This window comes from Paenibacillus silvae (assembly GCF_014639235.1).
In the GTDB taxonomy this organism is placed as follows: Bacteria; Bacillota; Bacilli; order Paenibacillales; family Paenibacillaceae; genus Paenibacillus; species Paenibacillus silvae.
In genome coordinates this window covers 1-115,343 of the sequence record NZ_BMFU01000010.1, presented here as the reverse complement: position 1 = coordinate 115,343, position 115,343 = coordinate 1, and the positions used below count along the sequence as shown (strand labels likewise).

The 115,343-nt window shown below is 48.0% G+C and carries 100 protein-coding genes, 1 rRNA gene, 1 pseudogene and 1 riboswitch (1 of these 103 running past the window's edge); of the genes and pseudogenes, 85 read left to right on the top strand and 17 right to left on the bottom strand.

The features are described 5' to 3' along the window. From IEW26_RS24305 to IEW26_RS24180, 26 genes are all read left to right on the top strand, one after another. Positions 1 to 270: the 3' portion of an ABC transporter substrate-binding protein gene (locus IEW26_RS24305; RefSeq protein WP_188594240.1), read on the top strand. It extends 1,416 nt beyond the left edge of the window; 270 of the gene's 1,686 nt are visible here — the last part of the coding sequence; the start codon falls outside the window, past its left edge; it ends in the stop codon at positions 268 to 270. A 398-nt stretch (positions 271 to 668) separates the two neighbouring features. Continuing rightward, positions 669 to 2,369: an ABC transporter substrate-binding protein gene (locus tag IEW26_RS24300; RefSeq protein WP_111268358.1), complete on the top strand. Its 1,701-nt coding sequence runs from the start codon at positions 669 to 671 to the stop codon at positions 2,367 to 2,369. 65 nt (positions 2,370 to 2,434) lie between these two features. Then, the gene (locus IEW26_RS24295) at positions 2,435 to 4,147 is read left to right on the top strand and encodes an ABC transporter substrate-binding protein (protein WP_188594239.1); all 1,713 of its coding nucleotides are present in this window, start codon (positions 2,435 to 2,437) and stop codon (positions 4,145 to 4,147) included. A 414-nt stretch (positions 4,148 to 4,561) separates the two neighbouring features. Next, entirely contained in the window at positions 4,562 to 5,908 is a 1,347-nt protein-coding gene (locus IEW26_RS24290) for a GH1 family beta-glucosidase (protein WP_188594238.1), read from the top strand. A 374-nt stretch (positions 5,909 to 6,282) separates the two neighbouring features. Then, on the top strand, positions 6,283 to 6,546 hold the full coding sequence (locus IEW26_RS24285; protein ID WP_111268361.1) for a hypothetical protein: 264 nt from the start codon (positions 6,283 to 6,285) through the stop codon (positions 6,544 to 6,546). 321 nt (positions 6,547 to 6,867) lie between these two features. Then, positions 6,868 to 7,842 carry a ubiquinol oxidase subunit II gene (cyoA, locus tag IEW26_RS24280; protein ID WP_184183414.1) on the top strand — a complete coding sequence of 325 codons (975 nt, stop codon included), beginning with the start codon at positions 6,868 to 6,870 and terminating at the stop codon, positions 7,840 to 7,842. Between the two features lie 21 nt (positions 7,843 to 7,863). Beyond that, positions 7,864 to 9,834, top strand: a complete 1,971-nt coding sequence (locus IEW26_RS24275) for a cbb3-type cytochrome c oxidase subunit I (RefSeq protein ID WP_111268363.1) — start codon at positions 7,864 to 7,866, stop codon at positions 9,832 to 9,834. Then, positions 9,835 to 10,455 (top strand): cytochrome o ubiquinol oxidase subunit III, encoded by a 621-nt coding sequence (cyoC, locus tag IEW26_RS24270; protein ID WP_111268364.1) that lies wholly within the window; start codon positions 9,835 to 9,837, stop codon positions 10,453 to 10,455. It begins immediately after the preceding gene. A 1-nt stretch (position 10,456) separates the two neighbouring features. Beyond that, positions 10,457 to 10,786, top strand: coding sequence for a cytochrome o ubiquinol oxidase subunit IV (cyoD, locus tag IEW26_RS24265; RefSeq protein ID WP_111268365.1), 330 nt, complete (start codon positions 10,457 to 10,459; stop codon positions 10,784 to 10,786). Positions 10,787 to 11,206: 420 nt separating this feature from the next. After that, the gene (locus IEW26_RS24260) at positions 11,207 to 12,187 is read left to right on the top strand and encodes a zinc-dependent alcohol dehydrogenase family protein (protein ID WP_188594237.1); all 981 of its coding nucleotides are present in this window, start codon (positions 11,207 to 11,209) and stop codon (positions 12,185 to 12,187) included. Between the two features lie 138 nt (positions 12,188 to 12,325). Further along, positions 12,326 to 13,342: a LacI family DNA-binding transcriptional regulator gene (locus tag IEW26_RS24255; RefSeq protein ID WP_188594236.1), complete on the top strand. Its 1,017-nt coding sequence runs from the start codon at positions 12,326 to 12,328 to the stop codon at positions 13,340 to 13,342. A 163-nt stretch (positions 13,343 to 13,505) separates the two neighbouring features. Beyond that, complete coding sequence (locus IEW26_RS24250; RefSeq protein WP_188594235.1) at positions 13,506 to 15,836, top strand: glycoside hydrolase family 65 protein; 2,331 nt, start codon at positions 13,506 to 13,508, stop codon at positions 15,834 to 15,836. A 28-nt stretch (positions 15,837 to 15,864) separates the two neighbouring features. Next, the gene (locus IEW26_RS24245; RefSeq protein WP_188594234.1) at positions 15,865 to 17,151 is read left to right on the top strand and encodes an ABC transporter substrate-binding protein; all 1,287 of its coding nucleotides are present in this window, start codon (positions 15,865 to 15,867) and stop codon (positions 17,149 to 17,151) included. 59 nt (positions 17,152 to 17,210) lie between these two features. After that, the gene (locus IEW26_RS24240) at positions 17,211 to 18,107 is read left to right on the top strand and encodes a carbohydrate ABC transporter permease (protein ID WP_145406001.1); all 897 of its coding nucleotides are present in this window, start codon (positions 17,211 to 17,213) and stop codon (positions 18,105 to 18,107) included. Positions 18,108 to 18,118: 11 nt separating this feature from the next. Then, a complete protein-coding gene (locus tag IEW26_RS24235) occupies positions 18,119 to 18,964 on the top strand; it encodes a carbohydrate ABC transporter permease (RefSeq protein WP_308423566.1) in 846 nt (281 codons plus the stop codon). A gap of 56 nt (positions 18,965 to 19,020) precedes the next feature. Then, positions 19,021 to 21,222 carry an alpha-L-rhamnosidase-related protein gene (locus IEW26_RS24230; protein WP_188594233.1) on the top strand — a complete coding sequence of 734 codons (2,202 nt, stop codon included), beginning with the start codon at positions 19,021 to 19,023 and terminating at the stop codon, positions 21,220 to 21,222. Positions 21,223 to 21,240: 18 nt separating this feature from the next. After that, entirely contained in the window at positions 21,241 to 21,930 is a 690-nt protein-coding gene (pgmB, locus tag IEW26_RS24225) for a beta-phosphoglucomutase (RefSeq protein WP_188594232.1), read from the top strand. A 21-nt stretch (positions 21,931 to 21,951) separates the two neighbouring features. Further along, the gene (locus IEW26_RS24220) at positions 21,952 to 23,601 is read left to right on the top strand and encodes a glycoside hydrolase family 13 protein (RefSeq protein WP_188594231.1); all 1,650 of its coding nucleotides are present in this window, start codon (positions 21,952 to 21,954) and stop codon (positions 23,599 to 23,601) included. 328 nt (positions 23,602 to 23,929) lie between these two features. Further along, positions 23,930 to 24,769: a 5-dehydro-4-deoxy-D-glucuronate isomerase gene (gene kduI / locus IEW26_RS24215; RefSeq protein WP_111268368.1), complete on the top strand. Its 840-nt coding sequence runs from the start codon at positions 23,930 to 23,932 to the stop codon at positions 24,767 to 24,769. 61 nt (positions 24,770 to 24,830) lie between these two features. Beyond that, positions 24,831 to 25,589 carry a DeoR/GlpR family DNA-binding transcription regulator gene (locus tag IEW26_RS24210; protein WP_184183433.1) on the top strand — a complete coding sequence of 253 codons (759 nt, stop codon included), beginning with the start codon at positions 24,831 to 24,833 and terminating at the stop codon, positions 25,587 to 25,589. A gap of 79 nt (positions 25,590 to 25,668) precedes the next feature. Continuing rightward, the gene (gene kduD / locus IEW26_RS24205) at positions 25,669 to 26,421 is read left to right on the top strand and encodes a 2-dehydro-3-deoxy-D-gluconate 5-dehydrogenase KduD (protein ID WP_111268370.1); all 753 of its coding nucleotides are present in this window, start codon (positions 25,669 to 25,671) and stop codon (positions 26,419 to 26,421) included. A gap of 47 nt (positions 26,422 to 26,468) precedes the next feature. Then, complete coding sequence (locus tag IEW26_RS24200) at positions 26,469 to 27,314, top strand: sugar phosphate isomerase/epimerase family protein (RefSeq protein WP_188594230.1); 846 nt, start codon at positions 26,469 to 26,471, stop codon at positions 27,312 to 27,314. Positions 27,315 to 27,862: 548 nt separating this feature from the next. Continuing rightward, positions 27,863 to 29,170, top strand: coding sequence for a homocysteine synthase (locus IEW26_RS24195; protein ID WP_188594229.1), 1,308 nt, complete (start codon positions 27,863 to 27,865; stop codon positions 29,168 to 29,170). 675 nt (positions 29,171 to 29,845) lie between these two features. After that, on the top strand, positions 29,846 to 30,061 hold the full coding sequence (locus IEW26_RS24190; protein ID WP_188594228.1) for a hypothetical protein: 216 nt from the start codon (positions 29,846 to 29,848) through the stop codon (positions 30,059 to 30,061). A 29-nt stretch (positions 30,062 to 30,090) separates the two neighbouring features. Further along, positions 30,091 to 32,094 carry a heavy metal translocating P-type ATPase gene (locus tag IEW26_RS24185; protein WP_188594227.1) on the top strand — a complete coding sequence of 668 codons (2,004 nt, stop codon included), beginning with the start codon at positions 30,091 to 30,093 and terminating at the stop codon, positions 32,092 to 32,094. 204 nt (positions 32,095 to 32,298) lie between these two features. Further along, on the top strand, positions 32,299 to 33,108 hold the full coding sequence (locus IEW26_RS24180) for an alpha/beta fold hydrolase (RefSeq protein WP_188594226.1): 810 nt from the start codon (positions 32,299 to 32,301) through the stop codon (positions 33,106 to 33,108). Positions 33,109 to 33,291: 183 nt separating this feature from the next. Here the strand turns inward: IEW26_RS24180 and IEW26_RS24175 are convergent, their stop codons facing one another. Further along, positions 33,292 to 34,023 carry a ZIP family metal transporter gene (locus IEW26_RS24175; protein ID WP_111268374.1) on the bottom strand — a complete coding sequence of 244 codons (732 nt, stop codon included), beginning with the start codon at positions 34,021 to 34,023 and terminating at the stop codon, positions 33,292 to 33,294. Between the two features lie 257 nt (positions 34,024 to 34,280). On the opposite strand from IEW26_RS24175, the gene trxB reads away from it, so the two are divergent. Next, positions 34,281 to 35,222, top strand: a complete 942-nt coding sequence (gene trxB / locus IEW26_RS24170; RefSeq protein WP_111268375.1) for a thioredoxin-disulfide reductase — start codon at positions 34,281 to 34,283, stop codon at positions 35,220 to 35,222. A gap of 127 nt (positions 35,223 to 35,349) precedes the next feature. Next, positions 35,350 to 35,580, top strand: coding sequence for a glutaredoxin family protein (locus IEW26_RS24165; RefSeq protein ID WP_111268376.1), 231 nt, complete (start codon positions 35,350 to 35,352; stop codon positions 35,578 to 35,580). 267 nt (positions 35,581 to 35,847) lie between these two features. Here the strand turns inward: IEW26_RS24165 and IEW26_RS24160 are convergent, their stop codons facing one another. After that, positions 35,848 to 36,045 (bottom strand): hypothetical protein, encoded by a 198-nt coding sequence (locus IEW26_RS24160; RefSeq protein WP_111268377.1) that lies wholly within the window; start codon positions 36,043 to 36,045, stop codon positions 35,848 to 35,850. A 154-nt stretch (positions 36,046 to 36,199) separates the two neighbouring features. Then, a complete protein-coding gene (locus tag IEW26_RS24155; protein ID WP_188594225.1) occupies positions 36,200 to 37,363 on the bottom strand; it encodes an ROK family transcriptional regulator in 1,164 nt (387 codons plus the stop codon). A gap of 316 nt (positions 37,364 to 37,679) precedes the next feature. Here IEW26_RS24155 and xylA point away from each other — a divergent pair, with 316 nt between their 5' ends. The 10 genes and pseudogenes from xylA (at position 37,680) to IEW26_RS24110 (ending at position 50,333) form a co-directional block, all read left to right on the top strand. Next, positions 37,680 to 38,996, top strand: coding sequence for a xylose isomerase (gene xylA / locus IEW26_RS24150; RefSeq protein WP_111268379.1), 1,317 nt, complete (start codon positions 37,680 to 37,682; stop codon positions 38,994 to 38,996). A gap of 29 nt (positions 38,997 to 39,025) precedes the next feature. Continuing rightward, a complete protein-coding gene (locus IEW26_RS24145; RefSeq protein WP_229730010.1) occupies positions 39,026 to 39,334 on the top strand; it encodes a hypothetical protein in 309 nt (102 codons plus the stop codon). Positions 39,335 to 39,964: 630 nt separating this feature from the next. Beyond that, on the top strand, positions 39,965 to 41,458 hold the full coding sequence (gene xylB, locus IEW26_RS24140; protein WP_188594223.1) for a xylulokinase: 1,494 nt from the start codon (positions 39,965 to 39,967) through the stop codon (positions 41,456 to 41,458). Between the two features lie 224 nt (positions 41,459 to 41,682). After that, positions 41,683 to 42,405 carry a glycosyltransferase gene (locus IEW26_RS24135; RefSeq protein ID WP_229730009.1) on the top strand — a complete coding sequence of 241 codons (723 nt, stop codon included), beginning with the start codon at positions 41,683 to 41,685 and terminating at the stop codon, positions 42,403 to 42,405. A gap of 20 nt (positions 42,406 to 42,425) precedes the next feature. Further along, positions 42,426 to 42,935: pseudogene (locus IEW26_RS30815) on the top strand (glycosyltransferase family 2 protein); the annotation flags it as partial. A gap of 423 nt (positions 42,936 to 43,358) precedes the next feature. Then, positions 43,359 to 44,414: a glycosyltransferase gene (locus IEW26_RS30810; protein WP_373288558.1), complete on the top strand. Its 1,056-nt coding sequence runs from the start codon at positions 43,359 to 43,361 to the stop codon at positions 44,412 to 44,414. Positions 44,415 to 44,658: 244 nt separating this feature from the next. Further along, complete coding sequence (locus IEW26_RS24125) at positions 44,659 to 45,285, top strand: bifunctional 4-hydroxy-2-oxoglutarate aldolase/2-dehydro-3-deoxy-phosphogluconate aldolase (protein WP_188594222.1); 627 nt, start codon at positions 44,659 to 44,661, stop codon at positions 45,283 to 45,285. A 103-nt stretch (positions 45,286 to 45,388) separates the two neighbouring features. Further along, positions 45,389 to 46,342 carry an alpha/beta hydrolase gene (locus IEW26_RS24120; RefSeq protein ID WP_229730007.1) on the top strand — a complete coding sequence of 318 codons (954 nt, stop codon included), beginning with the start codon at positions 45,389 to 45,391 and terminating at the stop codon, positions 46,340 to 46,342. Between the two features lie 213 nt (positions 46,343 to 46,555). Next, a complete protein-coding gene (locus IEW26_RS24115; protein WP_229730006.1) occupies positions 46,556 to 48,955 on the top strand; it encodes a YcdB/YcdC domain-containing protein in 2,400 nt (799 codons plus the stop codon). Between the two features lie 250 nt (positions 48,956 to 49,205). After that, entirely contained in the window at positions 49,206 to 50,333 is a 1,128-nt protein-coding gene (locus tag IEW26_RS24110; protein WP_188594220.1) for a transglutaminase domain-containing protein, read from the top strand. Between the two features lie 167 nt (positions 50,334 to 50,500). Here the strand turns inward: IEW26_RS24110 and IEW26_RS24105 are convergent, their stop codons facing one another. Next, a complete protein-coding gene (locus IEW26_RS24105) occupies positions 50,501 to 51,571 on the bottom strand; it encodes a branched-chain amino acid aminotransferase (RefSeq protein ID WP_188594219.1) in 1,071 nt (356 codons plus the stop codon). Between the two features lie 127 nt (positions 51,572 to 51,698). Here IEW26_RS24105 and IEW26_RS24100 point away from each other — a divergent pair, with 127 nt between their 5' ends. Both IEW26_RS24100 and IEW26_RS24095 read left to right on the top strand, forming a co-directional pair. Further along, on the top strand, positions 51,699 to 52,589 hold the full coding sequence (locus IEW26_RS24100; RefSeq protein ID WP_188594263.1) for a LysR family transcriptional regulator: 891 nt from the start codon (positions 51,699 to 51,701) through the stop codon (positions 52,587 to 52,589). A gap of 176 nt (positions 52,590 to 52,765) precedes the next feature. After that, positions 52,766 to 57,340 (top strand): collagen binding domain-containing protein, encoded by a 4,575-nt coding sequence (locus IEW26_RS24095; RefSeq protein ID WP_188594218.1) that lies wholly within the window; start codon positions 52,766 to 52,768, stop codon positions 57,338 to 57,340. Between the two features lie 163 nt (positions 57,341 to 57,503). Here the strand turns inward: IEW26_RS24095 and IEW26_RS24090 are convergent, their stop codons facing one another. The 3 genes from IEW26_RS24090 to IEW26_RS24075 form a co-directional block, all read right to left on the bottom strand. Continuing rightward, on the bottom strand, positions 57,504 to 58,133 hold the full coding sequence (locus IEW26_RS24090) for a class D sortase (RefSeq protein WP_188594217.1): 630 nt from the start codon (positions 58,131 to 58,133) through the stop codon (positions 57,504 to 57,506). Positions 58,134 to 58,279: 146 nt separating this feature from the next. After that, positions 58,280 to 59,782: an amino acid permease gene (locus IEW26_RS24085; protein WP_145406020.1), complete on the bottom strand. Its 1,503-nt coding sequence runs from the start codon at positions 59,780 to 59,782 to the stop codon at positions 58,280 to 58,282. A 114-nt stretch (positions 59,783 to 59,896) separates the two neighbouring features. Next, a riboswitch (Lysine riboswitch) is annotated at positions 59,897 to 60,114 on the bottom strand. Between the two features lie 150 nt (positions 60,115 to 60,264). Then, positions 60,265 to 61,407, bottom strand: a complete 1,143-nt coding sequence (locus tag IEW26_RS24075) for a virulence factor (protein ID WP_145406022.1) — start codon at positions 61,405 to 61,407, stop codon at positions 60,265 to 60,267. Between the two features lie 251 nt (positions 61,408 to 61,658). On the opposite strand from IEW26_RS24075, the gene IEW26_RS24070 reads away from it, so the two are divergent. Then, entirely contained in the window at positions 61,659 to 62,075 is a 417-nt protein-coding gene (locus IEW26_RS24070) for a hypothetical protein (protein WP_188594215.1), read from the top strand. 67 nt (positions 62,076 to 62,142) lie between these two features. Here the strand turns inward: IEW26_RS24070 and IEW26_RS24065 are convergent, their stop codons facing one another. After that, on the bottom strand, positions 62,143 to 62,841 hold the full coding sequence (locus tag IEW26_RS24065; protein ID WP_111268389.1) for a response regulator transcription factor: 699 nt from the start codon (positions 62,839 to 62,841) through the stop codon (positions 62,143 to 62,145). Positions 62,842 to 63,146: 305 nt separating this feature from the next. Between IEW26_RS24065 and IEW26_RS24060 the strand changes: the two genes are divergently transcribed. The 6 genes from IEW26_RS24060 to IEW26_RS24035 all read left to right on the top strand — a co-directional run bounded on the left by IEW26_RS24060 (position 63,147) and on the right by IEW26_RS24035 (position 72,131). Continuing rightward, entirely contained in the window at positions 63,147 to 65,993 is a 2,847-nt protein-coding gene (locus tag IEW26_RS24060) for a PAS domain-containing sensor histidine kinase (protein ID WP_188594214.1), read from the top strand. A 418-nt stretch (positions 65,994 to 66,411) separates the two neighbouring features. Beyond that, positions 66,412 to 67,758, top strand: a complete 1,347-nt coding sequence (locus tag IEW26_RS24055) for a cytochrome ubiquinol oxidase subunit I (protein WP_188594213.1) — start codon at positions 66,412 to 66,414, stop codon at positions 67,756 to 67,758. After that, positions 67,755 to 68,789, top strand: a complete 1,035-nt coding sequence (locus tag IEW26_RS24050) for a cytochrome d ubiquinol oxidase subunit II (RefSeq protein ID WP_188594212.1) — start codon at positions 67,755 to 67,757, stop codon at positions 68,787 to 68,789. The genes IEW26_RS24055 and IEW26_RS24050 overlap by 4 nt, the downstream gene beginning before the upstream one ends. A gap of 7 nt (positions 68,790 to 68,796) precedes the next feature. Further along, on the top strand, positions 68,797 to 68,997 hold the full coding sequence (locus IEW26_RS24045) for a hypothetical protein (protein WP_111268393.1): 201 nt from the start codon (positions 68,797 to 68,799) through the stop codon (positions 68,995 to 68,997). An 80-nt stretch (positions 68,998 to 69,077) separates the two neighbouring features. Then, a complete protein-coding gene (locus IEW26_RS24040; protein WP_188594211.1) occupies positions 69,078 to 70,124 on the top strand; it encodes an MBL fold metallo-hydrolase in 1,047 nt (348 codons plus the stop codon). Between the two features lie 381 nt (positions 70,125 to 70,505). Continuing rightward, complete coding sequence (locus IEW26_RS24035; RefSeq protein WP_111268395.1) at positions 70,506 to 72,131, top strand: ABC-F family ATP-binding cassette domain-containing protein; 1,626 nt, start codon at positions 70,506 to 70,508, stop codon at positions 72,129 to 72,131. Between the two features lie 123 nt (positions 72,132 to 72,254). Here IEW26_RS24035 and IEW26_RS24030 read toward each other — a convergent pair whose 3' ends face one another. Next, a complete protein-coding gene (locus IEW26_RS24030) occupies positions 72,255 to 72,443 on the bottom strand; it encodes a hypothetical protein (protein WP_111268396.1) in 189 nt (62 codons plus the stop codon). A 301-nt stretch (positions 72,444 to 72,744) separates the two neighbouring features. Between IEW26_RS24030 and IEW26_RS24025 the strand changes: the two genes are divergently transcribed. Continuing rightward, entirely contained in the window at positions 72,745 to 73,632 is an 888-nt protein-coding gene (locus IEW26_RS24025; protein ID WP_145406030.1) for a cation diffusion facilitator family transporter, read from the top strand. Positions 73,633 to 73,736: 104 nt separating this feature from the next. On the opposite strand, the gene IEW26_RS24020 is transcribed toward IEW26_RS24025, so the two are convergent. Next, complete coding sequence (locus IEW26_RS24020) at positions 73,737 to 74,249, bottom strand: hypothetical protein (RefSeq protein ID WP_188594210.1); 513 nt, start codon at positions 74,247 to 74,249, stop codon at positions 73,737 to 73,739. A 377-nt stretch (positions 74,250 to 74,626) separates the two neighbouring features. Next, complete coding sequence (locus IEW26_RS24015) at positions 74,627 to 74,791, bottom strand: DUF1328 domain-containing protein (protein ID WP_090924476.1); 165 nt, start codon at positions 74,789 to 74,791, stop codon at positions 74,627 to 74,629. Positions 74,792 to 75,011: 220 nt separating this feature from the next. Here IEW26_RS24015 and IEW26_RS24010 point away from each other — a divergent pair, with 220 nt between their 5' ends. The 11 genes from IEW26_RS24010 (at position 75,012) to IEW26_RS23960 (ending at position 87,266) form a co-directional block, all read left to right on the top strand. Beyond that, the gene (locus tag IEW26_RS24010; protein WP_188594209.1) at positions 75,012 to 75,515 is read left to right on the top strand and encodes a DUF948 domain-containing protein; all 504 of its coding nucleotides are present in this window, start codon (positions 75,012 to 75,014) and stop codon (positions 75,513 to 75,515) included. Between the two features lie 68 nt (positions 75,516 to 75,583). Next, on the top strand, positions 75,584 to 76,120 hold the full coding sequence (locus tag IEW26_RS24005; RefSeq protein WP_229730005.1) for a hypothetical protein: 537 nt from the start codon (positions 75,584 to 75,586) through the stop codon (positions 76,118 to 76,120). A 94-nt stretch (positions 76,121 to 76,214) separates the two neighbouring features. Further along, positions 76,215 to 76,559, top strand: coding sequence for a YflT domain-containing protein (locus IEW26_RS24000; protein WP_188594207.1), 345 nt, complete (start codon positions 76,215 to 76,217; stop codon positions 76,557 to 76,559). Between the two features lie 349 nt (positions 76,560 to 76,908). Further along, on the top strand, positions 76,909 to 78,078 hold the full coding sequence (locus IEW26_RS23995) for a PP2C family protein-serine/threonine phosphatase (protein WP_145406033.1): 1,170 nt from the start codon (positions 76,909 to 76,911) through the stop codon (positions 78,076 to 78,078). Beyond that, on the top strand, positions 78,075 to 81,800 hold the full coding sequence (locus tag IEW26_RS23990; protein ID WP_188594206.1) for a response regulator: 3,726 nt from the start codon (positions 78,075 to 78,077) through the stop codon (positions 81,798 to 81,800). The genes IEW26_RS23995 and IEW26_RS23990 overlap by 4 nt, the downstream gene beginning before the upstream one ends. A gap of 69 nt (positions 81,801 to 81,869) precedes the next feature. Beyond that, positions 81,870 to 82,742 carry a CheR family methyltransferase gene (locus tag IEW26_RS23985; RefSeq protein ID WP_188594205.1) on the top strand — a complete coding sequence of 291 codons (873 nt, stop codon included), beginning with the start codon at positions 81,870 to 81,872 and terminating at the stop codon, positions 82,740 to 82,742. Between the two features lie 16 nt (positions 82,743 to 82,758). Beyond that, a complete protein-coding gene (locus IEW26_RS23980; RefSeq protein ID WP_188594204.1) occupies positions 82,759 to 84,435 on the top strand; it encodes a hybrid sensor histidine kinase/response regulator in 1,677 nt (558 codons plus the stop codon). Positions 84,436 to 84,522: 87 nt separating this feature from the next. Further along, positions 84,523 to 84,861 (top strand): STAS domain-containing protein, encoded by a 339-nt coding sequence (locus IEW26_RS23975; RefSeq protein ID WP_110898366.1) that lies wholly within the window; start codon positions 84,523 to 84,525, stop codon positions 84,859 to 84,861. Positions 84,862 to 84,879: 18 nt separating this feature from the next. Further along, a complete protein-coding gene (gene rsbW, locus IEW26_RS23970) occupies positions 84,880 to 85,332 on the top strand; it encodes an anti-sigma B factor RsbW (protein WP_145406036.1) in 453 nt (150 codons plus the stop codon). Further along, complete coding sequence (locus IEW26_RS23965; protein ID WP_111268407.1) at positions 85,329 to 86,102, top strand: sigma-70 family RNA polymerase sigma factor; 774 nt, start codon at positions 85,329 to 85,331, stop codon at positions 86,100 to 86,102. Before rsbW ends, IEW26_RS23965 begins: the two co-directional genes overlap by 4 nt. A gap of 144 nt (positions 86,103 to 86,246) precedes the next feature. Then, complete coding sequence (locus IEW26_RS23960) at positions 86,247 to 87,266, top strand: magnesium transporter CorA family protein (protein WP_229730004.1); 1,020 nt, start codon at positions 86,247 to 86,249, stop codon at positions 87,264 to 87,266. A 23-nt stretch (positions 87,267 to 87,289) separates the two neighbouring features. Here the strand turns inward: IEW26_RS23960 and IEW26_RS23955 are convergent, their stop codons facing one another. The 3 genes from IEW26_RS23955 to IEW26_RS23945 all read right to left on the bottom strand — a co-directional run bounded on the left by IEW26_RS23955 (position 87,290) and on the right by IEW26_RS23945 (position 88,979). Continuing rightward, entirely contained in the window at positions 87,290 to 87,655 is a 366-nt protein-coding gene (locus IEW26_RS23955; RefSeq protein WP_145406038.1) for a DUF5665 domain-containing protein, read from the bottom strand. 94 nt (positions 87,656 to 87,749) lie between these two features. Further along, positions 87,750 to 88,157 (bottom strand): YtxH domain-containing protein, encoded by a 408-nt coding sequence (locus IEW26_RS23950; RefSeq protein WP_145406039.1) that lies wholly within the window; start codon positions 88,155 to 88,157, stop codon positions 87,750 to 87,752. Between the two features lie 114 nt (positions 88,158 to 88,271). Further along, positions 88,272 to 88,979: a phosphatase PAP2 family protein gene (locus tag IEW26_RS23945; RefSeq protein ID WP_188594203.1), complete on the bottom strand. Its 708-nt coding sequence runs from the start codon at positions 88,977 to 88,979 to the stop codon at positions 88,272 to 88,274. Between the two features lie 226 nt (positions 88,980 to 89,205). Here IEW26_RS23945 and IEW26_RS23940 point away from each other — a divergent pair, with 226 nt between their 5' ends. After that, a complete protein-coding gene (locus IEW26_RS23940; protein WP_188594202.1) occupies positions 89,206 to 90,210 on the top strand; it encodes an asparaginase in 1,005 nt (334 codons plus the stop codon). Between the two features lie 150 nt (positions 90,211 to 90,360). Further along, positions 90,361 to 91,098, top strand: a complete 738-nt coding sequence (locus tag IEW26_RS23935) for a pirin family protein (protein ID WP_188594201.1) — start codon at positions 90,361 to 90,363, stop codon at positions 91,096 to 91,098. A gap of 176 nt (positions 91,099 to 91,274) precedes the next feature. Here the strand turns inward: IEW26_RS23935 and IEW26_RS23930 are convergent, their stop codons facing one another. After that, on the bottom strand, positions 91,275 to 91,496 hold the full coding sequence (locus tag IEW26_RS23930; protein WP_123065974.1) for a DUF1128 domain-containing protein: 222 nt from the start codon (positions 91,494 to 91,496) through the stop codon (positions 91,275 to 91,277). Between the two features lie 231 nt (positions 91,497 to 91,727). Here IEW26_RS23930 and yyaC point away from each other — a divergent pair, with 231 nt between their 5' ends. The 6 genes from yyaC to IEW26_RS30670 all read left to right on the top strand — a co-directional run bounded on the left by yyaC (position 91,728) and on the right by IEW26_RS30670 (position 98,523). Next, complete coding sequence (yyaC, locus tag IEW26_RS23925; protein WP_229730003.1) at positions 91,728 to 92,285, top strand: spore protease YyaC; 558 nt, start codon at positions 91,728 to 91,730, stop codon at positions 92,283 to 92,285. Between the two features lie 60 nt (positions 92,286 to 92,345). Beyond that, positions 92,346 to 93,137 (top strand): alpha/beta hydrolase, encoded by a 792-nt coding sequence (locus IEW26_RS23920; protein WP_188594200.1) that lies wholly within the window; start codon positions 92,346 to 92,348, stop codon positions 93,135 to 93,137. A 244-nt stretch (positions 93,138 to 93,381) separates the two neighbouring features. Beyond that, positions 93,382 to 94,101, top strand: a complete 720-nt coding sequence (locus IEW26_RS23915; RefSeq protein ID WP_188594199.1) for a DUF6483 family protein — start codon at positions 93,382 to 93,384, stop codon at positions 94,099 to 94,101. A 66-nt stretch (positions 94,102 to 94,167) separates the two neighbouring features. Further along, complete coding sequence (locus tag IEW26_RS23910) at positions 94,168 to 95,409, top strand: class I SAM-dependent methyltransferase (RefSeq protein WP_229730002.1); 1,242 nt, start codon at positions 94,168 to 94,170, stop codon at positions 95,407 to 95,409. 92 nt (positions 95,410 to 95,501) lie between these two features. Then, a complete protein-coding gene (locus IEW26_RS23905) occupies positions 95,502 to 95,642 on the top strand; it encodes a hypothetical protein (RefSeq protein ID WP_188594197.1) in 141 nt (46 codons plus the stop codon). Between the two features lie 226 nt (positions 95,643 to 95,868). Beyond that, positions 95,869 to 98,523 carry an O-antigen ligase family protein gene (locus tag IEW26_RS30670; RefSeq protein WP_308423565.1) on the top strand — a complete coding sequence of 885 codons (2,655 nt, stop codon included), beginning with the start codon at positions 95,869 to 95,871 and terminating at the stop codon, positions 98,521 to 98,523. 253 nt (positions 98,524 to 98,776) lie between these two features. Here the strand turns inward: IEW26_RS30670 and IEW26_RS23895 are convergent, their stop codons facing one another. After that, complete coding sequence (locus IEW26_RS23895) at positions 98,777 to 99,124, bottom strand: dehydrogenase (RefSeq protein ID WP_188594195.1); 348 nt, start codon at positions 99,122 to 99,124, stop codon at positions 98,777 to 98,779. 160 nt (positions 99,125 to 99,284) lie between these two features. Here IEW26_RS23895 and uptA point away from each other — a divergent pair, with 160 nt between their 5' ends. The 16 genes from uptA (at position 99,285) to IEW26_RS23810 (ending at position 113,080) form a co-directional block, all read left to right on the top strand. After that, complete coding sequence (gene uptA, locus IEW26_RS23890) at positions 99,285 to 99,902, top strand: undecaprenyl phosphate transporter UptA (protein ID WP_188594194.1); 618 nt, start codon at positions 99,285 to 99,287, stop codon at positions 99,900 to 99,902. Next, a complete protein-coding gene (locus IEW26_RS23885) occupies positions 99,902 to 100,471 on the top strand; it encodes a thioredoxin family protein (protein WP_188594193.1) in 570 nt (189 codons plus the stop codon). Before uptA ends, IEW26_RS23885 begins: the two co-directional genes overlap by 1 nt. Before the next feature lie 5 nt (positions 100,472 to 100,476). Then, positions 100,477 to 101,109 carry an MBL fold metallo-hydrolase gene (locus tag IEW26_RS23880; protein ID WP_111268421.1) on the top strand — a complete coding sequence of 211 codons (633 nt, stop codon included), beginning with the start codon at positions 100,477 to 100,479 and terminating at the stop codon, positions 101,107 to 101,109. Positions 101,110 to 101,865: 756 nt separating this feature from the next. Continuing rightward, entirely contained in the window at positions 101,866 to 102,393 is a 528-nt protein-coding gene (gene sigY / locus IEW26_RS23870; RefSeq protein ID WP_188594191.1) for an RNA polymerase sigma factor SigY, read from the top strand. Position 102,394: 1 nt separating this feature from the next. After that, positions 102,395 to 102,730 carry a YxlC family protein gene (locus IEW26_RS23865; protein ID WP_188594190.1) on the top strand — a complete coding sequence of 112 codons (336 nt, stop codon included), beginning with the start codon at positions 102,395 to 102,397 and terminating at the stop codon, positions 102,728 to 102,730. Then, positions 102,723 to 102,959: a sigmaY antisigma factor component gene (locus IEW26_RS23860; protein WP_188594189.1), complete on the top strand. Its 237-nt coding sequence runs from the start codon at positions 102,723 to 102,725 to the stop codon at positions 102,957 to 102,959. The genes IEW26_RS23865 and IEW26_RS23860 overlap by 8 nt, the downstream gene beginning before the upstream one ends. Before the next feature lie 338 nt (positions 102,960 to 103,297). After that, a complete protein-coding gene (locus tag IEW26_RS23855) occupies positions 103,298 to 103,681 on the top strand; it encodes an ATPase (protein ID WP_111268426.1) in 384 nt (127 codons plus the stop codon). A gap of 174 nt (positions 103,682 to 103,855) precedes the next feature. Beyond that, complete coding sequence (gene gatC / locus IEW26_RS23850) at positions 103,856 to 104,143, top strand: Asp-tRNA(Asn)/Glu-tRNA(Gln) amidotransferase subunit GatC (RefSeq protein ID WP_111268427.1); 288 nt, start codon at positions 103,856 to 103,858, stop codon at positions 104,141 to 104,143. Between the two features lie 28 nt (positions 104,144 to 104,171). Then, entirely contained in the window at positions 104,172 to 105,629 is a 1,458-nt protein-coding gene (gatA, locus tag IEW26_RS23845; protein WP_111268428.1) for an Asp-tRNA(Asn)/Glu-tRNA(Gln) amidotransferase subunit GatA, read from the top strand. A 26-nt stretch (positions 105,630 to 105,655) separates the two neighbouring features. Next, positions 105,656 to 107,095, top strand: a complete 1,440-nt coding sequence (gatB, locus tag IEW26_RS23840; RefSeq protein WP_111268429.1) for an Asp-tRNA(Asn)/Glu-tRNA(Gln) amidotransferase subunit GatB — start codon at positions 105,656 to 105,658, stop codon at positions 107,093 to 107,095. A 137-nt stretch (positions 107,096 to 107,232) separates the two neighbouring features. Continuing rightward, the gene (locus IEW26_RS23835) at positions 107,233 to 107,700 is read left to right on the top strand and encodes a GNAT family N-acetyltransferase (RefSeq protein ID WP_188594188.1); all 468 of its coding nucleotides are present in this window, start codon (positions 107,233 to 107,235) and stop codon (positions 107,698 to 107,700) included. A 32-nt stretch (positions 107,701 to 107,732) separates the two neighbouring features. After that, positions 107,733 to 108,443 carry an MgtC/SapB family protein gene (locus tag IEW26_RS23830; protein WP_111268431.1) on the top strand — a complete coding sequence of 237 codons (711 nt, stop codon included), beginning with the start codon at positions 107,733 to 107,735 and terminating at the stop codon, positions 108,441 to 108,443. A gap of 206 nt (positions 108,444 to 108,649) precedes the next feature. Further along, complete coding sequence (locus IEW26_RS23825; protein WP_229730001.1) at positions 108,650 to 109,189, top strand: hypothetical protein; 540 nt, start codon at positions 108,650 to 108,652, stop codon at positions 109,187 to 109,189. A gap of 25 nt (positions 109,190 to 109,214) precedes the next feature. Next, positions 109,215 to 110,636 carry a DUF4097 family beta strand repeat-containing protein gene (locus IEW26_RS23820; RefSeq protein ID WP_188594186.1) on the top strand — a complete coding sequence of 474 codons (1,422 nt, stop codon included), beginning with the start codon at positions 109,215 to 109,217 and terminating at the stop codon, positions 110,634 to 110,636. A gap of 131 nt (positions 110,637 to 110,767) precedes the next feature. After that, positions 110,768 to 111,193 (top strand): peroxide-responsive transcriptional repressor PerR, encoded by a 426-nt coding sequence (perR, locus tag IEW26_RS23815; protein ID WP_110898428.1) that lies wholly within the window; start codon positions 110,768 to 110,770, stop codon positions 111,191 to 111,193. A 156-nt stretch (positions 111,194 to 111,349) separates the two neighbouring features. Continuing rightward, positions 111,350 to 113,080 carry a glycosyl hydrolase family 18 protein gene (locus IEW26_RS23810; protein WP_188594185.1) on the top strand — a complete coding sequence of 577 codons (1,731 nt, stop codon included), beginning with the start codon at positions 111,350 to 111,352 and terminating at the stop codon, positions 113,078 to 113,080. 109 nt (positions 113,081 to 113,189) lie between these two features. On the opposite strand, the gene IEW26_RS23805 is transcribed toward IEW26_RS23810, so the two are convergent. Continuing rightward, entirely contained in the window at positions 113,190 to 113,567 is a 378-nt protein-coding gene (locus IEW26_RS23805) for a DUF2614 family zinc ribbon-containing protein (RefSeq protein WP_188594184.1), read from the bottom strand. Positions 113,568 to 113,698: 131 nt separating this feature from the next. On the opposite strand from IEW26_RS23805, the gene IEW26_RS23800 reads away from it, so the two are divergent. Together IEW26_RS23800 and IEW26_RS23795 are read left to right on the top strand one after the other, a co-directional pair. Further along, positions 113,699 to 114,577: a nucleotidyltransferase-like protein gene (locus IEW26_RS23800; RefSeq protein WP_229730000.1), complete on the top strand. Its 879-nt coding sequence runs from the start codon at positions 113,699 to 113,701 to the stop codon at positions 114,575 to 114,577. A 440-nt stretch (positions 114,578 to 115,017) separates the two neighbouring features. Continuing rightward, positions 115,018 to 115,343 (top strand): 16S ribosomal RNA (locus tag IEW26_RS23795); the annotation flags it as partial.

Below are 115,343 nucleotides of genomic sequence, written 5' to 3'. Positions count from 1 at the left end.
AGCGAAGAGCAATTCCCGGTTAAACCGTGGGGAGCAGCATACAACATGCCCGCACCAAGCGACTCCGAGTATATGGTCATATTCCAGAAAACACAGGACATTATTCGCAAACGGATTCCCGAAGCGGTGCTCAGCTCACCCGAGCAATTTGATGTGATTTTTAATGGCATGATTACAGAGCTGAACCAGGCAGGAGCAGAAAAAATGGAAAAACAATATACAGCGCTCATACGAAATCGCGTTCATTTATGGAAGGATAAACTGAGATAGAGAGCTATACGTTTGTCCATTTTGAAAATAAAATAAAACCCGGAACATTGGGTTTATTTTATACAGAAAACGTTTTAGTGAAACCGTTTTAGAAATTTTATGTTAGCTATTGACAAGGGTATTTTATGATATTATGATACAACTGTGAAAGCACTTACAAAACTTGTACAATGATATACTTATTTACCCAAAACAAAGATAATGAACACATTTGGACATTTACAAAGATCGTTAATCATTAAGGTCAAAATGTAACCCCTTCTTCAATTGAAACAAGTAAGCGCTTTTAATTTTATTGAATCTGAGAATATCACAGGATCCACCCGAATGACGGTATAAGCAGGCACAGCCTGATGTACAAATACACAGCTTCATTTTATCCAAAAGGGGGATTATACATGAAGGGCAGATCACCAAAAACATTTGCAATGCTTCTGTTAGCCAGCGCGCTGGCTATTACAGCAGGATGCGGCAGTAGCGGAGAGAAAACAGCTTCAGAAAAACCGGCGGACGCGGGGGACACAACGACACCGATCACACTTACATTCTTTGGCGCAGACGCTAGTCCGAACTGGAACAACATGAAAGACGCTGTCGGGCAAGAGATTACCAAAGCAACAGGAGTAACAATTGAAGCTGAGTTTGACGTAAATAATGGTGGCGAACAGAAGATTCCGCTTATGGCTGCCAGTGGTGACTACCCTGATATTATCTATCCTAAAGGAAACCTTTCGAAGCTGGTGGATGCAGGTGCAATGCTCGATCTGACCGATCTGATTGAGGAGCATGCGCCCAATCTGAAGAAAATCTACGGTGACCAGATGAACCGACTGAAATACAGTAACGAAGATCAGGCGATCTATACGATTCCAACGAACGTGGGAGTAGACAACGTCGTATTTGACGCTACAGGCGGATTCGAAATCCAGCAGAAAGTGCTGAAAGAGCTCGGTTATCCTGAAGTGAAAACACTCGAAGATTATGAGAACGTGCTGCGAGCCTATTATGAGAAACATCCGACCATTGACGGTCAGCCCACCATTCCGCTCACGCTGAATGCAGACGATTGGAAGATTATGATTACGGTTACAAATCCGGCTTTCCAGGCAACGGGCGCACCGGACGATGGTGAATATTATATTGATCCCGAGACGTATGAAGCGAAGCTGCATTACAAACGTCCGGAGGAGAAGGAATACTTCCGCTGGCTGAACAAAATGTACAACGAGGGCCTGCTGGATAAAGATACCTTTGTGCAAAAGGATGACCAATACAAGTCCAAAATTGCCAGCGGCCGCGTGCTGGGTCTGATTGACCAGGAATGGAACTATGGCGAAGCCGAGAATGCTTTGAAATCAGCAGGTAAAGATGACAGCACTTATGCGCACTTCTCCGTATCCTTGAACAAAGACATTGTGGATCATACGTTCCAGCCAACCGGCTTTGACGGTTACGGTATTGGTATTACAACGTCTGCAAAAGACCCGGTACGTATTATTAAATTCATGGATTGGCTTGCTTCTGACGAAGGTCAAGTGCTCAGAAACTGGGGTGTCGAGAACCAGCACTACAAGGTTGAAAATGGGAAACGCATCGTACCTGAGGATGTTCAGGATCGTAAAATCAATGATAACTCGGCGTTTACCAAAGAGTCCGGTATCGGAATGTATGGCATTTTCAGTGCCAGATATGGTGATGGCGTGAAGGATTCGACAGACAATTATTACACAACCAACTTCCCTGAGCAGATTCAGGCTGGATATACAGCAGCTGAGAAGGAAACGTTGAAGGCCTATGGCATTACAACCTGGAAGGACTTCTTCCCTTCTGAAAAAGACCTGAAGCTGAAGGATTGGGGAGCAGCATATAACATGCCTGTGCCTTCTGATACGGAGTACAATGTCACCTTCCAAAAAACACAGGACATCATCCGTAAACGAATTCCTGAAGCAATTCTGGCGAAGCCGGATCAATTCGACAAGCTGTATGATGGACTGCTGGCTGAACTGGATAAAGCCGGGGCAGTGGAAATGGAAAAACAATATACCGTCTGGATCAAGGATCGTGTATCCCTGTGGACAGGGAAAGACGTGAAATAAGAGGTATCGTCAGGCTTCGGCCTGTTGTACAGATAAATACCTTCATACTTAGGGGGAAATAGACAATGAGAGGCAAAATGAAAAGCAGAATAACAGGTAAGACACCCAAAACGTTTGCAATGTTAATGCTTGCCAGTGCAATGCTGGTGACCGCTGGATGCGGCAACTCCGGCAGTAAGGAGACAAACACTGAATCCAGTGGAACAGATCCGATTACGATCTCGTTCTTCGGTGCGGACCCAAGTTCGACCTGGAACAATATGCAGGATGCTGTCGGCAAAGAAATTACGAAGCAAACCGGCGTTACCATTGAGGCTGAATACGATGTGAATAACGGCGGTGAACAGAAAATTGCGTTAATGGCAGCCAGCGGTGACTACCCTGATATGATTTTCCCCAAAGGAAATCTGTCAAAGCTGGTGGATGCGGGCGCCATGCTCGATCTGACGGATCTGATTGAGGAGCATGCGCCCAATCTGAAAAAAATTTATGGTGATCAGATAAACCGTCTGAAATACAGCATGGAAGATCAGGCCATCTATATGATTCCGACCATTACGGGTATAGACAATGTTGTATTTGACGCTACAGGCGGATTCGAAATCCAGCAGAAAGTGCTGAAAGAGCTCGGTTACCCTGAAGTGAAAACGCTGGAGGACTATGAAAATGTTCTTCGTGCCTATTATGAAAAGCATCCAACCATCGACGGTCAACCAACGATTCCGCTTACACTGAATGCGGATGACTGGAAGATTATGATTACAGTAACCAACCCTGCCTTCCAAGCTACGGGTGCACCGGACGACGGAGAATACTACATTGATCCCGAGACGTATGAAGCGAAGCTGCATTACAAACGTCCAGAAGAGAAGGAATACTTCCGCTGGCTGAACAAAATGTACAACGAGGGCCTGCTGGACAAAGATACCTTTGTGCAAAAGGATGATCAGTACAAGTCCAAAATTGCCAGCGGCCGCGTGCTGGGTTTGATAGACCAGGAATGGAACTATGGCGAAGCGGAGAATGCTTTGAAATCAGCGGGTAAAGATGACAGTACTTATGCGCACTTCTCTGTATCCTTAAACAAAGACATTGTGGACCATACGTTCCAACCAATCGGTTTTGACGGTTACGGTATCGGTATTACAACGTCTGCAAAAGATCCGGTACGCATCATCAAATTCCTGGATTGGCTTGCATCGGATGAAGGCCAAGTGCTGCGGAACTGGGGCATTGAAGGCGAGCACTACAAGGTTGAAGATGGCAAACGTGTCATCCCGCAGGATATTCAGGATCGCAAAGTGAATGATAATGCCAATTTCACCAAAGAAACGGGCATTGGAATGTACAATGCTTTCAGTGCTAGATACGGTGATGGGGTAAAAGATTCTACGGGCAATTATTACACAACGAATTTCCCTGAGCAGATTCAGGCTGGATATACCGCAGCCGAGAAGGAAACATTGAAAGCGTACGGCATCACAACCTGGAAGGATTTCTTCCCGTCTGAAGATGATCTGAAGCTGAAAGAGTGGGGCGCCGCTTATAATATGCCTGTACCTTCAGGCACCGATTACAGTGTGAAGTTCCAGAAAACACAGGATATCGTGCGCAAACGTATTCCGGAAGCGGTGCTGACTACAGCAGCGAACTTCGATGCCACGTATGATGCTTTCCTGGCTGAACTGGATAAAGCAGGTGCAGTGGAAATGGAGAAACAATACACGGAATGGATTAAGGACCGTGTAGCTCTCTGGACAGGAAAAGATGTAAAATAACGATCTGTAATATGTAATAGCTTAACTGGTTTAGTAGAGATCGAGAGCTCATTAAATTTACCAAAAAAAGACCCGTTCAGGGTCTTTTTTTTTGAACAATGGTGAGGCAGGGCATTGACGCTTTTTTTTGAATCGAATATAATCCTCTTATTGAAAGCACTCTCAGGCTGGGGAAAGCCTTAAACTGCTTTGCAACCAAGATATTGCTAACATCAAATAGGTTTATTTAACCTATTTCGAAAACGTTTTAGGAAACTAGTTTCGTTAAATCATACGAAATAAAGAAGGCCACTAGTATCCAAGACCAGCACTCGTAAAGAGGCTGAATGAGGCTTCGAAGCGACCAAAAAAATGATAACGTGACCGCAATTTAGAGGAGCTTGCGAGTCACATCAGAGACGGAGGATTTTATTTATGACTATTTTCCAATTCCCCAAAGATTTTCGCTGGGGCACAGCTACGGCATCCTATCAGATTGAAGGTGCTGCGCAAGAGGGAGGACGTGGTGTTTCGATCTGGGATACCTTTGCACGTACACCTGGCAAGGTATTTAACGGTGATAACGGAGATGTAGCTTGCGACAGCTACCACCGTTACGAGGAAGATATTGAGCTGATGAAAAAGCTCGGCATCAATACATACCGCTTCTCCATTGCATGGCCGCGTATTATTCCGGACGGGGATGGAGAGATCAACCGTGAGGGGCTTGATTTCTATGTTCGCTTTGTTGATGCCTTGCTGGAGGCGGGAATTGAACCTTTCCTCACGCTCTATCACTGGGACTTGCCGCAGACGCTTGAGGATGATGGAGGTTGGGGAAACCGTAGAACCGTAGATGCCTTTGTCAAATACGCTGAAGTAATATTCAAAGAATTTTCGGGCAAAATCAATTTCTGGCTTACCTTTAATGAACCTTGGTGTATTGCCTTCTTGTCCAACATGCTGGGTATTCACGCACCTGGTAACAAAGACTTGCAAACAGCAATCAATGTGGCTCACGGCCTGCTCGTAGCACACGGTAAAGCGGTTCAGTCCTTCCGCCGCCTGGGCATTACCGGGCAGATCGGTATAGCTCCAAATGTATGCTGGGCTGAACCTTATAGCAAGTCTCCTGAGGATCAGGCTGCCTGTGACCGCTCCATTGCATTGAACACGGACTGGTTCCTTGATCCGATCTACAAGGGCTCCTATCCACAATTTTTGGTTGATTGGTTTGCAGAAGCAGGAGCAACAGTTCCGATTCAGGACGGGGACATGGAGATTATCTCAGAGCCGATCGACCTGCTAGGTATTAATTATTACACGATGGGCATTAACCGTTTTAATCCAGAGGCGGGTGTGCTTCAGTCGGAAGAATTGAACATGGGACTGATCAAAACAGATATTGGCTGGCCGGTGGAGTCACGCGGACTTTATGAATTCATGCATTATTTGCAAAAGTACGGCAACGTGGACGTGTATATTACCGAAAATGGCGCATGTATCAATGATGATCTGGAAAACGGTAAAATCAATGATGATCGCCGAATTTCCTATTATGAGCAGCACTTGGCACAGATCCATCGTATCATCAATGATGGCATTAACCTGAAAGGATACATGGCCTGGTCCTTGATGGATAACTTCGAATGGGCTGAAGGATACCGGATGCGCTTTGGTCTCGTGCATGTCGATTACCGTTCGCTTGTTCGCACACCGAAGGAAAGTTTTTATTGGTATCAGAATGTGATTAAAAACAATTGGCTTGAAATCCGGAACTAATTGGTTATTCGTACAAGAATAAGTTTCTTCTATTATAAATAGGTATATATAGACTCCTTGACGGCTTTATCGGAATCATCCGATGTGCCGTCTTTTTGTTGTGGTTCCGTCGTAAAAGGAAGGGGAGTTGTTACAGGTAACAAGAAAGTTATTTTCCGTTCAAAAGGAGCAAGCAATAATTTCTGTTATGAAATGAGGGTTTTTGGGTTATAAGAAGTAAAGGTGGAGTGTTTTTATTTTTGTCAACAATATTTCGATAAATAAAGTGTCTAAAATAAGAAATAAATTTGAACATTTGTTGACTAAAATTCATACTAATGTGGTATATTGGTATTAGGAAAGCACTTACAAAAAGGGAAAAGGAAGTGTTTACTATGGCATCTAAAACAGCAATGGTCAGCCAATTAGAGCGTAAAGATAAAAATATGCGGCGCGCAGTTTTGACAATGACAGTTCTGGCATGGGTCGCACTGATTACCGGAGTTGTACTGTGCCTGATTAATTTGAATGATTTTAATGATCGTAATCTGGGGTTGATGGTGGGAATCGGATTCCTCGTCGGCAGTGTTTTCATCTACGTGATTGCTAAAGCCATTGGTCTGGTTCATACTCGTCATGAAGATGAAGGAGCGGATTAATTATAATCTTGCGAAATATCGTCCATAATAAGACTGGAGTATTCCCTGAAATCCAGTCAATAAAGCCCTTTGCGGATTCGTTGACCATCGTTCAACGGGACTGCAAAGGGTTTTATTTTGTGACTTGAGGTGTAAAGATTACGATGTGCAAATATCAACCGATCCAGCGATTTGTGAGAAAAAATTCACACATTTAGGGTGTAAAATCGACAAATTTGTTAACAAGAATAAAAAAGTCACTCGTTTCTGATATCTTTAGTAGGAAGAGAGTAGTATACTGATTTTTTAGTATTAGCGAATATTTGAGGAGAGGGGATCAAAATGAACAAGAAACCTAGGTCGCTGATTCGGATTATCATTCCGGTTGTCCTGACGTTGGTTACAATTGCATTGATTGTCTGGCCAATGATGGCAGGCGGGCAGTATGTTGTTCTGGATCCGAAGGGGCCTATCGGCGCTTCGCAAAAAGACTTGATTATCATCTCAACCATTCTTTGTGCGATCGTCATTGTTCCTGTGTTGATTTTGTCTGCTGTAATCGTTTGGCGTTACCGCGACAAGCCGGACAATAAAACTGCTTATGAGCCAAACTGGGCTCATAGCACAAAAGCGGAAGTGGTGTGGTGGACGATTCCAATCGTTATCATCGGACTTCTGGCCATCGTTACTGTACGTTATACGTACGATCTGGAACCTTCAAAACCGTTGGTTCACGAAGAGAAAGCACCAATTACGATTCAGGTATCTTCACTGGATTGGAAATGGCTGTTCCTCTATCCTGAGCAAGGCATTGCAACAGTTAATACGCTGAATATTCCGGCAGATCGGCCTGTGAAATTTGAGCTCACTGCAGATTCACCGATGAACTCGTTCTGGATTCCGCAATTGGGTGGACAGATTTACACGATGTCAGGAATGGCGATGACGTTGTATTTGCAAGCCGACCACGAAGGTAAATACTGGGGTTCTGGCGCTAACTTCACTGGTGAACACTTCGGACAGATGCGTTTTGATGTAAATGCAACTTCGGATGAAGAGTTTGACACATGGGTGAAGGAAGTAAAACAGCAATCCCAACCAATGACACAAGAAACGTATGATGCTCTGGCTAAGCCGGGAACAAGCAACGTTGCTTATTTCTCTGAGTTCCCAGAGGGCTTATTCCAGAAAATCGTGACTAAATATGTTGTTGACGGTAAAAGTGCTCACAGCAAGCATGAAGGTTCAAGCTCGAACGAATCTGCTGCTGGAGACAAATCCTTGTCTGTACCGAAAGTAAATACAAGTACGAACTAAAGATTGGAAAGGAGGCCCCCAATGTTAGAGAGATTAAAAGAGTTTGCATCGGAGTTTTTCGTTACCGGCGACCCGCTGATCTATGGAGCTGACGTGGCTATCGGGATTACGATGATTGCGATCGTAACGGTGCTGACTTATTTCAAAAAATGGGGCTGGCTCTGGCGTAACTGGTTAACTACTGTCGATCACAAGAAGATCGGTATTATGTATATCATTGCTTCCATTATCATGTTGTTCCGTGGTGGTGTGGATGCATTGATGATGCGTCTGCAGCTGGCTATGCCTAATATGGATTTCTTACATCCAGAACACTATAATCAGGTCTTCACAACGCACGGTACGATCATGATCCTGTTCATGGCGATGCCGTTTATGTTCGGTTTGTTTAACGTCATTGTGCCGTTACAGATCGGAGCAAGGGACGTTGCATTCCCGTTCCTGAACGCACTGAGCTTCTGGTTGTTCTTCCTGGGCGCAATGCTGTTCAACCTGTCCTTCGTTATCGGTGGTTCACCAGACGCAGGATGGCTGAGTTATCCTCCTCTATCGGAGCTGTCACATAGTCCGGGGGTAGGACAGAACTTCTATATATGGGGTATCCAGATATCGGGTATCGGTTCCCTGGCGACCGGTATCAACTTTATGGTTACCATCATTAAAATGCGTGCGCCAGGCATGAAATGGATGAAACTGCCGATGTTCACATGGTCGGTATTCTCCACTTGTATCATTATCCTGTTTGCATTCCCGATCTTGACTGTGACACTGGCATTGCTATTCCTTGACAGGTTTGCCGGGGCGCATTTCTTCACCCTTGATCTGGGCGGCAACCCGATGATGTACATCAACTTGATCTGGATGTGGGGTCACCCTGAGGTATACATTGTTGTCTTGCCGGCATTCGGTGTATTCTCCGAGATCGTAAGTACGTTCTCACGCAAAAAATTGTTTGGTTACAAATCAATGGTATTCGCGATGTTGATTATCAGTTTCCTGTCCTTCTTCACATGGGCGCATCACTTCTTCACGATGGGCTCTGGAGCAGACGTCAACGCATTCTTCGCGGTTACAACGATGTTGATTGCTATTCCGACAGGGGTTAAAATATTTAACTGGCTGTTTACGATGTATCGAGGAAGGATACGCATGGCAACTCCGATGATGTGGACGATTGCCTTTATCCCGTGCTTTATCGTCGGGGGGATGACAGGTGTCCTGTTGTCCGTTGCGCCTGCTGACTTCCAGTTCCACAACAGTTACTTCCTGATTGCCCACTTCCACCAAGTATTGATCGGTGGCGTTGTCTTCGGATACTTCGCAGGTCTGTACTACTGGTGGCCTAAAATGTTCGGTTTCCAACTGGAAGAGAAACTGGGCAAATGGGCATTCTGGACTTGGAATATCGGTTTCTATGTCTGCTTCATGCCGCAGTACGCTGTCGGTCTGATGGGTATGACACGTCGTCTGAGCACCTATGGCTGGGATACCGGCTGGTGGGAACTGAACTTTGTTTCCACAATCGGCGCATTCCTGATGGGTGTCGGCTTCTTGTTCCAGGTTGCACAAATTGCAGACGGTATTCGCAAATACAAAACACTCAAAGCTTCTGGCGATCCATGGGATGGTCGTACACTTGAGTGGTCGATTCCTTCACCAGCTCCAGAATACAACTTCGCCGTTACACCGCGCGGAGATGATGTGGATGAGTGGTGGGAAGAGAAAGAACGTCGCGCGAAAGGCATCTATCCGCCTGAGCCTGTATATGAGCCAATTCATATGCCTAAGAATTCTTCGATTCCGTTCATCATGTCTGTCTTCTGGTTCGTAGCCGGTTTCGGCTTCGTCTTTGGATGGCTGTGGATGGCAATTCTCGGACTCGCTGGCGTGGGTATCTGCATGATTGCTCGTTCCTTCTCTTACGATACGGATTATTACATTCCGGTCGATGAAATCAAGCGTACCGAAGCGTCGTTAAGGGGGTCGGTATAGATGGCTCAAGCAGCCGCTAAGCACGGTGAGAATCATGCACACGGTCATGACCATGGCCACCATGATCCACAAGAAATGAAAATTCTCGGATTCTGGTTTTTCCTGATTTCCGACGTGATCCTGTTCTCCGTATTGTTCGCAACCTTTATTGTGTTGCGTGACAATACGGCGGGCGGACCCATCTTATCTGAATTGATCAAAATGCCTGGTGTTATTGCTGAAACATTTATCTTGCTCACAAGCTCATTTACGAGTGGTCTTGCGGTTCTGGCAATGAATCAGGGCAAAGTAAAACAATTGATTAACTGGCTGATTGTTACAGCGGTTCTCGGTGCGAGCTTTATCGCACTGGAGGTATATGAGTTTGTTGAGATGGTTCACGAAGGATTCAGCTACACAACTAGTGCAGCGTCCGGCGCGTTCTTTACCCTGGTGGGTACTCACGGACTTCACGTATCGCTCGGTCTGATCTGGATGATCGGATTGATGTTCCAACTGAAAAAACGGGGTATTACCGATGTAACTCGTGGTAAAATCAACGTAATCAGCTTGTATTGGCACTTCTTGGACGTCGTATGGATTTTCCTCCTGTCGATCGTCTATCTCCTGGGGGTGATGTAAGATGGCAGGACACAACTCACATGATACGCACGGTCACGAGCAGCATGGATCATTGAAGTCATATGTTATCGGCTTCATCCTGTCTATCGTTCTGACCATCATTCCTTTGGTTGTAGTACTGAACGACATGATGGGCAAGACTGGAACACTGATTGTTATTCTTGGTACAGCAGCTTTGCAGTTTGTGGTTCAGCTCTTCTTCTTCATGCACATTCGTGAGACAGAGCAACCACGCTGGAACGTTATGGCCCTGATCTTCGGCCTGCTGATCATGATGACCATCGTCATTGGTTCCATCTGGATCATGCTTAACAACGCAGTTGCACATTAATATGCTTTAATCGAGAATCTTCCCGTCTGAAGTTAGGCGGGGAGGTTCTTTTTTTGTTTCTAGATAAGTTAAACTAAAGAATTTACACAGCCACTCCGATGACAGCATAACTTTCCAATCGCTGTTATCCCCAGATTTTTTTGATTCCCCTTTCTAAAGGGAAACTCCGGTGATAAGTGTATGCTTCCGATGTGGCTTTCTTGCAGAAAGCTTTCAGGCGAACGCTTCGCTTTTTCAGGTTTTTTCTGTCCTCTCCGTTAATGTGTATATGAATAGTTTGACTTATATAGCTGTACTATAGAGTGGTTAAATAGAAGCTTGGAAGTTAGAAGTGATTGTGTGTTAGGATATTTACAAAGAGTGGGAAAATACTTCATTTAAAGTGATGTATAGTAAATGAAGTGATAGGGGCGATTACTAGTGAAAGCAAAAGTTATACGTTATCATCGCTTTGGCGCGCCATGCAGTGTGCTGCAGGTTGAAGAAAAACAAGTAATAGAACCTGCCCCAGGAGAGTTGCTGGTAAGGATGTCTGCTCGGCCTATCAATCCATCTGATCTTATTCCTGTTCGAGGAGCATATCCACACCGTACTATGCTGCCTGCTGTTCCAGGGTTTGAGGGGGTGGGGATCGTTGAGGCTGTGGGTCCGGGAGTATCCAATCAAATGCTGGGACGACGTGTATTACCGTTAAGGGGTGAGAATACCTGGCAGGAAATCGTCAAAACGTCGGAGCGATTTGCTGTTGTTGTGCCTGAAGATATTGATGATTACTCAGCTAGTCAAATTTATATTAACCCGGTTACGGCCTGGTTGATCTGTACAGACGTGCTTAACCTTACACATGGTCATACTCTGATTGTGAATGCAGGGGGATCTGCGTTAGGGCGAATCTTCGCGCAGCTATCACAAATTTGTGGATTCAGGTTGATAGCGATTACAAGAAATGATTGTCATACTGTTGATTTATTACATCTCGGGGCTGTGTCTGTTGTGAATACAACTAAGGAGCTTTTACCGGAAAGAATCGCAGCACTAACAGGAGGACGTGGTGCTGATGCCGCTGTGGATTGTATTGGCGGGACAGATGGGGAACAGCTGGTGAATTGTCTGAAGCCGAGCGGTACGGTCATCAGTGTTGGCCTGCTTTCAGGAGTCACACCAATATGGCATGAAGTGACACAGGGAACACAAGTTAATGTGCAGCTTTTCTGGTTAAAGCACTGGGTTGAACGCTGTTCGCAAGAACGCTGGAAACAGGTATTTCATGAGTTAATGGAGCTGGTCAGAAGTGGCAGACTTATCATGGCAAGCATTGGTTCGGCATTTGAATTAGTGAATGTACAACAGGCTATTGCAGCGGCTGAATCGGGCCAAAAGGGGAAGGTGCTCCTATTATAGCAATACTTACGTTAATACTAGTTTGAATTCAACATTTAACATAACCTCTACCTTTTTATCGAAAAAAGTCTTGATTTTTTGTTCTGAATGCGTATACTCATGAATATAAGTAATCCGAAACGTTTTGGAGGAAAGCAATTGGCTACAATTAAGGATATTTCACAAATGACGGGTTTTTCAATTACAACCGTGTCCAGAGCGTTGAACGGTTATTCAGACGTCAGCGAAAGCACGCGGAAGTTGATTAAGGAAGCGGCAGAATCATTAAGCTATAGTCCTAATGGTCTGGCAAGAGGCCTGGTCATGAAGGAAACCAAAACGCTGGGATTGCTCGTATCAGGCATGACGTATAAGAACATCGATAACAACTTTGTATTTGAAGTGTTATGCGGCATCAATGATAGTGCTGCCAATTCTGCTTATGACCTGATTTTGTTCAGCACGAATACTGCGAAGCAAAAAATGAAAACGTACACACAGCTATGCAGGGAACGAAAAGTGGACGGCGTTATTCTCCAGGGTGTGAAGACGGATGATCCGTATTTGCAGGAGGTGTTGGATAGTGACATTCCGTGTGTGCTTATTGACGTTCCTATCGACAGCAAGTATGTAGGTTTCGTGTCTACGAATCACAAGCAGAGCGCACAGACAGCAGTGGATCATCTGATTGATTTGGGCCATCACAACATTGCTATGGTGAACGGTTACCCGGAGGCTTTTGTATCAAAGGAGCGTTATGAAGGTTATGCCGAGGCGATGAGAAATGCCGGAATAAGCTTGAGATCGGAATACGTTGTCAACGGTAATTTTACCGAAGAGGAAGCACAGCAGCAAGCGACCGAACTATTGAAGGCGTATCCTGAAATCACTGCAATATTTTGTGCAAGCGATATGATGGCACTTGGGGTGATGAAAGCGGCCGGTGAACTCGGCATCGCTGTTCCACATCAATTGTCAGTCGTAGGATTCGACGATATTCCAACTGCCACCTATTTTCAACCGCCACTTACGACCATCCGGCAAAATATGTATCAGCTGGGACACGAAGCTGCAAACCTGCTGATGGGTATGTTGAAATCCGAAGACAGTCCCAAGTACAAGATTTTGGAAAATGAATTAGTTATACGTTCATCAACAGCCGAGCCGGGCCGTTAACATTCTCAGCAGGAGCTACTGAACTGCGGTCTGGATTGCTTGTGTGAGAAGCAGGGAAAACCGAAATGTTTTTATGTAATCCGAAACGTTTCGGTATTATTTTATAGTAAAATCCAAAACGTTTCGGATATAAAAAGATGGATAGACATAGGGGGAATGCAATTTGCTGAAATACGATTCAATGCATGGTGAAAGCAGTAACTGGCTGATCACTGAAACCAGGTTTGATCCCGCACATCAAGGAAAAGGTGAGGCCGTGCTGTCACTTGGAAACGGATACATGGGGCTGCGCTCCGCAACAGATGAAAATTACGTTGGACAGGTGCGAAACTGGTTTGTATCCGGTACCTTTAACAAGTTTGATGAGCATGAGGTAACCGAGTTGCCTAACGCTGCCGATGTAACCGAACTGAATATCACGCTGAATGGGGAGACCTTTAGTCTGGAAAAGGGAAGAACAATCGGCTACAGCCGCCAGTTAAATCTTCGTAACGGGGAACTCACCCGGGATATCGTATGGCAGAGTCCCAAGGGAGAACGCTTTGAGCTTCGGTTTCGCCGTTTCGTGTCTCTGAACAATCTTCATCTGCTTGGCTCATCCGTAACGATCAAGCCGCTTGATGTTCACGCGCGTGTGCACATTGCATCCGGCATTAATGGACAATGGACCAATTCCGGTGCACAGCATTTTACCGAGGGTGAAAAGCGGATTTTTGACAAAACGTATATTCAGATGGTGTCCACAACAACGCAATCAGGCATTGATTTTGTAACAAATACCGTGCATCACTGGCACTTAAACGGTCAGAAGATCGAGCCGGAGCTGCGCCAAACGATGGGACGCCGCAAGGTAGGCATTGAAGGAACAGTAACTCTGGAAGCCGGACAATCGGTAACCCTGGAAAAAATCTCGAATGTACATACCAGTCGTGATCGGGTGTACAGAAGAGGTGAGTATTCACTGGAGCAGATGCGGGAGGCCGCACTGGCAGAGCTGAAGCAGGAGTCGCAAAAAGGGTATGATCAGTTATTTCGTGAAAGCGCTGATGCTTGGGCCGATACCTGGTCCACCTATAACATTGAAGTGGAGAGCACAAGCGGGTATGACCAGCTTGCCATTCGTTTTGCCATCTATCATCTCGTCATTATGACACCTGCTCATGATAATCGTATGGGAATCGGGGCGAAAGGATTAAGTGGTGAAGGATACAAGGGTCATTCGTTCTGGGATACGGAAATCTTCATCCTGCCATTTTTCATCTACAGCAATCCCAAGATCGCAAGATCCTTGCTGGAATATCGATATCAGGGATTGGAAGGGGCACGAAGCAAGGCCAGGGAGAACGGGTTTAAAGGTGCTATGTATCCGTGGGAAGCAGCCTGGATTGAAGATGGCGAAGTTACACCGGTGTGGGGAGACGTTGACATCATCACCGGAGAACAGACGAAAATCTGGTCGGGGTTCATTGAACAGCATATAACATCTGATATCGCTTATGCGGTATGGCATTATGCGCAATCCACAGGCGATGATGCATTCATGGAGCAGTATGGCTACGAGATCATTTTTGATACAGCCACATTCTGGGCCAGCCGTCTGGAGTGGGATGAGTCCAAGGGGCGTTATCACATCAACGAGGTTGTCGGGCCGGATGAATACAAGGAACATGTAGACAACAATGCCTTCACCAATCATATGGCTCACTTCAATATGGAGCTTGCCATCCAGTATTATGAGAAGCTTCAGCAGGAGAAGCCTGAGCTGCTCAAGGCGTTGTCCGCGAAACTTGATCTGACATCTGCTCGTGAAGCGTGGAACAGGCTGGAGCAGCTTTATCTGCCGGGTCCTAATGAACAAGGCATTATTCCGCAGGACGATACCTACTTGCAGAAAAAAGTCATCGATCTTAACCCTTATAAAAATCAGACCAAAGTCGCAAGCATCTTCAATGACTACAATCTGGATCAGGTTGGTGAAATGCAAATTTCAAAGCAGGCTGACATCATGATGCTGTTCTTCCTGCTTGAGAATAAATTCGAACCCGATATCAAACGTGCAAACTATAACTACTATGAGGAAAAAACACTGCATGATTCCTCGTTATCTCTTTCGACACACAGTATTCTTGCCAGTGACTTCGGGGATCGTTCACTAGCCTATGATCTGTTCCGCCGTGCTTCCGAGATTGATCTCGGACCCAATATGCACTCTTCGGATGCAGGTATTCATTCGGCTTCACTAGGCGGCATATGGAAATGTGTTGTGATGGGTTTTGCCGGTGTACGTATGCTGGATGGCCAGCTCCATCTTGATCCCAAGCTTCCTGAAGCATGGAGTCGCCTCAAGTTCCCGCTATACTGGCATAACCAGCTTTTGCATATCACCATCACGTCAGAGGGCATTCTAATCGAAAGTGATACGGAGGAAGAAATTTCCCTTCTTCTGTCCGGTCAGCAAGTTACTTTCAGCAAACGGTTTCAAACCTTGGTTTAACATAATTCCATGTGGGAGGTCATTTAAAATGAAAAAAGGGTCCTCAAGTTTGGTCATGATGCTGATTCTGGTATTAGTGTTATCTGCATGTTCTTCAAGTGGAGGCAATAGTGCGGAAGGGGGCAAGGGCGAGAAGATAAAACTCACCTTCTCCGTATGGGGGGATGTCAACTCGGGTGCGGATGAAGTAAAGCTTGCGGAGGAATTCAATGCTGCACACCCTGATATCGAAGTAAAGTTCGAACCTATACCAAGTGAAGGCTATGGAACAAAGCTCACCACATCCTTGGCCGCAGGTCAGGCACCGGATGTGTTCCTCGTTGGTGAAGGTGACTATTACAAATACGTGGACAAAGGTGTAATTGAGCCGCTTGATGACTACTTGAGCAAAGACACTTCGTTTAATCTGGATATTTTCCAAAAGGATCTCATTGAAAATATGAAAATCGACGGCAAACAATACTATCTGCCTAAAGATTTCAATCCGCTTGCTCTGTGGTACAACAAACGGATGTTTGATGAAGCGGGAATCCCTTATCCAACAGATGAGTGGACATGGGATGATATGATTGCAACTGCACAAAAGCTGACTAAAAAAGATGGCAATAAATACACTCAATTCGGATTTAATGCAGGCAAATGGGAGTACCCAATCTATACGTACCTCTGGGATTACGGTACTGATATCGCAAGCGAGGATGGAACAACGGCGGAAGGTTACATGAACAGTGAAAAAACGATAGCGGCAATGGATCAGTATGTCTCCTGGTCTAAAGGGGATAATCGTGTATCCCCGACGCCGCTGGACTCCGAGACGCTTGGCGGAGATTCCTCGATGTTCATGACAGACAAGCTTGCCATGATGATTACAGGCCGCTGGATCAAAGGTGATCTTGATAAATCCGATGTTCAATATGGTTCTGCACTTATTCCCAAAAATACCGACGGCACACGCTCAAGCATAATTGCAAGTGCGGGTTGGGCAGTTAACGCAGCTGGTAAAAATAAAGAAGCAGCTTATGAGTTAGTGAAATGGTTGTCTGGTACAGATGCCCAGAAACTTCGCTCTGCGAACGGTAAAGTGCTGCCAGCCACTGTGAAGGAACTGGATGAAGTCAAAGCCAAAGAAGTAGCTGACAAACCGGTCATCGAGATGATGGATTATGCTAAAAAACCGATCACGATGCGTTCTGCCAATGGACCTGTGTTTGTTGAGGAATTCACCAAGGCGCTGGAGAAAATGCTGCTCGGCAAACAGGATGTCAAGGGTGCTCTGGATGAAGCTGCGAAGAACGTTGACAGCAAAATCAAGTAAAAACCATGCGGGTGAGTCGGCGGCCATGCCGATTCACCTTCTTCATCAAGGAGGCTGCTATGCGCAATTCTAAATCCGAGCGTGCCGGGTATTGGTTTATCATGCCCTGGTTTGTAGGTTTGCTGCTCTTTACTATTGGTCCAATGTTATTCTCCCTGCTGCTGGCTTTCAGTAAATGGGATATTATTACAGGCGTAAAATCCATCGAATGGGTTGGGCTGGACAATTTCAAAACGATGTTTCATGATGAGCTGTTCTATCAATCGCTGAAGGTTACCTTTATTTTTGCGCTGGTCTCTGTACCGCTATATCAGGCAGCATCTCTGCTGATTGCGCTTATGCTGAATATGCGGAATAAGGGAATGAAATTTTTCCGTTTAATTTATTTCATGCCATCGGTTATTCCCGCTGTTGCGGCATCGATGATGTGGATTATGATTTTCAACCCGGAATATGGCATTCTGAATCGCGCACTTGCCTTTTTCGGTGTACAGGGTCCAGCCTGGCTTCAAGATCCAAGCTATGCGCTTGGCGCACTGATTGTTATGGGCCTGTGGGGCATTGGCAACACCATCATCATTTATTTGTCTGGCTTGCAAGGCGTTCCCGAGGAGCTGTACGAGGCGGCAAATCTGGATGGTGCAGGACCGTTTCAACGTTTTTTCAACATCACACTTCCTATGATCTCCCCTACGGTGTTTTTCAATGTCATTATGGGGATCATCGGCGGATTCCAGTATTTCACCCAAGCATTCGTCATGACCAACGGGGGACCGCTGAACTCGACCCTGTTCTATAACCTGTACCTCTACAATAAAGCCTTTACCGATTTCGAAATGGGCTATGCTTCCGCACTGTCCTGGGTATTGTTCATCATCATTCTGGCGTTTACGCTGCTGGTCATCCGCAGTTCTTCCATGTGGGTCTACTACCAAGGCGATAACGAAAAGGATTGAGAGGAGGACCAATGATGAATCAAGCAACGACACGGAAACTTGCCTATTCCAAATTATTCTCGCTTCTTATGCTTATTGCTGGTGCAGCCGTCGTGCTGATCCCGCTGTTATGGACATTTGCAACGTCGTTAAAGACACCTGCCGAGGTGTTCAAGGACGATTTTTTCCCGGCAGTATGGATGTGGTCCAACTATAAGAATGCTATTTTGGCAATCCCGTTTTTTACATTTTTGAAAAATACGCTGATTATTCTGATCCCGGTATTAGTCGGCACCGTTTTCTCGGCCGCCCTGTGTGCGTATGGCTTCGCCCGGTTTAATTTCCGTGGCAAGCGCACATTGTTTCTGGTGCTGCTGGCAACGATGATGCTGCCTTCACAGGTCACGATGATACCGATGTTCATCATGTTCAAGGAAATCGGCTGGGTTGATACATTTTTGCCGCTCATTATCCCTGCATTTTTTGGAGGCGGTGCGTTTAATATCTTCCTGATTCGCCAGTTCATGCGCGGTATTCCGCGTGATCTCGATGAGTCGGCTTTTGTGGACGGGGCCAACAAAATGCAGATTTTCACCAAAATTATGCTGCCGCTGTCCATGCCGCCGTTGATTGCCGTATCCATCTTCACCTTCATGGGCGTATGGAATGACTTCCAGGGACCGCTCATTTATCTGAATTCCAGTGATAAGTACACGCTGGCTCTAGGGCTGTCAATGTTTAAGGGACTGTACAACGTGGAATGGAACATGCTGATGGCGGCAACGATGCTGATTATGCTTCCGCCACTTATCGTATTCTTTGTTGCACAAAAATACTTTATTGAAGGTATCTCCATCTCTTCTGCAATCAAGGGCTGACCAGTCTGTATGACGGAAGAAATGAGTGTTTAGCCAAACGGCAGAGGAGGACAACGATGGCGTCATTAACAAGCAGACATCCATTTAATTTGTATTACAACGCAGGAGAATATGTGAAAATTTGCGGTACCCAGGATGGCTACTTTCCTGACTTTGGGCATCATATGGCAAATGAAATGGGCGGAGTGTGGCTCCACCCGATCAAGCTGCTGGACGGATTCTGGCTGAAGGTCACCGACCTGGATAGCGATATTGCTGTGTGGGCGAGGGCAGACGGCTACACAAGCGAGTCATGGGGTGGAAGCCGGTTCGATTATGATCACGGGTTGAGCCACATTCCGGTATCCATTGAACGCAGTCAGTTTGCCCCCGATGATGAAAAGGGCATGGTCGCTGAGTATGAGATCAGCGCATATGGCAAAGGAACAACCCGGCTCAAGCTGGAGCTGCTGTCGCGTACCGATCTGCGTCCAGTCTGGTATTCCGATGAGATCGGAATTATTGCGGGAACTGGCGAAACAGCGGAAGAAATCTCATCACGCAAAGTCATCGTAAAGGATAATGCACATGACTGGTATGTCATGATTGGAAGCGACCTGACAGGAACGGACATAAGAGTGGGGCCTGAGATTTACGGACCTGAGCTGACGGCAGGCAAGGGCACGGGCGTTTCTTTTGTTACCGAATGCTCGCTGCAGGAGAAAGAGGTATTCCGCTTCAGGTTATTTGTGGCTGGCTCGGAGTCATCGCGTGAAACCTGTGAGCAGACATACGCTGTCATCGAACGTGATTACATCAGCATGAAAGAGCAGAAGCAGCAGTTCTATCACAAGCTGGATGAGCGCGCCGTGCTGACCATTGAAGGTGAGGATGAGCTGAACGAGCAGTTCGCCTGGGTGAAGCGTAATACGCAGTGGCTGGTACAGCAAGTGGATGGTATTGGCCGTGGATTGACGGCAGGTGGACCCACATATCCGTGGTGGTTCGGCTGCGACAGTACGTATGCTCTTCAAGGTGTACTTGCTACAGGAGATCATCAATTAGTGAAGGATACGTTGAATTTATTGCTGGAGAAATCCCGGGAAGCAAATGGCAATGGCCGTTTTGTACATGAAGTTACAACGATGGGGGCTGTATCCAATCCGGGCAACACGCAGGAGACAGCGCATTATATTGCCTTTGTGTGGGAGATGTTTCTGTGGACAGGGGATGAGACACTTCTGCGCGAGCATTATGATTACTGTGTTCAGGGCATCAAGTGGCTGCTGGAGGAGATGGATCAGGACGGAGACTTGTTCCCTTCCGGTTACGGCATTATCGAGATTGCCGGACTCAATATGGAACTGATCGACAGTGCAGTATACACTGCCAAGGCTCTTCAGGCGCTGGAGCAGATGAGTCTCTATTTGGGTGAGACGGAGCGGCATGAGACGTATCAGCAGCTGGCTGAACAAGCGGTACGCGCCGTGAATGCGGTGTATTGGTCTGAGCAAAACAGCCTCTATACAGATGCGGTTGCTCCGGTTTCCGATATTTTGCCCAAGGTGGATTACATGGTTTCTCTCGCTGAAAAGCAAGGCATCACGGGTTACCGGGAGTATGTGGACGGATTACTGGCAGACGCAGGTGAAAGTCAGCAGGACCGCGGCTGGCTGCTGAATAAAAATTGGGTCATCGTTACTCCGATGGAAGCGGGAATCGCTGATCAGGAAAAGGCAGAGCGTGCGCTGGAGACCATGAGAAGCCGCGACTTCATCGGCGATTATGGCACGTATCTTGCTGCCATCTATCAACAGGGCACGATGACCATTTCAACCGGAGCACACGCTGTTGCAGAAGCAGCATACGGCCATCCGGATCATGCGCTTGATTTACTGCGACGGATGGGTAAAAGCTTCTCCCGTGTGCTTCCTGGCTCCTTCTCGGAAATGTCGCCGGACTACGGCTGCGTGGTGCAGGCATGGACCATCTATACGCTGGCTGTGCCGGTAGTACGATACTTCTTCGGTATTCAGCCGGAAGCCCAGCATCGTCGTGTAACCCTGGCACCGGATATGCCTCAGGCATGGAAACACAAGAGCTGCAGTCTGGAGCATGTCGCGGTGGGCGATGCGCAGTTTGATATTTATTTTGAAACACGTGAGAGCAAGCGGTATGTTAGCATTTCCAACACATCAGGCTGGACGGTCGTTCTGGACTGGAAGGGAAAGAGACGGGAAAGTAGCGAGATACGAATCGAATGGCAACTGGAGCAATGACATGGGAGGAACGGATAGATGAAAGGAAACAGAGCACTTCAAGCCGTTATTTTTGATCTGGATGGTGTCATTACCGACACAGCGGAGTACCATTATATAGCGTGGAAGAAGCTGGGGGAGTCACTGGATATTCCGTTTGACCGGGAATTCAACGAGCAGTTAAAAGGCATTAGCCGTGAGAAGTCACTGGCCCGCATTTTACGTCTGGGCGGCAAGGAGCACGTGTATTCGGCTGAGGAAAAGGAAGAGTTTGCCCATCGCAAAAACGAGCACTATGTCTCGCTGCTGAATTCACTGACCCCGGAGCATACCTATCCTGGGATTCGGGAATTGCTGCTTGAGCTGCAAGCCTCTGGAATTCCGGCGGTGATCGCCTCAGCCAGCAAAAATGCCCCTCAAATTTTGAGGGCACTGGAACTGGAAACGATGTTCAGCTATGTGGTGCATCCCGATTCCGTGCCGCGAGGCAAACCTGCTCCTGACCTGTTCTTGCGAGGAGCAGAGGAAGTTGGCGCAGACATTGAAGCGTGCATCGGCATTGAGGATGCGCAGGCAGGGATCGAGGCTATCAAATCCGCAGGCATGATTGCCATAGGGATCGGTGAAGAGGCTGGGCTTAAAGCTTCCGGAGCCGATGTGGTGCTGAAGGATACGAAACAGCTGTCCCTGTCATTTCTGGAGCGCACATTGCAGGAGCACAGCCATTAAGTGAAGAAGGGGGATGGCAGTATGGAGCGGGCATGGTGGAAAGAAGCCGTAGTATACCAGGTGTACTGGCGCAGCTTTCTCGATGCAAATGGGGACGGCATTGGGGATCTGCAGGGCTTGATGCTGAGACTTGAATATATTCAAAGTCTGGGCATTGATGTCATCTGGTTAAATCCAATTTATGAATCACCGGATAAAGACAACGGATACGATATCGCAGATTATTACCGTATCATGGCAAAGGCGGGAACAATGGAGCAGTTCAGACAGCTGCTGGACAAGGTCCATGAACTTGGCATGAAGCTCATTATGGACCTTGTAGTGAACCATACTTCCGAGCAGCATGTATGGTTTGAAGAGTCACGTTCATCCGTCGATCATCCGAAACGGGACTGGTATATATGGAGGCCAGGCAAAGAGGATGGGCCGCCAAATAACTGGCGCTCTTACTTCGAGCCATCGACATGGACCTATGACGAGCAGACAGAAATGTATTACTTCCACTCCTTTGCCAAGGAGCAGCCTGACCTGAATTGGAGAAATTCCGATCTCCGTCAAGAGATCTACAGAATGATGCGCTTCTGGCTGGATCAGGGCATTGACGGGTTCCGTATGGATGTTATTAATCTGCTGGCCAAGCAGGAAGGATTCCCGGATGCGGAGCATCCAGAGCGCATTGACTATTTGGGCAATAATCCGGGCATTCATGAATATTTGCAGGAAATGCATCGTGAGATTCTCCAGCATTATGACATTATGACTGTAGGAGAAATCCCTTTTGTTACACCGAAGGAAGGTCTTCTGTATGTAGGAAGCAGCCGTAAAGAGCTGCATACCTTGTTCCATTTTCAGGTGGCGGATGATATGCCTGTATGGGATTTGGCGCGTTACAAAGAAATTCAGCAGAGCTGGTATGAAGCGTTCAGCGAGGAAGGCTGGAATTCCCAGTTTCTGAACAATCATGATCATACCCGTCAGGTGACGAGGTACGGTAATGATGCACAATATCGTGTGGAGTCCGCCAAATTGCTGGCGACGATGATTCACACTCTTCCAGGAACACCATATGTATTTCAGGGAGAAGAGATCGGCATGACCGGTGTTCGTTACTCCTCTATTGAAGAATATCAGGACATTGCCATGAAGAACAAATATAAAGAAGAAATCGGGAAAGGTCGCGCGCCAGATGAGGTTCTCCGCAGTCTCCAGCCGCTGAGCCGGGATAATTCCCGTACCCCGATGCAGTGGGACGGAAGCAAGCATGCCGGGTTTACCAAAGGTCAGCCATGGATTCAGGTGAATCCTAATTATGAAGTGATTAACGTTGAACGTGATCTGGCTGCGAAGGACTCCATATTTGCATATTATCAGCAGCTGATTGCTCTGCGTAAAACGCATGCAGTTATGGTCTATGGAGATTACTGTGACCAATCGGCAGGGGAAAAGCATGTATATGCTTACAGCCGCAGCCTGGATGGAGTCATCTGGCTTGTTATACTCAACCATTCCGATCAGGAGCAGTTCTATCGTGTGCCGCCATCATTAAGTGACCGGTATGCCAATGCTCGTCTGATTATCGGCAATCTGGAGCGCTCAACCTCTGACTCAGACGTGGTTACAAACGTTGATCTTCGTTTGCGTCCGTATGAGGGGCTCATTTACTCTTTATAATGTATTGCAAGCATAACCAGCACCTGACGGGAGGCACCCGCCAGGTGTTTTTGTTATTAAAATCAGTTGGTGAAATACCTCCGGCAAAGGAAGTTTCCTTGCAGGAAGCGAAAGCCAAGGTTCCTTTTCCAATCAGGCAGCCTGTAGTACCTTTAACAAATACGGTCCATTGATTTTATTTTTTCATAAAATAAGGTACACAAATGGTACAAAATGAACTAAAATGAACTTATATAAACTTTAATGAACATCAATGGAACATCATCAAGGTCAGAAGAGGTCAGGCGCACATGAAATCATTTTACAAGACGAAAGGAATGGATTACAGATGGAAAACCGTTATGCAGCACACCCGAATGAGGTCAAAAAATATGATACAGCTCGTTTGCGTGAGGAATTCCTCATGGAGCAATTGTTTGCGAAGGATGAACTGGTAACTGTATACTCCCATGTGGATCGTTATATCGTAGGAACGGCTGTAACTCAAAGCAAGGACATCGCCCTTGAAGTAAACCTGAAAGATATCGGAACGGACTTTTTTCTGGAGCGCCGTGAAATCGGTATCATTAACGTAGGTGGACAAGGTACAGTGACAGCGGATGGAGAAGTGTATGAGATCGGGGCGAAAGAATGCCTTTATATCGGTAAAGGGGTTAAGGAAGTTGTGTTCAAGAGCAACGGTACAGAGCAAGCGGCTCAGTTCTATTTTGTCTCCACACCAGCTCACCATACCTATCCGACGGTAAAAGCAACTCAGGAGCAAGCACAGCCGAATCACCTCGGCAGCATTGAAAGCTCCAACGAACGTACCATTTATCGTTACATTCACCAGGGTGAAGGCGGAATCAAGAGCTGTCAGCTGGTGATGGGTATCACAGAGCTCAACAAAGGCAACATGTGGAACACGATGCCAGCGCATACGCACAACCGTCGTTCCGAAGTATATTTGTACTGGAACCTGCCTGAAGATGGCGTAGTATTCCACATGATGGGTGAACCGGATGAAACGCGTCACCTCGTTGTGCGGGATCGTCAGGCGATCATCTCCCCGAGCTGGTCCATTCACAGCGGTGTGGGTACAAGCAACTATACATTCTGCTGGGCGATGGCTGGAGAAAACCAAACGTTCGAGGATATGGACGGCGTAGCGATGAAGGACCTGAAATAAGAAATTAAAGATGTCCGAGTTAATTTGACAGGGTAACTCGGAGGTATAGGAAGTTGATTAGATGAATCCATTGAAACGACATGAGAAAATAATGGAGGCTCTGCTGGAGCGCCAGGAGGTCACGGTCAGCGATCTGAGCGAGCTGCTGCAGGTGACAGGCAAGACGGTACGTGAGGATCTCGATAAGCTGGAAAGCATGGGGCTGCTTGTGCGTGTGCACGGCGGGGCGATGCTTGCTCAGAACGACCAATATGGGATTTTGAACAGTCGGGGAGCACTGGAGAAACATCAGTCCGAGAAAACGGAAATTGCCGAGCGTGCTCTTGCGTACATCAAGCCTGGTGATATTGTAGCGCTCGATGGCGGAAGCACCACGCTGGAGATGGCGAAGCGGCTCGATAACCAGCCGCTGACCGTCATCACGAGTGACCTGTACATCATTGCGGAGCTAACCAAAAAGGAGCAGATCAGGCTGGTCGTGCCTGGCGGCGCGCGTGTGCGCAATATGCTGGTAGGTGACGATACAGCGGCGTTTATTTCCGGTCTGAACATTCACAAAGCTTTTATCTCAACGACTGCGCTTCACCCCGAATTCGGGCTGTCCATCTATACAGGGGATCTGGTTCCGTTGAAAAAAGCAATGATTGCCGCCGCACAGCAAGTATTTGGTGTGGTGGATCATTACAAGTTCGGGCAATTTGCTCTTCGTACCTTCGCGCAGTGTGCTGAACTGGACTATATTATCAGTGACGGGCATCTGGATGAAGAGACAGCGGCGCTCTACAGGCAGAGCGGTGTCCATGTGGATTACCAAAGTTAACTTCATGAATTTTTAACGGTATTAAAAATAAATAATGATGTTGTTGTTTGCATATCAAAGACATGCGGAGGAATCGTTCATGAACCCATTTGATTTAAGCGGACAAGTTGCAATGGTTACAGGTACTTCAGGAGGACTCGGTCAAGGAATGGCTGTCGGCCTTGCGGAAGCGGGCGCTGATGTGGTGCTGGTTTCCTATTCCAAGCCTGCAGAAACGGCAAGTGCAATTGAAGCGCTGGGACGCAAAGCGTATATCATTGAAGCTGATCTGAGCAAGGAAGAGGAACTGTCAGCTGTGTTCGAAAAAGCACTGTCATTCCAGGGCAGAATTGATATTCTCGTCAACAATGCCGGTATCATTCGCCGTACTCCGGCAGCAGATCACGCACATCAGGACTGGCATGATGTCATCGCCTTGAATCTGAATAGTGTATTTTTCCTGAGTCAGCTGGCGGGCAGACATATGATCGAGCGCGGAAGCGGTAAAATCATTAACATCGCATCGATGCTTTCTTATCAAGGAGGCATTAATGTACCAGGATATACAGCGAGTAAACATGGTGTTGCCGGATTAACGAAGGCACTCGCCAATGAATGGGCGGGCAAGGGCATTCAGATTAACGCGATTGCACCAGGTTATATGGAAACGGATAATACAACGCAAATTCGTGCCGATGAGAACCGTTACCGGGATATTACGGCGCGTATTCCAGCGGGCCGTTGGGGTACACCAGAGGACTTGAAAGGCCCGGTTGTATTCCTGGCTTCGTCCGCATCGGATTATTTGAACGGTCACGTACTGAATGTGGATGGCGGATGGATGGCACGCTAGGCCATGATCCGATTCCAAAATGCATTAAGCAGAAGGAGGACAGTGAGATGAAACTAGGTGTTCTTGCACACACATTTGGCAAGCGACCTACGGCTGAACTGGCGCAGACGATTGCCGATAATGGATTCAATGCTGTGCAGCTGGCTCTGGCAAAGGCCTTGTCCGATGTGGATTCTGCGAACGGCAAATTGAGTCCGGGTCTGGCTAATGAGGTTGGGGAGCAATTCGCAAGCCGTGGGGTGAAAATCGCCGTGCTGGGCTGTTATATTAACCCGATTGATCCCGATCCTGTGAGCCGCCGGGAAGACATTAATCGTTTTAAGGAGCATCTGCGTTATGCCAGGGATTTTGGCTGCAGCATGGTGGCAACTGAAACAGGGGAGCGCACAACGTATCGTGATACCCATCCGGATACCTATGATGAGAAGTCCTGGAGTGTGCTGAAAGATACGCTGGAGGAGATTACAGAGGAAGCCGAAAAATGGGGCGTACACGCCGCTATTGAACCGGTTGCGACCCATACGCTGCATACGCATGAGCACATGACTCGTTTGTTTGAAGAGATTCCTTCATCCAATCTGGGCATGCTGTTTGATCCGTGCAATCTGATCAAGCACCATCATACAGCGGATCAAGGCGCGTTTTTGCGTGAAGTGATGGAGAAGCTCTATGAGCGGATCATTGTGATTCATGCGAAGGATGTAGCCTTCAACGCACAAGGGGAGAAATACAATCCTGTTCCTGGTGCGGGCATTCTGGATTATCCTTTGTTCTTCGAACTGCTGAAGACCTACAAGCCGTATATTAATATCTCGCTGGAGGGTGTAACAGCAGAAGAGGCTGTGCCTGCTGCGAAGCATCTGAGAGAGGTTTGGAATTCGGTGAACGTGTAACGGGTGAGATTTAATTAGGTGAGCAAGCCTTTAACATTCATATAAATTGCTGGCCGGGAATCATAGCTGAGCTGCGGCTGCGGCAGGAGAGTCATTATCCTACACTGGAAGCTGGCCTTCATTGGATGCTGGCTTGCAGCGTATGTCGTCTAATGATTTCAGATAGCAGTCTCATAAGCCTTTGCGCGAGCGAAGGCTTTTTTTGATATTAACGTTTTAAAGTGTTGATGGTATATTAGTGTTAATTGTATGGTTATGGAGAGGTTAATGGTTATGGATATCAAAAAAGTTATGTGAATCGAATTTGGCATGTCCATGGCTAACATTTTAATGTTAATCATTAGTGGTAAGATGATCTAATTTAGCAACCTGGGTCGATGTTTTATAATTTATTTTATTTCACATCGGAAAAATCGGAAATAACTCTTTTCAAAACCGACATCTTATGAGAGAATATGTAAAACATAACCGCCATGAGAAGACATCAGGAAGCCATGATTGAGAATCAAATGTATCATAATGCAGATATCAAGGGAGGATTCAGATTTATGTCAAACGAACGTGAGCTTTCATTTGAAACGTTAGCTATTCATGCAGGCCAAGAGATTGATCCAACAACTCATGCCAGAGCTGTACCTTTGTACCAGACAACATCGTATGGATTCCGGGATACGGAGCACGCTGCTAATCTGTTTGGTTTGAAAGAGTTTGGCAACATCTACACACGTCTGATGAATCCAACGACCGATGTGTTTGAGCAGCGGATTGCGGCATTGGAGGGCGGAGCCGGAGCACTCGCAACAGCTTCGGGGCAGGCCGCGATTACGTTTTCTTTGTTAAACATTGCTGGTGCAGGTGATGAGATTGTATCCGCGGCAAGTTTGTATGGTGGTACTTATAATTTGTTCTCTACTACACTGCCTAAGCTTGGGATCGATGTGAAATTCGTGGATTCCAGTAATCCAGAGAACTTCCGGGCGGCAATTACGGACAAAACAAAAGCGTTGTACGCTGAAACGATTGGTAACCCGCAAGGTAACGTACTTGATATTGAAGCTGTGGCAGCGATTGCTCATGAGCATGGCATTCCTCTGATTTTGGATAACACGTTCCCAAGCCCGTATCTTCTGCGTCCAATCGAGCATGGAGCAGACATTGTGGTTCACTCTGCAACGAAGTTCATCGGTGGGCACGGTACATCGATCGGCGGCGTTATCGTAGACAGCGGTAAATTCGACTGGAAGGCCAGCGGAAAATTCCCTGGATTGACTGAGCCGGACCCAAGCTATCATGGGGTCGTTTATACCGAAGCGGTTGGACCGATTGCTTATATTATTAAAGCGCGGGTGCAATTGCTGCGTGACCTGGGTGCATCGATCTCTCCATTCAACTCATGGCTGCTGCTGCAAGGCTTGGAGACACTGCATCTGCGCGTAGAGCGTCATAGCACCAATGCACTGGCTGTAGCAGAATACCTGGAGAAACATGAAGATGTTCTGTGGGTAAGCTACGCAGGTCTGCTAAGTCATCCATCCTACGAGCTTGCGCAGAAGTACCTGCCAAGAGGACAAGGTGCAATTTTGACCTTTGGTATCAAAGGCGGCGTTGAATCGGGCCGTAAATTGATCGAAAACGTAAAATTGTTCTCTCACCTCGCAAACGTTGGTGATTCCAAGTCGCTGATCATTCATCCGGCAAGCACTACACATGCTCAATTGACGGATGAAGAGCAGAACGCAGCTGGCGTAAATCCAGAGTTGATTCGTTTGTCCATCGGGACAGAGAATATTCAGGACATCATTTACGATCTGGAGCAAGCGATTAAAGCGAGCCAGGGTGCAAGTGTAGGTGCGTAAATAGCTGGAAAGAGATGTAATATATATGAAGAGCTATGAAGAGCTATGAAAAGCTATGAATAACTGTAAGAAATGTAAGAGTTGTGAAGAGCCGTGAAGAATAACGTGTTATAATCAATTTTAGACAAGGGCCAAAGCCAGCGTTAGCGTGCTTTGGTCTTTTCTTTGTGAGTAGGGATATAGTTTAATTCATATTAATTTATTTCATTTCATTTGAAGGCTAACGAATCCTAGTGATCTTATTTTCCGCTTTTTGCTGGGTTTGAAAATCTAACGAATCCTAGCGACCCTATTTGTCAAATTCTCGGCCTGAGAAAGAGGGAAATGGGCTAAATGCGATGAATAGTGTCTCCACGAATCGTTAGAAATCTAAACGGGGTGTTTTCGGGGAAATAAGGCTTCTGGGATTCGTTAGCCCGCACGCTGGTGTTGGGAACGAACAGGGGTAGTATGTTTCATGATATGCCTGGAATTTTATATGGAATACCCATTTACAAATTCACAACACAGGCATATAATTAAACAAAAGTTGTATTGAGTAAACATAATTGCATAAGCACAAAAATGATTATCATTCTCACTGAATCTTCGATTCGCTGAGAATGTAAAATCATCTCTAAACCATGCTGCTGCGGGATTCCCGCAGCAGCATGTGCCATTTTTAGGGCAATAACAATGGCTCTCATTCTCAATACAACTTGGATCAAGGCAGCCATATGGGAATCAGATGAGAAGCGAAAATGGGCAGCAGTTGAAACGTTGGATTCAGCGAAGTTCAAGCAAAAATGCAAAAGAACAATAGCAGCAAGAGTAACAGCAAGAGTAACAGTAGCAGCAGCAGCAGCAAAAAAAGAAAGAGAAAAAAGCGAAAAAGCAGCGTCACTACGCTAAAACTCATACGCGAAAGGAACGTGATTCATATGCAAGCGATACACCAATCTTTACAAGGAAAACAGCAAGCGAAACAGCAATCGGCCAATACGCCCGGTCCTAACCGGGGCAAGAAGCCAGACTTCCGTGTCATGCTGAAGAACAAGGAGATGCAGGCGGCGTTAGGCAGTGGTCTGATGATGCTGATTGCCTGGGGGATTGCTCCTTACTTTACGACATTATCTGTCATACTCTACATCGCGGCTTATGCCATCGGTGGCTGGACCAAGGCCAAGGAAGGCATTGAAACGCTGGTTAAAGATCGTGATCTGGACGTTAATCTGCTGATGATTGCCGCTTCGCTCGGAGCCGCAGCCATCGGGTACTGGAATGAAGGAGCGATGCTGATCTTTATCTTTGCCCTCAGCGGTGCACTGGAAAGCTACGCAACCGAGCGCAGTCACAAAGACATCTCATCCTTGCTGGCACTCAAACCGGAGACGGCCCTGCGCATTGAGGATGGACAGATGAATGTGGTTGCTATTGAGGATCTGAAAGCGGGAGATTTGCTGCTGGTGAAGCCGGGCGAGCTGATTCCTGCGGATGGTGTTGTTTATCGGGGGAGCTCTTCAATCAATCAAGCTTCGATTACCGGGGAATCCATGCCCGTAGATAAGAGCACAGGCGACGAAGTGTATGCAGGTACGGTGAACGGCGAGGGGGCATTATATGTCGAGGTCACGAAGTCGGCTGAAGGATCACTGTTCGGCAAAATAATCAAGCTGGTGGAGGAAGCGCAGGCCGAGGTGCCGGATTCGCAGCGATTTATGGAACGGTTTGAAGGCATCTATGCACGGATTGTGGTAGGAGTCACCCTGCTTGTTATTGCGGGAACACCGCTGTTTTTGGGGTGGACATGGAGTGAAGCTTTTTATAAAGCGATGGTCTTTCTGGTTGTGGCTTCCCCTTGTGCGCTTGTGTCATCTATCATGCCTGTGATGCTGTCAGCGATGTCCAGCAGCGCACGCCGCGGCATTTTGTTCAAGGGAGGGGCACATATGGAGAATATCGCCCGGACCAAGGTCGTTGCTTTTGACAAAACAGGTACACTCACGATGGGAACACCACAAGTTACGGATATACTGACAGCTTCCCATGTGAGCAGAGAGCAATTGTTGTCCGCTGTGGCGTCTGTTGAAAATCTCTCTATGCACCCTCTTGCCCTGGCCATTGTTGAACAGGCGAACAAGGAGAACTTGCATCTTCAGGAGGCAGAGCATGTGCAGTCGATTACGGGGCACGGCATTGAAGGAACGGTAAATGGTGCCGTATGGAAGATTGGACGGCTGGACGGAACTGCATGGACAGAAAGAATGTCCGACGTTGTAACGGGGTCAATCTCTGATACGACAAGTTTGGAAGGCGCGGCGGATTGGGAGAAAGTATGTGCCCGACTGGAGCAGGAAGGGAAAACCATCTCTGTTGTAACAGTCAACGGTGAGTTCGCTGGTTTGATTGCGATGAGGGATATGATTCGTCCTCAAGCTGCAGCTGCTGTGAAGAAGCTGGAGAGTATGGGGGTGCAAGTAGCGATGTTGACCGGTGACCGTGCCCGTTCAGCGTCGGTGATCGCACGTGAAACCGGGGTTAGTATGGTCTATGCAGACCTGCTGCCTGAAGATAAAGTGAAGCAGGTGCAAGCGCTCCGCGAGCAATATGGCCATGTGCTGATGGTTGGTGACGGGGTTAACGATGCACCCGCACTTGCAGCAGCAACGGTAGGAATGGGCATGGGCTTGTCAGGGAGCGGGACGGCTATTGAGGTGGCCGATGCGGTGCTGATGAACGATAACATCGAAGAGATTGCCTGGGTCATCGGGCAGGCGCGGCGGGCAGAACGCACGGTAAAACAAAATATGTGGTTTGCGATTACCGTCATTCTGGCGCTGATTGCGGGTAATTTCCTGCAGGATGTAGCACTGCCACTTGGGGTGGTTGGGCATGAAGGCAGTACAATTCTGGTTATTCTGAATGGACTGAGACTGCTGCGATAAGGTGAGCTGCTGGTGCATAACGAGCATATTTGTAAAAAGTGTTGAAGCGATAGGGCATCGACGTGTGTGAGCATTTTTGTTAACGGATATAGTCCGGCAAGCTCCCGTTTGAACCTGTGGTCAGAGGGTAATAGTCGAAGAGACGTTATAACGTATACGTATCTTAATGAAGAATTACAACTAATGATAAGGGAGCTGTGAAAAATGGGCCGTTACGTACAAGTTGAACCAAATGTAAAAGTATATGTTGAAGATATTGGTGAAGGGACCCCGGTACTCTTTTTGCACGGCTGGCCTGTTAATTATAAAATGTTTGAATATCAGCTGAATGTGCTGCCAAAGCACGGCATTCGCACCATTGCGATGGATTTCAGAGGTTACGGCTTATCGGATAAGCCATCCACCGGATATGATTATGACCGCATGGCTGATGATGTGCGTGCTGTCATTGATGATCTGGGGCTGACGGATGCCGTGCTTGCCGGCTTCTCCATGGGTGGTGCGATTGCAGCGCATTATATGGCGCGTCATCAGGGACACGGGATATCCAAGCTTGCCCTGCTGTCAGCAGCGGCGCCTGTATTTACACAGCGTGAAGGTTATCCGTACGGCTTGACGCCGGAAGAGCTGAACGAGCAGATTATTGAGCCAATCTTTGAAGATCGTGCGAAGCTGCTGGATACGTTTGGCGGAATGTTTTTTGCCAAAGAGCACAGCAAGCCCTTCATGAATTGGTTCCATGCACTCGGCATGGAGGCTTCGTCTTATGGTACGATCAGCAGTGCCATGGCGCTGCGGGATGAGGATTTACGCGGAGAACTGGAGACCATCCAGGTGCCTACGGCTATTTTTCACGGTAAAAAAGATGAAATCTGTCCGTTTGAATTCGCTGAACAGATGCACCAAGCAATTCCGTCAGCCGAACTGGTGGTATTTGAGGAAAGTGGGCACGGTGCATTTTACGATGAGTTGGAAAAATACAATGCCGAACTGATTCGATTTATTCAATCTTGATCTATAAGATCTTGTTGTTTCAGATAAAAATAAATTGATTGGCTTACAGATGATTTCAGCAATTTCAGTAATTTCATGGAATCTTCATTTGTGACTAAAAAAAGAACCCGACCTCAGCTTTGCAGCTGTTGCTTGGGTTCTTTGGCTTATCATTGAATTTTCGCTTTAAGCTGATGTTCTAATCTAGAAAAGCTCGGTCAGGCCGATCATCGTAATCAGACCCAGCAGGAAGGAGATAGTGGCAACACGTGCGTTGCCATCGCCATGGCTTTCGGGAATGAGCTCTTTGTAAACGATAAACATCATCGCACCGGCTGCAAACGCAAGACCATACGGCACAAGACCAGCCACAAGACTGCTGAGGGTAAATCCGATCATGGCGGTTACGATCTCTACAGCTCCGGTCAGTGTTGCAATGCCAAGTGCTTTGAAGCGGCCAATGTTCTGATTGACCAGGAACAGAGCGACCAGGAATCCTTCGGGTGCATTTTGCAGACCTATGGAAAAGGCGATCAGGTTGCCCAGATTCTCATCCGTACTTGCGTAGCTTACACCGACAGACAACCCCTCCGGCAAGTTGTGCATGGTGATCGCGGCGATAATCATGAAGGCCTTGCCTTCGATTTTGAAAGGCATCTTCTCGGGGTTCTCCAGGTCTACATGCGGAATCCGCATCTCCAGTACAAGCAGAACCAGACTGCCCAGCATGATGCCAAAAGCGAGTACAAACAGATTGGATTGCCCGAGCGCTTCGGGAATGAGATTGTACACCGAGGCTGAGGTCATAATGCCCGCTGCGTAAGCGAGCAGAATGTCACGCAGACGATGTGATATTTTACGCATAAATAAAATCGGTACGGCTCCAAGTCCGGTAGACATGGCCGAAATAATACTGCCTAGCAGAGCATCGTTCATGCTTCCATTTTCCCTCCTGATGAAGACTTCTTCATAATCGCTGCCGAGCATTGACACCGTACATAAAAGAGATCATAATGAACAACAGATTAGAATGATTATAAATTAGAATTCCGTTTCTGCATAGGTGAATCATCATTTTCTCAGGCAGTTCTGATGGACATGACGTGGGCTATTCGTTTTAGTGTATGCAACTGTCCGCGCTTTTGATGCCGGGGAGCCTGACCTTTTTGCAGAACCTAGAGGAGGAACTATACATGTATAAATCAATTATTATTGGAACAGGCCCTGCAGGGCTGACAGCAGCAATCTATCTGGCACGCGCCAACCTGAACCCGCTCGTAATTGAAGGACCGCAACCTGGCGGACAGCTGACAACAACGACGGAAGTGGAGAACTTCCCGGGTTTCCCTGATGGCATCATGGGCCCTGAGTTGATGGACAATATGCGTAAACAAGCGGAGCGTTTTGGCGCAGAATTCCGTACGGGCTGGGTAAACAACATCGACATGAGCGAGCGCCCGTTCAAAATTCAAGTCGAAGGTATGGGAGAACTCGTATCCGAAACCTTGATCCTGTCTACAGGCGCATCTGCTAAATACCTGGGTATCCCGGGAGAAGAAACAAACGTAGGTCGCGGTGTCAGCACATGTGCAACATGTGACGGATTCTTCTTCCGCAATAAAGAGATTATCGTTATCGGCGGCGGCGATTCCGCCCTGGAGGAAGCAAATTTCCTGTCCCGTTTCGGTTCCAAAGTAACGCTGGTACACCGTCGTGAAGAGCTTCGCGGCTCCAAAATCATGCAGGATCGTGCACGTAGCAACGAAAAAGTGGAAATGGCGCTTAACCGTACACCACTTGAAGTTATTGCCGGCGAGAACGGTGTGACAGGTCTGAAAGTGCTTAACAACGCGACAGGTGAAGAAGAAATTCTTTCGGCAAGCGGCGTATTCGTAGCGATCGGCCACACACCAAACACAGGCTTCCTTGGCGGTCAGATTACAACCGACGATCATGGTTATATTTTGACAACACCAGGCACTTCTGAAACGAATATTCCAGGTGTATTCGCATGTGGTGACGTTCAGGATACACGCTACAAACAAGCGATTACCGCAGCAGGAAGCGGATGTATGGCTGCGATGGATGCAGAGAAATTCATTGAAAGCCTGGAGCACAGCGCGGTTGCACTGTAATTCGGAGCCATCTGACAATACGGATATGGGATTAAACGTTAAAGGTCCGGTGTTTGAGTAATGCCCATTAGGCCTATAAATAATTAACCGTATAAATTAAATAATCATAATATGAGGTGAATTGAACATGGAAAACGTAATTGTTTACACATCCACAAACTGCCCGAACTGCAAATCTGTAAAGTCTTTCCTGGCTGATAAAGGCATTGCTTACGAAGAGCGCAACATCGAAACCAGCGACGAGTTCGCACAACAAGTATGGGACATGGGCGTACGCGCGGTTCCTTTGACTGTAATCGGTGAACACCGCATTCTGGGTATGAACAAAACGCAATTTGCGAAAGTGCTGGACGCTTAAATCAGGCTTGATAATCTAGAACAACATGTGATGAAAAAAGTTTTGATTCATATGCAATTCCGGTTTTCGCGAGCCGTTAGAATATAGAAAAAACCGTACCTCAAATGGGTACGGTTTTTTGAGCATGTGCTGTGAGAATAATGCACGATTATAGAGTTGCTTGCGGATATGAAAAATCCCCTTTCGCAACTACAACAGAGCACATGGTTCATGAACTCTTTTGTGGATGTAAAAGGGGATTTGACGTAAAAACAGAACTTGTTTACGCTAGAAAAAAATACTCATAAACGTCTGAAATACGACATACACCAGCAAGCCTGACAGCATGTACATGATCCCAGCCTTCTTTTTGCTCTGAAAAAAACGAAGTATGCCGAGGCTGAACAGGGGCGCAAGCACAATCAGGAACAGGAGTACGGTGACAAACACTGGCGCCGAGATATCTGATGTATCCACGTAGGTCACGAGTTTTCACTCCGTTTCATTATCGGATAACACAGCAGCGAGAGCGCTGCCATGATAAAAATCACATAGTCTCATTATACATCTGGATTTCTTTAACAAAAAGGGAGGAAATGGGGCGAAATCTTGTCAATTTCAACTGATTATTAACTAATTATTAAACTGATACCCGTACATTCCCTAAAAATTGGGATATAGCAGCATAAGCTGCTCCGATTCGGGTTGAGCGGCTGCCCAGAGCGGCCCATTCGACTTGCAGGCTGCGGCGGTGATAAGGCAGGGTACGTTCCTCCACCACCTGTTTAAGTGCCGATTCAATCCAGGGTTTAGCCTCCGAAAGCGGTCCTCCAATGATGATGCGTTCCGGATTAAAGCTGTTGACGATATTGGTAATGCCGATGCCGAGCTTGCGTCCAACCGTTTCGTACAAGTCCAGTACAGCCTCGTGACCCTCCTGAGCCAGTTCAATCAATTCCTTGGTAGTACGCGCAGGCAGATGCTGCTGATCCGGGTGCTCATATACTTTTTCCGAGGCATATAACTCCCAGCATCCCCGATTACCGCAAGAGCAGGGCAGACCCTCTGCTTCAATCGACATGTGTCCAGTCTCACCCGCATATCCCCAGGCTCCCTTATACAATTCACCATCTACAATGATGCCTGAACCAATCCCGATGCCTGCACTGATATAGATCAGATGGCGTACGCCAATACCTGCACCAAAGTTCAGCTCGCCCCGCGCACCCGCGTTGGCTTCATTATCAATCGTAACAGGAAGTTTGAAAAAGTCCTCCATCATCGCTCGCAAGGGAACCATCTCCCACTTCAGGTTGGGCGCAAACAGCACGGTGCCCTGTTCATCGACCATTCCGGGAACACCGATGCCAATGCCGATCACACCATGAGGGGATGGAGGAGCCTGCCCGATCAGGTAATTCGCTGCCAGCTTTAATTGTTCGAATACAGACGCTGCATCATGCTGCACCAGATCGGTGGCATATTCGGCAACGATGTGGCCCTCAAGGTCGGTAAGCACGCCTTTCAAACGGGTGACCGTCAGCTCCAGTCCGACTGCATAACCCGCAGTTCCGCGAAAAAGCAGCATCAACGGCTTGCGCCCCCCGCTGGACTCTCCGGGACCAATCTCCTGTACGAGTTCGTCACTGATCAGATCCGCAACCAGATTGGATACCGTTGCTTTGTTAAGCCCTGTCACTTCGGACAATTTGGCCCGGGAAAGGGGGGCGTGACGCCGGATCGTATCGAGTACGATCGACTTGTTTATTTTTTTGACCAGCATCTGGTCGCCAGTAATTTTCATATCGCTCAGGCACTCCTATTCTTTCTCTTTTTATAAAATTGAACTGAAGAGATTTAAACGGACACCCCGCTTCTACAGGTATTTTCTGTCCTCTCCGTTCATGTGTGGATGAAGTAGTTTAACTTATATAAGTAATGGCTCTCATGCTGATCCGCTAACAAGCTATTCGACTATTATAGCGTAAACGAACGGGGAAAAAACAATTTTATTTTAACTTTGTTTAACCAATAGACAAAGTGAAACCGATGTGTTAGGATAACGGTGTAAACGATTTCTTTATAAACTCTTTTAAAACTTTTGAGGAGGCATTTATCACATGGCCTATTTTGAATCCGTTAATAAGATTGCATTCGAAGGTAAAGATTCCAAGAATCCATTTGCTTTTAAACATTATAATCCGCAAGAAGTTGTTGCTGGCAAAACGATGGAAGAGCACTTCCGTTTCGGTATGGCTTACTGGCATACATTAACAGCAGGTGGTAGTGATCCGTTCGGTGCTGAAACTGCAGTGCGTGCATGGGATAGCTACTCCGGTCTGGATAAAGCTAAAGTTCGCGTAGAAGCGGCTTTTGAATTTATGGAAAAAATGAATCTGCCTTACTACTGTTTCCACGATGTAGACATCGCTCCGGAAGGTGCAACGCTGCGCGAATTCTACAGCAACATTGATACCATCGTTGATCTGTTGGAAGAGCATATGAAAGCAAGCGGCAAAAAGCTACTGTGGAACACAGCTAACATGTTCTCCAACCCGCGTTTTATGTTCGGTGCAGCATCGACTTGCAACGCTGATGTATACGCTCACGCAGCCGCTCAGATCAAGAAAGGTCTGGAAGTAGGTAAACGTCTCGGTGCAGAAAACTACGTATTCTGGGGCGGTCGTGAAGGTTACGACACATTGCTGAACACGGACATGCAGCTGGAGCAAGACAACATTGCTCGTATGTTCCATATGGCTGTTGACTATGCAAAAGAAATCGGCTTTGACGCTCAGTTCCTGATCGAGCCTAAACCAAAAGAGCCAACGAAGCACCAATATGACTTCGATGCAGCAACTTCCATTGCGTTCTTGCAAAAATATGATCTGCACAACCACTTCAAGCTGAACCTTGAAGCAAACCATGCAACATTGGCAGGTCATACGTTTGACCATGAAATCCGTGTAGCTCGCATCAATGGCATGCTCGGTTCCCTGGATGCCAATCAGGGCGATCTGCTGATCGGCTGGGATACAGACGAGTTCCCTGTTGATATGTATGATGCTACGCTGACGATGTATGAAGTGTTGAAAAACGGTGGTCTGGGCAAAGGTGGCGTAAACTTTGATGCGAAAGTTCGCCGTGGTTCATTCGAGCCTGAAGACCTGTTCCTGGCTCATATCGCAGGTATGGATACGTACGCGAAAGGTCTGAAAGTAGCTTCCAAGCTGATCGAAGACCGCGTATTCGATGAATTCATCGAGCAGCGTTACAGCAGCTTCAACGAAGGCATCGGTGCAGATGTCGTTGCAGGCAAAGCAACACTTGCTTCCTTGGCTGAGTACGCTCTGAACAACGAAAGCCCACGCAAAAATCAATCCGGACGTCAGGAATTGCTGAGAGCAAAACTGAACCAATACATTCTGGCTGACTAATAACAGTCATAGAGGAAGAACTTTATGCCTTGGTGTGCAGCTTGCCTCTGATTGAAATCATAGGCGAGATCTGGAATCTGGCAGGGTGTACAGCTTCCTACTCGGTGCAACTTCAAACTTGTGCCTGGACGTTGAATAAGCGTGACATTCAAACCGTCCCCGCTTTCCTCCGGGAAGGCGGGGACGGTTTGTTGTCATTGGAGCATCACCATTTCCCGCAAACGAGTACGGATGTACCGTTTGAAGGAAATGTTGGAGAAGCGGCAGGCAGAACGAAGTGGGCAGAAAGAACCCGGAGAAGCGAAGCGTTCGCATTTACAACCGGATTTCCCCCTTGAAAAGGGAAAGAAGAAATCCGGGGGTAAGGGGGATCGAAGGGTTTTCTGACCGCGGAGTGACCCAATATGCCGCCCCAAGGATTTTACAAACCAATGACAAGATGGTTTGATGTCATAGAATCCCCCCATTTCCCCAAGCGAGTACGGTTGTACCGTTTGAAGGAAATGTTGGAGAAGCGGCATGCAGAAAGAAGTGGGCAGAAAGAACCCGAAGAAGCGAAGCGTTCGCATTTACAACCGGATTTCCCCCTTGAAAGGGGAATGAAGAAATCCGGGGGTAAGGGCGATCAAAGGGTTTTCTGACCACGGAGTGACCCAATATGCCGCCCCAAGGATTTTACAAACCAATGACAAGGTAGTTTGATGTCATAGAATCCCCCCATTTCCCCAAGCGAGTACGGTTGTACCGTTTGAAGGAAATGTTGGAGAAGCGGCATGCAGAAAGAAGTGGGCAGAAAGAACCCGAAGAAGCGAAGCGTTCGCATTTACAACCGGATTTCCCCCTTGAAAGGGGAATGAAGAAATCCGGGGGTAAGGGCGATCAAAGGGTTTTCTGACCACGGAGTGACCATTTATGCCGCAACCCAAAAGGTTTCCATTCAATCCTGTATAAACGAAAGGAGTCTACTTATGAGTTACGTCATCGGCGTCGATCTCGGCACGAGTGCGGTCAAAACCGTGCTGGTCAACCGCGAAGGAAAAGTGGCATTTGAAGCATCGGAGGCATATCCGCTTTACCAGCCCAAGGCTGGATATAGTGAGCAAAATCCGGAGGATTGGGTGGAGCAGACGATTGTGTCGCTTCGAAAGCTGCTGGAGGTTTCCGGCGTGCAGCCATCCGAGATTGAAGGCCTGAGCTTCTCCGGGCAAATGCACGGGCTGGTGCTGGTGGACGCGGAAGGCAAGCCGCTGCGCAATGCAATTCTGTGGAATGACACCAGAACGACCGCGCAGTGCCGCCGGATCGAGAAAGCACTGGACAGCAAGCTGCTCAGCATTGCCCGAAATCGTGCACTGGAAGGTTTTACACTGCCTAAAATCCTGTGGGTACAGGAAAACGAACCCGAATTGCTTGAACAAGCTGCTTTATTCCTGCTGCCAAAAGACTACGTTCGTTATCGCTTGACCGGTGATTACGCTATGGATTATTCCGATGCAGCAGGTACTCTGCTGTTAGACGTGACAGGCAAGCAGTGGAGCAAGGACATCGCGGCCGCATTTAATCTGCCGATGTCGCTATGCCCGCGCTTGGTGGAATCCTTCGAGCAAGTTGGCACGCTGCTGCCTGACATTGCGGAGCAAACAGGCTTGGCGCAAGCGACAAAAGTATTTGCCGGTGGCGCAGATAATGCCTGCGGAGCAATTGGCGCAGGTATTCTGAGTGAAGGACAAACGATGTGCAGCATCGGTACGTCCGGGGTAGTTCTCTCGTATGAAGAACGGAAAGACCTGGATTTCGAAGGAAAAGTGCACTTTTTTAATCACGGGGAGAAAGATGCCTTCTATATTATGGGCGTGACGCTGGCGGCAGGATACAGTCTATCCTGGTTCAAGGACACCTTTGCAGCGGATAAATCCTTCGATGTGCTGCTGCAAGGCATTGATGAGATTCCGGCAGGAAGCAGCGGTCTGCTGTTTACGCCATATATTGTTGGGGAACGGACACCTCACCCGGACGCAAATATTCGTGGCAGCTTTATCGGCATGGATGCCGGACATCGTCTGGAGCATTTCGGGCGTGCGGTGATGGAAGGCATTACCTTCTCGCTGCGCGAGTCGATTGATATTTTGCGTGGCGCCGGCAAGACGGTGAACGAGGTCATTTCCATCGGCGGCGGTGCCAAAAACGAGGCTTGGCTGCAGATGCAGGCCGACATTTTCAATGCAACGATTGTGAAGCTGGAGAGCGAGCAGGGCCCGGCAATGGGGGCTGCGATGCTGGCTGCTTATGGCAGTGGCTGGTTCCCGTCTTTGCAGCAGTGTGCGGAAGCCTTTATTCGTCCTGCGAAATCATATGTACCTAATCCAGAGACAGTGGCTGTATATGACGGTTTGTTCGCTCTCTACCAAGAGGTGTACGGGCAGACACGCGGCTTGAATGATCGACTGGCGGCATATCGTTAATCAGGAACGATACGGGTATCTTCTTTTTATATCATACGCAGTTGATCCGGGATAAAAGCAATAATTCAAGAAGCATTCGCTTAGGGCGGGTGCTTCTTTTTGTCGTTGGCATTTTCGTTGGCATCTTGAAGCATGATGACCTGCATATCTGCATTCCGGCTTCGCATAGATTAGGTATAGACCGTTTGGATTGTCACAGCGAAGTTAAGCGCGGGGGTGAGATTTTGGATGAACAGGAGCATTCTGCGAGAAACAGGCCGCACATCACCTTGTCAATGATTGTTCGCAATGAAGAGAAGCGTTATTTGAGACAGGCACTCGAGACGCATCGGCCATGGATTGATCGGGCTGTCATTATTGACGATGGAAGCACGGACGGTACGGCTGCCATGTGCAGGGAGCTGTTAGAAGGAATTCCGCTGGTGCTGGTGGAGAATCCGACATCTCGTTTTTCCGATGAAGTGAGGTTAAGAAAGCAGCAGTGGGAAGAGACGATTGCGGTCAACCCGGAATGGATTCTTAATCTGGATGCGGACGAGATTTTAACAACGGATTTCGGCGAGCTGCGGGATGTGTTATTAAGCGGCCCGGAGGAAGCGATATATTTCCGTTTGTTCGATATGTGGAGTGAGACAGCGTACCGGGAGGATGCGTTCTGGCAGGCCCATGCGTATTATCGGCCCTTCCTTATTAAATATCGGCCCGGCATGGTTTACGAGTGGAAGGAAACACCGCAGCATTGTGGCCGTTTTCCGCTAAGCATCCAGCATCTGCCTTACGCATGCCATGTACCGCGGGTGAAGCATTACGGTTGGGCCAGGGAGGAGGATCGTGTCCGCAAATACGTCAGATACCAGACACTCGATCCGGAAGCTCGTTACGGCTGGAAAGAGCAATATGAGTCCATATTGGATGCTGAGCCGAGGCTTATTCCGTGGACGGATTAAGGTTGAAGGGAGAGAGCTAATTGAAGAAGGAACCGCAGGGAAAACCATCGTTTCAGCCAGAGGATGCGAGTATCACCCGAGATAACCGAGAGCGTATTTTGATTGCAAGTCCTGTCCGTCAGACGGCGGCTGTACTGCACGAATTTTTGAATTCATTACAGAGGCTTGAACGGGAAACGGTGCAGACGAACTATTTATTTGTGGATGATAATGAGGAAGAGGCCGCCTCCCAGATGCTGCTTGATTTTGTGCATCGACAAGAGAGTAACTGCGAGGTAATCCCTGCCCGTGAGTTATTTGATGATGAGCACGCGGACGATCAGGGTATTTACGCCAAGGACGAAGGAGGACATTACTGGAAAACAGAGCAAATCTGGCGTGTCGCACGGCTGAAAAATAACATTTTGCAGTACGCCCGAGCGCATGAATATGATGCCGTGTTCCTGATTGATTCCGATCTGGTGCTGCATCCGCGAACGTTGGAACAGCTGGCTTCCAGCGGGAAAGAAATTATATCCAACATATTCTGGACTCGCTGGCAGCCCGAAGCCAAGGAAATGCCGCAGGTATGGCTGCAGGATGAGTACGCGCTCTATCGGCGGGGTGGGCCAGCCTTCCCGGGTGCAGCGTCAGAGGACGAGGGAGAGCAGACAAGTGCTTTTCTGAACCAGCTGCGTATCCCGGGGTGTTATGAGGTAGGCGGGTTAGGTGCCTGTACGCTGATTCGACGGTCTGTAATTGAAGCGGGGGTGAATTTTGACCGTATTCCAAATGTGTCTTTTTGGGGGGAGGATCGTCATTTCTGCATTCGCGCCCAGGCTTATGGATTCAATCTGTTTGTGGATACCCATCTGCCAGCATATCACATCTATCGTTTATCAGAGTTGCCGGGGGTGGCGGCCTATAACCGCAGAGTCAGACGGGGTGAAGAGACGATTACCATTTCCTTGTGTATGATTGTGAAAAATGAAGAGAATTCCCTCCCCCGATGCCTGGACTCGGTGAATGGTATTGCCGATGAAATTGTCATTGTGGACACAGGGTCCACCGACCGTACACGTCAGATCGCATCCCGCTACACGGACTGTATTTATGATTTTGAATGGGTAGATGATTTTGCGGCGGCCCGTAATTTTGCCTTTGATCAAGCATCTTGCGAATACATACTCTGGCTGGATGCGGATGATGTATTCGAAGCAGAGGATCGGGCAAAGCTGATTGGCCTGAAGCATTCCCTTGATCCCGCGGTGGATAGTGTGACGATGGATTACAATCTTTCGTTTACCGCCGACGGCAAAGTAGCTTACAGTCTGCGGCGGAATCGGCTGGTGCGGCGTGATCGGCAGTTTCGCTGGATCGGGGCAGTGCATGAATATCTGGCTGTAGCGGGGCATCTGCTGCATAGTGATATCGCGGTTACACATAAGAAAGACAAGGAATATACCGATCGCAATCTGCGTATTTATCGCAAACGAGAGCAGGCCGGGGAAGAGTTTTCACCGCGGGATTTATATTATTTTGGCAACGAGCTGAAGGATCACGCTCAGTATGAGGATGCCATAACCTATTACGGCAAATTTCTCGCTACCGGATTAGGCTGGCTCGAGGATCAAATTGCGGCTTGCCAGAAAATAGCAGATTGTGAAGCGGCATTGAAACGCCCGGAGCAGGAAGCAAGAGCGCTGTTTCGCTCCTTCCTATATGATCTGCCTAGGGCGGAGGTTTGCTGCCGTCTGGGGGGTTATTTTGCCGACAGAGAAGAATACCGCAAAGCGGTATTCTGGTATGAACAGGCTGTTCAGGCAAGCCGCCCGGCTGATCCGATGGTCGTGCTGAACGAAGCGGCCTGGACCTGGATGCCGCATCTGCAATTATGTGTATGTTATGACCGGATGGGCAATCGCGCGAAGGCCAAGGAGCACAACGATATTGCGCTCGCTTATCATCCTACGCATCCAAGCATGCTGTATAATGATCAATATTTTAAGGATTTGCAGAAAAATATATAAATGATCTGTTGCCATTTTTAAGCCTCTTCATTGAAAGGGGTTTTTGTTTGTTCGAAAAAAGAAAATGAGCTGCTCATACCTATTCTCAATTTGCTTTGATCTTTGCTCCTGCAGGATGTGATGGATTAATGTATTTCAACCAGGAGAGAATATGCATTACAATAGTCATTAACGGAGAAGCGGTGAACACGATGACGGGTCCTCGGCTGCCGGAATTAAACGAAGCAAGGGGAAGTGAGTGGAGATGAAGCTGACCGAAATCCTATTGGAATCCAGACTTGTGGCCATCGTTCGCGGCATAAGCCGGGAAGAGGCGGTGACAGCCGGCCAGGGTATGACGAACGGAGGCATTCGCCTCATGGAAGTGACGCTGAACACGCCGAATGCACATCAGATTATTGCGGATTGGCGCGAACGTCATGAAGGACAAGCTTATATCGGTGCAGGTACAGTGCTGAACGTAAGCATGGCGAAAGAAGCCGTCGCAGCTGGCGCACAATTTCTGGTGTCTCCCAATGTCGATCTGTCAGTCATTGAATATGCTGTAGAACACGGCATAGACATTTGGCCAGGGGCGATGACACCAACAGAGATTGTTGCTGCGTATGAGGCAGGAGCACGGGCAGTTAAGCTGTTTCCGATGGCCAGTCTGGGCATTCCATATTTGCGTGAGATCAAGGCACCTCTGGATCATATTCCTCTATTGGCCACGGGTGGAGCGACCTTGGAGAATATTGCGGCGTATTACGCAGCGGGTGCAGCCGCGGTAGGCTTGGGCAGTGCGCTTTTACCTAAAGAAGCCCTGGTGTCAGGAGATATAATGCAGATTGCCGATCGAGCTCAAGCATTTGTAGAAGCAGCAAATAGATGATCGATTCAGAGTCAGAGTAGAGGAAAGTAAGGCAGTGAAGCAATACAGAAACTTTGGGTATATAAATTAAAGCTTATCAGAAGCCGGGAAGGAGAGACGCCTTGTGAAAGCGAAAACGATGATTGGCAGCATGCTGGCTGTGGCTGCTGTAACCGCGGGAGGACTATGGCAGGCGGCGGTCAAAAGCCAGACCCCCAAAAAAATTCCGATTACGATGAAGCCGCCAATGCCCTTCGAGGATATTACGTTTGAGAGTGGCGGAGGACAGGTGCAGGGCTGGTTCATTCCGGCAAAATCCGATGTTCCCGAGCCATGGCCGCTTGTCATTATTGCACATGGATGGGGCTCTAACCGTTCCCGTGTGCTGCGATACGCACGTCCGATCTGGGAAGCCGGATATGCGCTGCTCATGTATGATGTACGCAGTCATGGTGCCAGTGACCCGGTTCGTGCAGCATCAGCCTATCTGTTTCGGGACGATCTGCTGGCTGCACTGACTTACGTATCTGGCAGACCCGAGATTAACCCTGAAGCTGTCGGTGTGTTAGGACATTCGCTGGGCGGACTGGGAACAATTCTGGCACTGACAGAAGGCATTCCGGTAGCGGCTGTGATTACCGATTCAATGCCATCACAGTTTCAGGTGATCGTTAGTTCGGAGCTGAGACGGCGGCGTCTGCCCTTGTTCCCGCTGGCACAAGTCATTCCACGAATCTGGTTTTGGCGTCTGGGCGAGTCTCTGAAAACCTATCAGCAGAATGATCCGGTGATGCAGCTTAACGAACGACGAAAAGGCATGCAGCTGCCGCTGCTCATGGTACATTCCAAAGGAGATAATTTCATCCCGCCCAGTGAACTTGAATATTTTATGTCCAAAGCCGATCCGCCGGTAGAGCATCTTTGGGTCAACAGTGAGGGACACAGCTGTTCTGAGGAAGACCCGGCTTTCTGGGATACGGTTATTCCGTTCCTCAAGTCGCATGTTCGTTCCGTGCCGCATCAAACTGTGCAGAATCACATAGAAGCGATGCAGGACAGCAAAACAGATGTATCCTGATGCATCAGCGCATAAGCAATAATGAGAAAACGCCAACTTGATTGGCGTTTTTTTTGTTGTGGCAATAAACTATAACAAAAATTCACAATTGTAAATTATCCGGAAAACAGCGATTAAAAAGGAAGCTTATGGTATCATAGAGTTGAATGGCAAAATTCATGCAAAAGTATTTATCATGCATTCCGCATGGAATCGAAGGGAGAGGTAACCATTTTGAGTTGGGATTGGAACATGAATGGAAGGTTTAAAACGTTCACTGCCAAAGCCGCAGCCACTGCGATGGCGACACTGCTGTTTACGACACAGGCGCCGGGTTTGACAGGCAGCGCATCCGCTGCTCAGGCTGGAGCTGGCTCAGTGAATGAAGCCGTAACGGGGGAAAATGATCAACAGGATGCAACAAGCAATGACGTGCCGGAGGGTGCAAAGATTTCATCCAGGCAAGCCGCTGACAATATATTAAAGCTGTTTCCAATGTTAAAAAAAGCGACGATCTCGTCCGCAAAATTTGATTCGCCAAATTCGTATCCGCCGCCAGATTACAAGGCTTGGGATATCGGATTCCAGATTACACAAGGCAACCACTCCATGGGCTTCAGTGCGAGTGTACACGCAGGTACAGGGGAAGTGCTGAGTGTGCATCTGCCATCTGAATGGTTAGAGAATCAGCTGGAGGCTTCCGATGTTCGACTGACGAAGGAGGAAGCGGAGAGAACAGCTTTGGAGCTTTTGTACAAGGCTATTCCCGGACTTGGGGCAGATGAGTATGTAAATCTGAGTGCACTTTATTCACCGACGGAACAGGAAGCACTGTTTGGACACAAGCAATATCAGTTTGGCTATCAGCTCAAACATGATGGCATCTTATCGGAGGCAGAGAAGGTCTACATAAGTGTGGATGAGAGGGGACAGGCTACAGCTTATTCCCGCACAACCACCTCGGCAAAGTATCCTTCCTCCCAGCCTAAGGCATCGGAGCAGAAGGCAAGAGAGATTTTTGAGAAGGAGTTCGAAGTGGAGCTGGCATACATCTCCAAGAACCGTTTTTCTTCCAAGCCAGGTCAGCCCTATGTTCTCGGTTATTTGCCAAAGGGCAGCAGCATGGGACCGATCAATGCCAATACATTAGAGCGAATTGATTCATTGACGGGTAAAGCTGAGAAGAAGAGCAATGAAGCGCAAAATAAAAAAGTGACGGGCACGGCATCGGCTTTTACAGCAGCAAGCGGTTCACGTTTGAATGTGCAGCAGGCGGCAGAACGGGTTGCAGCCCACTTTGAAATACCGAAGGATTACAAGCTCGATCACAGCCAGTTAAGTAAAGGATATTATGGCAGCACGAGCAATCAGGTATGGAGTCTGAGCTGGAGCAATCGCAATGCGAACATCTCGTATATGTTCATGCGTGATATTTCGGCTCAGGTTGATGCAGTGACTGGTCAGATTTACAGCTATACCTTAATGCAGCGGGTCGGACCAGAGATGGGTCAGGAGAAGCCGGATCAGGAGAAGCAGCATAAGGAGCTTACTGCACAGCAGGCGGAGAAGCTGGCAATGAATACGATAATCTCCGTTGTCCCGAATGCCAAGGAGCAGTTCCAGCTGAACAGAGTTATTGAAACGGACAATGCCCGTACGTTCCTGTTCCAGCGTTATTTGAACGGCATTCAGGTTCAGGATGACACGGTACAAGTGCAGGTCATGAACGACGGAGCAATTACTGAGTTATATACTCACATCGCCGCAACGTCTGAACAACTCCCGGCGAGTACCAAACCGGGGATTAGCCAGGAGCAGGCCAAGCAGCTTTATTTGCAAAAGTACAAATTAACGCTGAATTACGCCCAATATGGCGGGTACAGCCTGGGCCGTAGCGAACCTGTACCTTTTGGTATTAACCTGGCTTATGTGCCTGCCAGCGATATGAAATCGATCTATAATCTGAACGAGATGCTGGATGCCAATACAGGGGATTGGTTCTTCATGTATGGCGGAGCAGGTTCAACACCTCAAACAGAGCCGACAGACATTGCGGGGCATGTTGCTGAATCAGCTTTGCAAAGCATGGTCAAGCACAGAGTCCTGCTGCCAGACGAGCAGGGACGTGTATTCCCGGATCGGGTGATCACCCGCGGGGATTGGTTCAATTATTTGGCGCGGGCAATTAATCCGGACATGGATATGTATTATAACAGCGACAGCAATGACAAGCTTTTTGCTGACGTAACGATAGACAGCCCATATTACAAGTCGGTAAAAATGCTGATGGATCAGCGCTGGCTTGGCGGAGCAGATGCCGAGAAAAAACTGAAGCCCGAGGAAGAGATGAATCGTGAAGAACTGGCGGAACTGCTTGTCCGCATTCTGCGTTACGAGAAGCTGGCTGGTTTCTATGCACTGCCATCCGATCTGCCTAACATTGCAGATGCCGGTGCGATCAGCAACAAGGGAGCGGTAGCGTTAAGTCTCAAGCTTGGATTGCTGCCTTCCATTGAGGGCAGATTCATGCCTGCACGTAAAGTAACGGTAGCTGAAGCGGCTCAAGTTCTTGAACGGCTTGCCAAGCTTCAGGGCAAAACAGACCACTTCATGAGTGGCAGTCGTCTCTATTAATATCAGACAGACGTTCTATGCACTGCAATCCTTCTGCCATCTTGCAGTCAATGCTCATATTTTTCGATAATAGGTCATAGGATGAAAGAAACGGGAAAATGACGGGTGCAAACCAAAGATCGAGGGACCTTCCGTAGGAGGGTCCTGTTTCTTTTGAAATTGTAAAATAAGAAATATAGAACAGGGAAAGCAAGAGGTTTTATGATACAATAAGTCATGATCATCTAGTGAAGAGGGGTGGGTTCCTTTCATGGGCAAAAAGGGTAAACGAGTGATTACCTTATTACTGGCAGGTTGTCTCATTGCGGCCTGGCTGCCGCATACAGTTGATTTGGATCAATTATATGCTGCCTCAGGTAATTCGGAACTGTCCACAGCGACGGATTTGCGTCAGACGTTGTTAAATGCGATGTCACAGCGCACAGAAGAACTGGTGTTTACCTACAAGGGCAATGTAAAGGGCCTGAAGAAACAGCTGCAAACCTCCATCGACGAAGCGATGAAGAGCGACCCCTATATTCAATATACGGTGAAAAGCTATGCGTTTAACTATAAAGGCTCGAATACTTCAGCCGAGGTCCATGTGACGCTCTCTTATCGGGAGACGAAAGCACAGACCGATTATGTGAATCGTAAAGTCGCTAATGTACTCAAAGAAATAATCAAACCCGGCATGACCAGCCATGAGAAAGTGAAGGTTATTCATGACTGGATTGTGCTGAATCTCTCTTATGATACGTCTTTGAAAAAATATACAGCATATGACGGACTTGCCACAGGCAGTACCGTATGTCAGGGATATTCCCTGCTTGCTTATCGCATGCTGGAGCGTGTAGGGATCGAGAATCGCATTGTCGAAGGAACAGCAGGCGGGCAGCTCCACGCCTGGAACCTGGTAAAGCTGGATGGCAAATGGTATCACATGGATACAACCTGGGATGATCCAACCCCTGACCGCAAAGGCGTGGTGAGCCACAATTATTATTTGTTAAGTGACAAGGAAATGGCGCGTGATCACGTCTGGACAGGCAAAAACAAGTATCCTGCGGCATCTGCGCCATACCGTGATGCACTGCTTCAACTGGTGAAGGCTGGAGGAAGCAAGCAGGAGGTATATGAGAAGCTCTATCATGCACTGGAGTATTCTTTATATGACGAGCAGGATGCTGTTAAGGAACGAAAGGTGCTGCAAAGCAAAGTGCAGGCTGTACTGGAAGAGGGCGGTACGTCGCTGACGTTCAGGTATAAAGGCACCGAGAGCAGTCTGATTAAAGATTTGCAGGATTTGTACCAATTGGGCATGAAATCGATATCTTATTTTGTCTCTAAAATGGACGGCACTACAGACCTGCGTGTCAAAATTACCTGGACCTTATAGTAGAGAGTATAGAGCCAGGTTTTTATAAAAATCTAAAAATCAGAAAACCCTACTATAACCAACAGCAAGAAATAATTGAATACAATTGTAGATACATTTTATTGATGGAATGTAAAAAAGGGTAGAGATCCAGATTACATCTGTAGACTCTATCCTTTTTGTATTAGCTACTTAAGAACGACTCGCCAACCGAATGGATCCTCGATCCGTCCGGTTTGGATACCTGTTATCGTCTCATACAAGTGTGCAGCCAGCTCACCGATCGATCCGTCACCGATCGTCAGCGTCTCGCCCTTCCAAACTAACGATCCGACCGGGGAAATGACCGCCGCCGTACCAGTGCCGAACATCTCCTTAAGATTGCCGTCTTTCTGCACCTGAACAAGTTCGTCGATCGAGAACAGGCGCTCTTCCACCTTCAATCCCCAATACCGTAGCAAATGAATGACGGAATCCCGCGTAATACCTGGCAGCAGACCACCTGTCAACGCAGGCGTTACGATCTTGTCGCCGAGGTGGAAGAACACATTCATGCTACCAACTTCCTCCACATATTTGCGATGTACCCCATCGAGCCAGAGCACCTGCGCGCATCCCTGCAACGTCGCGCCCTCCTGCGCTTTTAGACCTGCCGCATAGTTACCGGCGGTTTTCACATGACCAACCCCGCCCGCCACTGCACGAACAAACTCAGATTCTACATAGATAGAAATAGGCTTGACTCCCTCATCATAATAAGCTCCGACTGGCGACATGATGATCATGAACTTATACTGTTTCGATGGCGAGACTCCCAACATATCCTCTGTTGCGATCACAAAAGGCCTTATATAGAGTGACGTCCCGGGCTCGTGCGGAATCCAGGTTTGATCGATCAAGACTAACTGATGCAACGCTTCAAGCACCAGTTCCTCATCAATTACCGGAATACTCATTCGGTCATTTGAGCGGTTCAATCGCTTTATGTTCATTTCGGGACGGAACAGCACGAGATTACCTGCTTCGGTCCTGTACGCCTTAAGCCCTTCGAAGATCGCCTGCCCATAGTGGAATACTTTGGCCGCTGGATCCAGTGTAATCGGCTGGTACGGCTGAATTCTCGCATCATGCCATCCTTTCCCGTCATCATAGTCGAGAATGAACATATGATCCGTAAAATATTTTCCAAACCCTATGTCGCTAGCCTTCGGTCTTGGTTTAGGAGCGCTCGTGTGTTCGATATGAATTGGTTGCATCATTGTTACGTCACCCTTAATTGATGTATTTGTTAATTGTATAGTAATCATTAGCAAGATATATTGGAAATATCTATTTTGTAGAAAGAATATACCTTTAAGGTATATGACAAGGAGGCCTACGCGTCGAATGGATATTCGCCAGCTTCGATATTTTCTTGCAGTCGCTGAGGAAGGACAAGTTACCAGCGCAGCCAAGCGTTTGAATATGGAGCAGCCGCCTCTCAGCAGGCAGATGAAGCTTCTTGAGAGTGAGCTCGGCGTTACTTTGTTTGACCGCAGCGGCAAACGCCTGGCACTCACGCATGCAGGGCAGCTTCTGCGTCAACGAGCCGAGCAGCTTCTATGCCAGTTCCAGGAGACGATCGAGGAGGTGCAGGAACTGGACGAGGGCATTCATGGTACACTCTCGATCGGCTCTGTCGTTTCTTGCGTTTCTCTACTGCCACAGCGCATCGAGCGGTTCCACGAACTGTATCCACGCGTTACCTTCAAAATCAACGAAGGTGACCACTTCCTTCTCGGTGATCAACTCGAGAAACGGAACCTAGAGCTCATTGTTGCGCGTCTTCCTTTTGAGGCTGCTTCCGATCCTGATCGTTACACTGTAATACACCTGCCTCCCGATCCGATCGTCGCCCTAATACCCAGTAGTTGGCCTCAGGCTTCAGAAGATCGAAGGCTGGAGATGGGAGCGATGGCTCAGTATCCTTTTCTCAGCTTGAAAAGTGATTTGACCACCGGCATGCACGACCGTGTGCTGAAGTCGTTTCGTGAGTCTGGCCATGAACCACATATTTTGTGCGAGTGTTCCAGCGTTGCGATCATTCTCGCGTTGGTGACTGCAGGTATCGGTGCGACGATCTTGCCGAAGTCGGTACTCGCTTCGTTTCCACTGACGAGTATTGTCTTGTATGAGCTATCGAATACAGAGCTCTATTCGGAAGTGGGTTTGATATGGATCAAGGATCGTTACCTCTCCAAGAGCGCGAGGAACTTTATCAAGACTTTCGAGATATGAGGAAGGGAGGCAGGAAGAACGTACTGAGCTGTGTGTATTCCATTAAACTGCCAGGCGTAATCATATTAATTGTAAACATTTTGCCGATTGTTCGCTGTCTATGATTTGTATAGGTCGCCCTGTTATTCTATTCCTCGGCGTTTGCTAACCATATGAGCGAGGAGGATACGTGTAACATGAGGAGACGAGTGAGCATTATGTTGATTGCACTGTTGCTGGTGACGCAATTGCTGCAAGGGATGGTGTTAACATCAACGGTGTATGCTCAGGATGACACAAATCATATGTCAGTCGGTACAATGGATGATCCATCTTCACCATCTGCACAGGAAGAGAGTACGCTCCCTGAAGATCAGGGTGCTGCTACGGATGAAGAGACATCGCCGGGGATCGGGGATACGGAACATATTGCAACTCCGGAGGAAGCTGAACCTGCAGATGTAGCCCCACTGGCTGCCACTGCTGCGGCTTCAGAAATTCAGGAGAATCTGATCACTAGTGTGCAGATGTACAACCAGAAACCGGAGGAAGGCAGCAACGGTCAGATTGAAGTCAGGGGAGATAAGATTGAAGATATTCGTCCACGGATATCGGATGAGGTTGCTGTTGTTTTTACATGGGGATTCGGGGATGATGCCCACGCTTATGGAGATGGATCGACCTTTACATTCCGTCTGCCTGACAAATTTATTATAGGTTCACAGCTGAAGGGCGGCCTGGACGGGGGTGTCGGCGAATATGTTGTGAACCCGGACGGTACGATTGTTTTTACCTTTAATGAAATGCTTGAACACGCGCAATTAGAAGGGAATTTCTATGTCTGGCTGCGTTTTGACGAGAGTAAAATGGAAGACGGACTTAAACAGAAGATTGACTTTAGCGGTGCAGGCCAAGGCACTATTGATGTGAATTTTGCAAATACCGCAAAGGATGAGCTTCAGAAATCAGGAAAAGCAAATAAAAATAATTTCAACTCGGATCAGATTGCTTGGACAGTAGATTTCAACCAGGGCGAGAAGAGCATGACCAATGTCGTGTTGGAAGATACCCTGCCGCCGGGGCTTTCGCTTGAGGGGGATATCGAGATCCGCGAGCTGCAGGTTCAGTTGAACGGTTCTGTGAAGGAAGGTCCGGTCGTCGACAGAGCAGCACAGTTTCCTGTCAACTTGGGAGACATCGACAAAGCCTATCGCATCACCTATACAACGAGCGTTCAGGCACCCACGAGTGCTCCTTACACTGGGGTAGTTTATGCCAATGAAGTGACTCTTACAGCGGATCAGAATGAGTATAATAAATCCGATGTTGGCCGTGTGACAGTCAGCTTCAATGAGCCGCTGAACAAGTCGGGGCAAGAAAGTGCATACGACCCGGTTACGCAGACGATTACATGGGAGGTGCAGTATAACTATAATCAGCAAGCGATTACACAGGCCAATGCGTGGCTTGAAGACCGTTTTGATACGGCGAAGCAAAGGCTCGTAACAGGGTCGCTGAATGTGTATGAAGTCGAGATTCAATCGGATGGTCGACCTGGAGCAAAAACGCTCGTTGTTCCCTCTGACTACACAGTAAATGGTGTCGGCACAGGTTTTGAAGAGGGGTTCAAGCTCCAATTCAACAGTGATATTAACAAAGCCTATGAGATTGAATACAAAACTCAAGCCATACAGCGGGTGTACGAGAATGAGACCATCGTTAATACGGTGAATGCACAGGATGGCACGACCAAAGAAGGTCATAAAAACATTGAAGAAGTCATTTTGGCGAAGAGTGTAAAAAGTGAGAATTTCAATGCCAAAGAGATCGAGTGGCAGATTGTGCTGAACCGGGATCAGAAAGAGATGACGGACATTGTCATCACAGACGATTACTCAGGCAGACACATGAAGCTTGTTCCGGGCAGTCTGCAGATCAGTGGTGATCAAAAGGACCAGTTTGAGGTGGCACCTGCTGTGGCTGACCCGGCGGATGTGAATTTTGAAAAAGGATTCAGCATTCATCTCAAGCCGGGCGGTATCATTGATAAGCAGCATGTAATCACTTATAAAACGAGTTTTGATCCAACGGCAGGCATGCCAACAAACAATGAATATCGCAACACCGCTACGTTGAACTGGAAGGAAGCAGATGTTGCGCAGGCCGCCATTACCAAGTCTGCCGTTGTCCGACCGCAAAGCTATACCATTGAAAATGGTAATAAGCGGGGCGATTATAGCGCCAGAGATAAAGCAATGACCTGGACCATCGACGTGAACTACAATCTGTTTGATATTCAGGAAGCCATTCTCAAGGATGCTTACACTGGAAACCAATCCTTTGTGGATGGTTCATTGAAGGTGTATGAGCTCGAATTGAAGGGTGCTAACAACGTGACTTCGGTTGGGGACGAAATCACGATATCATCGGCACAATTCCAGCTTGACCCGGATGGCAAAGGCTTCACGCTTAACCTGGGTGACATCGGTAAAAAAGCTTACCGCGTAGTGTATCAGACAAGTCTGGATGGAGAATTTGCAGTAGAGGGCTCGTACAGCAATCATGCTGTGCTGACAGATGGTGAAGGCGGACCTGTACGTTTTAATAAAACAGCAGCCGTTACACCTGCTCATGGCGGAGTATATGTGAGCAAAATAGGTCGCCAGGAAGGGACATCCGATCTGGCTTCATGGGTTGTGAATGTTAATCCGAGTCAGTCCTTCGTTACCGCAGGTTCCCAATTAACTGACACGTTATCCAGCAATCAGATTTTGCTTGCCGATTCATTGAAGCTTTATGAGGTGCAATTGCCTGCAAACAATTCAGGTAATGTTTCTGTGAAGGCAGGACTGGTTGATCCTTCGGAATACGATCTGTTGGTGAATGGTAATACCTTTACCTTTACATTTAAGAACGACATAAACACAGCATATCTCCTGGAGTACCAATCTTACATTAACGCAGATGACGGCGAGAGAATTGAGAACAAGGTTGAGTTTGCAGGTCATTCTTTCTCCGTTGTAGGAGAAGGTAATCAGTCGGGGATTCGGGTATCCTTGGCTGGTGCTGGCGGAGGGGCATCCACGGGTCTGGGTAAAGTCAAGGTGCATAAGATAGATGATACTGGACAGCCGCTGGAAGGCGTTATTTTTGCCATCTACAATGCGTCCGGCACGATCCTTCTGGAAACGTTGGAACCAACAGATGAGAACGGAATGGCTGAAAGCAGCCGGAATTATCGTCTGCATCTGACAAATGGAATTCCATATCGACTTAAGGAGCTTGCAGCGCCCGCAGGATACCTGCCAGATCCGAATTTTGCTTCGGCTCCAGGTCAAACCATTTTATTCAAGGATGCAGAAGCAGCCTTCGAGATCATCAACGAACAAATCCGCCAGGGCTTTGAGCTGACCAAGAGGGATGCAGCCGATTCCACCAAGGTGCTGGAGGGAGCCGTTTTTGAGCTGTACCGTATTCAGGGTTCCACACGTGAGAAGCTGGATGAGCTTACGACAGGAGTGAGCGGCAGAATTGCAAAGGGAGATCTGGAAGCAGGCACGTATGAATTGGTTGAAATTCAGGCGCCAGATTTCTACATGGTGGATAGTACATCTATTCCATTCACCATTACAGCGAATCAGACACAGATTGTGACGCTTACGAAAACAAATCAGCTCGGCACAGGAGGTAAACTGACCCTGACGAAAGTGAATGCCAAGGATCAGTCTCCATTAAGCGGGATTGAATTCGAACTGCGTGATTCCGCCAATAACGTGGTCGATACCGGGGGTACGAATCAACAGGGAATCATTGAATTCAGCAATCTCACTTACGGTGTGTATACATTGGTGGAAACGAAAGCTGAAGGGTTTGTGATTGAAAACCCGGAAACAAAGGTATCTATCACTCAGCCAGACACACAGATAACGATTGAAAATAAAGAAAATGACCGTTCGGTAAAACTGGTGAAATACAATGCAAGCCGAACGCAGCATCTGCAAGGTGCAATCTTTGAATTACGTGCTCAATCCGCAGTGATGGGGCCGGATGGAGAATGGCTGTTTAATGTGGTAGCCGGTATTGATCCGGCAGCATTGACCACGGATCTTCATGGTGAACTCCATCTGCAGCAGCTTGAACCGAATACGTATCAATTAGTTGAAGTCAAGGCACCGTCTGGATACCAATTGGATCAGACGCCAATGACTTTTGAGATTACGAATCAACAAACCGAAGCTGTTGTTGTAGAGAAAACAAATCAGGCTATTCCTGTATCAGGTGGACCAAGTGAACCGTATAATCCGGGAACGCCGAGTACAGGCGGTACACCACAACCGACTACACCAAACCATCCAGATCCTGATAAACCAGGCACACCGGTACAAGAAACACCAGGAATATCAGTGCCGGGTACGATTGTAACAACCCCTTCAGTACCTTCAGAAGAGAACGGGGGTACAGACAAGCCGGGGAATCCTTCGGAAGAATCACCTTCACCTTCAGCGCCTGAAGCTGTGGATGGAGAGATGACCGGGCCTCAGGTGACAGAAGGAGAAGATACGGGGGAAGAGGGTGTACTTACACCTTCAGCCGGAGAAGAGTCCGAGAGTGAGGGTTCATCGGGGAACAGCGGCCTTACATCAGCCCAAGGCATGCTGCCTAAGACGGGTGAAGAAAGCTCTATGGCTTACACAGTCTCGGGATTGATGTTGATCGCCATTGGAAGTGCCAGTTTCTTGTACTTCCGACGGAGAGAGCAATCCCAACGTTAAAGCCAGATGTCGGGCACTCTTGATCTGAATCTATATTTATAACGATAACCAAACACCCTCCCGCCTTTGCCGCGAAGAATTAAGCTTCGCAGGCAGGCGGGAGGGTGTTTTGATGTGCGCTCTTTTGTTAAGTCGATACCACGTACAGCTGCAGCAAAGACCGTTAAGAATTCACCTTTACAGCCCGTATAATTAGCCGGTGTGTCGCATCAATCAGCGGATCACAGGTAATCAAGGTTAGAACCTGTCCAAGCCCGGGATCTTCCAGCACAGATACATCCGAAGGCTCTACGACAGAAATTCGGTCAATTTTGTAGTGGAGGGCCGCTTGGTTGGCAATTGTGATCTCCACCGAGTCGCCAATCTGGAGCTCGCCCAGCCGATTAAACAAGCGCCCCTTTCGATGCGCACGATGAGCGGCAATGGCAGCATTACCCGATTGTCCAATGGCAGCTGTTTCCACCAGATGAGCTGCCGCAAACTTCATATTTTCCTGAGTTGCCCCTTCCAGAATGGGCAGACGCACATCAATGACAGGAATAGAGATCGTCCCGAGTGTTCCAGATGATAGGGATGGATTAGCTGTTGCAGTCTTGAGGGTTCTCTTCTGGTCTGAATGATCGTTCTCTATGCTGCGTTCGAAGGTGTGATTTAGCTGGGACAGGCCTGTTTGCAGTTGTTCCAGCTCATCCAGTACGCGGGTTTGCTGCCAGTCATAATACATGGCTTGCAGCGATGGAAAGCTGATCACCAATAGACCTAACAGCACAAGCAGGACAGACCACTTCTTCAACGTGCCTCTCTCCTTCGGGTCGAAAGTATAATAGATGTTTCCTTTATCTATTGTACGGATCAACCTATACAAAATATGGACAGAAAAATCCCCTGTTCCATACAGAGCACTCTGTAGAACAGGGGATGAGAATAAAAGCATCAGCTTTACGCCTTGATATCTGATGATTCAGCAGGGGAGAAGTCACATTCCTGCAGCGGCACAACTTTGGTCTTTTTGATCCATTTGTAGCCGAGCCAGAGGATCAGGAACAGCGGCAAGCTCAGATATGCGACAAGTACTCCGCTCCAGTCAATCTGGTCACCTGTAAAGGCTTGATAGTTCTGCCCCAGAATGACGATGATGCACAGGGCAAAAGCAAAGATCGGTCCAAACGGAAACCACCGTGCACGATAAGGCAGCTCACTCAGGTCGCGGCCTTGTGCAACGTAGGCGCGCCGGAAGCGGTAATGACTGATAGCAATACCCAGCCATGTAATAAATCCGCACATCCCGGATGCATTCAACAGCCACGTATATACAATACCATCACCGAAGAGAGAGGCCAGAAAGGCGAGCATTCCTACAGCGGTTGTCACAAGCAGGGCGTTCATCGGAATGCCGCGTTTGTTAAGCTTGCCAAGAAAACGGGGGGCTTTACCATCCCGGGCAAGGGCGTAGAGCACCCGGCTTGAAGCATACATGCCGGAGTTGCCGGCTGAAAGCACGGAAGTCAGAATAACGGCGTTCATGACAGAAGCTGCAATCGCAAGTCCTGCTTTTTCAAAGACAAGGGTGAACGGGCTGACGCCGATATTTTCGAGATCACCTTTGAGCAGGTTCGGGTGAGTATACGGGATAATCAAACTGATCACCGTAATCGCCAAAATATAAAAGATCAGAATACGCCAGAAGACCTGGCGAATGGCACGAGGTACGTTTTCACGCGGGTTCTCGCTTTCGCCAGCTGCGACGCCAATCAGCTCCGTTCCCTGGAAAGAGAAGCCCGCTGCCATAAACACGCCGAGCACGGCGAAGAATCCGCCGTGGAACGGCGCATCACCAATCGTAAAGTTGCTGAAGCCTACCGCCTCGCCACCCATAATGCCAAAGATCATCAATACGCCAACAGTAAGAAAGATAATAACGGTCGCGACTTTAATAATTGCGAACCAGTATTCGGATTCTCCATATCCTTTGACAGACAGAATGTTCAAGGCAAAGATCAGCACTAGGAAAAGCAGACTCCATAACATGGATGAGCTGTCCGGGAACCAGTACTTGATCAGCACTGTCGCAGCAGCAAGCTCGGCCGCAATGGTCACTGCCCAGTTGTACCAGAAGTTCCAGCCCATGGCGAAGCCGAGAGCAGGATCAACGAAACGGGCGGCATACGTATTAAAAGAACCGGAGTCCGGCATAAAAGTTGCAAGTTCACCCAGACTGGTCATCAGGAAATAAACCATGATTCCGACAGCTGCATAGGCGAGCAGGGCACCGCCCGGTCCTGCTGTTGAGATGGCCGTACCGCTTGCCAGAAACAGCCCGGTACCAATCGAACCGCCCAAAGCGATCATGGTCATGTGACGGGCACGCAATCCTTTTTTCAGGGAAGGCCCGGTTGTTGAATTTGTCGTTGTTGATGGTGTTCGGTTGCTGCGGTCTTGCATGAAAACACTCCTTCATTTGTAATGCTGATGCAGATCATAGCTCCATAAACCAAAAAAAGACCACAGGCATCAGCCTGCGGTCTTTATATTCAATGTCCGCACCATGTCCTTGACGATTAAGATAGCTCAACACAGAAGAAAGCATACCTTGTCCCAAGGTATTGCATGCTTGCTGTGACAGTTCTGCACCTTTCGGCTGCAGCCCCAGCTCAATCGGACTGATGAAGGAACGTCCATTGAGCTTCGGCGGGTACACCTTTCGGCTGATCTCATAAGCGGCTCCTTGCGCCTCCTTCAGCGTACTGATCGCACCCGCGACCTCTACCTCACCATACTATGGATGAGGTGTATCTATTGTTTATGAAATTTTTGAAATACGCTAGAGCAGCGTGCAATCTGTTTATCAAACAGACAACAAGTATACCGCTACTCGTTTTACAGTGCAATAACAAATGTTGGTTGTCTTCAGCCCAAAGATACTGCTACTCCTGCTTTTTGTTTCGTCCAGCCATCTGCTGCCATACCGTTCCGGCGGCTTGTTCACCAGACTCGATGCGCTCCAGAGCCATCTTGGCCTGCAGGCTCACTTCGAACTCAGGGTCTTCAGCGGCAAGACGCAGTGCCTGTTCTGCTTCCTCGGTTCCAACCTCATATAGAAAACGGGCTGCACGCCAGCGCACCAGCTTGCTTTTGTCGGTTAACGTTTCAATCATGGCTGGTGTCGCAGCCGGATCACCGATGTCTGATAATGTATCGCCAGCTGTCCGCCTTACAGCAGGTGAACTGTCGCGAAGTGCTTCATAGAGAAGCTCCATCGCTTCCGGTGTACGGATATCCCCCAGATACACAACAGCCAGACGACGAATCTGCATCTTGCTGTCACGCAGTGCCTGAGCAACCAGTGGGAGTCTTTCCTCCGTTGGCTCCATGCTGTCCAGTGCAGCATATCTGACATTCCAGTCTTCGCTGCGCAGCGCTGCTTCCAGCTCTGCTCCATCCAGGGCACGGCGGCGTTCAACAAACTCTTCTGTATTGGTACCATGCGCAATCGCTTGCTGAATCACTTGCTCCAACCGTTCGGGAGGATAGGCCGCCTCCAGTTCCTGTTCGACTTCCCGTGCAATATCCGGGAGTTCGCCGTAACGTACGCCATAATCGGTCAGTTTGCGTTCCTTGATCAGCGTAGCGCTGGCAACCTCGGTGACGGCTTTGACGAAACGGTCCGACAGGGAAATCCGTTCCTCTTTAGCTCCGGCTTTGACACGAATCTGCATGGGTACTCCGCGGAAAAACTGTACAAACACTTGCGCTTCTCCGAAGTGTTCACCTGAAGCATCCTCGGATTCAATCCAGTCCAGGTCGATGCCTTCCTGACCCAGACGGCTCTGCACTTCTCCGAGTATAACCGACCAGTCCGCGTTACCTTTTCGATCCAGCGCAACGAAGTCAGTCGTGTGGAATACACTTTTGACTCCGGGAATGTGCAGCATCTGACGAATAAACGCCGGAGCTGAACGTTCGTTATCCAGAGTATAGGTTCTGCGAATCCCGTCCTCCAGACGTTCGTCGAGATGCAGCATCATTGTATTTGGACTCGGTGTTGGTTCGATGGAAATGATATTCATGGGTGCAACCTCCTATAATACCAGTTTGATACGTGTTCTCCCGTAAAGTTAATCACACGGGTGTAGCTCTATTTTACATCAAATCAGGAAAACTGCGAAATCGTGGCTGGCTCTATGCTAATCTCCCCAACGAAACATGTTAAGGATGTGAAGAAATACGAAGATTGTTAACACTTCTTTCATGTTTGCACACAAACATTTTTAAATGAAACATGACACAATAGTGGGAAGAAGCTAATGGAGGTATACCTATGGAACCTGTTGCTGTACTAACAGATGGAGAGCGATGTATCAACTACGAGGAAATTATTCAATTGTTTATGGATTGGATTGATTCTGCGCCATCGGATTCAGTAAAAGAAACAGGACGAGGGGATTGGGAGAAATCCCGTTATTGCATTGTGGATTACCGAAATGCTGAACAGGCTGTTGCCGCAGCCAAGGCTATTCGTGCTTTTGTACCCGATGTGCCTGTGTTGGTGCTTACCGATTTTCAATCATCCATTCGCAAACGTCACCTGCAGCAGATTACGGGTACGGGGGCTGTGAAGATGATGCTATGGAATGAGCAACATCCTGATCAGCTGAAGAGAAGCATTGAACAGTGGCTGCACACTTTGGAATATGGAGCACCAATAACCATGCCTTCCGTTCTATACCTCAGGTAGAACGATGAAAAGCATGGTGCCTGAATAACGGTTTAACCAAAGTTGTTTATGAAACTGAACTAATGAATTAGACGATATATTTATAGCCTGTGCCCCATACCGTTTTGATATAACGTGGATTTTTGGGGTCAGGCTCTATTTTTTTGCGCAGACTGGAGATATGTACATCAATGGTTCGATCCAGATAGGCACGTTCCGAACCTTTAATTCGGTCCATCAGCTCATTGCGGGTGAATACCTTGCCAGGATTGCGATATAATTCCTTCATGATTTCAAACTCAATGTGAGTTACCTCGACTTCAACACCGTTCACAAATAATGTTCTTCGGTACTCATTTACACTAATCTGTCCCGCTTCATCAACGGTATGATTTTCTTTAATCGGTTTCTCCTGATACGTAATAGTAGACCGCCGCAGCAAAGCTTTAATTCTCGCGTCCAGTTCCTTCAGACTGAAGGGCTTGCAGAGGAAGTCATCGGCACCATTATGTAAGGCGCGCAGCCGGTCGTTTAGCATCGTGCTTGCCGAGATCATCAGCACAGGAACGGTGGAGTTTTGACGAAAAGCATCCACGAGCTCATTACCGTCAATCTCCGGCAGCATCAAATCGGTTACAACAATATCTGGCTGAAACTGTGGAAATAAATGAAGTGCTTCACGGGCATGGTGAACCCGCTCGGTTATGTATCCTTCCTCCTCAAGAAAAAAAGCGATCATGTCCGCTAGGTTTTTTTCATCTTCTATAAGAAGTACTTTGATTGACATCACTTCACACTCCTGGTGACATAGATTTGTTAAGAAAATACGAGAGAATGGCTAAAAAAACTGCAAAAATTTTAATGTTTCTATTCCAGAATATAGGAAGCATATGTAACCTGTAAATGACTTTAGATATTATTAACGTAGTGTAACATGTGTATATTTTTTTGCCGAATCGTAAATATTCCCAAACGTACAACAGAGCTTAATTACAGTATAATGGATCAGAATGAATTAAGGGGAAAAAGATCGGGGCATCACTGTTATCTCCTGAAGAATTACAACGAGTCGGGCGGTGAGCATACATACCTATGAACGGGATAACGGGAGTGAGAAATCTGCGGGAATGGGTGGTACTCCAACTGAGACAACCCTGGATTGGAACGATGGTTCTGATCCTTTTTGGCACCATCAATGCCATTGTTCCATATACGTTGTTCTATGGCGTACAGTTCATGATTATGAGTGCTGCGGCGCTGATTGCCCTCCGAATATACGGGGGATTATATGCTTTTATCACACTTGCGTTAATATGTCTGTCCAGGATACTGATTACGGGCCTGGACTCGCATTATTTTTATGTCATGTCTGCACATTTTATAGAATTAGGGTGGATGTTAGGCTGGCAGCTGCGTTGCGAGAAGGGCAGTTTGATCAAGGCGAATGCTGTTTTCTGGGTTGTGATGCTGCTTCCTGTGATCTGTTACGGGCACTATGTATTAGGTTTGAGCGTTGAAGATACAAAGTATGAGTATATGTACATCGCTGTTGTAAGTATGGTGAATGCACTGATCGCAGGCATTGTTGTGGATTTCTGGGCGACTTTGAGTGAGCATGAGGCGAAACGGACTGGTACGATTCCACTGAGAAGAATTGCGTTTAAATATGTTGTCGCTTTTGTAGTGTTTGTTTCCCTAGTTCTGTTATCTGCGGATAGCCGCAGACAGCTAAACCAGATGAATGATGCGATCTTGCGTGATATGAGGCATGCAGCAAGTGCTGTTGTCCAGGATCTGAACAGGCAATATGTTACACCCGAGAATGTTGCAGAAAATGTGGAGAGGTATCACCACCTGCTGGGTGTGAACGTGATTTTGCTGGATCGGAATAACCGCGTTGTCGTTTCGGGGCTTTCTACCCTTCAGCCGGGTGAATCAGTGGACCTGAGTTCTTTCGAGGTATTAACTTCGTTGCGAGGCCCCATGTTGCTGAACTCCAAGGGAATTCATTACAGTGATGCACTGGACCATTGGAGAAAGGCGTCTTTTATCTATGAAGCGGAAGATGCGTTGAGCACACCTTACCGAGTATTCGTCGAAACCAATTCGTCACAATATTACCCTCAGATCGAAAACATATATCTGACAACATTGCAATCCTTATTCGTGATTATTGTCGCATCGATGATTGTGGCTGCGCCGCTGAGCAGCAAAGTGGTCAGTCCTTTACTGCGGCTGACCCGGCTAACCGGCTCCCTTCCACGGCTTCTGTTCCGCAATCGGAATTTGGACTGGCCGAGCAGCCATGTGACCGAGGTTCAGATTCTGATCGGAAACTTGCGCAAAATGGCAGATGTGCTGCTCGAACAGTTCGAGCAGATTCGGCTCGACAAATTAACACTGGAAGACCGGGTCATCGCCCGTACCAAAGAGCTGAAGAACAGCGAGGAGATTAAACGCGCTATTATTGAGTCATCCATTGACGCAATTATTGCTGTGGATTCTCATGGAATGATTATTGAATTCAATCCCGAGGCAGAGAGAATGTTCGGGCTTGAACGGGAAGAGGTTGTGCTGCAGAAGGAAGCTCCGTCTCTTTTTCAAGGCATCAGCTGTCAGGAAATCAAAAAGATGCTTGAGCGATATGAGTTTGTAGAGGGTAAAAGATACACGACCGTTGATGAAATATCGGGTATCCGCGACGGCACCATTTTTCCGATAGAATATAAAATTGTGGAGATTCAGCTTGGAAACAACGAGACGCTCTATAACTTGTTTATCAAGGATATTACCGAACGCACACGTGCCGAAGAAGACCGGGTGCGTCATGCCCTTGTATTGGAGCATTTGAATCTGGAGCTGTTCCAGGAGAAGGCAGCCATTCAAGAGCAGCGCGATATCAGTGAACAGTTTATCGAGTCCGTCCGTGAAGGACTTGTGATGTCAGATCATTCGGGCACCATCACCATTGTGAATCGCCGGATAGAGGAAATGTTTGGGCTGGGTAATTTCCTGGGAGAATCCATTATCGATTTGGCCCAGGCGATTGATACGATGGTTCTAACCGATGGGTTTAATTTGACGGAGCAGACCAGAGCATTTCTGAACGGGGAACAGGCATTTATTGAGACGAATTTCTATTTCGACAATGTAGAGCAAAGTGTGTTTTCCCTGTACATGAAGCAGATGGATGTACCGAGTAAAAATCATGGATTTCTGCTCGTATTCCGTGATTTGACAGGGGAAGAACGGCTGAATCGCATGAAGAATGAACTGATTAGTGTAGTCTCTCACGAGCTTCGCACCCCTGTAGCAACGATTATGGGTTATGTCGAGCTGATGCTGATGTATGATCTTCCGGCATCACAGCGTAAAGAATTTATGGAGACGATCTCATCGGAGGGCAAACGTCTGAGCAGCCTGCTGGATGATGTGCTGGACATTCAACGTCTCGACAATGATGGCATGACCTATCACATGACCTATGCTCCACTTGTGGAGCTGGTAGAAGGTGTGGCGGAGCAGTGGAATCGAAAATCTTCCCAGCGAATATATGTGCATGCATTTAACGGTGATCTTTTTGCTTATGCAGATCAGAACAGAATCGTTCAGGTGCTCCATAATCTGATCGGCAATGCAGTGAAATATTCTCCTGGAGCAGATCGGATTGATGTCACATTATGGGAGGAAGACGACGTCCTCTGCATTGATGTGCGGGATTATGGCATTGGCATTGCGGAGAGTGAGAAACACATGCTGTTTAATAAATTTTACCGTGTGGACAATTCGGACCATCGTCAGATTGGTGGCACGGGTCTGGGCTTGTACATTTCTCGCAAAATTGTAGAGGATCATCACGGTAGCCTGACCTTTATGTCGGCACCGGGCAAGGGCAGCACGTTTAAAGTACGGCTGCCTAAGCATGAGGTGGTTCTCTGACACTCTATTTTGACTCTACCGGAGGCTCTTATCTTTTGGCACTTGGCTGTGCACAAGGATAAGGGTCTTTTTTGTCGTTATCGTCATGCTTTTTCATGATTATATTTTTTGTTTTATCGTCATCCGGGATAAAAAAACGGAAACTTTTGCACACTGTATATAGAGCCATAATTTGCATCCTGTGCAAAAAGGAGGACGACACGTTTATGTTTCGCAATCAAGAGAAAAAGCTCATTATCGTCTGTCTGGTGGCGGCTGTAGTGGTACTGTATGCGGTTGTCAAAAGCATCATCCGCATTATGAGTTACTGAGCGACCGCTCAGGGCAAAGTGAATCCGCCGCTGTACATAACCCATAACGATACAACAACAACAAAGTACGAGATCAATAATCATTACACCGAAAGAGGAGTGTACCCATGTCATCTCTGGACCCTGTTCTGCTGAGCCGGATATTGACCGGCCTGACCCTGTTTGTGCATATCATCTTTGCTTCCATCGGCGTAGGTGTTCCGCTCATGATTGCTCTGGCTGAATGGCGGGGATTGCGTACCAATGATATTCATTACACGCTGCTCGCGAGAAGGTGGGCGCGAGGATTTGTCATTACCGTGGCCGTTGGTGTAGTTACAGGCACATCGATCGGGCTGCAGCTGAGCCTGCTGTGGCCGATGTTTATGCGTGTCGCCGGGCAGGCGATTGCACTGCCACTGTTTATGGAGACCTTCGCCTTTTTCGTGGAAGCAATCTTTCTCGGGATTTACCTCTATACCTGGGACCGTTTCAAAAAGAAGTATACGCACATGCTGCTGCTCATTCCGGTAGCTCTTGGCTCATCCGCCTCCGCAATTTTTATTACAACGGTGAACTCTTTCATGAACCAGCCGCAAGGCTTCACCTTGATCAACGGCATCATGAAGGATATTGACCCGATTGCTGCCATGCTCAACCCGGCAACACCTACCAAAGTATCCCATGTTCTTGCCTCATCCTATACCTTGAGTGCGGGTGTGCTGGCAGGTATTGCAGCGTTCAGCCTGCTGCGCGGGCGGGATCATGTCTATTACAAAAAAGCGCTCAAGCTCACGACGATATCTGCGCTTGTATTTGCGATCAGCACCGTTATGATCGGTGACTCATCCGGTAAATTTCTGGCGAAATATCAGCCGGAGAAGCTGGCTGCTGCCGAGTGGCATTTCAAAACGATGAAGGAAGCACCGCTTGTCTATGGCGGAATTCTGGATGAGAATAACGAGGTCAAATATGCGATTGAAATTCCCTACGCGCTAAGCATCCTGGCAGGCAATAGGCCGGATACCGAAGTAAAAGGACTGGAAGAGTTTCCTGCCGATCTGAGACCGCCGCTGTCTATCCATTACATGTTTGATCTGAAGGTGACGACAGGTGTCATCATTCTATTGATCCCGGTGCTGTATGTGCTGCGCCGCTGGCTTCCAGGACGCAAGCCATATCCCAAATGGCTGCTGCTTGGCATCGTGCTGCTGGGGCCGCTCGCCATGATTGCCATCGAGCTGGGCTGGATGTTTGCCGAGGTAGGCAGACAGCCCTGGATTTTGCGCGGGTACATGAAAGTGGCTGAAGCGGCTACCACCTCCACCTCCGTGGGCTGGATGCTGGTGCTGTTTATTCTGCTCTATCTGGTGCTGTGCTTCTCCTGCATCCGTGTGATCAGCAAGCTGTTCCGTAACAAGGAAGCGGAGAAGGAACTGGATTCGCTTGGACTGGAAGGAGGCATCGTGCATTGAGCTTCGAAATTGCAGGCATCGCGATATTGTGGACGTTCCTGTTCGGTTATCTGATTGTGGCGTCGATTGATTTCGGCGCGGGCTTCTTCAGCTTTTACAGCATATTGACCGGACATGAGAACAAAATTCATAACATCATTCAGCGCTATTTGTCCCCGGTGTGGGAAGTGACGAATGTGTTTCTCATTTTCTTTGTGGTAGGGCTGGTCGGCTTTTATCCCGACAGTGCCTTCTATTATGGTACGGCCCTGCTTGTACCAGGCTCACTGGCAATTGTACTGCTGGCGATTCGGGGCGTGTATTACGCTTATAATACCTATGGCAACCATGGAAAAAACAGCAGAATCTATCTGGCGCTATATGGAGCAACGGGATTGCTGATTCCGGCGGTGTTCTCTACCATTTTGGCCATATCCGAAGGCGGGATAATTGAGCAGGTGGGCGAAAAGGTGTTTTTTCGCTGGCGTGAATTTTTGACGAATCCCTATACGTGGTCTGTTGTACTGCTGGCTTTGGTCAGTGTGCTGTATATCTCGGCGATGTTCCTGTCCTATTATGCGAAGCGGGCGGGGGATGAGACGGCCTTTCAGGTGCTTCGGGAATATGCGCTGCTGTGGAGCCTGCCCACCATTTTTGCGAGTTTTCTTGCTTTTCTGCAAATCAACAAACAGAACCCGGCTCACTTTGAGCAGATGGTGGGCATGTCCTGGATGTTTATCGCATCGTTTATCTGTTTTGTGGTCGCGGTATCGCTTGTGTGGAAAGAGAAGTATTTGGGCTGGTGTTTTATCGCAGTGATGCTCCAGTTTGCCTTTGCATGGTATGGATATGGTCGCTCGCATTTGCCCTACATTCTGTACCCTTACATTAACATCTATGACAGCTTTACCAACCGAACGATGGGCATTGCATTGATTACGGCTTTCAGTCTGGGACTGCTGGTGCTCATTCCGTCACTGGTGCTGATTATGAAGCTGTTCCTGTTTGATGCCAATTACGTACGTGGCAACGCGGGAAAAAAGAAAGGATGATATCGCTATGTTTCTGCTTTCGAACATTCTGAACGGGATCGTTCACTGGCCTCTTCTGCAGGAAGAAGGGGTCAGGGGAATTCCGGGCATCACGGGTCTGAGCTTCTTTGAGACGTTTACCATTATGTACGCCCCGCCTCTGATTATGGTGGCTGCCATCGTTTTTTTGTTTGTATATATGGCGGTTTGCAAAAATCCTCAGGATTGATTACAACAGTACTTGTGGTAGATCCACGCCTGATGAGGGTAATCTGATGATAAGATCTGAGGAAGGGAGGAGGCCCCTTCATGGCTAAAATTCGTTATAACAATATCGACAACGTCAGCACGGACAAAACGCTGAAAGAGTTCAAGCAATGGAGAGAACAGCGCCGCCGCAAGGTAAAAGACTATTCCTACAAAGTTCCCAAGCATGAGCCTGAGCTGGATTACCTGCATGCCAACCGGGAAGAAACAACGATAACGTGGATTGGACATTCTACTTTTTTCATCCAATACTATGGGCTTAACATCGTGACTGACCCGGTGTGGGCGGAAAAAATGGGATTTCAACGCAGGCTCGGTGCCCCCGGCATTCCGATTCAGGATATACCGCCACTGGACGTGATCCTCATCTCTCACTCTCATTATGATCATCTGCATCTGTCTTCGCTACGCAAGCTGGCTACAGCGAAGACACTGCTGATCGTGCCGGATGGCCTTAGACGCAAAATGATCCGCAAGGGATTCCACCGGTGTCAGGAGATGAAGTGGTGGGAGCATATCGTGCTTGGTGGTGTCAAAATTACATTTGTGCCTGCCCAGCACTGGACACGCCGAACGTTATTTGATACCAATACGTCCCACTGGGGTGGTTATGTACTGGAGCCAAATCACGCCGTACGAGCATCCGAAGAAAGCGCGGCTGCGCTGGAGACATCGGTTAACGATGTGCTTGACGGGCAGCGTGCCCACAATGATGAATCAGTGCTGCAAGAAGGTTATCCGCCTGTAGTATATTTTGTAGGTGATACGGGGTATTTCAAAGAATTCAAGACGATTGGAGAACGTTTCGACATTGGCGTAACCCTGATGCCCATCGGGGCATACGATCCGGAATGGTTCATGACGTCCCAGCATGTCACACCGGAAGAGGCGCTGCAGGGCTTCGTCGAAACGAAGTCACAGCTGATGGTGCCGATGCATTACGGAACGTTCAAGCTGGCGGACGACACGCCGAAGGAGGCACTGGACCGGCTGGAAGCTGAACGAAAACGGCTCGGTATTGCAGCGGAACGGATTCGTGTGCTGGGACATGGCGAGACTTTGCGCATCCGGCATGAGGCTAATGAGTAGAAGAAGCGTGCCGGATTGGAAGGTTGTTATGTCATCGGAGTGGATTGTACAAAATTATTCGTGGAACTTATATAGCAAGAGAGGAAATGCCATAAAAAGATTTTGATGAACATCACTGAACAGGGCTAACAAAAGCCAGCCAGATATGGTAATCTATAAACATACGTGCATGAACAGCATATTTACCAAAACTTTAATCCGTAAAAAGCGGCTGATTTTCGAATTTGCCGTTTTTTTGTGTTATAATATGGTGCCAGAATAGGCATCGGATATTGAATCCATGATTGAAGCAGGCGAGCATGAACGTGTATGGATACAAACATGCTCTCAGGCTGCTATTCATGCAGTATGCAGATTAACCAATAAAGGATGGTATGCTTAATGATCAGTACAAGCGGCATCACGCTCCGCTACGGAAAACGTGCGCTTTTTGAAGATGTGAATATCAAATTCACGCCAGGCAACTGTTACGGCTTGATCGGCGCGAACGGAGCCGGAAAATCAACATTTTTGAAAATTTTGTCCGGTGAGATTGAAGCCAACTCGGGAGAGGTGCACATCACCCCGGGCGAACGTATGGCCGTTTTGAAGCAAAACCACTTTGAATATGATGAGTACCCGGTTCTCGAGACCGTTATTATGGGTCACGCTCGTCTTTATTCCATTATGAAAGAAAAGGATGCCCTGTATGCGAAGGCAGACTTTACGGAAGAAGACGGCCTGCGTGCAGGTGAGCTTGAAGGTGAGTTTGCCGAGCTGAACGGTTGGGATGCAGAGCCGGATGCAGCGGCACTCCTGATTGGTCTCGGTATCGACCGCGATATGCATGACAAAAAAATGGTAGAGCTTAGCGGTAACGAAAAAGTCCGCGTATTGCTGGCACAAGCCTTGTTCGGTCGTCCGAACAACCTGCTGCTCGATGAGCCTACCAACCACTTGGACCTCGAATCCATTCAATGGCTCGAGAACTTCCTGATGGATTATGAAGGTACCGTTATCGTGGTATCCCATGACCGTCACTTCCTGAACAAAGTATGTACGCACATCGCGGACATCGACTTTGGTAAAATCCAGCTGTACGTAGGTAACTATGACTTCTGGTACGAGTCCAGCCAGTTGGCGCTTGCTTTGCAGCGGGATGCAAACAAGAAAAAAGAAGAGAAAATTAAAGAGCTGCAGGCCTTTATCCAACGTTTCTCCGCCAACGCTTCGAAATCCAAACAAGCGACTTCCCGGAAGAAACAGCTCGACAAAATTACGCTGGATGACCTTCGTCCGTCGAACCGTAAATATCCGTTTATCAACTTCAAGCCTGAGCGTGAGGCGGGTAAACAATTGCTGACTGTGGATCGTCTAAGCAAAGCGGTTGAAGGCGAGAGCATGCTGAACGATATCAGCTTTGTGGTAAACAAAGGTGACAAAATCGCTTTTGTTGGCCCGAACGGCAACCCGAAATCACTGCTGTTTGATGTGCTGATGGGTGAAGCAGAAGCTGACAGCGGCGAATATACTTGGGGAGTAACAACAACTCAGGCATATTTCCCGAAAGATAACTCCAAGTATTTCGATGGTGTAGAGATGAGCCTTGTGGATTGGCTGCGTCAATACTCCAAAGATCAGGATGAAACGTACCTGCGTGGTTTCCTGGGCCGTATGCTGTTCTCCGGGGAAGAAGCTTTGAAAAAGGCGAGTGTATTGTCCGGGGGAGAGAAAGTACGTTGTATGCTTGCCAAAATGATGCAGACTGGCGCGAACGTGCTCATTCTGGATGAGCCGACGAACCACTTGGATCTCGAATCCATCACCGCACTGAATAACGGATTGATTGACTTTGATGGCACCATGCTGTTTACATCCCATGACCATCAGTTCATTCAAACGATTGCTAACCGTATTATTGAAATTACGCCTACAGGTCTGATCGATCGTCAGATGAGCTACGATGAGTATCTCGAAAGCGAAGAGATCAAAGAGCTGCGCAGTAAAATGTATCCGGTAGAAGCTTAAGCTCTATTGTAGAGTTCAAGTTTTAAATCAATAAAACAAGCAAAAACCGCAAGTCCTCCAGGGAGGGCTTGCGGTTTTTTTGTCAATGCATGCTCAGATGACAGCTGTTAGATTGACTTGAGCCTAAGAGCCGCCTGTACGGCGACGCTGATTGTTCGGCTTTTTGTTGTTCTGACTTTTCATAGCCTTTGGTCCGCCTTCAAAGTAAGCACCGGATTGGCCGCCGGAATTGGCCTGTTCCTTCTTCTGTGCCAGCTTCTGACGGATGGCATCCTGCAGGCTGATCTTTTTTGGTTCTTTATTTTCGCTCATTGTATATCCCTCCCGGTCGTGCAGTAAGCCGTCCAAATTGGACGGGATGTACTCATTTTATACGTTTTATAATGGCCTCACAAGGGCAACCTGATAAAATGCCGATTTCCACCAGTTTTGCCTAAGCCAACATTGTTTCTTATTCTCTACAGCCCTGCCTTCTGTAAACTTTGTTTCAGCTTCCCTACAGCCCTGTGGGTTGGCAACACTGTTTCTGTAGACCCACATGATCTGCATTTGGTACCATGATTAAACCGTTACTGGATTTGTGAGAAGCATTAGGAAAAGGAGTGTCGTCCGCTTGAACGCATATGAAGAAATACGTAAAGGCGAGCGAGGGGCCTGGATCAGTATTGCGGCTTACCTCGTTTTGTCAGCATTTAAGCTCATTTGTGGATATCTGTTTGCTTCCAGCGCTTTGATCGCAGACGGCATCAATAATGCTACCGATATTGTGGCATCCGTTGCGGTGCTGGTCGGTCTCCGCATATCGCAAAAACCGCCGGATTCGGATCACGCTTATGGTCATTTTCGGGCAGAGACGATCGCGGCATTAATTGCCTCATTTATTATGGCAGTTGTAGGACTTCAGGTATTGGTCGAAGCAGTTCGATCCTGGTATGCAGGTGATTATGCCGCTCCAAATCTCTGGGCAGCTGGTGTAGCCGTGATCTGTGCTGTGGTCATGCTGGGGGTATACCGTTACAACTCCCGTCTGGCCAAGAAGATTAACAGTCAGGCTTTGCTGGCGGCAGCCAAAGATAATCGTTCTGATGCCTGGGTAAGCATCGGAGCAGCACTTGGCATTGTTGGAGCTCAATTCGGTCTGCCCTGGCTGGATAAAGTAGCAGCAATTCTGGTTGGCCTGCTGATCTGTAAGACAGCTTGGGAAATTTTCCGTGATTCAACCCATTTGCTCACGGATGGTTTTGATCAGAAAGAACTAACGGATTTAAGATCTACCGTTGCTCGTGTTCCCGGTGTCGAGATGATCAAGGATGTGAAGGCGCGTGTGCATGGCAGTCATGTGCTGGTGGATGTGGTCATTGAAGTAGATGGTAGATTAACGCTGGTGCAGGGACATGAAATCTGTGATCAGGTAGAGGAACGATTGAAACGGTCCCACAACATTATGCATGTTCACGTGCATGTGGAGCCTCGAACCGAAGAGGCACATCAACCAACATAATTTTTTTCAACGTGAAAATATAACAATTACGTGTACATCTAAAAAAGAGGACAGACGCAACACGCGCTGTCCTCTTTACTTATATAAGAAACGATTATACGATATTATTGAATCGCAACGTGAATCCAAGCTTTGCCTTTCCAGGTGTACACTTGAACCCATTCGCCGCCGTCGAATCCGTCAACAACCTCACCTGTTGTATCAACGATCTGAGCTCCCAGAGCGCCAATCGGTTTGCCGTTTGGTGCATCATAGAACCAGGTGCGCTCCAGCAGGTTCAGCAGCATTGTTGGTGCAGTGACTTCATCCCCTGGTTTCACAAGAGGCTCTTCAAACTTGATGTCTGTATTGGATGGTGTTTCTGTCGTTGTTGAAGTGCCTTCAGTACCTGTAGAATCAACGGTTGTGCCAGTCACGGTTTCTGCTTTGCCTTCAACGGTCTCTACAGCAGGTTTATTCACTTCAACAGCTGGAGTTGTTTCCGCTGGTGTAGTTGAAGTCGCTTCTGTACCGGATGTTGTGTTTACTGTGCCCGTAACCGCTTCCTCTGCACCCGCAGCGGCAGCCATGGAACCCATCAAAGTTAGAGCAGCGGCAAAACTTACGATTTTTTTCATTTGTTTTTCCTCCTCGGTTAGATATGTAGTTTTTGTTGTCCTGTGTTAAAAATAACCAAGCAACCTAGCCTATGAATCACAAATTATAACAATATTTTCTTTGTTTCTCCAGAGTCAACTGGAGCATTTGCGGGTATATAACAGGCTTGTAAAAATCATACTTTCGTGGCATGGAATCCGGCTTGTTATGTCAATTTAGTCCTGTTTTTTCAGGGGTTTTCGGCGGTTGATGTTGGAATAAAGCAGGAGGGAGCGTAATACATAGATATAGAAAATAGGAAAGTTTACCTGCATGTAAACAAACAAAAGCCGACGTACCCGGAGGCATCATCGGCTTTTGTATGTAATCACATGATTCAGATCAGGCAATAGTGACTTTATCGCATTCGGCTTCTTCCCGTAATGAGGGAGATGACAAAAAGTACAACAAAGATAAAGAACAACACTTTTGCAATGGAAGCTGCGGCTTCAACAATGCCAAAGAAACCAAAGATACCAGCGACCAGCGCAATAATCAGAAAAATAACAGACCATTTCAACATGAGAGATCATCCTTTCGTGATATTGTTTTGGCGTGAACGATGCTGTCTCACTGCCCTGCGTAGTCTAACCTTAACCGGGGTCGAAACTGTTGAAACATGGTGGATTTTTCTTCTTCTAGACGGAATCCCGGGAACACTCTTCTTTTGTTTCGCCCGGTAAATGCCCGGGTACTAAAGCAATAACCAAACCGCACGCAACTATGGAAAGAGAGGTTTTTGTATGATCTATCAACTTAGCGTGGCCCTGATTGCAGTGGCATTTGCTGTACTGGTTTTCTTTTTAATCCGCACCCTGAAAGCGGCTCAGGGCTCACTGGACAACGTATCCCGCACACTGCAAGAAGTGCAAAAAACCGTAGACGAGCTTAGTTATGAAGTAAAGCAGACCGTAAGACATGCCAATGATATCACTGCTGATGTACAGCACAAAATCAAAAAGATTGATCCGGTTCTGGAATCGGTTGAGAATCTGGGAGAAGTGCTCAGTGAAGTGACGGCAGCAGCCAAGCAGGTATCCAGCACACTGATGACCAAGTTTCAGACGAAGCGAGCAGAAGCAGACAAAGCAGCTCAATCCAGTCATGTGACGGCGCCACCTGCAACGCAAACAGAGCGTACGCTGCAATCTTATGATGCTACATATCATGATGAAGCCAAAGGCGGGAAGAACTGGATGGGATATGTGGATATTGCGGCCAACGTATGGCAGCGGCTGCGTAAATAACATGACCGTTTGCTGAATGCTGGTGAAACCTTCAGAGCGGTGATGAACCTGATGAAAGGGTGAGAAACATGATGGAACTACTGTTAGTGACGGTGTTTAGCATAATTTCTCCCTTTTCCGTTCAACCGGCAGCGCCACCTGCTGCTCATGACTTGCAATGGACGGTAATGGAGGAGCAGATGCCGGAGATTACATCGGCGAATGATCGTTCCGAGACGTACGAGCAATTCCGGACTCTGAATGGTGTCTCACTGGAGGAGAGGAAGAATGAATTGCTGGCCCGAATGGGTCAGCCATCCGCGATCAAAGAGGACCCGTACTTGGGATGCGATGAATATCATTTTGATGATGTAAAAGTTGGAATATGCGAAGATACTGGAATGATTCAGTATGTACATGTGGAGGGCTTCCAAGAGCATTGGAGCTTGAACGGCACTGTACTGCCGATGCAGATTGACGCCATTCATCAAGCGCTTGGCGAACCTCATTATGTCGCGGAGGATGGCGAAGTATACCTTCGCGGTCATTATGCGATCAAAGTGTATATGAAACCGGGCTCAAGCGAGATTAGGGGTATTGATTTATTTGATGACACAGTTTCCTGACATCTATCATTCGACTTCCGTTTCAATACAAAATAGTATGGTTATATACTATAAGAGCTCGATAAAGAAGATCAATCAGAGGAGAGTGGAAACGATGAATTCAACCAACGCGCAAGCTTATGCTAAGGTGGTAGAAAACGGAGTTCAGGCAGTAGAAGCGGTGAAAGAGCTGCAAACTACTGGATACTTGGCTGATCATATCTTCGTACTTGCCCATGAGAAGGATCGTACAGATCGCATTGCAGATACTGCAGATGCCAAAGAGATTGGTATCAAGGAAGAAGGGGTGTTTGATTCCATGGCGAATCTGTTCCGCTCACGCGGTGACGAACTTCGGGCCAAGATTGTATCGATGGGTTTCACCGAAGCCGAGGCTGATTTCTACGAAAGTGAATTGGATAAAGGCAAGGTGCTGGTGATTGCCAAAAAGAAAGATTGAACCTTCAAACCTGGCAGCAGGTTTAAGAACGAAGTGAACGTCTTGCGGAACCCTTCCGTAAGGGCTTAATCAAAAACATAGATAAGGAATGGGGTTTACCCCCATTCCTTATCTATGTTTTTGCAAGTTTGAAGGCGGGGCTGTAACAATGCAAAAACAAATGTTTCATGGAAGAAAATGCCCCTTGCTGGTGTGATTTGTGAATAGAAGTTTCATGGTTCTATCCGTATAGTTATACTATGAATTATTATGTCTACTGCCACTTTGAACGCAAAATTTGTATAAATAAGGTTGTTCGCTGAATGCATAATTATCGACAAACCCGGACGCCACAGATAAGGAGAAACAAATGAGAATACTTATTGTTGACGACAATCCGACGAATGTCATTATCATTCGAGAAATTTTGAAAAAGGAAAACTATCGCGATATTGTGACAGCAAGCTCGGCAATGGAGATGTTCGAAATATTGGGGATTGGTGAGGAAGCTAGCGAATTGCGTCCCCAGCCGTCGGATATTGACCTGATTTTGCTGGATATGATGATGCCCGAGATGGATGGCATTGAGGCATGCAGTATTGTGCAGAAATTCGAAAATCTGAAGGATATCCCGATTATTATGGTGACTGCCATCGGCGATTCCAAAAAGCTGGCGGAAGCGCTCGATGCAGGTGCATCTGATTATGTAACAAAACCAATTAACAAAGTGGAGCTGATGGCACGAATTCGATTGGCCTTACGCTTAAAGCAGGAGAAAGACTGGCATAAGGAGCGCGACCAGCGCATACAGGATGAGCTGAAGCTGGCAGCAATGGTACAGAACGCGGTGCTGAGCCATGCGATTGAAGATCCATTGTTCCAGGTGCATGCCATCTACAAACCGTCCTTCGAGCTGGCAGGTGACCTCTATTCGTGGTATCCGCTCGGAGAAGGACGTTATGGCGTATTGCTGCTGGATATGATGGGGCATGGCATATCGTCCTCTCTGTTCACCATGTTTATCGCATCTGTGCTCAAGGATACGGTAACCACTTATGTAGACCCGGAGAAGGTCATTCAGGAGCTGAATCGGCGCTTCAATCAGCTGCATCTCGGTAAACAACTGGTACAGTATTATTTTACTGCCATCTACTTGGTTGTGGATACCCGGATGAAACGCATTGATTATGTGAATGCGGGGCATCCGCCAGCTTTATTTTTCCGCAGTGACGGCAGTGTGACCTCGTTTGACAGCGTATGCTGTCCTGTAGGGCTGTTCGATAAAATGGATATTGAACCACAGACCATTCATTATGAAGGGGATGGACATATTGCACTTTATACGGATGGATTGCTTGAGGCGGTACAGGGAGATCAGGAGCAGCAGCTGGAATTTCTGATCGAACAATTGAAGGGCTCGCATGAATGGAACGAAGAAGCAATGCAGCAGCTGTTTTTTAACGATGATTTGAATCCCGAACGTGATGATGATAAATGTCTGGTGTGGATTACTCTGGATAAAGGGGCGGAAGCTGAATGAAAATCAGGAATAAACTGCTGATTGGTTTTACCGCCTTGATGGTCATTTTAATTGCTCTTACCTTTGTAAGTTATGAACGGCTGAACAGCAGTAATGAGCAGATTGACCAGATGTATCAGGAGCGTTATATGAAAGTGCGCTTTACTTCTGCGGCACGGGGAGAAGTCAATGATATTGCCAAAGTGCTCGCTAACTTGCTGCTTAATCCGACCAATTCCATCAGTGCAGCAGAAGGCGATCTGAAAGAAATGAAGGAAAAGGGCGCTGGATATCTGGAGCAGGTGAGAGACCGTGCAGATACCGCCTCTGAGCATCAGCTTGTAGATCGTGTTAACAATGCATGGGATGCCTATACGAATTATGCCAACAGAATCGTCAGTCTGATGGCGCAAAATCGGGTGCAGGATGCGAACAACTATCGCAATTCCACAGGACTTGCCGTGCAGAAAGAAGCGGTAGATAGCTTGAACGCGCTCTCCCGTTATCAGGATCAGGAGATTGATGCCGAGATCAAGTCTGCCAATGAAGCGTATACCCGAGCGGTCCAGATTACGACGAGTATGATGGTTGCCGGCTTGCTGCTTGCCCTTGGGGTAATCCTGTGGGTGCTTCCGAGTATTACACGCGGTTTGAATACGGTATCTATGATGATTACGAGTTTTGGCAAAGGCAGATATAAAACAATTCAGCGAATTCAGATCAAGTCCACAGATGAGATCGGTCAAATCGCGTCCGTGTTCAAGGACGTTTCGAACGATCTGCAAGAGAAGCAGGAGATCGAGAAGGCCTATGTACAGGCCCAGCAGGATCAGAATTGGATGAGCTCCAACATTGCAAGAGTGCCTGAATTGCTCCGGGGCATCGGATCCATTCGTCAAATTTCCCAGATGTTTATCAGTGAATTTACACCTGTGCTTGGTGCTCAGCTGGGTGTGGTGTATCTGATCGACGAGGAAAAGCATCCGGATGAACTGAGACGTTACGGTTCCTATGCTTTTGAAGAGAATGGAGAACTTGGCCGAGAAGTCTATCGAGTCGGGGAAGGTTTGATTGGTCAAGCGGCGCTGGACATGAGTCCGATTGTTTTGGATCACACTCCTGATCATTATGTAAGCATCGGTTCGGCTTCTGGCTCGTCAAGGGCTGCCGGCATTATGATCTACCCTGTAGTGTTTGAAGACGAGTTGATTGGTGTCGTTGAACTGGCTTCCTTCGAAGGATTCAGTGAGCTTCATAAACAGCTGTTTGCTCAGCTCATTATGAATTTGGGTGTCATTCTTAACAATGTGCGGCGGCGTCTGCGTGTCGAGGAGCTGCTGCGGGAGTCTCAGGCCCTTACCGAGGAATTGCAAGTGCAGTCCGAGGAGCTGCAGACACAGCAGGAAGAATTGCGTCGCTCCAATGAGAACCTGGAGGAACAGACAGGTGCACTGAAAAAGTCCGAAGAACTGCTGCAGCGTCAACAGGAGGAACTGGAGCATTTTAATACCGAATTGATAGCCAAGACCCGGGCGCTGGAAGAGCAGGTTCGGGAAGTGGAAGAGAAAAATGATGAAATTGAGAAAACAAAGACACAGCTTGAACAGCAGGCCATGCAGTTGTCGATGACCAGCAAGTACAAGTCGGAATTTCTGGCCAATATGTCGCATGAACTGCGAACGCCGCTGAACAGTCTGCTCATATTGTCTCAATTATTGTCGGAGAACAAGGATGGCAATCTCAGCAGCAAGCAGCAGGAATATGCGCAAACCATTTATATGTCGGGAGCCGACCTGCTCAAAATGATTGACGAAATCCTGGACTTGTCGAAAGTGGACGCGGGCAAGATGGATATCAATTATGAGATGGTACGCATGGATGAGCTGACGAGCTTTGTTACTCAGAACTTTGGGCCGATGGCGAACAAGAAAGAACTGGACCTCCATATTGATTTTGACACTTCACTGCCGGATTGGGTCTATACAGACAGTCATCGTGTAAAGCAAATTTTACGCAATCTGCTGTCGAACGCATTCAAGTTCACAAACCGTGGTTCGGTGACGCTGAATGCACGGCGAATGAAGCCGGATGAGCTGCCTGGATATCTGAATACGAATCAGGACTATCTCGGCTTCAGCATCAAAGATACAGGGATTGGCATTCCGTCAGATAAAACAGATCTGATCTTTGAAGCGTTCCAGCAGGTGGATGGTACCACCAGCCGTAAATATGGGGGGACTGGTCTTGGCTTGTCCATCAGCCGTGAGCTGGCACGCCTGCTTGGCGGAGCTATACAGGTGGAATCCTCGGAAGGGGTCGGAAGCACCTTTACGCTGTTCCTGCCTGATAATCATGAAGAAGCCGAGCTGGCGGAGGAAGAAGCGACCCGGGAAGCGGCGGTCTCTTCGGAGCCATATCAGGAGCAGCAGTCCTACATGGCAACCGAGCGCTCGTCTCATCAATCCATTCTCGCTCCTGATCCGGAACGCAGCCGGGTATCCCATCTAACCCCAGCTCGCCATTCAGAGCAAGCCCGAATCAAGGATGATCTGGAGCATCTGATGGAAGGCGACAAAACACTGCTGATTATTGAAGATGATGTGAAGTTTGCGCAAATTTTGATGGATATGGCGAGAGGAAGAGGCTTCAAGGCACTGGTTGCTCTGCAAGGAGATATCGGCCTGGAGATGGCTCGTGAATATTTGCCAGATGCCATCATTCTGGATATTCAGCTGCCCGTGATGGACGGATGGACCATTCTTGGGGAGTTAAAAAGCAGCTCGGTGACACGTCATATTCCGGTGCATGTCATCTCCGTTGTTGATGATATGAAGCAGGGATTGATGATGGGAGCCATTGCATATCTGAAGAAACCTTCCAGCAAGGATTCACTGGATAAAGCTTTCTCACATATCGAATCCTATACCGCCAATCAGTTGAAACGTCTGCTCATTGTGGAGGATGACGAGATTCAGCGTAAAGCAATCATTGAATTAATCGGTCATGATGATGTTGCGATTACTGCCGTTTCAACGGGCCAGGAAGCACTAAATGAGCTGCACAGCCAGCGTTACGATTGTATGGTGCTGGATCTGATGCTGACGGATATGACCGGCTTTGAGCTGCTGGACCAGATTCGTGACGATGAATATTTGAATGATCTGCCAATTATTATTTATACAGGCAAAGAGCTGGATTCCAAGGAAGAGCTGAAGCTTCGCAAATATGCAGAATCGATCATTATCAAAGATGTGAAGTCGCCGGAACGTCTGCTGGATGAAACTACCTTGTTCTTGCATCGGGTAGAGGCTAACCTGCCAGAAGACAAGCGCCGCATTTTGCAGAAGCTGCACAATAAAGAAACCTTGTTTGAAGGCAAGAAGATTTTACTTGTGGATGACGATATTCGGAATGTGTTTGCGTTATCCAGTGTGCTTGAGGGATATCGGATGGATGTCACGTTTGCCGAGAACGGCCGTGAAGCGCTTGAAGCACTAGAGAACAATCCTGAATTTGATCTCGTGCTTATGGACATGATGATGCCAGAGATGGACGGTTATGAAGCGATGACCCGGATCAGGCAGAATCCAAGGTTTGAGAAGCTGCCGATTATAGCACTTACGGCCAAGGCGATGAAAGAAGACCGCAGCAAGTGTATCGAGGCCGGAGCATCCGATTATGTGAAGAAACCGATTCAAACGGATCAATTATTGTCATTAATGCGGGTATGGCTGTATTCGTAAGTGGATTGTTTGGGTAATGAAGGACAATAACGAATACGCAAGTAACCAATGATGAAGTGGAGAGAAGCTATGACACCGTGGGAACCTAACGAGACGGGAGCAGATTCAGTCCGTGTACCGCAAGAGGAAGAGCGCGAACTGATCGAGATTGAATTGCTGCTGGAAGGAATGCATCGTTTATATGGGTATGATTTCAGGAATTATGCGCTGCCATCACTGAGACGAAGAATCTGGCATTATGCGCATGCAGAAGGTGTGAAAACCATATCCGGGCTGCAGGAGAAGGTGCTGCACAACCGTTCATCCTTTGAACGGTTTGTGCAGAACCTGTCTATTCCTGTAACGGAAATGTTTCGCGACCCATCGCTTTTCCGCATGTTTCGGGAAAAGATCATTCCGATTCTGAGAACCTATCCATACATCCGGATCTGGCATGCAGGCTGCTCTACAGGTGAAGAAGTGTATTCCATGGCGATTATGCTGCATGAGGAAGGGCTGTATGACAAGGCGCGAATCTACGCAACAGATATGAATGATCGTTCACTGCAGCAGGCCAAAGAAGGCGTGTACGGCATTGAGAAAATGAAGTTATTTACAACGAACTATCTGGAGGCAGGGGGCACCAAAGCCTTCTCCGAATACTATACAGCGAAGTATAATTCCGTTATATTTCACCCGTTTCTGCAGAAAAATATTATTTTTGCCGAGCATAACCTGGCAACAGATCGGTCATTTAATGAGTTTAACGTCATTTTTTGCCGGAACGTCATGATCTATTTTAATGATGAGCTGCGAAACCATGTGCACGGGCTGTTTCATGAGAGCTTGAGCCATTTCGGTATACTCGTTCTGGGGTCCAAAGAATCCATTCATTTTACAGAATTCAGTGATGCCTATGAGCCATTAGACCGAACCGAAAAAATATACCGGAAGATCAAATAGGGGGTTAGGCTTAGCTATGGGGCTCAATGAACCAATCCACATATTACTGGTAGATGACCGCCCTGAGAACCTGCTTGCGCTGGAGGCGGTTCTGGAATCCGAACAGTACAAACTCGTCAAGGCGACTTCTGGAGAAGAGGCACTCCGTTGTTTGCTCAAGGATGAATTTGCGGTCATTGTACTTGATGTGCAGATGCCTGGGATGGACGGGATTGAGACAGCAAAATTAATCAAGGCACGGGACAAATCGAAGGATGTGCCTATCATTTTCATCTCTGCGAACAGCAGGGAGGCTGAGCATTTGTTTGCCGGTTATTCAGCGGGGGCTATTGATTATATGGTCAAACCGTTTATCCCCCAGATTTTAAAGTCCAAAATTGAAGGTTTCGTAGAGATGTTCCTCTCGAACAAAAGGCTGAAAACCCAGACGATGCTGCTTCATCAGAAGACACAGGAGCTGGAGAAGATCAACCAGCAGCTCGTTCAGGCCAAGGAAGAAGCCGAAATTGCGGCTAATGCCAAAACCGAATTCCTGGCGATGATGAGCCATGAAATCCGTACACCGATGAACGGAGTTATTGGCATGGTTGATCTGCTGATGGAAACCGACTTGAAGGAAGATCAGAAGGAGTATGTCGATATCGTTCGCCGAAGTGCGGATGCACTCGTTACTGTAATTAATGACATTCTTGATTTTACCAAGATGGAGTCTGGAAAAATGGAGCTGGAGGAGCACCCGTTTGAGCTGGTGTGCTGTATCCGTGAAGTGCTTGGGCTGTTCGCTGCAGAGGCAGGCAAGAAAAATCTGGAGCTGGATTATTTCCTTGAGGATTCTGTGCCAGAATTAATCTACGGGGACATGGCCCGGCTTCGCCAGGTGCTGCTGAATTTGATTGCCAATGCAGTCAAATTTACGGATCACGGCGGTGTATACCTGATTGTATCGGTGAAGGAGGAGGCGGGAGGCAGCATGTCTCTGGAATTTGCCGTGAAGGATACCGGAATAGGTATCGCGTCAGATAAGGTAGATCGTTTATTCCAGCCCTTCTCCCAGCTCGATACGTCCATGACCCGAAAATACGGTGGAACAGGCCTTGGTCTGGCGATATGCAAAACGTTGGTTGAAATGATGGGTGGACAGATTTATCTTGACACCTCGGAGAAACAAGGGGCAACGTTTGTATTCACCATTCAGGCCAAGCGTTTTGTTGAAGCGGAACTGGTGCAGAGGAACGGTGAAGAGAATGTAACAGATGTGGAGAACGAGGGCCAGCATCCAACCGTGCTCATTGTGGATGATCACCCGATCAATCAGAAGTTGATGGCGATCATGCTGCACAAATTGGGGCTGCTCTCCGATATTGCGGAGGATGGTCAGAAGGCGCTGGATATGGTGAAGGCAAGTCCGTCACAGTATGATTTTGTATTTATGGATTTACAGATGCCGGTAATGGACGGTCTGGAATGCACGAAGCGCATACGTGAGACCGTACCCCAGCAGCTGCAGCCTGTTATTATTGCGATGACGGCTAATGTGATGGAAGGCATCCAGCAGCGCTGTACAGAAGCCGGAATGGATGATTATATCAGCAAGCCGGTGAAGATGGGCAGTGTCAAACAGAAGCTTGCACATTTTCAGAAGAAACGTCAGGTCGTGAATCCAGGCGGTTCAGCGATGAATCAGGCGAATTGAAACTTTTACCAGTTTTGTTTTCTGATTCACTTGCCCGTAAGTTGGGTTATAAGGTAAGGAAACCAATGATCAGGAGAGAGATGTCTAATGAATACAAATAAAAATGAAAAATTCAATGCAAGAACCGAGACACATGACGGTGTATGCACAGTGTATCTGACTGGCGAGCTGGATTTGTCGGTTGCTCCTGACTTCCGTTTGGTAATGGAACCACTGGTGGATAATAAGGAGCAGGACCTCATCATTAACATGAAAGAATTAAAGTACATCGATAGCACAGGGATTGGTATCCTGTTATCTGTTCTCAAGGCCAGACATGGAATGGAAGCTCGCTTTGAAGTACAGGAAGTTCCTGCGCAAATTCAGAAACTTTTTGATATGACGGGTATAGCCAAATTCTTTGTTACACAGAAGAATTCCCAATAGGAAAGGATCGAAAAAGGAATGAATGCAGAAGTTCAAAGAGTGACTCTTAATTTACCGGCGACAGCTGAATATGTGGATATTGTAAGACTTAATCTGTATGGTGTTGCGTCCAAAATGGGATTCTCTTACGAAGACATTGAGGATATGAAGGTTGCTGTGTCGGAAGCCTGTAACAACTCCGTATTATATGCCTACTCCCATGAAGGCGGCATGGTTGAAGTTGTATTTGAAGTGAATGGCGAGTCGCTTGCGATCACTGTCAAGGACGAGGGTGCCAGCTTCGAGCATGTGAACCCGGCAGTATCACGTTCCGGCCTTCATGACAAAGAGCTGACAGACGCTCAGATCGGCGGTTTGGGATTCTATCTCATGCAAGCCCTGATGGACGATGTCAGTGTGGAAAGTGAGACGGGCAAAGGTACGAAAGTAGTACTCGTAAAACGTCTTGCCAAAAGTGAGGAGAAAGTATGAATGAAAAAGTGACTCCCCCAGAGTCCATGTCTGAAGCGATCGGTTTGATCTGGGAATACCAGCAAACACAGGATAACGAGATCGCAACCGTTCTTATCCGTAAATATGAACCGATGGTCAAAATGGCAGCGGGTAAAATTGCCCGGAATCGACCCGATCTGTATGAGGATCTGTATCAGACCGGCCAGATGGCTTTGATTCGGTTGCTGAAGCAATACGATATTAATCTGGGGATTCCGTTTGAACCGTATGCGATGAAAAGCATGATTGGCCATATGAAAAACTATCTTCGCGATAAATCCTGGTACATTCAAGTGCCAAGAAGGATCAAGGAAAAAGGCGCATTGGTGCAGCATGCCATTGATGAGTTAACGGTGAAGCTGGAGCGTTCACCCGGTGTTAACGAAATTGCCGAGTATCTTGATCTGTCACCGGAGGAGACGATTGAGGTTCTCGCTGGCCGCGAATGTTATCACTATGTATCACTGGATTCTCCATTATCCCAGGATGATAGTGCAGCGACCTTAGGCGAGCTGATCAGCGCAGATGTCAATGACTTCGATTCGGTTGAAAAACGGATGGATCTGCAGCAGGCATTGGGACAGCTGAAGGAACAAGAGCAGAAAGTACTTATTTTAGCATTTCAGGATGGACAGTCACAGCGAGCTATTGCGCAGAAGCTGGGCGTGTCGCAGATGAGTGTATCCCGGATTCAAAAGCGTGCTACGGAAAAATTGAAGCAGATTATGTCTAACGCTTCCTTGCTATGATCTATCATATTTATAGTTGCCTGAATACGGCTTGATAAGGACACGGTATTGCGCTGGAATGCATACGTGTCCTTTTTTGAATTCATCAGACGGGTCGCATGACCCGGCAAAGGACAGAAAACATGTGTCCAGGAGGAAAATCAAATGCAGCAAATGGAACGTGAGGCCCGTCGTGATCAGTTATTCTGTTCAGAGGGTTGGCAGTGGTGGGATTGGGTCGCGCCCGATGCCAGCAGTATGGAACGTACGATTGATGATCTGGCAAAGGCGTTTCCTGATATGGATTACTGGCTGCGTAAAATACCGGAGGTCGAATCGAATTATCTGTCGGTACGTTATGTAAATGGAACAGAAGCCGTGATTTTTGGTTCCTTATTATATGCGGTGAAAAACGAGAGGGAGGATACCCGGAGAGGAAATCAGATGTTCTTTTACGTTGATCGCCATCATCTGGTTACCCTTAATCTGGATGATAACACAAGAGAGATCATGAAAACGGGCGAACGTGTTCACATACTGCAGCAGTGTACTCAGGCCAATGAAGGCATGTTTGTGCTGTTTCGGGCTATTCTGCATTATTACCATGTGGGCATGGACCATTTTGAGATGAACCTGCGTGATCTGGAGCGCAAGATGGAGAGCCGTAATGCACGTACATTAATGGATCAGATTCTGGCGGCCCGGTTTGAACTGCTGTACTGGAGTAATCTGTTTATTCCTTATTCCGAATTAATGGCAGCTTCCAAGGAGGCTTACCTTCAGGAGATTACAAAGAATCGTTTCTACCAGCAGCTTCAGTACCGTGTCGAGCGGATGGAATGTCTGTTCCAGCATTATGAAAAAGAGATTGATACCCTTATTTCGATCGACAATGCGATATCGGGAGTCCGTGGCAACGAAATTATGAAAACATTGACGATTGTAACGTCCGTGTTCACTCCGGCTACAGCAGCAGGGGCGATCTGGGGTATGAACTTTGAGAATTTACCTCTGATCGACAAGACATGGGGCGTGGTGCTTGTTATTGTGCTGATCCTGCTCAGCATGCTCGGTATGTACCTGTGGATGATGATGAAAGGATGGACAGGAGATCTGTTAAAAGTGAAATCTTCCCAGTCCTCCGCACAGGGGAACCGGGACAAAGGAAAAGAGGAACCGCGATAGTCACAGACCGGGCGGTTCCTCTTTTATTTTTTGTAATCTTCGATGTAACCAAGCAGGTCGGCAATATACTGGCCCACGATGGGCATGTTAACGAACTGACTAAGAATAAAGGCGAGTAAACCAAGTACGACAAACGTCCCTACGGTTAATCCAAGTCCTCGAGCCATACCTGCGGTGAAATTGGTGATGATACGTTTTTTGGGATTGCTGTAATTTTCGATGATATCTTTGATCTGCGCTCTCTCCAGACTGTCAGCAATCTGATCAAGGCGTGTATTCAGCCGTTTGACCTCGTGCCTTAGCTCAAAAGGATGTTCATTGATGTCATACTGCTGTGCTGGAGGTGCTCCTGTGATGGGGGTGTTTCCGTTCATTGTGACTTTACTCATGTACCTCTCCTCCGTCTGCTCAGGATATGTTCAGGATAATAAATAGCCAGCTGCTTGCAGCTGGCTATGTATTGCTAGACTCTGTAAGAGCAATTTACAAGCTGGTTGAGTTCAGTTCTTTACGTGCATCTTCCTTCGCTTCTACGGAAGCAGCAGCCACTTCTTCAGATGCACGGGAAGCTTCTTCCGCAACATCAGCAGATGCTTTTTTTACAGAATCCATGACGTCATTGCGACCTTGGTTTACCGTTTTAGCCAGATCGGACGTTTTGGCTGACACCGTTTTGGCAAGCTCGGAAGCTTTATCTCCAACAACCGTTGCCACTTCTTTCGTACGATCCGTTACCAGGTTTACTTTTTCAGAAAGGTCACCGCGCAGCTCGCGTCCTGGTTTAGGGGCGAAGAGCAGGGCTGCCGCAGCGCCCAGCAATCCTCCGATGAAAAGACCTTTGGCGAATGTCGAACCGCTTTGTACTGGATACTGTTCTTCTGCTTTATTCATGTTTAATCACTCCTTAATGTTCTGTTCGTGTTTACTTACTTCGTATATAAACGCTGTGTCCTTCGGTGAAACAACGAAATGCCGGATGAATAAACTGGAAAATGAAGGAATCGGTTATCGGCCTGCTTGTTTGATGCCCTGCAACAAACATATCACCCAGACAAGACCGGATGCAAATCCTGCAAGTACATCTGTAGGATAATGAACCCCCAGCATAATTCGGCTAAGACCGATAAAGACAATAAAGAAGATACCGAGTATCACTGGAAGCCATCTTTGGAGGGGCCTGTGTTGCCTCCACTCCAAAGCCCAGATCACAAAAAGCATACCGTAGAAGCCCATGGAAATCATGGCATGACCACTGGGATAACTATAACCGTGGGCAGCAAGCAGATGCTCCAGCTCGGGCCGGCTTCTTCGGAAGATTTCTTTTAGTAAGGTGTTCAGCATCCACATCATCGCAAAGCTTGTACAGATCACATAGCCATAGATCGTCGCTCGGGGACGTCGCTGTACAAAGCAGATCAGGGCGAAGCCTGCTGCCGCTAAGACCGATATTTTGAAAGAACCGAGTGCAGTGATCCATGAAGTATAGGGCAGCAGGAGCAGGCGAGCTTCCGAATTCAGGTAGAACAGCTGCTGAATCCGTTCGTCCAGCGTCAAAATGCGATCTGGTCCCATCCATACCCCGATACCTGCCAATAATAAAACCATCGCTGTACTGAGAAGAGAAGCAAGCAGTGTATATTTCAGTAAAGGCTGTATAGGGACAGGGACGCCCTGTTGCGGATCAGATGAGAGAGGTTTAGAATTTCGTAGCATCAATCGTATCTCCTTCAACGAAAGTGTGGTGCATTATGAAAACTGATCATGTTTTACCCAAAAGGTCTGTCGAAAAAACTGTAAAAGTGTCGTTTTTGTACTATACTAATGAGGATATCCCATGCGGCGCCGTGACGCAAAGCAGAGATAAATTCGGGAGTGTATATGTAAGTTGACATCGACTTGCATGTACAAGAATTTGGCAATATAAAGGAGAGAAAGTCGCATGGAGAGTGCGCTGTTAGTTAAAGAATACCGTGCTGGTGTGATGGAATGTGCCCACTACGGACATATATGTATTACAGATGAGCATGGTCGTGTTGTATATTCGGCTGGTGATCCTCATTTCAGAGCTTTTACCCGATCATCTGCGAAACCATTTCAAGCCATTCCGGGTATTCGTGCCGGCATTGACCACCACTATAATCTGGAGCCGCAGGAGATTGCCATCATGGCATCATCCCATCGCTCTGAACCGGAGCATATCCGGGTGCTGGCACAATTGGCTGGCAAAATCGGACTTGGCGAGGAATGTCTGATCTGTGCACCAAGTTATCCGTTAAATGAAGAGAGCCGCAACGACTGGCTGCGCGCCCAAGGAGAGAAGCGCCGTATGCTGCACAACTGCTCGGGGAAACACCTCGGCATTCTGGGCTACAGCCAGATGAAACAGCTTGATCTGAGCAGTTATGCCGAGCCGCATCATCCCGTGCAGCAGGAAATACTTCACACGCTGGCAGGTCTGGCAGGTATTGAAGTAACAGATATTCAGCTTGGGACGGATGGCTGCGGCTTTCCGGTATTTTCGCTGCCGCTGTCTGCACTGGCAAGTGCATACCTCAAGCTGGCTTGCCCTGATCTGATTGCCGATGCACCGACACGTACCGCTGTAGAAACAATCACTGCGGCAATGAACCAGCATCCGCTGATGGTGGGTGGTACGAACCGGGTGGATTCCGTGCTGCTGGAGGACGATAACATTGTAGCCAAGGGTGGATTTAAGGGTGTGTTTGGTTTTGCGCTGAAAAAAGAGAGACTTGGCATCACGTTTAAAGTGCTGGACGGCTCCGAGGAAGAATGGGCTTCTATCGCACAATCGATTCTGGAGCAGATCGGATATGCTAACAAAGCAACCATTGCAAGGCTGGCCGAAGCATTTCCTGCTGGTATTCGTAATGATGCAGGCACGCTTGTCGGACATATGGACAGTGAATTTGTGCTGAACTCATGATTAGATAGCGAGTAACCTTTAGAAGGAACGTGATTAGAATAACCGGGCGCCGGGTAAAAATCACATACCAATTGGTATTGATCTATAAAATTCTAAACACGCATGGAATACTGCTGCAAGGCAGTTCCAATCCCCTGGAGGTGGATGAATATGATTAAAGTAGTGACATCGGAAGAAAGACACACGTCGGATCGGGGCTGGATACACAGTGAATTCAGCTTTTCTTTTGCAGATTATGAGGACCCTAGCAACGCCCATTTCGGATGTTTGTTAGCTCATAATGACAACACGCTGATGCCGCAGGAAGGCTTTAAGAAACATCCACATCATAATCTCGAAATTGTCAGCTATGTGATATCAGGAACACTCAAGCATGTGGACAGCATGGGTACAGAACAGCTGCTGGAGGCGGGAACGGCTCAGGTTATGAGTGCAGGCACGGGCGTGGAGCATTCGGAAACGAACCCGTCTGAGGATGAGCCGGTACGTTTTCTGCAGATGTGGTTTCTTCCCTCTCATCGAGAGCTGAAGCCATCCTATGCTTATCGTAAAATAGAAGAAGATGCATATTTGAACCGCCTGTATCCGATGGTATCAGGCACATCAGATCGAGCGAATGAGAGTTTGAACGAGAATGGTCTGCGTATCGCTCAGGACGTAACCTGTTATCTATCCAAGCTGGAGTCGGGCAAAAAATTAATGTTTCCCCAGCATGAGGAGCGCCGTACCCATCTCTTTCTGATGAACGGTCATCTCGAACTCCAGTGCTTGGATGGCAATTTTGATCTCAAGCCGGGTGATGCCGCCAGAATTCGCAAAAGCTGTGATCTGCAGATGACAAGCGCAGGCAGCGAGCCAGCTGAATTTGTACTGATTGATCTGCCTTAAAGTCAAGAGCATGGCGAAATACAAGGCTGGAACAAGAAATAAGAAACAAGTAAACAGGAAATAGGAAATAGGGAATAGCCAAAAAGGACTTGTCCTGTATCAGTATGCTGATGCAAGACAAGTCCTTTTTTTGATTGTGAGCTTTGTCGGATGCAGGGTAATCTTCAAGTCAACGCTTATTTACGCAGCTTACCCAGTTCGGAAGCAACGGCCTCCACTTCGGAGATGCTCAGGTGCTCTTTGCTCATCACCATCTCGTATAAATCCTGCAGATCCTCATATTTCTCAAGTGGAAATGCTGAAGCTTGCATTGCCGCGCCGCTGGCCATCCGCAGTTTGGTTTTGATCGCTTCAATCATATATTCCATGTTTTCTGCTGTTGCTTGTGTTAAATCCATCGTTCACTTCATCCTTTCCATCTCCGGGGATGGGTTGATCTGATCCTTTTTCCAAACGGAAACTCCTGTTATTGTAGCATGACTAGAAGGGCACAAGCCAATGATTTTGCGGGGATACCATGCATCGGTTACAATGTGAGAATAGAGCGGGGTTACTTACTGGAAGCAAAGACAGCGCTGAAGCCTGTCAGAAATGACAGTGTGCCATAGCGGGAAGGGAGGCAGTCAAGTTTGGCTGTATACAAACGGGAACTGGTCCGGCAGCAGACCCGGGGCATGCGCAGAGGCATACCTGGAGACCAGCTTGCTCTTTTTTTCAAAAAAATCATACAGCGGCATACCCCGGACGAAATTACGTTTCTGTGTATTGGTACCGATCGTTCGACCGGGGATGCGCTTGGCCCGATGACAGGTACTCTGCTGGAGGAACGCGGTATGCCTCATGTGATCGGCACATTGGCGTCTCCTTGTGATGCGGATACCTTTGCGCAAAAGCTGGCGTCTATCCCGGCACACCATGCCGTGATTGCAATCGATGCATGTTTGGGCCCGAAAAATGCCGCCGGGACATACTATGTGTCGGAGGAAGCACTGCTTCCTGCGGAAGCGGTCGGCGGTAGTTTGCCTCCGGTAGGAAAATACAGCGTGGCTGCTGTAGTGAATGTGAATGGACCAAGGCCATATTCCATTTTACAGATGACTTCACTGTATCTGGTGATGGAGATGTCCCGAGTTCTGGCTGATGCGGTATGTGAGGCCTGGAATTCCCGGGAAGCGTTTCATTCATGAGCTGAATGCTTAATAATATACAACCTGAACTATTACATTCGCGCAGAGAGAGGGATTAATATGGAAAAAGTGATGTGTGATGGAACGACGATTTGTTATGCCGAGCAGGGTAAGGGAGAAGCACTTGTGCTGCTTCACGGATTCTGCGGCAGTTCATCCTATTGGGATGAAGTGGTGCCGGAGCTGGCCCGCAGCTATCGTTGTATCGTACCTGATCTGCGTGGACACGGCAAAACGGATGCACCGGTTGGCAGCTACACGATTGAACAGATGGGCAATGATGTAGTGCAGCTGCTGGATGAGCTGGAAGTAGAGAAAGCCGTCATTCTGGGGCATTCCATGGGGGGATATATTGCGCTGGCGATTGCACAGCATCACCCGGAGCGCTTGAATGCCTTTGGTCTGATCCATTCGACAGCATTCCCGGACAGTGACGAGGCGAAGGAGAAACGTTTGCGAGCAGTATCGACCATTCAGTCTGAGGGCATCGTGAATTTTGTGGATGGACTGGTGCCAGGCCTGTTTGCACCGGAGCATGTGGAATCACTATCTGCTCATGTGAATCGTGTCAAAGAGATCGGTTACAAGACTGCACCCCAAGGTGCAATCGGAGCAGCGCTCGCCATGCGTGAGCGTACGGATCGACGCGATGTGTTGTCGGCAGCGCCGATGCCTGTACTGCTTGTGGCAGGAGAGAAAGACGGACTTATTCCACCTGAGCGTACCTTTACAAGTGACAAGCCGCATATTGTACAGGCTACAATTGCAGGTGCAGGACATATGAGCATGTACGAAGCACCAGAAGAGTTGATTCAGGTAATTAAACAATTCATGGCAGATTTATCTGACTGAGTATAAGATTGTTCCAACGATTGGGCGGATGCCCCAAAACATGATAAGGAACCCAAGTGTCCATAGAAGCCCCTGTTTGTCCGTTGATATGGACAAGCCGGGGCTTCGTTTGTTTCACTGCCCGGCTTCATACCTCAGGGGAAGCCGGACTTTCGCTTTTTTTTACGGCATGAATTAAAATAAAACCTATACACCAATGACACAGCACGTTTGATGATGATCGAAGATATGAGGGGGCGCACCGATGTTCAGGAAGGATTATCTGCTCCGCATGATGGAGGAAATGACAGAGGCGATTGGCAAAGCTTTTACACTGAGACAGCAACGCAAACATACAGAGGCCTTGTCTGAACTGGATGAGCTGATGCGCAGACAATTCGGCATGAATCTGTCTTTGCTGAACTCTCTGCCCGCAGAGGATGTAATTGAGATGTTCCGTTTTCGCGGTGTAATAGAGGTAGACAACCTGCAGCAAGCAGCGAGACTCATAGAGGAAGAGGCATATATTTATCAGGAGAAGGCCAGAGTAGAGGGCATTGATGATCGGGAGAAAATGGAAGCGGAGGATGCGGCGCTTGTGCGATTTATGCGAGCTTTGCATTTTTATCTGTATGCCATGAACCATGGTGCCAATCGCGAGCTGCTGCAAGTGCCTGATCGTATAGAGGAAGTCATAGCGCAAATTCGAGGATATGAGCTTCCGGCACGAACGGAAAAACAGCTTGCACTATATCGGGAACAGCAGGCACGATATGATGCGGCCGAGAACGGTTGGTATAGATTGCTTCATCTTGGCGCGGAGTATCCCGTGCAGTATGTGGCGGATGCGAGGGCGTTCTACGAGCGATTAACAAAGCTTACGGATGAACAGCTGGAGCAGGGCGGCTTGCCGCGAGACGAGGTTGAAGAGGGATTGACACAGCTTGAAGCTCTGGAGAGTAAACGTCAGCAGGTGAATGAATAACAGTCACTTGGAGAGGGAAAAGATTTATGGTATGGTAACGGTTGACCAAACCAAACCGAAAGTGAGATGTACCCCGTGGATTCGTTGCGAAAGCTTATACAAGATATTTTTGAACAGAACTCGCTGATTACGGCGACCTGGAGTCAGCTGCGCAGACGGGACAATGTCTCGTTTACCAAAGTGCAGGTGAAGCCGGTTACGCTGAAAAATCAGCTTCATTACCAGTTTGCTTTTCATTATTCCAATAAAGTGCTGCATGAGAATCTGACCCCGACTGAAGCGATGGAGCGCATGACTTTGTTATGTGAAGAGACATTTCGTCAGGGATTGCTCTGTACGGCAGAGGCCGATTATCAAATTCTGATCAGCAAAAAATATAAAGTATCGATCCTGACCAAGTCTCCATCCAAAACAGCAGTGGACCTGTCCCATAATCGCAAAAAGCAGTATGTGCTGGAGGAGGGCGTTCCGGTTTCTTTCCTCGTCGAGCTTGGCATTATGAATGAGCAGGGACATGTGCTTGCACGCAAGTACGACAAGTTCAGACAGATCAATCGTTTCCTGGAGATGGTGCAGGATGTCATTCCGCATCTGCCGGAAGGGCGTCCGCTGACCATCGTTGATTTTGGCTGCGGCAAGTCGTATCTGACGTTTGCGTTGTACCATTATTTATCTGTGCTGCAGCGTCGTTCCCTCAAGATTATCGGTCTGGATCTCAAGGCGGATGTAATCGAGCATTGTAATGATCTGGCCAGACGTTTGCACTATGGTGATCTGAAATTCCTCGTTGGAGATATTGCAGATTACGATGAGCTGAACGAGGTGGATATGGTGGTTACCCTGCACGCCTGCGATACGGCTACGGATGCTGCCTTAGAGAAGGCTGTACGCTGGGGAGCATCCGTCATTCTGTCCGTGCCTTGCTGTCAGCATGAGCTGTATGATCAGGTCGAGGCTTCCGTTATGAACCCGATGCTGTCTCACGGCATTCTGAAGGAACGTTTCTCCGCACTTGCTACGGACGGTATTCGTGCCAAGCTGCTGGATGTGATGGGATATAAGACACAGCTGCTCGAATTTATTGACCTCGAGAACACCCCCAAAAATATTCTGATTCGCGCCGTTCGCGGTCAGGCGGGTCAGGTGCAGGACATGTGGAGTGAATACATTGCATTCCGTGATTTTATTCAAGCCGATCCGTATCTGGAGCGTGCGTGTGCGGACCTGCTTCCGGTGGAAGGCAGCAAAACTGCGGGCAAAGTGCATAAAGAAACGCTTCAAGGTGCTGCGAAGTGTAACCTGCATTAGCTTGTGGGATGAGCGGAAGAACGGATTGCAAGTAACGCTTTGGTGAAAACGTAGCAATTGTGATGCAGCCGAAGGTAAGGAAGTTTTGGTGAATGAGCGAAAGAAAACAGTTTGATAAAACAAGACAGGTACATGTTATCTGCAAGGTCTGCACAAGTGAGGAAAGGGACATACTGATGCAAGGGTCGCCTTACTCGATGCGCAGATATTGGGATAAAGTATGGATTCTGTGACGCAGATTGGATAAATCCATGATAAAGGAAACTTGTCAGCACCTGCGTAAGTGAGGCTCATGAAAAAGATAGGACTGTCATTGTCGAACATGAACTGATCTCGCAGCTTGGCGGACATGAGGCAGAAGGACCCGAAATGGGCACCTTCTGTCTTTTTTTGTTTCCGTGATTGCTGAGAGAAGTCTTGTAAAGCTTGAAGGTGATTGAAGCGCAGAGGAGGTGTGGAATGAGAAGTGCAAACGCGAAGACAGATAAGGCTGTACGAGAGGCAGGGACAACAGGAGAATATGATGGAACAGGAGCAGGGAATAAGGCGGAAAGGGATTACAAGAAGCAAGTTAATGATGCGCGGGAAAAAGGCAGGGAAGAGCACGATCATCGATATCTTCTGCCAGGCTCGAGTGAACATGCGGAATACGGGTGCTATTTGCAAGGTCAACACAATACATATAACGGTATAGCTGGTCCACAACAAACATGTTGTTCAGGATCAAGGGTGCTTGTAACGAGATGTGCCCGAATCAGGAAAAACGAATGTGACAGGCGCAGGGTAGGATCTAGATACACAACCATCATCGGATTAAGCATGGTGGTTATTTTACTGACCGGGTGCTTGCGCAGAGGGCTGTTTAACGCTGCCGACATGTATCCGGTTATTGGAATGACAGGTGTCATCGTGGCGCTGTCGCTTGTGATGTACAGTAGAGGTGCGAGGATGCCGGAACAGGCTGCACCGGGCTTCGTGAGGTCGGAGTCCATGCATCTGCGCAGAGCTGGCTTGCTGCTGGTCGCTTTTCCTGCGGCAATGATGCTGTGTTACGCCGTACATGTCTGGGCGGGCTCGGCAAGCACGCAGGGCAGCATGGATGAAATGCTGCGCTGGAGCCTGCTGGCGATGTTTGCCCTGCTCGCGGCGCTGCTAGCCGTGAGCCCGGGTGGTGTGCGCTGGCTTGCCTGTGGCTGGCAGCTGGCTGGCGGCGTGCTTGTGCTGAGCGGCCTGCTGGCCGTGTGCGGCGTGCTGCCGCTGCCTTACGGGGTCATGCGTACAGCAGACCCCGAGATTAGCTCCGCCGGTGCAAGGCTCGGCGGATTGCTGCAGTACCCCAATGCGTACGGTGCCATTGTTGGCATGTACGCATTGGAGCGGCTGACCGCCGCCGCGGGCGTGCTGGCCGGGCGCACTGTCCCGGCCCGCCGGCTCTTCCCGGCGGTGCTGCCGCTCATGCCCGCGCAAGCCGCGCTCCTGCTGAGCGAGTCGCGCGGCGCTTTGCTGGCGACCGGCTGCGCCGCGGTCGCCGCCTTTGCCCTGCAGCGGCGCGGTGCCCGCGTGCCGCTGCTGCTGGCCGTGGCCGCGCCCCTGGCGTGCGCGGCCTGGCTCTACCGCCAGCTGGCTGCTGCCCAGCTGGCGCCTGCACCCGTGCCCGGCCTGCTGGCCGTGGCCGGGGCATGGGCAGCTGCGCTGCTCGGCACGCTGCTGCTGTGCCGTCTGTGGCACAGCGGCGCCCGCAAAGGCCGCGCCGCTGCCATGGCGGCCCTGGTGCTGGCGTGCATCGCCGCCGCACTGCTGGCCGCCGCCTCCACCGCCGATCGCTTCGCGGCGGGTGTCGGCACAGGCACATCCCGCTTACGGATGTGGCGGGATGCCCTGCAGCTGTGGACCGAGGCCGCATGGCTCGGCCACGGGGGAGACACATGGCGCACCATGTTCCGCGCCATCCAGTCCTCGCCGTACGTCGGCGGCGAGGTTCACAGCGGGCTGCTCGATCTGGCCCTGGATACGGGCCTGCTCGGCATCGCGCTGCTGTCAGGGTGGATGCTCTTCACCCTGCGCAGCATCCGCTGCTTCGCACCGCGGCTGCTGCCGCCCGTGCTGGTCTTCGTCCTGCATGGTGCAGTGGACTTCGACTGGAGCTTTGCGCTCGCCTGGATGCTCGTCATCTGGCTCGCGGCATGGGCAGCTGCGCTGAAGGCAGAGGCGGATTTTATGTCGCCGCAGCCGTTCACCAAGCACAATTCTCCAGAGGCATCCCCTGTTTCTGCTGCGAATCGAGTTCAAGTTTCAGCGTATGGAGCCGCAGGATATGCCCCTGCCCTGAAACGAGTAAGCCAGCCCTATCCATCCCGGTCCCCCGAGCGGTCAATCGTTCCCAGATTCACCTGCATCGATGTATTCGCCCGTGCCTGCAACTGCATCTATACTTGTATTCATCGGGCCTTCTCTCACCGCGTACTAGGTCAACCCAAACGTTATGCGCTCCTGCTGCTGCTTGCCTGCTGGCTTGGAGGGACAGTCTGCATGACAGTACTACACCATTGGGCTGAACTGGAGTATCGTCAAGCACGGGAAGAATGGGTGAGCAGGGAGACACGTTATGGGCATCTGCGTGCAGCCTACCGCCTGAATCCGGCACGGACAGATGTGGCTATTGCTCTTTCACGCATGCTGTCACATCAGGCAGCCACAGCAGTGCTGCTAAAAAGCTTGTCCTACGCGCCGCATGATTTCGAGCTTTATTCAGAGCTTGGACGATTGGCGGCTCTTGCAGGTAACGGATATCAGGCGGGGCAATATTGGACAGAAGCCATTGCACTGAACCGTTATGATCATCAAACCCAGAGTGCAGCGCTGTACTGGATGGAGCAGACGGCAGCGAGAGAAGTCTGGCAAGGGCGTACAGAGCAAGCCAGACAGACGGCCGCAATCGGAGTACAAATCTATGATCGTTATCAAAAGCTGGCAGTTCAGGTCAATGCAGAGCATATGCGCAATGACCGTCGTTTCCTGCTACAAGCGTCGGCTGTTACCACAGGTGAGAACTTGCGCAGGATGGCAGCGGGCTCGTTTGGGAGACCGCTAGACCTGGCTAACAAATTAAAGTAGAAACATGCAGTACCTGAAATATTTTCCGTTCAGGTCCTGTATCACGACACAGCCTGAAAACGCCTAACTTGTCCCAGTAACATCGCTATAGTCCATTTATTGAACAGCAACGCTGCTCAAGTGCCAGTGCACACCCTGTTTTTATCTATAAAACCCCAAACTTTTCTGCTACATGATCAAGGCAAGTTCCAATATGTCTTTGAACAGGCAGACGAGCCATATTCCCGTCTGCCTGTTCCCGTTTCTTTTCTTTTTACAGACGATATCCGCCAAAGGCATGTTTGAACGCCTCTTTGAGCGGTTCAGCGTCGATCTCCCACAGGGCTGCAATCTCTGCGCTGACTTCCGTATTCCACCAGTCACACAGCTTTTTGCGGTCATTGCGATGTTCTCCAATCCACAGCAGGTTGGCGATGACTTTGGCATAGTAGCATTCTTCAGCCTGCTTCATTCGTTCTGGAGAGATGTACAGCTTCAACCGCTTGGCTGTCCGGTATAATTCCTTGCTGCAGGCACGGCGAATTCCTCGGGCAGAAGGCAGGTTCTGACCGGATTGCTTATGTTTGACCGGGGGAGATCCGGGTACAGATTTGAATGACATATGCTCACGCTCCTCTCCCCATACCATATGCGGAGCCGCGTCAGCGGGATACTGTGCATGTCTCGCAAAGTAGCCACGTTCAGGGGCCTGTGATAAAATAAGGACGAAACTCCACGGTGCGGCAGGGCACCCCCATTCAGGACAAAGAAAGAGGGTTGAGATGGACGTTATTCATAACATAGTCAGCCAATTATTCGACTGGATTCAAAGCCTCGGATATTTCGGTATTATGCTTGGTTTAATGCTGGAGGTGATTCCGAGTGAAATTGTGCTGGCGTATGGCGGTTTTCTCGTTTCTCAGCATCAGATTAACTTCTTCGGGGCGATGATCTTTGGTACAGTGGGAGGGGTTCTGGCCCAGCTGTTTATTTACTGGATTGGTCGTTATGGCGGCAGACCTGTACTGGAACGCTACGGTAAATACATACTGATCCAGAAAAAACACATCGATCATTCTGAAGAGTGGTTCCGCAAGTATGGTACGGGTGTTATTTTCACAGCACGGTTTGTCCCGGTGGTCAGACATGCGATTTCCATTCCGGCTGGCATCACGAAAATGCATACAGGCAAGTTCATTTTGCTAACCACACTCGCTGTTATACCGTGGACTGCATTGTTTATATATTTAGGAATGGTTCTTGGCGATCAGTGGAAGCATGTTGACGAGAAGGCGGCGCCATTTATTACGCCAATTCTGCTCGTTGCACTGGCTCTGTTGATTATTTATTTTGTCATCAAATGGATGAATGCACGTAAAAAGAAAGGAAGTGTGAAGTAATGTCCAAGCCTAATCTATCTCACAAATTCGGTAAAGGTCTTCCGCCGAAGGAATTTATCGCAAGTATGACCAAAAATCAGAATGAATTTCAGGCGAACTATGACAGCTTTGTCTGGGCAAGTGAAGAGGATCGTGAATTTTTTGAAAGTCTGAATTATCGGGATGATCTGCGTGTGCTGATTCTGGCAGCGGATTGGTGCGGTGATGTAGTGCGCAATATCCCGGTTGTATTTCAAGCACTGGAGATTTCGGGTGTTCCAACCGAAGTGCTGATCATGGAGAATCATCCTGACGTGATGGATGAGTTTCTGACGATGGGCGGCCGCTCGGTGCCAATTGTGATTTTTGCAGATACAGGCGGACATGTGCTTGGTCAATGGGGGCCTCGTCCGCAGCATGTGCAAGAGGTTATGGTAGAGTTCAAACGACTGAACCCTGACCGTGAAGCCGCGGACTATCAGGACAATATGGCTGAGGCACGCAAAGAAATTTTGAAACGTTACGGGGAAGGAACGGAGTCCCATGCAGTGATCATTCGTGAAATGCGTGAGCTGATTTCGGGTTTTTAATTCATATGTTGAATATTCGTACATTTACACTCGGGCCGTTGCAAACGAATGCCTACCTGTTACAGGGGGAGGACCCGGGCAAAGCGGTTATTGTTGATCCAGGCATGAATCCAGGCCCACTGCTCAAAGCGATTCAGGACCTGGAGATTGAAGCGATTGTTTTGACCCATGCTCACTTCGATCATATTGGTGGTGTGGAGGAGATTCGCAAGCTCAAGGGATGTCCCGTATATCTTCATGACCTTGAAAGCGACTGGCTTACTTCGGCAAAGCTGAATGGCTCATTGAACTGGCCGCAGGTCACACCGCCGATTACGGCATCTCCCGCAGAGTTTGCATTGGATGAAGGTCAGAAGCTGAATCTGATTGGACAGTCCTTTCAGGTTTTTCATACGCCAGGTCACTCCCCGGGGAGTGTGAGCCTGCTTTGTGGAAAGCATTTGTTTGCCGGGGATGTGCTCTTTCGGATGGGGGTTGGCCGAACGGATCTGACAGGAGGACGTGAACGCGATCTGGTGGATTCCATACAGAACAAGCTGTATTCATTTCCTGATGACGTTGTTGTCTATCCGGGTCACGGTCCCAAAACAACGATAGGGTATGAGAAACAGAACAACCCTTATGTTCCCTCAAGATAATTCGACACATTATCTGAAATAGGTCTGGACAAGCGGCAAAATTTTCATTAGAATAGCTATTAGTTGTTACAAGCGTTAAGGCATCACTTAACTAAAGCGTTGAATAGAAATACCCTAACTCGCGAAGCACGCAGACTGTGGTCCATACCCGGTTTGCGTTCTTTTTTTGTTTTCAGAGCTGTATTCTCCTGTAAGTGTGTATATAGAATACATTGGATAGCCGGTTAATCTGTCATCAGAGTGATGGTGAAATCTTTATTTTAATTTATAAAACGATGAAAGTGAGAGGAATGGATGTGAGGAAAATAAGTGTGCTTCAGCTCCAGCAACTACCGGAATATACATGTCTGGATGATCGACGACTTGTGTTGAATACTGTTATGCAATCGATCATCAAAGAAACAGCTAGTCAGAAAGTATACATACCTAACGACAGTCTTACAAATAGTTATAATAACAAGCAGTCCAGTCTATATGCTGTTCAGGCAGAAACGAGCAATTGCAGATGTGATACGAGGGAAATGAGAAGCAAGAACATTAAGCTCCAGCACAACATTTGGCATAGCCATGTGCTGCAGCACGGGGCCCGCAATCAACGCTGGTTCGACAAACTGCAGGATTACCGAAATGGAGTCTGATTGCTCGGGAAATTGTCGCATTTTTTATAAGATTGCAATGCTCTGATTTGGTGTTGAACGTTTCGACACAGTCCGTCGTATTATCTTCAGATCGAACAGAAGGCAGGTGATAGCCATAATGAAGACAGCTGAGCTGGAGGAAGTCCGCAGGGCGGCAGAGGGAGATGACAGCGCACTTGCGGCACTATTACAGCGCCATTATTCATTTGTATACAAGTACCTTGTCAAAGTTACAATGGACCCTAATCAGGCTGAAGAGATCGTGCAGGACACCATGGTTCGATGTATGGAGAATATACGGCGGTATGATGGCACATCAGCGTTCTCATCCTGGATGATCACTATTGCAACCCGAATATATATAGACAAAATCCGGCGTAAGAAGAGAGAACAGAGCTGGCTTGATCTGGTTCGCCAGCAGGCGATTCGCCGTTTTCGCTGGCAGCTCGAAAGTCGAAACGAAGCGTGGACGGACGTGATGGATGCAATGACAAGGCTAACCCCTGAGCATCGCATTACCGTGCTGCTGAAGCATTATTATGGCTATAGTTATGATGAGATCGGGGCAATGCTGGGCATACCTGCCGGAACAGCCAAATCCCGTACAGCTTATGGTCTCCGTCAATTAAGAAAGGAGCTGGAGTAAAATGAGCCCATCTGATGAGTCACAGGAAAAGGAGCTGCTGCAGCAGCTGCAGCAGTCTATGAAAGCGCTGGATGATGTATGTGAACCGGCAGACATTCCTTCGCTTGCATCCCTCGAATCTCATGTCAGAGAACAGAGGCGCATCAAGCACAGAGCCAATCTGGTTGAAATGCTCTGCTTTTGGCTTGTTGCGCTGATGGTGATTACGCTGGGAACGCTGCTGTTTGTTTCAGCTCCCGCTGTATATTTAGGCATACAAGTCATGGGTACCGTTATTGGGATCATTGCTGCTTTATGGTTTGTCCGGCATCGGAAGGAGACGGTGGATCATGAATAAATTGCATTATTCACTGGAAGAGATTCCTCCAGTTCTGCTCGCTTTTCTGGCATTAATGCTCCTTATTCAAGGTACATGGATGTTTCAGGATGCACGCAAACGTGACCGGTTCCCCTGGTTATGGGGCTTATGGGGCATTACCAGCCTCCCTGGCCCGCTTCTGATCTATTGGCTGATTGTCATTCGCACGGATCGTAAACGACAGGCGGGAAGCAAAAAAAATAGATAACATCAATATGTCAGATCAAACGATGTATATAAGTTTAACTATTCATTTACACATGAACGGAGAGGGCAGAAAAAAACTGGAAAAGCGGAGCGGTCGCCTTTATCACCGGATTTTCTCTTTGGAAAAGAGAATTGAAAAAATCTGGGGATAACAGCAATTGGAAGGCTATTCTGTCATCGGAGTGGATTGTGTAAAATTTTTAGTTTAACTTATGTAGGGCTTTATAAAAAGATTTTGCACAAATATGTTGTTTGAATCTAGTATTCCTAGACATCGTTATTCTTTTCTAGTAGACTATACAAATAAATATGAATGATAGACTACCAGGAGGTTAGACGATGCTGCGATTAGGAGAGAAGGTTGTCATCGTCGCGGATGCGTTTGAGCAGAATCTTCCTGTGGGGGAATATGGATACATCATCGCTTATGACCGGAATCCGGACAATGCGTTCGATTACGTGCTTCGAGTGCCGCTGGTAAATCGGAACTTTTTTGTTCCATCCGGCGACGTCGATTTGGAAGAGGTTCTGCTGAAGCAGGAAGCTGAGCGGGTCGAGCGAGAAGCGTTGATAGATTACGCCCTTGCGACACATAACGAGAAGCTGTTTCATCACTTGATGAATGGAGAGCTTCAAGCTGTGGAAGAGGAAGAAGAAACCGCGAACGAAGTGATGTCCCAGGCGGATTTTATAAAGCAGGTTAATCTGCGTGCATGGATTTAAATGTTTGAATTTCAGGAGTCGGCTGATGCCGGCTCCTTTTTTGCATTTGCATTGAATTGTCGAACTATCTCACCTATAATTAGAAAAGTTATCTTGGGACTTTAGCCCGTTAAACGAACGCTTTGTTTTCAGGTACTGTCTCAGGCACAGAACGAATGAAGGAGGCATCCCGTAATGAGTATTTCGAATAATGACGTTCAGCATGTGGCCAGATTGGCCAGACTTAATCTGACTGCTGAAGAAGAACAGACGCTGACAGGCCAACTGAACGCGATCTTGAAATATGCAGAGAAGCTGAATGAGCTGGACACAGAACACATTGAGCCGACCACTCACGTGCTGCATGTCAGCAACGTGATGCGTGAAGATGAAACGAAGGAAAGCCTGTCGATTGAACAGGTTATGCACAACGCTCCAGAAGAAGAAGACGGGCAGTTCAAAGTGCCTGCTGTCATGGAATAACGGATCAAGAGAAGGGAGGACAAGTACTGTGAGTTTATTTGAACATTCACTACCTGAGTTACATAACAAACTGCATGCCAAAGAGCTGTCGGTCAGCGACCTGGTGGATCAGGCGTATCAGAATATTGGTGCGAACGATGACAAGGTGAAGGCTTATCTGACACTGGATGAGGAGAATGCACGCGCACGCGCACGGCAGCTGGACGACCGTCTTGTTAGCGGTGAGGAGAAAGGTTTGCTGTTCGGCTTGCCGGTAGGAATCAAGGACAACATCGTAACCAACGGGCTGCGCACAACCTGCGGAAGCCAGTTTCTTCGCAATTTCGACCCGGTGTATGATGCAACGGTTGTCGAAAAGCTGAAAGCCGCTGATACCGTCACTCTTGGCAAACTGAATATGGATGAATTCGCAATGGGCGGTTCCAATGAAAATTCGAGCTTCTCGCCTGTGCACAATCCGTGGGCGCTTGATCGTGTTCCAGGGGGCTCGTCCGGCGGTTCAGCTGCCGCGGTGGCTGCGGGAGAAGCTTACTTCACACTTGGATCAGACACGGGTGGCTCTATCCGTCAGCCTGCTTCTTACTGTGGTGTTGTAGGATTGAAGCCGACGTACGGACTTGTATCCCGTTTTGGTTTGGTGGCATTTGCGTCATCACTCGACCAGATCGGACCTTTGACCAAAAATGTAGAAGATTCTGCTTATGTGCTTCAGGCCATTGCCGGATATGACGCCAAGGATTCGACATCTGCCAACGTAGATATCCCGGATTATTTGAGCGCACTGACGGGGGATGTGAAAGGACTGCGTATCGCCGTGCCAAAAGAATATATCGGTGAAGGCGTTGATCCACAGGTCAAAGAGACGGTTCTGGCTTCTCTCAAAGTGCTTGAAGGGCTTGGCGCTACATGGGAAGAGGTTTCTCTTCCACATACCGAATACGCAGTAGCAACGTATTATTTGCTTGCTTCTTCCGAGGCTTCCTCGAACCTGGCCCGTTTCGACGGCGTACGTTACGGTGTACGTGCAGACAACCCGGAGAATTTGCTGGATCTGTATCATCAGTCCAGAAGCCAGGGATTTGGTCCCGAAGTGAAACGACGTATTATGCTTGGAACCTATGCACTCAGCTCCGGCTACTATGATGCGTATTATTTGAAAGCTCAAAAGGTGCGCACGCTGATTAAACAGGACTTTGATGATGTATTTGCCAAATATGACGTAATCATTGGACCTACCGCACCAACAACAGCATTCAAACTGGGGTCTCAAGTAGACAATCCGCTTACGATGTATCTGAACGACATTCTGACTATTCCAGTCAGCCTGGCGGGCGTACCCGCGGTCAGCATCCCTTGCGGATTCGCAGATGGGCTGCCAGTTGGCCTGCAGATTATCGGTAAAGCTTTTGATGAATCAACCGTACTGCGCGTAGCGCATGCGTATGAACAAAATACAGCATTCCACAAGCAGCGTCCGCAGCTGTAGACTGCCCGGAACGGAGGTAAATCGAAATGTCCGCAACTAAATATGAAACGGTCGTTGGACTTGAAGTCCATGTGGAGTTGCATACCAACTCCAAAATCTTCTGTGGCTGCTCTACCGCTTTTGGAGCACCGCCTAATACACACACTTGTCCCGTTTGTCTCGGACACCCGGGTGTCCTGCCTGTATTGAATCGTCAGGCTGTTGACTACGCTATGAAAGCAGCGATGGCCCTCAACTGTACGATTGCTGATGTCAGCAAGTTTGACCGTAAAAACTACTTTTACCCGGACTCACCTAAAGCGTATCAGATTTCACAATTTGACCAGCCGATTGGTGAGAATGGCTGGATTGATATTGAAGTCAATGGCGAGACCAAACGTATCGGTATCACTCGTCTGCATCTGGAGGAGGATGCAGGCAAGCTTACACACGTAGATGGCGGTTACGCTTCTCTTGTAGACTTTAACCGTGTCGGAACTCCGCTGGTGGAGATTGTATCCGAGCCGGAAATTTCCTCCCCGGAGGAAGCGCGCGCATATCTGGAGAAGCTGCGTGCGATCATGCAGTACTGCGAAGTGTCGGACGTGAAGATGGAAGAGGGGTCACTGCGTTGTGACGCCAACATCAGCTTGCGCCCGCATGGACAGGAGAAGCTGGGTACACGGGCGGAGCTGAAAAACATGAACTCCTTCCGCGGTGTACAGCGCGGTCTGGAATATGAACAATATCGTCAGGCTGAAATTCTCGACGAAGGCGGAGAAGTGGTTCAGGAGACACGCCGCTGGGACGAGGCTCAGGGCAAAACATTGTCGATGCGTGGTAAAGAGCAGGCGCATGACTACCGTTATTTCCCGGACCCGGATCTGGTTAAATTGCATATTGATGCTGAATGGAAGGAGCGTATCCGAGCATCCATTCCAGAGCTGCCGGATCAACGTAAAGCCCGTTATACAGCAGATTATGGTCTGCCAAGCTATGACGCGGAGGTTATTACGTCCTCCAAAGCGATCGCTGATCTCTTCGAAGACAGCCTCAAATATACACAGGACGCTAAATCCGTATCCAACTGGATTATGGGTGACCTGTTAGGATATCTCAATACCAATAACCTTGAGGTAACGCAGGTTCCGCTGACGGGACAGGGGCTTGGCGAGATGATTGGCTTGCTGGAGAAAGGTACAATTAACAGCAAAATTGCCAAAACCGTATTCAAGGAAATGCTGGAAAGCGGCAAGCTTCCGCAGCAGATCGTTGAAGAGAAGGGACTTGTTCAGATCAGTGACGAAGGAGCTATCCTTGCCATTGTGGAGCAGGTGGTTGCAAATAATCCGCAATCCGTCGAGGATTACAAGGCAGGTAAACAAAAAGCGATCGGTTTCCTTGTAGGTCAAGTCATGAAGGAAAGTAAAGGCAAGGCAAATCCTGCCCTCGCCAATCAACTGCTTACAGACGTACTGAACCGCTAATCCTTCCGGTGAGGCCGGACAGAAAGAGGCTCGTCCCTGTGACAGCCTCTTTTTGCTGTATAACAGACTGACACTGACGTACCGTGTCATATAGTTTCGATGATTTTTCAGCCTGAGACGAGGGAGCTGCTTTAACGATGAGAATTCAATCATTGTCTTTACGTGATGAAGATACGTTAGGCCAGTTGTGGAGACTGCAGCATATGGCTTACCGACTGGAAGCAAAGATCATCGGATTTCAGGATATTCCGCCTTTGCTGGATACGATGGAAACCTTGCAGAACTGTGGAGAAACCTTCTACGGATGCGTGGACGACGGAGATGGGGAACTGCTTGGTGCGGTCGCTGTGGCAGAGGAGGAAATAAACACACTGACCATTACACGTATGATGGTTCATCCCGATCATTTCCGTAAAGGCATTGCTGCTTCACTTATGCAGCACGTTTTTGCAGAGCATCCGGATCTGCCACGCTACATCGTGTCTACAGGCACGCGCAACCAACCCGCAGTGAACCTGTATAGACGGTTTGGCTTTGAGCCCGTGGAAGCGGTACAGATTGCACCGGGAGTGGAATTAACGACATTTCATAAGAATAAGCTTTAAGCATGTGAACAACTTAGGGGGGAACTACAACGTTGAGTGGTCCTTGGTTTATTGATGAATGGCATATTTTACTTCGTTTACTGTTGGCCATGCTGCTTGGCGGCCTGGTCGGACTGGAACGTGAGCGTTCCAATCATGCAGCTGGACTTCGAACGCATATTCTGGTTTGTCTTGGGTCAGCACTGATTATGATGCTGTCTATTTATGGTTTTAAGGATTTTGCACATGAATTAAACGTAAGGATCGACCCGGCTCGTCTGGCTACAGCGGTAATCACCGGCGTTGGCTTCCTGGGTGCAGGAACGATACTTTTCACAGGTAAATCCATTACTGGACTTACAACGGCAGCTTCGATCTGGGTTGTTGCTGCGATTGGTCTTGCAGCAGGTGCGGGTTTCTTTTTTGCCTCCATCGTTTCGACTGTGCTTGTGCTCCTGAATCTATGGGTGTTTAATAAACTAGAGCTAAGATATTTACGTGGTAACAAGCTGCATGTGATTACGCTTCATACGTTGTCTGAGCCTGGCACATTAGAGAAGGTGTCGTCTTTTATGGAGCAGGAGAAGATTAAGATTCGTAAAATTACGGTCAATGAGCAGGATCTTTCTTTTGCAGAGGTCACACCTGTCGAACCGAAAATAGAAATTGTGCTGCACGTTCAGGTGCCGCATGAATTTAAAACGATCCAAATGGTCTCCAAGCTGAGACAGTGGGAACACATGACCAAAGTCTCTATTGAATAAAGAAAATCTCAACCCTCCAATGGCAGGAATGGCGGAGGGTTTTTCTCGATATCCATTTTTCTTCCAGTTACTCTTGTGGCGCTTTAGGGTACTATCTAACCAAATGCACGATGAGCGGAAGCGAACATTTTCCGAGGAAAGGAGCAGCTATGAAGAAAGGGCAAACAGACGGCAAGCGAACGGGAAGGGCTAGGAAACCCAAAAAGGTGAGAAATAAAACGCATAAATTCATTGCGGGGCTGCTTGGTGCTGTCATTCCGGGATTGGGACATATTTATTTGCGGCTGTACATGCGCGGTTTGACTTATATACTGCTTGTATTACTTGATTTATCCGCTTTGCTGTATTTCTCGTCCATTGGCATACAGATCAATGTGCCGCTGCTAATTCTGCTCGCTCTTTGTATTCCGGTCATTTATTTTTACAATGTGTATGACGTGCTGCAATCGGCTGACTGGGTCATGATGCGCAGACGGCGTGCTGTGACACAAGCAAATATGGACAAGCCGGTGTCCGGTGAACGGCCGGAGCGGGAGCGAATGATGGTTTGGGAGCGAGGCATTTCGTCTGGACTTTTACTTATTGCGGGTGGAGCGCTGATGGTGCTGTTTTTCCGCAAACCACGCTGGTTTCAGGAGCTGATCGCAATGTACGGAGCATATTCCTTTGCGGTCCTTATGATTGCAGGTGGCTTGCTGCTGTTCGGCCGGGAAATCTGGGCTATGCTGCGCAGGAAGAAAACATAGGGTAATCGTGCAGGGAGGGAAAGGAATGAACCGTAAAATCCGGGTTGGACGTTATACGGCTGCGGCCTTGATTATAACGGTCGGTGTACTGCTCATTTTGGATAAACGGTGGGGAACAGACTACCTATATGAGGTCGTGGATTGGTGGCCATTTTTACTGGTTAGCTTCGGTGTAGAGTGGATTTTGTTGTTCCTGTGGACACGCAGGAGAAGCAGAAGGGATTCGGAACATCTATCTCCATTAGATGAACCTCAAAAAAGACGTTTTAGACCCGATGCCAAGGGCATTCTGTCTTCTTTGATTTTGACAGCCTCCGTATTTATTGTGACCGAGCAGGATCACTACATGCATTTATGGAACCGGGTAAGTCTCAATCTGGGAGCAGCTTCAATGGATTATAGCCAGGCTGCCGGATATATGGAGGATAAAGGTGTCGTTGGCGTGCCTGTACGGATGGATACTTCTGATATCGTGGTTGAGGGGGTAAACGGAGATATCACACTGCAGCGCGGTGAAACCGATGAAATCAAGGTGAAGACGGTGGTCTGGGTAGATCAGGCATCTGAAGTGCAGGCCAAGGCGGTAGCAGCGGCATCCTTTGTTGAGGTCGAAGGTGACAAGGTTATTCGTATCAAAACGACAGGAAAAGCGTATGGTGACAATGAAAAAACACAACCACGCATGAATATGACCATTACCGTTCCAGATGATCGTCGATTCAATCTTGATATTCGTACGTCCAACGGTGCGATTTTGTTAAACCGTCCTGAGGCGATCAAAACGATTGTGGCAGAGACGGGCAATGGAAGAATTCGTATTAACAATGCGGTCGGTGATATTACGGGTAAGACGCTGAACGGGGACGTGATTGTAGCCAACGCAACAGGCAATGTAGATATGGATAGCAATCGGGGGGATATGAAGGCACGCGGCGTTTCGGGAGATGTGGAATTGACGACACAAGTCGGAAGCATCAGCATTACAGACTCCTTTGGCGAGTTTATCGCTGAGACACGAAACGGAAATATTACGCTGGACAGTGCCAATCTCGGCGTCAAAGCCCAGTCATTAAATGGCAGCATTCATATTGTCTCCACCAAAGTCGGGGGAGATTGGGATGTGTACAGTGCAGTTGGCGCAATCAACATTGTGATTCCCGAGCGCGGTGATTACAGTTTGACTGGCTCCAGCAGTTACGGAGATTTGCGAACAGATATGCCATTCAACGTCAAGAACAAAACGATCGAAGGGCAGCTGGGCGAAGGAGAGTACAGGATCAAAATTGAAGGTAACAGTGACCTGACCGTTCAGCGGAATGCAGAAGTTCCCGGTTTGGAAAATAATTCAACTGAGTCGCAGGATACTAACGTAAACGGGGAAGAAACGTTGGATTCAGGTCCGAATGCCAATCCGGATACAGCGGATGACCCCGCATCGTCGCGTTGACAATAAACTTGCAATCGCCGTACAATAAATGTACACTGGCAAGGTTACACGACTAGCCAATGAAAGTTGAGACGTCCACAGCCAATGAAGGGTAGGGCGTCCACAGAATGAAAGGTAAGGCGGTGGGCTTTATGGCAACACGTGTCCAACATGCGTTGGAGCAGCTCAAAACGACCGGTGTCCGTATTACACCCCAGCGTCATGCCATATTAAACTATTTAATGGAATCGATGGGGCATCCGACAGCTGACGAAATTTACCGGGCACTCGAACCCCAATTTCCGAGTATGAGCGTGGCGACCGTATATAACAATCTGAAAATGTTTCTGGAAGCCGGTATGGTCCGGGAACTGACTTATGGAGATAATTCAAGCCGTTTTGATGCCAATGTGACGGATCATTATCATGTGATATGTGATCAATGCGGCAAGATTGAAGACTTCAGCTACCCTTCGTTAAAGAGCGTTGAGCTTCAAGCTGCTTCAAGTACGGGATTTGAAGTGCATGGTCACCGATTGGAAGTATATGGTGTTTGCAAAAGTTGCAGGGATCAATAGAGATGATTTACAATATTGACGTGTGGAATTCAGTATGGATTCTTCACGTTTTTTATTTTTAAAGGCAGCTAAAACGAGACATGAACAATACTATGGTTTGAACATGGCGCTTTATGGATTTTTTACTATCATGATGGAATTAACGGAGGTAGTCGTTTGGGTAGAAAAAGCAAATATACACGTCGTAAACGACGTTCATTTTGGCCGGGATTACTCGGAGCTTGTCTTGTGGCTGGCGGTGCCTATTGGCTTATAACCAGTCTTTGGTTGAACAAGGTCTATGAAGACCCGGATTGGCTCGGAAGAAATCAGCCTATTTTTGTAGATGGACAGCTTATGAATGAGGAAGCCCTGGGCACAGGCAATCAGCTTAAACTTCCGGTGAAAGTGCTGCAAGAATCGATCGATCCAGGGATCAGATACGAGCCTGACTCGGGGGATATCATTATTGCTTCGCCGCAACGTGTGCTTCATATGAAAGAAGACAGCACCAAGGCAGAACTGAATCATCAAGATTATCCGCTGAAAGTGAAGCCGGAGGTCAAGGGGGAGGAAGCGTATATTCCTCTTCAACCTCTGAAAGAGGTGTATGGCCTGAGCGTGCAGGAGGATACCACCACAGGTGCAGTGATTTTGATGCGTGGTGGAGATACGATACAATATGCATCGATTGATACCCGATCGTCGGATGAGGATAAAACAGTCCCGTTATATAAACGCGGCGATGAAACCTCGCCTATTCTCACCGATATGCAGCAGAACACGAGAATACGCGTATGGCAGACGGGGAAGGATCAAAGCTTTGTACAAATGGATAACGGGTATGCCGGTTATGTGAATAATGACTATGTTGTTCTGGGTGAGAAAAAAACGCTGGACACCCCGAAGTTCACACCAACTGCTGCGGAGAAAAAGTGGAAAAACAAACCGGTCAATCTGGTCTGGGAAGCGGTCTACAATCGTCAGCCGGATGTAAGCTCAATCGGGAAGATGCCAGGGGTCAATGTGGTAAGCCCGACATGGTTCCATATTACGGATGGCAAAGGCGCAGTGAAAAGCAAGGCGGATCAATCTTACGTTAATTGGGCTCATCGTTCAGGGATGGAAGTATGGGGACTGATGGATAACAGCTTTGATCCGGACATTACTAAGGACGCGCTCTCGACCTACGCCAAGCGTACACATATCATTGAACAGATGCTGGCCTATGCTCAAACGTACAGACTGGATGGCATTAACATTGATTTTGAAAATGTGTATACCGATGATGGGGCCAACGTGACCCAGTTTGTTCGTGAAATAAAGGCGATGGCTCGCATTCATGGACTGATGTTATCCGTAGATGTTACGCCAAAATCGAATAGTGAAATGTGGTCTGCCTTTTTGGATCGGCGCGGATTGGGAGCTTTTGTTGATTATATGATGGTGATGGCATATGACGAGCACTGGGCAGCCAGTCCCAAAGCAGGCTCTGTAGCCTCGCTTCCATGGACGGAGTCTTCGGTGCGGCGTATCTTGGAAGAAGATGAGGTGCCTGCGGACAAGCTGGTTATGGCGGTTCCCCTGTACACACGCATCTGGACTGAAAAAGAGAATGAACAAGGGGAGATTAAAGTATCCTCCAAGGCTGTCGGAATGAACACCGTGCAGGAACTGATCAAGGAGAAGAAGCTTAAACTTGTGCTTGACCAGGCAAGTGGGCAGAACTACGTGGAATACAAGGAAGATGGAGCTGTCCAAAAGATCTGGATTGAAGATGCGGTATCCCTGCAAGCAAGAGTAGAGCTGATTGCTTCGCTTAAGCTGGGCGGAGTGGCAGCATGGAACCGAAGCTTTGCCAATGCATCCGCATGGGAAACGCTCAAGCAAGCGGGTTACTCTAAATGATGTTGAACTGATCCTTTTATAATTTTATTCAACGCTAGCAAGTAGAAGGTCCGGTAGAGTATACCGGGCCTTCTTTATTTTTTATTGGCAGGGAGGTGTAATTGTAAAGCTATTCGGTAGGTGCAGCGGGAGGGGCATTCGTCTCTATAGGCGTACTCATCGTATTGGCTTTGCTTGGGTCCATTGTAAGGATCGTATGACAAAACATGCAGCGATCTGTCTTGCCCAGCATCTTGGTTAGCTTGCCGCATTCAGGGCAATCGACCTGTACAGCGCTGGTTGAGAGCATTCCGGCCCAGAAATAAATGATTAAACTGCCAAGCATAGCGACAAGCCCTATAACCAGTCCTACAGCTGCGATGACTTTTCCGGCGTGTCCCCAGAACACGATTCCGGCTGTACCCAGGATCATTAGGCCCATGCCTAGCATGGTTAAGAGTAATCCCCAAGTGCGAAAAGCATTAATTTTTGCTGATTTAAAAATCATGAAAAATGCTCCTATCGTATGAGTAGTATTGGACTCGAAAAAGAAGGAAACGTTGTACTTCATGTAGAATTACATTATAACTGACTTGGCGCCATTCTGCCATGAATTGTATAAATTGTATGGAGGGAATCGTGGAATTAAAGAACCTTGCTTTTTTGTCTGAACAGTCGGAAGAGACAGGGGCAGTTGGGGCTATCGCTTATTCCCATCCGGGAGAGCGATTCCACGGCTCCCTGATTCAGGATTTTGACTTGCTGGTATTGATTGTCCTCAATACAGATCAATCCACATCAACTGTTGAACATTACAGATACGGTGATCTTCGTTATCAGTTGATCTATGCCAGCTGGTCTGAATTGCAGATTACTGCGGTTACAGGAGAGCACTATAATCTCATGCAATGCCTGATTGAAGGGGAAATCATCTGGGAAACGGATGATCAGATTACTCAATTGCGTGAAGAATTGTCTTCATTCGGCAATGAGTTGCGGGAGCAAAAACTGTTTCATGAGTTCACCAGTTTTCTGAGAATGTACGTTGAAGCCAGGCGTCATATGCAGCAGGGCCATGTTGTGGATGCGTATTATGATGCGCTTAAGGCTCTGGGGAACTGGGCCAGAATTGTACTTATTGAGCAAGGCATGTACCCTGATCATGCCGTCTGGACTCATATACAGCAGTTGGATCGTGCACTGTGGAAGCTCTATCAGGAGCTTACGGTAAGTTCCGAAACGCTGGAACAGCGGGTGGAGTTGATTTTGCTAGCATGCGAGTTTTCGGTTATGTCCAAAATGGAGGAATGCTCCGAACTTCTACTGCGGGTGATCAGAAGCCGGAAAGAACCGTGGAGTATTCATGAACTGGTTCATCATCCTCGACTGAGATTTGTGCGAGAGGATCTTCCGCTTGTACTTCGTAAACTGGTTCTTCGTTCTATTGTAAAGGAATCTGCGGGTTGGCCCTCTCTTGAAGGGGAAGGGCGTGAAATTCGCTATTGGATTGAAGCATGACATCCTCAAACATTTAAAGTGTTATGCCTAGTGTAAAGGAGGGGAAACCTTCCTTTTTTGTTTGTTTAATAATTTATAAGTTTGGTGTTGACTCTTGTCTGATGAATATGGTACATTATATTTCGTTCCCCAAATGAGTGAAACAACCATTTGTTTGAGGGAAAGTGAAGAACAAAAAGAATTTCTAAAAAAGTTCTTGACGAAAACAAATGAAATATGTTACATTATTCAAGTCGCCGCCGAAACTTGGTTGAGACAGAATGAAGTAAATAAATCATGTTTGATCTTTGAAAACTGAACAACGAGTGAGTAATCATTCTGCTTGCAGAATGAACGTGAAGGTTTTTGGTGCAAGCCATCTGGCTGTATGGAAACTGGAACAACAATGAGATTTATAATCTCGTCAGATTCAAAATGAGCTTATCGCTCTTTTCAATACTTTATTGGAGAGTTTGATCCTGGCTCAGGACGAACGCTGGCGGCATGCCTAATACATGCAAGTCGAGCGGAGTGGATAGGAAGCTTGCTTCCTTGAGACTTAGCGGCGGACGGGTGAGTAACACGTAGGCAACCTGCCCTCAAGCTTGGGACAACTACCGGAAACGGTAGCTAATACCGAATACTTGTTTTCTTCGCCTGAAGGGAACTGGAAAGACGGAGCGATCTGTCACTTGAGGATGGGCCTGCGGCGCATTAGCTAGTTGGTGAGGTAACGGCTCACCAAGGCGACGATGCGTAGCCGACCTGAGAGGGTGATCGGCCACAC

Excerpts from the sequence above, each read along its gene's own strand:
- IEW26_RS24300 (WP_111268358.1), top strand. The coding sequence starts at position 669 with ATGAAGGGCAGATCACCAAAAACATTTGCAATGCTTCTGTTAGCCAGC.
- IEW26_RS24295 (WP_188594239.1), top strand. The coding sequence starts at position 2,435 with ATGAGAGGCAAAATGAAAAGCAGAATAACAGGTAAGACACCCAAAACG.
- IEW26_RS24290 (WP_188594238.1), top strand. The coding sequence starts at position 4,562 with ATGACTATTTTCCAATTCCCCAAAGATTTTCGCTGGGGCACAGCTACG.
- IEW26_RS24285 (WP_111268361.1), top strand. The coding sequence starts at position 6,283 with ATGGCATCTAAAACAGCAATGGTCAGCCAATTAGAGCGTAAAGATAAA.
- cyoA (WP_184183414.1), top strand. The coding sequence starts at position 6,868 with ATGAACAAGAAACCTAGGTCGCTGATTCGGATTATCATTCCGGTTGTC.
- IEW26_RS24275 (WP_111268363.1), top strand. The coding sequence starts at position 7,864 with ATGTTAGAGAGATTAAAAGAGTTTGCATCGGAGTTTTTCGTTACCGGC.
- cyoC (WP_111268364.1), top strand. The coding sequence starts at position 9,835 with ATGGCTCAAGCAGCCGCTAAGCACGGTGAGAATCATGCACACGGTCAT.
- cyoD (WP_111268365.1), top strand. The coding sequence starts at position 10,457 with ATGGCAGGACACAACTCACATGATACGCACGGTCACGAGCAGCATGGA.
- IEW26_RS24245 (WP_188594234.1), top strand. The coding sequence starts at position 15,865 with ATGAAAAAAGGGTCCTCAAGTTTGGTCATGATGCTGATTCTGGTATTA.
- IEW26_RS24240 (WP_145406001.1), top strand. The coding sequence starts at position 17,211 with ATGCGCAATTCTAAATCCGAGCGTGCCGGGTATTGGTTTATCATGCCC.
- IEW26_RS24235 (WP_308423566.1), top strand. The coding sequence starts at position 18,119 with ATGATGAATCAAGCAACGACACGGAAACTTGCCTATTCCAAATTATTC.
- IEW26_RS24230 (WP_188594233.1), top strand. The coding sequence starts at position 19,021 with ATGGCGTCATTAACAAGCAGACATCCATTTAATTTGTATTACAACGCA.
- pgmB (WP_188594232.1), top strand. The coding sequence starts at position 21,241 with ATGAAAGGAAACAGAGCACTTCAAGCCGTTATTTTTGATCTGGATGGT.
- IEW26_RS24220 (WP_188594231.1), top strand. The coding sequence starts at position 21,952 with ATGGAGCGGGCATGGTGGAAAGAAGCCGTAGTATACCAGGTGTACTGG.
- kduI (WP_111268368.1), top strand. The coding sequence starts at position 23,930 with ATGGAAAACCGTTATGCAGCACACCCGAATGAGGTCAAAAAATATGAT.
- IEW26_RS24210 (WP_184183433.1), top strand. The coding sequence starts at position 24,831 with ATGAATCCATTGAAACGACATGAGAAAATAATGGAGGCTCTGCTGGAG.
- kduD (WP_111268370.1), top strand. The coding sequence starts at position 25,669 with ATGAACCCATTTGATTTAAGCGGACAAGTTGCAATGGTTACAGGTACT.
- IEW26_RS24200 (WP_188594230.1), top strand. The coding sequence starts at position 26,469 with ATGAAACTAGGTGTTCTTGCACACACATTTGGCAAGCGACCTACGGCT.
- IEW26_RS24195 (WP_188594229.1), top strand. The coding sequence starts at position 27,863 with ATGTCAAACGAACGTGAGCTTTCATTTGAAACGTTAGCTATTCATGCA.
- IEW26_RS24190 (WP_188594228.1), top strand. The coding sequence starts at position 29,846 with ATGGCTCTCATTCTCAATACAACTTGGATCAAGGCAGCCATATGGGAA.
- IEW26_RS24185 (WP_188594227.1), top strand. The coding sequence starts at position 30,091 with ATGCAAGCGATACACCAATCTTTACAAGGAAAACAGCAAGCGAAACAG.
- IEW26_RS24180 (WP_188594226.1), top strand. The coding sequence starts at position 32,299 with ATGGGCCGTTACGTACAAGTTGAACCAAATGTAAAAGTATATGTTGAA.
- IEW26_RS24175 (WP_111268374.1), bottom strand. The coding sequence starts at position 34,023 with ATGAACGATGCTCTGCTAGGCAGTATTATTTCGGCCATGTCTACCGGA.
- trxB (WP_111268375.1), top strand. The coding sequence starts at position 34,281 with ATGTATAAATCAATTATTATTGGAACAGGCCCTGCAGGGCTGACAGCA.
- IEW26_RS24165 (WP_111268376.1), top strand. The coding sequence starts at position 35,350 with ATGGAAAACGTAATTGTTTACACATCCACAAACTGCCCGAACTGCAAA.
- IEW26_RS24155 (WP_188594225.1), bottom strand. The coding sequence starts at position 37,363 with ATGAAAATTACTGGCGACCAGATGCTGGTCAAAAAAATAAACAAGTCG.
- xylA (WP_111268379.1), top strand. The coding sequence starts at position 37,680 with ATGGCCTATTTTGAATCCGTTAATAAGATTGCATTCGAAGGTAAAGAT.
- xylB (WP_188594223.1), top strand. The coding sequence starts at position 39,965 with ATGAGTTACGTCATCGGCGTCGATCTCGGCACGAGTGCGGTCAAAACC.
- IEW26_RS30810 (WP_373288558.1), top strand. The coding sequence starts at position 43,359 with ATGATTGTGAAAAATGAAGAGAATTCCCTCCCCCGATGCCTGGACTCG.
- IEW26_RS24125 (WP_188594222.1), top strand. The coding sequence starts at position 44,659 with ATGAAGCTGACCGAAATCCTATTGGAATCCAGACTTGTGGCCATCGTT.
- IEW26_RS24110 (WP_188594220.1), top strand. The coding sequence starts at position 49,206 with ATGGGCAAAAAGGGTAAACGAGTGATTACCTTATTACTGGCAGGTTGT.
- IEW26_RS24105 (WP_188594219.1), bottom strand. The coding sequence starts at position 51,571 with ATGATGCAACCAATTCATATCGAACACACGAGCGCTCCTAAACCAAGA.
- IEW26_RS24100 (WP_188594263.1), top strand. The coding sequence starts at position 51,699 with ATGGATATTCGCCAGCTTCGATATTTTCTTGCAGTCGCTGAGGAAGGA.
- IEW26_RS24095 (WP_188594218.1), top strand. The coding sequence starts at position 52,766 with ATGAGGAGACGAGTGAGCATTATGTTGATTGCACTGTTGCTGGTGACG.
- IEW26_RS24085 (WP_145406020.1), bottom strand. The coding sequence starts at position 59,782 with ATGCAAGACCGCAGCAACCGAACACCATCAACAACGACAAATTCAACA.
- IEW26_RS24075 (WP_145406022.1), bottom strand. The coding sequence starts at position 61,407 with ATGAATATCATTTCCATCGAACCAACACCGAGTCCAAATACAATGATG.
- IEW26_RS24070 (WP_188594215.1), top strand. The coding sequence starts at position 61,659 with ATGGAACCTGTTGCTGTACTAACAGATGGAGAGCGATGTATCAACTAC.
- IEW26_RS24065 (WP_111268389.1), bottom strand. The coding sequence starts at position 62,841 with ATGTCAATCAAAGTACTTCTTATAGAAGATGAAAAAAACCTAGCGGAC.
- IEW26_RS24060 (WP_188594214.1), top strand. The coding sequence starts at position 63,147 with ATGAACGGGATAACGGGAGTGAGAAATCTGCGGGAATGGGTGGTACTC.
- IEW26_RS24055 (WP_188594213.1), top strand. The coding sequence starts at position 66,412 with ATGTCATCTCTGGACCCTGTTCTGCTGAGCCGGATATTGACCGGCCTG.
- IEW26_RS24045 (WP_111268393.1), top strand. The coding sequence starts at position 68,797 with ATGTTTCTGCTTTCGAACATTCTGAACGGGATCGTTCACTGGCCTCTT.
- IEW26_RS24040 (WP_188594211.1), top strand. The coding sequence starts at position 69,078 with ATGGCTAAAATTCGTTATAACAATATCGACAACGTCAGCACGGACAAA.
- IEW26_RS24035 (WP_111268395.1), top strand. The coding sequence starts at position 70,506 with ATGATCAGTACAAGCGGCATCACGCTCCGCTACGGAAAACGTGCGCTT.
- IEW26_RS24030 (WP_111268396.1), bottom strand. The coding sequence starts at position 72,443 with ATGAGCGAAAATAAAGAACCAAAAAAGATCAGCCTGCAGGATGCCATC.
- IEW26_RS24020 (WP_188594210.1), bottom strand. The coding sequence starts at position 74,249 with ATGAAAAAAATCGTAAGTTTTGCCGCTGCTCTAACTTTGATGGGTTCC.
- IEW26_RS24015 (WP_090924476.1), bottom strand. The coding sequence starts at position 74,791 with ATGTTGAAATGGTCTGTTATTTTTCTGATTATTGCGCTGGTCGCTGGT.
- IEW26_RS24010 (WP_188594209.1), top strand. The coding sequence starts at position 75,012 with ATGATCTATCAACTTAGCGTGGCCCTGATTGCAGTGGCATTTGCTGTA.
- IEW26_RS24005 (WP_229730005.1), top strand. The coding sequence starts at position 75,584 with ATGATGGAACTACTGTTAGTGACGGTGTTTAGCATAATTTCTCCCTTT.
- IEW26_RS24000 (WP_188594207.1), top strand. The coding sequence starts at position 76,215 with ATGAATTCAACCAACGCGCAAGCTTATGCTAAGGTGGTAGAAAACGGA.
- IEW26_RS23995 (WP_145406033.1), top strand. The coding sequence starts at position 76,909 with ATGAGAATACTTATTGTTGACGACAATCCGACGAATGTCATTATCATT.
- IEW26_RS23990 (WP_188594206.1), top strand. The coding sequence starts at position 78,075 with ATGAAAATCAGGAATAAACTGCTGATTGGTTTTACCGCCTTGATGGTC.
- IEW26_RS23985 (WP_188594205.1), top strand. The coding sequence starts at position 81,870 with ATGACACCGTGGGAACCTAACGAGACGGGAGCAGATTCAGTCCGTGTA.
- IEW26_RS23980 (WP_188594204.1), top strand. The coding sequence starts at position 82,759 with ATGGGGCTCAATGAACCAATCCACATATTACTGGTAGATGACCGCCCT.
- IEW26_RS23975 (WP_110898366.1), top strand. The coding sequence starts at position 84,523 with ATGAATACAAATAAAAATGAAAAATTCAATGCAAGAACCGAGACACAT.
- rsbW (WP_145406036.1), top strand. The coding sequence starts at position 84,880 with ATGAATGCAGAAGTTCAAAGAGTGACTCTTAATTTACCGGCGACAGCT.
- IEW26_RS23965 (WP_111268407.1), top strand. The coding sequence starts at position 85,329 with ATGAATGAAAAAGTGACTCCCCCAGAGTCCATGTCTGAAGCGATCGGT.
- IEW26_RS23960 (WP_229730004.1), top strand. The coding sequence starts at position 86,247 with ATGCAGCAAATGGAACGTGAGGCCCGTCGTGATCAGTTATTCTGTTCA.
- IEW26_RS23955 (WP_145406038.1), bottom strand. The coding sequence starts at position 87,655 with ATGAGTAAAGTCACAATGAACGGAAACACCCCCATCACAGGAGCACCT.
- IEW26_RS23950 (WP_145406039.1), bottom strand. The coding sequence starts at position 88,157 with ATGAATAAAGCAGAAGAACAGTATCCAGTACAAAGCGGTTCGACATTC.
- IEW26_RS23945 (WP_188594203.1), bottom strand. The coding sequence starts at position 88,979 with ATGCTACGAAATTCTAAACCTCTCTCATCTGATCCGCAACAGGGCGTC.
- IEW26_RS23940 (WP_188594202.1), top strand. The coding sequence starts at position 89,206 with ATGGAGAGTGCGCTGTTAGTTAAAGAATACCGTGCTGGTGTGATGGAA.
- IEW26_RS23935 (WP_188594201.1), top strand. The coding sequence starts at position 90,361 with ATGATTAAAGTAGTGACATCGGAAGAAAGACACACGTCGGATCGGGGC.
- IEW26_RS23930 (WP_123065974.1), bottom strand. The coding sequence starts at position 91,496 with ATGGATTTAACACAAGCAACAGCAGAAAACATGGAATATATGATTGAA.
- IEW26_RS23920 (WP_188594200.1), top strand. The coding sequence starts at position 92,346 with ATGGAAAAAGTGATGTGTGATGGAACGACGATTTGTTATGCCGAGCAG.
- IEW26_RS23915 (WP_188594199.1), top strand. The coding sequence starts at position 93,382 with ATGTTCAGGAAGGATTATCTGCTCCGCATGATGGAGGAAATGACAGAG.
- IEW26_RS23910 (WP_229730002.1), top strand. The coding sequence starts at position 94,168 with ATGTACCCCGTGGATTCGTTGCGAAAGCTTATACAAGATATTTTTGAA.
- IEW26_RS23905 (WP_188594197.1), top strand. The coding sequence starts at position 95,502 with ATGAGCGAAAGAAAACAGTTTGATAAAACAAGACAGGTACATGTTATC.
- IEW26_RS30670 (WP_308423565.1), top strand. The coding sequence starts at position 95,869 with ATGAGAAGTGCAAACGCGAAGACAGATAAGGCTGTACGAGAGGCAGGG.
- IEW26_RS23895 (WP_188594195.1), bottom strand. The coding sequence starts at position 99,124 with ATGTCATTCAAATCTGTACCCGGATCTCCCCCGGTCAAACATAAGCAA.
- uptA (WP_188594194.1), top strand. The coding sequence starts at position 99,285 with ATGGACGTTATTCATAACATAGTCAGCCAATTATTCGACTGGATTCAA.
- IEW26_RS23885 (WP_188594193.1), top strand. The coding sequence starts at position 99,902 with ATGTCCAAGCCTAATCTATCTCACAAATTCGGTAAAGGTCTTCCGCCG.
- IEW26_RS23880 (WP_111268421.1), top strand. The coding sequence starts at position 100,477 with ATGTTGAATATTCGTACATTTACACTCGGGCCGTTGCAAACGAATGCC.
- sigY (WP_188594191.1), top strand. The coding sequence starts at position 101,866 with ATGAAGACAGCTGAGCTGGAGGAAGTCCGCAGGGCGGCAGAGGGAGAT.
- IEW26_RS23865 (WP_188594190.1), top strand. The coding sequence starts at position 102,395 with ATGAGCCCATCTGATGAGTCACAGGAAAAGGAGCTGCTGCAGCAGCTG.
- IEW26_RS23860 (WP_188594189.1), top strand. The coding sequence starts at position 102,723 with ATGAATAAATTGCATTATTCACTGGAAGAGATTCCTCCAGTTCTGCTC.
- IEW26_RS23855 (WP_111268426.1), top strand. The coding sequence starts at position 103,298 with ATGCTGCGATTAGGAGAGAAGGTTGTCATCGTCGCGGATGCGTTTGAG.
- gatC (WP_111268427.1), top strand. The coding sequence starts at position 103,856 with ATGAGTATTTCGAATAATGACGTTCAGCATGTGGCCAGATTGGCCAGA.
- gatB (WP_111268429.1), top strand. The coding sequence starts at position 105,656 with ATGTCCGCAACTAAATATGAAACGGTCGTTGGACTTGAAGTCCATGTG.
- IEW26_RS23835 (WP_188594188.1), top strand. The coding sequence starts at position 107,233 with ATGAGAATTCAATCATTGTCTTTACGTGATGAAGATACGTTAGGCCAG.
- IEW26_RS23820 (WP_188594186.1), top strand. The coding sequence starts at position 109,215 with ATGAACCGTAAAATCCGGGTTGGACGTTATACGGCTGCGGCCTTGATT.
- perR (WP_110898428.1), top strand. The coding sequence starts at position 110,768 with ATGGCAACACGTGTCCAACATGCGTTGGAGCAGCTCAAAACGACCGGT.
- IEW26_RS23805 (WP_188594184.1), bottom strand. The coding sequence starts at position 113,567 with ATGATTTTTAAATCAGCAAAAATTAATGCTTTTCGCACTTGGGGATTA.